This is a genomic window from Micromonospora sp. NPDC023814 (genome assembly GCF_040639595.1).
Taxonomy (GTDB): Bacteria; Actinomycetota; Actinomycetes; order Mycobacteriales; family Micromonosporaceae; genus Micromonospora.
In genome coordinates, this window is sequence record NZ_JBFAAF010000012.1 from 1 (window position 1) to 113,554 (window position 113,554).

Annotated in this window: 108 protein-coding genes, 3 tRNA genes and 3 pseudogenes (1 of these 114 cut by a window edge); 37 read left to right on the plus strand and 77 right to left on the minus strand. The window is 74.5% G+C overall.

Features of this window, described 5'->3' with window-relative positions:
* Positions 1–532: 532 nt before the first annotated feature.
* Together AB0G14_RS08715 and AB0G14_RS08720 are read right to left on the minus strand one after the other, a co-directional pair.
* On the minus strand, positions 533–1,039 hold the full coding sequence (locus AB0G14_RS08715) for a YcxB family protein (protein ID WP_357695400.1): 507 nt from the start codon (positions 1,037–1,039) through the stop codon (positions 533–535).
* Between the two features lie 27 nt (positions 1,040–1,066).
* Positions 1,067–1,615 (minus strand): GNAT family N-acetyltransferase, encoded by a 549-nt coding sequence (locus tag AB0G14_RS08720; RefSeq protein WP_357695196.1) that lies wholly within the window; start codon positions 1,613–1,615, stop codon positions 1,067–1,069.
* Positions 1,616–1,666: 51 nt separating this feature from the next.
* Here AB0G14_RS08720 and AB0G14_RS08725 point away from each other — a divergent pair, with 51 nt between their 5' ends.
* Positions 1,667–2,506, plus strand: coding sequence for a YhjD/YihY/BrkB family envelope integrity protein (locus AB0G14_RS08725; RefSeq protein WP_357695198.1), 840 nt, complete (start codon positions 1,667–1,669; stop codon positions 2,504–2,506).
* 123 nt (positions 2,507–2,629) lie between these two features.
* On the opposite strand, the gene AB0G14_RS08730 is transcribed toward AB0G14_RS08725, so the two are convergent.
* Positions 2,630–4,780, minus strand: coding sequence for an MMPL family transporter (locus AB0G14_RS08730; protein ID WP_357695201.1), 2,151 nt, complete (start codon positions 4,778–4,780; stop codon positions 2,630–2,632).
* Between the two features lie 127 nt (positions 4,781–4,907).
* Between AB0G14_RS08730 and AB0G14_RS08735 the strand changes: the two genes are divergently transcribed.
* Together AB0G14_RS08735 and AB0G14_RS08740 are read left to right on the plus strand one after the other, a co-directional pair.
* The gene (locus AB0G14_RS08735) at positions 4,908–5,621 is read left to right on the plus strand and encodes a TetR/AcrR family transcriptional regulator (protein ID WP_357695203.1); all 714 of its coding nucleotides are present in this window, start codon (positions 4,908–4,910) and stop codon (positions 5,619–5,621) included.
* 61 nt (positions 5,622–5,682) lie between these two features.
* Positions 5,683–7,278: an NAD(P)/FAD-dependent oxidoreductase gene (locus AB0G14_RS08740; RefSeq protein ID WP_357695205.1), complete on the plus strand. Its 1,596-nt coding sequence runs from the start codon at positions 5,683–5,685 to the stop codon at positions 7,276–7,278.
* On the opposite strand, the gene AB0G14_RS08745 is transcribed toward AB0G14_RS08740, so the two are convergent.
* A complete protein-coding gene (locus AB0G14_RS08745) occupies positions 7,259–7,906 on the minus strand; it encodes a TMEM175 family protein (protein ID WP_357695402.1) in 648 nt (215 codons plus the stop codon). The genes AB0G14_RS08740 and AB0G14_RS08745 overlap by 20 nt on opposite strands.
* 112 nt (positions 7,907–8,018) lie before the next feature.
* Positions 8,019–9,608, minus strand: a complete 1,590-nt coding sequence (locus AB0G14_RS08750) for a Rieske 2Fe-2S domain-containing protein (protein ID WP_357695207.1) — start codon at positions 9,606–9,608, stop codon at positions 8,019–8,021.
* A gap of 270 nt (positions 9,609–9,878) precedes the next feature.
* Here AB0G14_RS08750 and AB0G14_RS08755 point away from each other — a divergent pair, with 270 nt between their 5' ends.
* On the plus strand, positions 9,879–10,100 hold the full coding sequence (locus tag AB0G14_RS08755; protein ID WP_357695209.1) for a DUF2631 domain-containing protein: 222 nt from the start codon (positions 9,879–9,881) through the stop codon (positions 10,098–10,100).
* Between the two features lie 100 nt (positions 10,101–10,200).
* Here AB0G14_RS08755 and AB0G14_RS08760 read toward each other — a convergent pair whose 3' ends face one another.
* From AB0G14_RS08760 to AB0G14_RS08800, 9 genes are all read right to left on the minus strand, one after another.
* Positions 10,201–11,523, minus strand: coding sequence for a DivIVA domain-containing protein (locus AB0G14_RS08760; protein WP_357695211.1), 1,323 nt, complete (start codon positions 11,521–11,523; stop codon positions 10,201–10,203).
* A 31-nt stretch (positions 11,524–11,554) separates the two neighbouring features.
* Positions 11,555–12,703: a 23S rRNA (adenine(2503)-C(2))-methyltransferase RlmN gene (gene rlmN, locus AB0G14_RS08765; protein ID WP_357695213.1), complete on the minus strand. Its 1,149-nt coding sequence runs from the start codon at positions 12,701–12,703 to the stop codon at positions 11,555–11,557.
* A 104-nt stretch (positions 12,704–12,807) separates the two neighbouring features.
* On the minus strand, positions 12,808–14,025 hold the full coding sequence (locus AB0G14_RS08770) for a phosphatidate cytidylyltransferase (protein WP_357695404.1): 1,218 nt from the start codon (positions 14,023–14,025) through the stop codon (positions 12,808–12,810).
* A 307-nt stretch (positions 14,026–14,332) separates the two neighbouring features.
* Positions 14,333–14,890 (minus strand): ribosome recycling factor, encoded by a 558-nt coding sequence (gene frr / locus AB0G14_RS08775; protein WP_091096739.1) that lies wholly within the window; start codon positions 14,888–14,890, stop codon positions 14,333–14,335.
* Between the two features lie 77 nt (positions 14,891–14,967).
* The gene (pyrH, locus tag AB0G14_RS08780; RefSeq protein WP_357695215.1) at positions 14,968–15,735 is read right to left on the minus strand and encodes a UMP kinase; all 768 of its coding nucleotides are present in this window, start codon (positions 15,733–15,735) and stop codon (positions 14,968–14,970) included.
* 163 nt (positions 15,736–15,898) lie between these two features.
* Positions 15,899–16,726 (minus strand): translation elongation factor Ts, encoded by an 828-nt coding sequence (gene tsf / locus AB0G14_RS08785; protein WP_357695217.1) that lies wholly within the window; start codon positions 16,724–16,726, stop codon positions 15,899–15,901.
* 135 nt (positions 16,727–16,861) lie between these two features.
* Positions 16,862–17,707 carry a 30S ribosomal protein S2 gene (gene rpsB, locus AB0G14_RS08790; RefSeq protein ID WP_357695219.1) on the minus strand — a complete coding sequence of 282 codons (846 nt, stop codon included), beginning with the start codon at positions 17,705–17,707 and terminating at the stop codon, positions 16,862–16,864.
* 399 nt (positions 17,708–18,106) lie between these two features.
* A complete protein-coding gene (locus AB0G14_RS08795) occupies positions 18,107–19,327 on the minus strand; it encodes a hypothetical protein (RefSeq protein WP_357695221.1) in 1,221 nt (406 codons plus the stop codon).
* 101 nt (positions 19,328–19,428) lie between these two features.
* Positions 19,429–19,911 carry a diadenosine tetraphosphate hydrolase gene (locus AB0G14_RS08800; RefSeq protein ID WP_357695223.1) on the minus strand — a complete coding sequence of 161 codons (483 nt, stop codon included), beginning with the start codon at positions 19,909–19,911 and terminating at the stop codon, positions 19,429–19,431.
* A gap of 256 nt (positions 19,912–20,167) precedes the next feature.
* Here AB0G14_RS08800 and AB0G14_RS08805 point away from each other — a divergent pair, with 256 nt between their 5' ends.
* The 3 genes and pseudogenes from AB0G14_RS08805 to AB0G14_RS08815 all read left to right on the plus strand — a co-directional run bounded on the left by AB0G14_RS08805 (position 20,168) and on the right by AB0G14_RS08815 (position 23,530).
* Positions 20,168–20,527, plus strand: coding sequence for a YraN family protein (locus AB0G14_RS08805; RefSeq protein WP_357695225.1), 360 nt, complete (start codon positions 20,168–20,170; stop codon positions 20,525–20,527).
* A 237-nt stretch (positions 20,528–20,764) separates the two neighbouring features.
* A pseudogene (locus AB0G14_RS08810) lies at positions 20,765–22,276 on the plus strand (YifB family Mg chelatase-like AAA ATPase); the annotation flags it as partial.
* Positions 22,256–23,530 (plus strand): DNA-processing protein DprA, encoded by a 1,275-nt coding sequence (locus AB0G14_RS08815; RefSeq protein WP_357695406.1) that lies wholly within the window; start codon positions 22,256–22,258, stop codon positions 23,528–23,530. The pseudogene AB0G14_RS08810 and the gene AB0G14_RS08815, both read left to right, overlap by 21 nt.
* Before the next feature lie 17 nt (positions 23,531–23,547).
* On the opposite strand, the gene AB0G14_RS08820 is transcribed toward AB0G14_RS08815, so the two are convergent.
* A complete protein-coding gene (locus tag AB0G14_RS08820) occupies positions 23,548–23,883 on the minus strand; it encodes a hypothetical protein (RefSeq protein WP_357695227.1) in 336 nt (111 codons plus the stop codon).
* 572 nt (positions 23,884–24,455) lie between these two features.
* Here AB0G14_RS08820 and AB0G14_RS08825 point away from each other — a divergent pair.
* Entirely contained in the window at positions 24,456–25,556 is a 1,101-nt protein-coding gene (locus tag AB0G14_RS08825; RefSeq protein ID WP_357695408.1) for a tyrosine recombinase XerC, read from the plus strand.
* Positions 25,557–25,671: 115 nt separating this feature from the next.
* On the opposite strand, the gene AB0G14_RS08830 is transcribed toward AB0G14_RS08825, so the two are convergent.
* On the minus strand, positions 25,672–26,262 hold the full coding sequence (locus AB0G14_RS08830) for a GNAT family N-acetyltransferase (RefSeq protein WP_357695229.1): 591 nt from the start codon (positions 26,260–26,262) through the stop codon (positions 25,672–25,674).
* Between the two features lie 92 nt (positions 26,263–26,354).
* Between AB0G14_RS08830 and AB0G14_RS08835 the strand changes: the two genes are divergently transcribed.
* Complete coding sequence (locus AB0G14_RS08835) at positions 26,355–27,536, plus strand: aminotransferase class V-fold PLP-dependent enzyme (RefSeq protein ID WP_357695233.1); 1,182 nt, start codon at positions 26,355–26,357, stop codon at positions 27,534–27,536.
* 78 nt (positions 27,537–27,614) lie between these two features.
* On the opposite strand, the pseudogene AB0G14_RS08840 reads toward AB0G14_RS08835, so the two are convergent.
* A pseudogene (locus AB0G14_RS08840) lies at positions 27,615–28,184 on the minus strand (M23 family metallopeptidase); the annotation flags it as partial.
* Positions 28,185–28,381: 197 nt separating this feature from the next.
* On the opposite strand from AB0G14_RS08840, the gene AB0G14_RS08845 reads away from it, so the two are divergent.
* Complete coding sequence (locus AB0G14_RS08845) at positions 28,382–29,011, plus strand: class I SAM-dependent methyltransferase (protein ID WP_357695235.1); 630 nt, start codon at positions 28,382–28,384, stop codon at positions 29,009–29,011.
* Positions 29,012–29,128: 117 nt separating this feature from the next.
* Here AB0G14_RS08845 and AB0G14_RS08850 read toward each other — a convergent pair whose 3' ends face one another.
* The 12 genes and pseudogenes from AB0G14_RS08850 to proS all read right to left on the minus strand — a co-directional run bounded on the left by AB0G14_RS08850 (position 29,129) and on the right by proS (position 37,448).
* Positions 29,129–29,452: a DUF2469 domain-containing protein gene (locus tag AB0G14_RS08850; protein ID WP_007075222.1), complete on the minus strand. Its 324-nt coding sequence runs from the start codon at positions 29,450–29,452 to the stop codon at positions 29,129–29,131.
* A complete protein-coding gene (locus AB0G14_RS08855) occupies positions 29,449–30,261 on the minus strand; it encodes a ribonuclease HII (RefSeq protein WP_357695237.1) in 813 nt (270 codons plus the stop codon). Before AB0G14_RS08855 ends, AB0G14_RS08850 begins: the two co-directional genes overlap by 4 nt.
* Positions 30,255–30,743, minus strand: a complete 489-nt coding sequence (locus AB0G14_RS08860) for an NUDIX domain-containing protein (protein WP_357695239.1) — start codon at positions 30,741–30,743, stop codon at positions 30,255–30,257. The genes AB0G14_RS08855 and AB0G14_RS08860 overlap by 7 nt, the downstream gene beginning before the upstream one ends.
* A 48-nt stretch (positions 30,744–30,791) precedes the next feature.
* Complete coding sequence (gene lepB / locus AB0G14_RS08865; RefSeq protein WP_357453366.1) at positions 30,792–31,412, minus strand: signal peptidase I; 621 nt, start codon at positions 31,410–31,412, stop codon at positions 30,792–30,794.
* Positions 31,413–31,421: 9 nt separating this feature from the next.
* Positions 31,422–32,296 (minus strand): annotated as a pseudogene (gene lepB, locus AB0G14_RS08870) (signal peptidase I).
* A 185-nt stretch (positions 32,297–32,481) separates the two neighbouring features.
* Positions 32,482–32,838, minus strand: a complete 357-nt coding sequence (gene rplS, locus AB0G14_RS08875) for a 50S ribosomal protein L19 (protein WP_357695241.1) — start codon at positions 32,836–32,838, stop codon at positions 32,482–32,484.
* Positions 32,839–32,979: 141 nt separating this feature from the next.
* Entirely contained in the window at positions 32,980–33,753 is a 774-nt protein-coding gene (trmD, locus tag AB0G14_RS08880) for a tRNA (guanosine(37)-N1)-methyltransferase TrmD (RefSeq protein ID WP_357695243.1), read from the minus strand.
* A gap of 20 nt (positions 33,754–33,773) precedes the next feature.
* Positions 33,774–34,328: a ribosome maturation factor RimM gene (gene rimM, locus AB0G14_RS08885; protein WP_350680457.1), complete on the minus strand. Its 555-nt coding sequence runs from the start codon at positions 34,326–34,328 to the stop codon at positions 33,774–33,776.
* 2 nt (positions 34,329–34,330) lie between these two features.
* Entirely contained in the window at positions 34,331–34,591 is a 261-nt protein-coding gene (locus AB0G14_RS08890; RefSeq protein WP_176737275.1) for an RNA-binding protein, read from the minus strand.
* Positions 34,566–35,033 carry a 30S ribosomal protein S16 gene (gene rpsP / locus AB0G14_RS08895; protein WP_357695246.1) on the minus strand — a complete coding sequence of 156 codons (468 nt, stop codon included), beginning with the start codon at positions 35,031–35,033 and terminating at the stop codon, positions 34,566–34,568. Before rpsP ends, AB0G14_RS08890 begins: the two co-directional genes overlap by 26 nt.
* A gap of 248 nt (positions 35,034–35,281) precedes the next feature.
* On the minus strand, positions 35,282–35,929 hold the full coding sequence (locus tag AB0G14_RS08900; RefSeq protein ID WP_357695248.1) for a DUF402 domain-containing protein: 648 nt from the start codon (positions 35,927–35,929) through the stop codon (positions 35,282–35,284).
* Positions 35,930–36,041: 112 nt separating this feature from the next.
* Complete coding sequence (gene proS, locus AB0G14_RS08905; RefSeq protein WP_357695250.1) at positions 36,042–37,448, minus strand: proline--tRNA ligase; 1,407 nt, start codon at positions 37,446–37,448, stop codon at positions 36,042–36,044.
* A 113-nt stretch (positions 37,449–37,561) separates the two neighbouring features.
* Between proS and AB0G14_RS08910 the strand changes: the two genes are divergently transcribed.
* Complete coding sequence (locus tag AB0G14_RS08910) at positions 37,562–38,158, plus strand: TetR family transcriptional regulator (protein ID WP_357695252.1); 597 nt, start codon at positions 37,562–37,564, stop codon at positions 38,156–38,158.
* Between the two features lie 54 nt (positions 38,159–38,212).
* On the opposite strand, the gene AB0G14_RS08915 is transcribed toward AB0G14_RS08910, so the two are convergent.
* The 8 genes from AB0G14_RS08915 to ftsY all read right to left on the minus strand — a co-directional run bounded on the left by AB0G14_RS08915 (position 38,213) and on the right by ftsY (position 48,427).
* Positions 38,213–39,292, minus strand: a complete 1,080-nt coding sequence (locus tag AB0G14_RS08915) for an amidohydrolase family protein (RefSeq protein ID WP_357695254.1) — start codon at positions 39,290–39,292, stop codon at positions 38,213–38,215.
* Between the two features lie 201 nt (positions 39,293–39,493).
* The gene (locus AB0G14_RS08920; RefSeq protein ID WP_357695256.1) at positions 39,494–40,072 is read right to left on the minus strand and encodes a Uma2 family endonuclease; all 579 of its coding nucleotides are present in this window, start codon (positions 40,070–40,072) and stop codon (positions 39,494–39,496) included.
* Positions 40,073–40,139: 67 nt separating this feature from the next.
* Complete coding sequence (gene ffh, locus AB0G14_RS08925) at positions 40,140–41,699, minus strand: signal recognition particle protein (protein WP_357695258.1); 1,560 nt, start codon at positions 41,697–41,699, stop codon at positions 40,140–40,142.
* Between the two features lie 312 nt (positions 41,700–42,011).
* The gene (locus AB0G14_RS08930) at positions 42,012–44,375 is read right to left on the minus strand and encodes a [protein-PII] uridylyltransferase (protein ID WP_357695260.1); all 2,364 of its coding nucleotides are present in this window, start codon (positions 44,373–44,375) and stop codon (positions 42,012–42,014) included.
* Positions 44,376–44,391: 16 nt separating this feature from the next.
* The gene (locus tag AB0G14_RS08935; protein WP_357695411.1) at positions 44,392–44,730 is read right to left on the minus strand and encodes a P-II family nitrogen regulator; all 339 of its coding nucleotides are present in this window, start codon (positions 44,728–44,730) and stop codon (positions 44,392–44,394) included.
* Positions 44,731–44,755: 25 nt separating this feature from the next.
* Positions 44,756–46,174, minus strand: coding sequence for an ammonium transporter (locus tag AB0G14_RS08940; protein WP_357695262.1), 1,419 nt, complete (start codon positions 46,172–46,174; stop codon positions 44,756–44,758).
* Between the two features lie 194 nt (positions 46,175–46,368).
* A complete protein-coding gene (locus tag AB0G14_RS08945) occupies positions 46,369–47,232 on the minus strand; it encodes an aminoglycoside phosphotransferase family protein (RefSeq protein WP_357453396.1) in 864 nt (287 codons plus the stop codon).
* Positions 47,233–47,239: 7 nt separating this feature from the next.
* A complete protein-coding gene (gene ftsY / locus AB0G14_RS08950; RefSeq protein WP_357695265.1) occupies positions 47,240–48,427 on the minus strand; it encodes a signal recognition particle-docking protein FtsY in 1,188 nt (395 codons plus the stop codon).
* A 152-nt stretch (positions 48,428–48,579) separates the two neighbouring features.
* Here ftsY and AB0G14_RS08955 point away from each other — a divergent pair, with 152 nt between their 5' ends.
* The 4 genes from AB0G14_RS08955 to AB0G14_RS08970 all read left to right on the plus strand — a co-directional run bounded on the left by AB0G14_RS08955 (position 48,580) and on the right by AB0G14_RS08970 (position 51,953).
* Positions 48,580–50,292, plus strand: coding sequence for an alkaline phosphatase D family protein (locus tag AB0G14_RS08955; RefSeq protein WP_357695267.1), 1,713 nt, complete (start codon positions 48,580–48,582; stop codon positions 50,290–50,292).
* 25 nt (positions 50,293–50,317) lie between these two features.
* Positions 50,318–50,758 (plus strand): MarR family transcriptional regulator, encoded by a 441-nt coding sequence (locus AB0G14_RS08960; protein ID WP_357695269.1) that lies wholly within the window; start codon positions 50,318–50,320, stop codon positions 50,756–50,758.
* Positions 50,759–50,824: 66 nt separating this feature from the next.
* Entirely contained in the window at positions 50,825–51,319 is a 495-nt protein-coding gene (locus AB0G14_RS08965; protein WP_350704838.1) for a universal stress protein, read from the plus strand.
* Positions 51,320–51,431: 112 nt separating this feature from the next.
* On the plus strand, positions 51,432–51,953 hold the full coding sequence (locus AB0G14_RS08970) for a DinB family protein (RefSeq protein WP_357695272.1): 522 nt from the start codon (positions 51,432–51,434) through the stop codon (positions 51,951–51,953).
* 117 nt (positions 51,954–52,070) lie between these two features.
* Here AB0G14_RS08970 and AB0G14_RS08975 read toward each other — a convergent pair whose 3' ends face one another.
* From AB0G14_RS08975 to AB0G14_RS08985, 3 genes are all read right to left on the minus strand, one after another.
* Positions 52,071–52,694, minus strand: a complete 624-nt coding sequence (locus tag AB0G14_RS08975) for an HAD-IA family hydrolase (protein WP_357695274.1) — start codon at positions 52,692–52,694, stop codon at positions 52,071–52,073.
* Positions 52,694–56,308 carry a chromosome segregation protein SMC gene (gene smc / locus AB0G14_RS08980; RefSeq protein ID WP_357695276.1) on the minus strand — a complete coding sequence of 1,205 codons (3,615 nt, stop codon included), beginning with the start codon at positions 56,306–56,308 and terminating at the stop codon, positions 52,694–52,696. The genes AB0G14_RS08975 and smc overlap by 1 nt, the downstream gene beginning before the upstream one ends.
* Positions 56,309–56,621: 313 nt before the next feature.
* Entirely contained in the window at positions 56,622–56,816 is a 195-nt protein-coding gene (locus AB0G14_RS08985; RefSeq protein WP_091096806.1) for a hypothetical protein, read from the minus strand.
* Positions 56,817–57,188: 372 nt separating this feature from the next.
* On the opposite strand from AB0G14_RS08985, the gene AB0G14_RS08990 reads away from it, so the two are divergent.
* A complete protein-coding gene (locus AB0G14_RS08990) occupies positions 57,189–58,469 on the plus strand; it encodes a CAP domain-containing protein (protein WP_357695278.1) in 1,281 nt (426 codons plus the stop codon).
* A gap of 108 nt (positions 58,470–58,577) precedes the next feature.
* Positions 58,578–59,420 (plus strand): endo alpha-1,4 polygalactosaminidase, encoded by an 843-nt coding sequence (locus AB0G14_RS08995; protein WP_357695280.1) that lies wholly within the window; start codon positions 58,578–58,580, stop codon positions 59,418–59,420.
* Positions 59,421–59,590: 170 nt separating this feature from the next.
* Here the strand turns inward: AB0G14_RS08995 and AB0G14_RS09000 are convergent, their stop codons facing one another.
* The 11 genes from AB0G14_RS09000 to AB0G14_RS09050 form a co-directional block, all read right to left on the minus strand.
* Positions 59,591–61,807, minus strand: a complete 2,217-nt coding sequence (locus AB0G14_RS09000) for an MMPL family transporter (protein WP_357695282.1) — start codon at positions 61,805–61,807, stop codon at positions 59,591–59,593.
* Between the two features lie 222 nt (positions 61,808–62,029).
* Positions 62,030–62,887, minus strand: coding sequence for a bifunctional DNA-formamidopyrimidine glycosylase/DNA-(apurinic or apyrimidinic site) lyase (mutM, locus tag AB0G14_RS09005; protein ID WP_357695284.1), 858 nt, complete (start codon positions 62,885–62,887; stop codon positions 62,030–62,032).
* A complete protein-coding gene (rnc, locus tag AB0G14_RS09010; RefSeq protein ID WP_357695286.1) occupies positions 62,880–63,713 on the minus strand; it encodes a ribonuclease III in 834 nt (277 codons plus the stop codon). The genes mutM and rnc overlap by 8 nt, the downstream gene beginning before the upstream one ends.
* Positions 63,710–64,684: a phosphate acyltransferase PlsX gene (locus AB0G14_RS09015; RefSeq protein WP_357695413.1), complete on the minus strand. Its 975-nt coding sequence runs from the start codon at positions 64,682–64,684 to the stop codon at positions 63,710–63,712. Before AB0G14_RS09015 ends, rnc begins: the two co-directional genes overlap by 4 nt.
* A 135-nt stretch (positions 64,685–64,819) precedes the next feature.
* Complete coding sequence (gene rpmF / locus AB0G14_RS09020; protein WP_091096818.1) at positions 64,820–64,993, minus strand: 50S ribosomal protein L32; 174 nt, start codon at positions 64,991–64,993, stop codon at positions 64,820–64,822.
* 5 nt (positions 64,994–64,998) lie between these two features.
* Positions 64,999–65,562 (minus strand): YceD family protein, encoded by a 564-nt coding sequence (locus tag AB0G14_RS09025; RefSeq protein ID WP_357695289.1) that lies wholly within the window; start codon positions 65,560–65,562, stop codon positions 64,999–65,001.
* Positions 65,563–65,671: 109 nt separating this feature from the next.
* A complete protein-coding gene (locus AB0G14_RS09030) occupies positions 65,672–66,169 on the minus strand; it encodes a hypothetical protein (protein WP_350680447.1) in 498 nt (165 codons plus the stop codon).
* Between the two features lie 224 nt (positions 66,170–66,393).
* Positions 66,394–66,882, minus strand: coding sequence for a pantetheine-phosphate adenylyltransferase (coaD, locus tag AB0G14_RS09035; protein ID WP_350704816.1), 489 nt, complete (start codon positions 66,880–66,882; stop codon positions 66,394–66,396).
* The gene (gene rsmD / locus AB0G14_RS09040) at positions 66,879–67,442 is read right to left on the minus strand and encodes a 16S rRNA (guanine(966)-N(2))-methyltransferase RsmD (RefSeq protein WP_357695292.1); all 564 of its coding nucleotides are present in this window, start codon (positions 67,440–67,442) and stop codon (positions 66,879–66,881) included. The genes coaD and rsmD overlap by 4 nt, the downstream gene beginning before the upstream one ends.
* Positions 67,443–67,555: 113 nt before the next feature.
* On the minus strand, positions 67,556–69,757 hold the full coding sequence (gene recG, locus AB0G14_RS09045; RefSeq protein WP_357695294.1) for an ATP-dependent DNA helicase RecG: 2,202 nt from the start codon (positions 69,755–69,757) through the stop codon (positions 67,556–67,558).
* Entirely contained in the window at positions 69,754–71,367 is a 1,614-nt protein-coding gene (locus AB0G14_RS09050) for a DAK2 domain-containing protein (RefSeq protein WP_357695296.1), read from the minus strand. The genes recG and AB0G14_RS09050 overlap by 4 nt, the downstream gene beginning before the upstream one ends.
* A gap of 372 nt (positions 71,368–71,739) precedes the next feature.
* On the opposite strand from AB0G14_RS09050, the gene rpmB reads away from it, so the two are divergent.
* The gene (rpmB, locus tag AB0G14_RS09055; protein WP_088963534.1) at positions 71,740–71,931 is read left to right on the plus strand and encodes a 50S ribosomal protein L28; all 192 of its coding nucleotides are present in this window, start codon (positions 71,740–71,742) and stop codon (positions 71,929–71,931) included.
* Positions 71,932–72,232: 301 nt separating this feature from the next.
* Positions 72,233–73,489, plus strand: a complete 1,257-nt coding sequence (locus tag AB0G14_RS09060; protein ID WP_357695298.1) for an ATP-grasp domain-containing protein — start codon at positions 72,233–72,235, stop codon at positions 73,487–73,489.
* A gap of 124 nt (positions 73,490–73,613) precedes the next feature.
* Here the strand turns inward: AB0G14_RS09060 and AB0G14_RS09065 are convergent, their stop codons facing one another.
* Together AB0G14_RS09065 and AB0G14_RS09070 are read right to left on the minus strand one after the other, a co-directional pair.
* Positions 73,614–74,081, minus strand: a complete 468-nt coding sequence (locus AB0G14_RS09065) for a GNAT family N-acetyltransferase (protein ID WP_357695300.1) — start codon at positions 74,079–74,081, stop codon at positions 73,614–73,616.
* A 29-nt stretch (positions 74,082–74,110) separates the two neighbouring features.
* Positions 74,111–75,049: a thiamine-phosphate kinase gene (locus tag AB0G14_RS09070; protein ID WP_357695302.1), complete on the minus strand. Its 939-nt coding sequence runs from the start codon at positions 75,047–75,049 to the stop codon at positions 74,111–74,113.
* Between the two features lie 123 nt (positions 75,050–75,172).
* Between AB0G14_RS09070 and AB0G14_RS09075 the strand changes: the two genes are divergently transcribed.
* Positions 75,173–75,406, plus strand: a complete 234-nt coding sequence (locus AB0G14_RS09075) for an Lrp/AsnC ligand binding domain-containing protein (RefSeq protein ID WP_013284547.1) — start codon at positions 75,173–75,175, stop codon at positions 75,404–75,406.
* Complete coding sequence (locus tag AB0G14_RS09080) at positions 75,407–76,051, plus strand: DUF3515 family protein (protein ID WP_357695304.1); 645 nt, start codon at positions 75,407–75,409, stop codon at positions 76,049–76,051.
* Between the two features lie 97 nt (positions 76,052–76,148).
* On the opposite strand, the gene AB0G14_RS09085 is transcribed toward AB0G14_RS09080, so the two are convergent.
* Complete coding sequence (locus AB0G14_RS09085; RefSeq protein ID WP_357695306.1) at positions 76,149–77,255, minus strand: D-alanine--D-alanine ligase family protein; 1,107 nt, start codon at positions 77,253–77,255, stop codon at positions 76,149–76,151.
* A gap of 208 nt (positions 77,256–77,463) precedes the next feature.
* Here AB0G14_RS09085 and AB0G14_RS09090 point away from each other — a divergent pair, with 208 nt between their 5' ends.
* Positions 77,464–78,747, plus strand: a complete 1,284-nt coding sequence (locus tag AB0G14_RS09090) for an ATP-binding protein (protein ID WP_357695308.1) — start codon at positions 77,464–77,466, stop codon at positions 78,745–78,747.
* A gap of 114 nt (positions 78,748–78,861) precedes the next feature.
* On the opposite strand, the gene AB0G14_RS09095 is transcribed toward AB0G14_RS09090, so the two are convergent.
* Complete coding sequence (locus tag AB0G14_RS09095) at positions 78,862–79,080, minus strand: hypothetical protein (RefSeq protein WP_357695310.1); 219 nt, start codon at positions 79,078–79,080, stop codon at positions 78,862–78,864.
* A gap of 279 nt (positions 79,081–79,359) precedes the next feature.
* On the opposite strand from AB0G14_RS09095, the gene AB0G14_RS09100 reads away from it, so the two are divergent.
* Both AB0G14_RS09100 and AB0G14_RS09105 read left to right on the plus strand, forming a co-directional pair.
* The gene (locus AB0G14_RS09100; RefSeq protein ID WP_357695312.1) at positions 79,360–80,205 is read left to right on the plus strand and encodes a helix-turn-helix transcriptional regulator; all 846 of its coding nucleotides are present in this window, start codon (positions 79,360–79,362) and stop codon (positions 80,203–80,205) included.
* A 4-nt stretch (positions 80,206–80,209) separates the two neighbouring features.
* The gene (locus tag AB0G14_RS09105; RefSeq protein WP_357695314.1) at positions 80,210–80,410 is read left to right on the plus strand and encodes a DUF397 domain-containing protein; all 201 of its coding nucleotides are present in this window, start codon (positions 80,210–80,212) and stop codon (positions 80,408–80,410) included.
* A 186-nt stretch (positions 80,411–80,596) separates the two neighbouring features.
* Here the strand turns inward: AB0G14_RS09105 and AB0G14_RS09110 are convergent, their stop codons facing one another.
* The 4 genes from AB0G14_RS09110 to AB0G14_RS09125 form a co-directional block, all read right to left on the minus strand.
* Entirely contained in the window at positions 80,597–81,385 is a 789-nt protein-coding gene (locus AB0G14_RS09110; protein WP_357695316.1) for a putative protein N(5)-glutamine methyltransferase, read from the minus strand.
* A 233-nt stretch (positions 81,386–81,618) separates the two neighbouring features.
* Positions 81,619–82,731, minus strand: coding sequence for a cystathionine gamma-lyase (locus tag AB0G14_RS09115; protein WP_357695318.1), 1,113 nt, complete (start codon positions 82,729–82,731; stop codon positions 81,619–81,621).
* A gap of 4 nt (positions 82,732–82,735) precedes the next feature.
* Entirely contained in the window at positions 82,736–83,734 is a 999-nt protein-coding gene (locus AB0G14_RS09120; protein ID WP_357695320.1) for an NAD(P)H-dependent glycerol-3-phosphate dehydrogenase, read from the minus strand.
* 76 nt (positions 83,735–83,810) lie between these two features.
* Positions 83,811–84,545, minus strand: a complete 735-nt coding sequence (locus tag AB0G14_RS09125; protein ID WP_357695322.1) for a lysophospholipid acyltransferase family protein — start codon at positions 84,543–84,545, stop codon at positions 83,811–83,813.
* A gap of 126 nt (positions 84,546–84,671) precedes the next feature.
* Between AB0G14_RS09125 and cofC the strand changes: the two genes are divergently transcribed.
* From cofC to AB0G14_RS09145, 4 genes are all read left to right on the plus strand, one after another.
* Positions 84,672–85,307, plus strand: coding sequence for a 2-phospho-L-lactate guanylyltransferase (cofC, locus tag AB0G14_RS09130; RefSeq protein WP_357695324.1), 636 nt, complete (start codon positions 84,672–84,674; stop codon positions 85,305–85,307).
* Positions 85,308–85,381: 74 nt separating this feature from the next.
* The gene (locus AB0G14_RS09135) at positions 85,382–85,579 is read left to right on the plus strand and encodes a cold-shock protein (protein WP_350684722.1); all 198 of its coding nucleotides are present in this window, start codon (positions 85,382–85,384) and stop codon (positions 85,577–85,579) included.
* 53 nt (positions 85,580–85,632) lie between these two features.
* Positions 85,633–87,990, plus strand: a complete 2,358-nt coding sequence (locus AB0G14_RS09140; protein WP_357695327.1) for an RNA degradosome polyphosphate kinase — start codon at positions 85,633–85,635, stop codon at positions 87,988–87,990.
* A gap of 24 nt (positions 87,991–88,014) precedes the next feature.
* The gene (locus AB0G14_RS09145) at positions 88,015–88,983 is read left to right on the plus strand and encodes an NUDIX hydrolase (protein WP_357695328.1); all 969 of its coding nucleotides are present in this window, start codon (positions 88,015–88,017) and stop codon (positions 88,981–88,983) included.
* 105 nt (positions 88,984–89,088) lie between these two features.
* On the opposite strand, the gene AB0G14_RS09150 is transcribed toward AB0G14_RS09145, so the two are convergent.
* The 4 genes from AB0G14_RS09150 to leuC all read right to left on the minus strand — a co-directional run bounded on the left by AB0G14_RS09150 (position 89,089) and on the right by leuC (position 94,083).
* Positions 89,089–91,053, minus strand: coding sequence for an endonuclease/exonuclease/phosphatase family protein (locus AB0G14_RS09150; RefSeq protein ID WP_357695330.1), 1,965 nt, complete (start codon positions 91,051–91,053; stop codon positions 89,089–89,091).
* Between the two features lie 137 nt (positions 91,054–91,190).
* Positions 91,191–91,859, minus strand: a complete 669-nt coding sequence (locus tag AB0G14_RS09155) for an HU family DNA-binding protein (RefSeq protein ID WP_357695332.1) — start codon at positions 91,857–91,859, stop codon at positions 91,191–91,193.
* A 172-nt stretch (positions 91,860–92,031) separates the two neighbouring features.
* Positions 92,032–92,619: a 3-isopropylmalate dehydratase small subunit gene (gene leuD / locus AB0G14_RS09160; protein ID WP_357695334.1), complete on the minus strand. Its 588-nt coding sequence runs from the start codon at positions 92,617–92,619 to the stop codon at positions 92,032–92,034.
* Positions 92,620–92,634: 15 nt separating this feature from the next.
* Positions 92,635–94,083: a 3-isopropylmalate dehydratase large subunit gene (gene leuC / locus AB0G14_RS09165; protein ID WP_357695336.1), complete on the minus strand. Its 1,449-nt coding sequence runs from the start codon at positions 94,081–94,083 to the stop codon at positions 92,635–92,637.
* Positions 94,084–94,132: 49 nt separating this feature from the next.
* Between leuC and AB0G14_RS09170 the strand changes: the two genes are divergently transcribed.
* Complete coding sequence (locus tag AB0G14_RS09170; RefSeq protein WP_350684716.1) at positions 94,133–94,819, plus strand: IclR family transcriptional regulator; 687 nt, start codon at positions 94,133–94,135, stop codon at positions 94,817–94,819.
* 188 nt (positions 94,820–95,007) lie between these two features.
* Here the strand turns inward: AB0G14_RS09170 and AB0G14_RS09175 are convergent.
* From AB0G14_RS09175 to AB0G14_RS09190, 4 genes are all read right to left on the minus strand, one after another.
* Positions 95,008–95,080 (minus strand) — tRNA-Glu (locus AB0G14_RS09175).
* Between the two features lie 345 nt (positions 95,081–95,425).
* Positions 95,426–95,498 (minus strand) — tRNA-Glu (locus AB0G14_RS09180).
* Between the two features lie 137 nt (positions 95,499–95,635).
* Positions 95,636–95,707, minus strand: a tRNA-Gln gene (locus AB0G14_RS09185).
* Between the two features lie 107 nt (positions 95,708–95,814).
* Positions 95,815–96,618, minus strand: coding sequence for a fumarylacetoacetate hydrolase family protein (locus AB0G14_RS09190; protein ID WP_357695339.1), 804 nt, complete (start codon positions 96,616–96,618; stop codon positions 95,815–95,817).
* Between the two features lie 280 nt (positions 96,619–96,898).
* Here AB0G14_RS09190 and AB0G14_RS09195 point away from each other — a divergent pair, with 280 nt between their 5' ends.
* Both AB0G14_RS09195 and AB0G14_RS09200 read left to right on the plus strand, forming a co-directional pair.
* A complete protein-coding gene (locus AB0G14_RS09195; RefSeq protein ID WP_357695341.1) occupies positions 96,899–98,185 on the plus strand; it encodes a hypothetical protein in 1,287 nt (428 codons plus the stop codon).
* Positions 98,186–98,218: 33 nt separating this feature from the next.
* Positions 98,219–99,088: a 3-methyladenine DNA glycosylase gene (locus AB0G14_RS09200; RefSeq protein ID WP_357695343.1), complete on the plus strand. Its 870-nt coding sequence runs from the start codon at positions 98,219–98,221 to the stop codon at positions 99,086–99,088.
* Positions 99,089–99,181: 93 nt separating this feature from the next.
* On the opposite strand, the gene arfB is transcribed toward AB0G14_RS09200, so the two are convergent.
* The 7 genes from arfB to AB0G14_RS09235 all read right to left on the minus strand — a co-directional run bounded on the left by arfB (position 99,182) and on the right by AB0G14_RS09235 (position 104,704).
* Complete coding sequence (gene arfB / locus AB0G14_RS09205; protein ID WP_357695345.1) at positions 99,182–99,607, minus strand: alternative ribosome rescue aminoacyl-tRNA hydrolase ArfB; 426 nt, start codon at positions 99,605–99,607, stop codon at positions 99,182–99,184.
* A gap of 9 nt (positions 99,608–99,616) precedes the next feature.
* Complete coding sequence (locus tag AB0G14_RS09210; protein WP_357695347.1) at positions 99,617–99,901, minus strand: hypothetical protein; 285 nt, start codon at positions 99,899–99,901, stop codon at positions 99,617–99,619.
* 126 nt (positions 99,902–100,027) lie between these two features.
* Entirely contained in the window at positions 100,028–100,891 is an 864-nt protein-coding gene (locus AB0G14_RS09215) for a trypsin-like peptidase domain-containing protein (RefSeq protein WP_357695349.1), read from the minus strand.
* A 43-nt stretch (positions 100,892–100,934) separates the two neighbouring features.
* On the minus strand, positions 100,935–101,894 hold the full coding sequence (locus tag AB0G14_RS09220) for a VWA domain-containing protein (protein ID WP_357453523.1): 960 nt from the start codon (positions 101,892–101,894) through the stop codon (positions 100,935–100,937).
* The gene (locus AB0G14_RS09225) at positions 101,891–102,877 is read right to left on the minus strand and encodes a DUF58 domain-containing protein (protein WP_357695415.1); all 987 of its coding nucleotides are present in this window, start codon (positions 102,875–102,877) and stop codon (positions 101,891–101,893) included. Before AB0G14_RS09225 ends, AB0G14_RS09220 begins: the two co-directional genes overlap by 4 nt.
* A 29-nt stretch (positions 102,878–102,906) precedes the next feature.
* Positions 102,907–103,956 (minus strand): MoxR family ATPase, encoded by a 1,050-nt coding sequence (locus AB0G14_RS09230; RefSeq protein WP_357695351.1) that lies wholly within the window; start codon positions 103,954–103,956, stop codon positions 102,907–102,909.
* 220 nt (positions 103,957–104,176) lie between these two features.
* Positions 104,177–104,704 carry a hypothetical protein gene (locus AB0G14_RS09235; protein ID WP_357695353.1) on the minus strand — a complete coding sequence of 176 codons (528 nt, stop codon included), beginning with the start codon at positions 104,702–104,704 and terminating at the stop codon, positions 104,177–104,179.
* Positions 104,705–105,118: 414 nt separating this feature from the next.
* Here AB0G14_RS09235 and AB0G14_RS09240 point away from each other — a divergent pair, with 414 nt between their 5' ends.
* A complete protein-coding gene (locus tag AB0G14_RS09240) occupies positions 105,119–106,114 on the plus strand; it encodes an endonuclease/exonuclease/phosphatase family protein (RefSeq protein ID WP_357695355.1) in 996 nt (331 codons plus the stop codon).
* A 49-nt stretch (positions 106,115–106,163) separates the two neighbouring features.
* Here AB0G14_RS09240 and cimA read toward each other — a convergent pair whose 3' ends face one another.
* Complete coding sequence (gene cimA, locus AB0G14_RS09245; protein WP_357695357.1) at positions 106,164–107,744, minus strand: citramalate synthase; 1,581 nt, start codon at positions 107,742–107,744, stop codon at positions 106,164–106,166.
* A gap of 341 nt (positions 107,745–108,085) precedes the next feature.
* On the opposite strand from cimA, the gene AB0G14_RS09250 reads away from it, so the two are divergent.
* From AB0G14_RS09250 to AB0G14_RS09265, 4 genes are all read left to right on the plus strand, one after another.
* A complete protein-coding gene (locus tag AB0G14_RS09250; protein ID WP_350704756.1) occupies positions 108,086–108,646 on the plus strand; it encodes a peroxiredoxin in 561 nt (186 codons plus the stop codon).
* 2 nt (positions 108,647–108,648) lie between these two features.
* Entirely contained in the window at positions 108,649–109,179 is a 531-nt protein-coding gene (locus AB0G14_RS09255) for a carboxymuconolactone decarboxylase family protein (protein ID WP_357695359.1), read from the plus strand.
* Positions 109,180–109,366: 187 nt separating this feature from the next.
* A complete protein-coding gene (locus tag AB0G14_RS09260) occupies positions 109,367–109,825 on the plus strand; it encodes a PRC-barrel domain-containing protein (protein ID WP_357695361.1) in 459 nt (152 codons plus the stop codon).
* Between the two features lie 54 nt (positions 109,826–109,879).
* A complete protein-coding gene (locus AB0G14_RS09265; RefSeq protein ID WP_357695363.1) occupies positions 109,880–110,617 on the plus strand; it encodes a tyrosine-protein phosphatase in 738 nt (245 codons plus the stop codon).
* A gap of 74 nt (positions 110,618–110,691) precedes the next feature.
* Here the strand turns inward: AB0G14_RS09265 and AB0G14_RS09270 are convergent, their stop codons facing one another.
* On the minus strand, positions 110,692–111,789 hold the full coding sequence (locus AB0G14_RS09270; protein ID WP_357695417.1) for a branched-chain amino acid aminotransferase: 1,098 nt from the start codon (positions 111,787–111,789) through the stop codon (positions 110,692–110,694).
* 191 nt (positions 111,790–111,980) lie between these two features.
* Positions 111,981–113,012 (minus strand): 3-isopropylmalate dehydrogenase, encoded by a 1,032-nt coding sequence (locus tag AB0G14_RS09275; protein ID WP_357695365.1) that lies wholly within the window; start codon positions 113,010–113,012, stop codon positions 111,981–111,983.
* Positions 113,013–113,233: 221 nt separating this feature from the next.
* Between AB0G14_RS09275 and AB0G14_RS09280 the strand changes: the two genes are divergently transcribed.
* Positions 113,234–113,554 carry the 5' portion of an FAD:protein FMN transferase gene (locus AB0G14_RS09280; protein ID WP_357695367.1) on the plus strand. Its footprint extends 525 nt past the window's final position, so 321 of the gene's 846 nt are visible here — the first part of the coding sequence; the start codon lies at positions 113,234–113,236; the stop codon falls past the right edge of the window.

Here is a 113,554-nt window from a genome sequence, read left to right on the forward strand (position 1 = left end):
CTCTGCCCAACGTCATCCCAGCAAACTAGCAGAAATAGATGCAAAACGATGGCCGCCACGCTGATGGCAGCCATCGTTTAACACCAGTCACCTAGGACGTAGTCAGGCCGAGGCAGGAAACCAAAATCAGCCGGAGGGTCGTACTTTTCGATACCAACAACCCGAACCTCAGTTGGGGGAATCCCAACGAAACACCAACTACCCGTCCCAAGCTCAGACGGATCGGGCTCAAGGCGCCATGGCGTATTGCGCCAGCCGTAGTCATCGTGACCGCGCGGGAAGGCAACAGTTCCATCCCACGAATTGGCGGAGTCAGGATCAACCTCTCGCCACGGCCATTCGATGAGCACGCGCCGAGGGGTGGTCCCCACGACACGCACATCGGACGCTTCCGCCGAGATCATGAGCAGATCGCCGACTGTGAAGCTCAGCGCATCCGTCAGCCTGACGCTCTCCATGGCCTACCAGCCCTCCGGCCAGAAGTACAAGTACGGAGTTCCCCGGCGTCCTGAACGCCGGCCGGGAGCCTCGCTCACCTCTGACCGACAGGCCCGGCCAGCGCTGCCGGGTCGCCGGTGAGCAGCCCTCGCCCGCGCAGGAAGGCGAGCAGCCGCTCCCGGTCCGCCGCGGCCAGCCCGTCGACCGGCACCGGGAACACCTGGCTCCGGCCGATCCAGAACAGCAACTGACCGGGGATGGCCTCGACCCGCTCGATCGCCGCCCAGCTCAGCGTGCCGTCGCTGACGGCGTTGACGCTCCGGGCGCTCTCGTCGGTGAAGGTCCAGGTGATCGGGATGCCGTACATCTTCCAGTTGGCGCGGACCAGGGACCGCAGCGTCAGCGGTCCGGCGAGCGCCAGCACGGCCGCGACCAGCGCCCAGCCACCCGCCATGAGCAGGTCCCCGAAGACCAGCCCCGCCAGCGCCGGCAGCAGGGTCACGAACGGGCAGACCCGGAACAGCAGCAGCGTCCGGCGGTAGGCCCGGCGCAGGCCGGCGGCGAGACGGCGGCGGTCCGGCTGCGTCTCGAAAGTGATCATCACGCCGAGAGAGGATACGGCGGGCCGTCAGGCGTCGTCGGCGCGGCGCACGAAGGTCTCCACCTCCTCGCCGCCGTACCAGTCGGTGCGGCGGCCGACGTGGGTCATGCCGAGCCGGCGGGCCACTGCCATCGACGCCTCGTTGCCGGGCGCCACGACCGCGTAGACCTCCTGGGTGCCGGCGGCGAGTTCCCGCGCCACCACCGCCCGGGCCGCCTCGGTCGCGTAGCCGCGGCCCTGGGAGTCGGGGTGCAGGTGCCAGCCCACCTCGATGTCCTCGGTCGGCACGGTCTCGTCCCGCCCGGGCAGCGGCTTGAGCAGCACGGTGCCGGCCACCACGCCGGTGTCGCGGACTTCGATCGCCCAGGTGCCGTACCGGCCGCCGTGCCCCGCGTGCCGCTTCCGCCACAGCGCGAGCCGGTCGGCGGCCTGCGCCGGGTCGGTCAGCGGCAGGCCGGGGGCGTTCAGCCAGCGGGTCACCTCCGCCCGGGAGTAGAGGTCGAAGATCCGGGCCAGGTCGGCCGGGTCGGCGGTCCACTCCCGCACGACCAGGCGCTCGGTGGTGAGCACGGTCATGGCGGGGGATCCTAATGAGTGACGCGGGGCGCGGCGGGGAATGAGACCGCGATGGGTGGGGGCTGGCAGCGGGCGAGGCGGATCGCCCGTGCCGCGTTCCGCCCGCTGCGCGGCCGGGACCTGTCGCTGCACGTCGCCGCCATCACCTTCTACGGGGCGATCGCCGTGGTGCCGGTGGCGCTGCTGGCGATCTGGCTGACCTCGCTGGTGGCCGGGGCCGACCGGGTCCGCCGGCTCACGTCGCACGCCGTGGCGACGCTGCCGGACGCGATCGGCGCGCCCCACGCGGTGGTCGCGCTGGTCGAGGCCGGAGTGGGGTTGACCACGCTGCCGGCGTTGGGGTCGCTGCTGCCGGCGTCCCTGTACGGCGAGGGGCTGCGCCGGGCCTTCGTCTCCGTGGCCGGCGGGCGCGGCGACGACTCCCTGGTGGGCTGGCGCGGCCGGCTGCTGCTGCTCCCCCTGCTCGCGCCGGCCCCGGCCCTGCTGCTGTCGATCCTGGTCGCGCTGCCGACGACGACCCGGCTGGTCCGTCAGGGCGGGTTGGCCGGCGCGCTGGGTGTGGTGCTGTCGTTCCTGGCGGTCTGGCTGGTGCTCACCCCCGTGCTGCTCTGGGTGTTCCGGGTGGTCGGCCCGGCGTCGCCGGACTGGCTCTCCGCGCTGGGCGTCGGCTCGTTCACCGCGGCGAACCTGTCCGGCTTCCTGCACGGTTTCGTGCTCTTCGCCTCGCTCCCGATCGACCTGGGCATGCCGTTCGGCGGCTTCGACGAGATCGGGGCGAGGGTGGCCGTCCTGCTCTGGCTCTACCTCTTCCACGTGATCGTGCTCGCGGGCTACTCCGCCACGCTCGCCCTCTCCCGCTGGCGGGCGGCCCGCGCCCGACCCGCCGGATGAGCGATCACGAACTGTTAGCCCCGGAAGAGCGATCAGGAGGTGTTCGCCCGACCCCGCCGGAAGAGCGGCCAGGGGGTCAGCGTCGGGACACGGACCCCCTGGTCGATGGCGGCGACGGGCCGGTCAGCGGGTGAGGGCGGACTCCCGGGGCGCCGGCTCCGGGTCTGCCGCCTCGCGGATGCCGTACCGGCGGTAGACCCGGCCGAGCGGGCCGGGGGCCCACCAGTTCCAGCGGCCGAGCAGCCGCATGGTGGCCGGCACCAGCAGGGCCCGGACCAGCGTCGCGTCCACCACGATCGCCACGATCATGCCGATCCCGATGAGCTTGATGTACGCCATCCCGCCGGTCGCGAAGCCGGCCACCACGACGATCAGCAGCAGCGCGGCGGCGGTGATGATCCGGCCGGTGTGCTGGAGCCCGGCGGCCACCGAGGCGGCATTGTCCCCGCTGCGGTCCCACTCCTCGCGCACCCGGGAGAGCAGGAACACCTCGTAGTCGGTTGCCAGCCCGAAGAGCACGGCGAGCATGAGGATCGGGTTGCTGGGCTCGATGAACCCGGTCGGGGTGAAGCCGAGCAGGTCGGCGAGATGCCCGTCCTGGAAGATCCAGACCACCACGCCGAACGAGGCGCCGATCGACACCAGGTTCATCAGCACCGCCTTGACCGGCAGCACCACGGAGCCGAAGGCCAGGAAGAGCAGGACCAGGGTCGCGGCGGCCATCAGCAGGGCCATCCAGGGCAGCCGGTCGCCGAGGCTGTCCAGCAGGTCCCGGTCGGCGCCGGGCCGGCCGCCGACGAGCACCTCCGCGCCGGCCGGGGCGGGCAGGTCGCGCAGGGCCCGGACCACGTCCTGGGCGACGTCGCCGGTCGGTTCGCCGGGGTAGGTCACCGTCAGCAGCGTCGACGTGCCCCGGCTGGCCGCCACCTGCACGCCCGTCACGCCGGGCACGGCGGCCACCCGGGCGGCGAAGGGCTGCGCCTGCGCCGGGGACACCCCGGACACCAGCACGTCGATCGGCGCGACCGTGCCGCCGGGGAACTCCGCGGCGATCCGCTCGGAGACGACCCGGGGCGTGGCGTCCGCCGGCAGCACCCGCTCGTCGAAGCCGCCGAAGGTGATCCGCAGGAACGGCGCGGCGAGCAGCAGGAGCAGCAGGGTCACGCCGACCAGGTAGCGCACCGGGCGGCGCATCACGCTCCGCGCGATCCGGGCCCAGGCGCCGCCCGTCTCCCCCGCCGCCGGCCGCCCGGCCCGCGCCCGGCGTCGCCACGGCAGCGGTACGCGCAGCGCGTCGATCCGGTGGCCGAGCACCGCGAGCAGGGCCGGCAGCACGGTCAGCGCCGCCAGCATGGCGACCAGCACGGCGGCCATCCCGCCGAGCCCCATCGAGCGCAGGAACGCCTGCGGGAAGATCAGCAGGCTGGCCATGGCGAGCGCGACGGTGAGGCCGGAGACCAGCACCGTCCGGCCGGCGGTGGTCATGGTGCGGCGGATCGCGGCGGGCGTGTCGTGGCCGGCGGCCAACTCCTCGCGGAACCGGCTGACCACGAAGAGGGCGTAGTCGACCGCCATGCCCAGGCCGATCAGGGTGATGACGTTGATGGCGAAGATCGACACGTCGGTGACCAGGTTGACCAGCCGCACGGCGACGAACGCGCCGAGGATGGCCAGCCCGCCGATCAGCAGCGGGGTGGACGCGGCCACCAGTCCGCCGAAGATCAGCACGAGCAGCACCAGCAGCACCGGCATGGAGAGGATCTCCGCCCGGGTGATGTCCTCGGTGGTCTGGCGGTTCGCCTCGTGCAGGAACGCCACCGTGCCGCCGACCTCGGTCCGTACGCCGGGCGTCGTCAGGGCCGGCCGCAGGTCCTCGTACGCGGCGGTCTTGCCGTCCTCGTCGGCGGCCCGGAGCTGGACCAGCGCGTAGGTGGCGCGGCGGTCGGTCGACAGCAGCGCGGGCGCCTGGGTGTCGTACCAGGTGGTGACGCTGGTGACCTCGGGGCGAGCGCGCAGCCCGGTGACGGTGGCGGTGACCGGGTCGCGGAAGGCCGGCTGCTCGACGGTGGCCCCGTCGCTGGTCCAGAGCACGACCAGGTCCGCGCCCTGCGGCCCCAGCTCGGCGGTGATCCGCTCGGCGGCGCGGCTGGACTCGCTCGCCGGGTCGTCGTATCCGCCCCCGGTCAACTGCCCGAAGACCCCGGCCCCCCAGGTCGAGCCGAGCACGACCACCACCAGGGCGGCGGCCAACACCGCCCAACGCAGCCGCACCACCGCTCTTCCCCACCAGGCGAACATTCGCCTCCCCCTCCGTCGACGGCTAAGCTGTAACCATCGCTCATTGAAGTGAACGCCGTTAACTATGGCAACGGGGTTTACTTTGGTCAAGGGGGTTAGCCGTATGCCCGCACCGTCCCGACGCGAACGCCTGCGCACCGCGACCGTCGCCGAGATCAAGGACGGGGCACGGCGGCTGTTGGTGACCGGCGGGGTGGAGGCGGTCTCGTTGCGGGCCATCGCCCGGGACATGGGCATGACGGCGCCGGCCATCTACCGCTACTTCCCCAGCCTGGAGGCGCTGGTCGCGGCGCTCGCCGGCGACCTCTACGACGAGCTGCGGCTGCGGCTGGAGGCGGCCCGGGACGACGCCGGGGCCGAGCCGGTCGACCAGTTGCTGGCCATGGGCCGCGCGTTCCGCTCCTGGTCAGTGGCCCACCCCGCCGAGTTCGGGCTGATGTTCGGCGCCCGGGCCCCCGGGCTGGACGCCTTCGTCGACGACTGCGTCGACCCCGACCACCCGGGCGCCCGGTTCGGCGCGGTCTTCGTGCAGCCGATCTTCGACCTCTGGCACCGCGCCCCCTTCCCCACCCCGCCCGCCGAGCTGCTCCAGGAGCGCCTGGGCGGGCGGCTGGAGCCGCTGCGGCTCAGCCACGGCGAGGTGCCGATCGAGGTCGCGTACGCCCTCCTCTCCGGTTGGACCCGGCTCTACGGGCTGGTCGCCATGGAGGTCTTCGGCCAGCTCGCCTGGGCGGTCACCGAGGCCGAGGCGCTGTTCGAGCTGGAGCTGGCCGCGTTCACCGCCCAACTGCGCGCCGATCCGCCGGCGGCGAGCTGACACCGGCGACCGCCGGCGAAGGGCTGACCGGCGGGGCCGGCGGGCGCTAGGCTCCCCCGGCATGAGCGACGAGCTGCCGACCCGGGCCGACGTGGTGATCGTCGGGTCCGGGCACAACGGTCTGGTGTCCGCGATCCTGCTCGCCCGCGCCGGGCTCGACGTGCTGGTGCTGGAGGCCGCCGACGTGATCGGCGGGGCCACCCGGACGGAGAACCCGTTCCCGAAGGTGCCCGGGCTGCGCCACTCCACCGGCTCCTACCTGCTCGGGTTGATGCCGCCGGAGCTGCTCGCCACGCTGGACGTGCGCATCCCGGTGCTGCGCCGCGACCCGCACTACTTCCTGCCCACCCCCGGCCCGAAGGGATCCCCGTACCTGCTGTTCGGCAGCGACACCGCGGCCACCCGGGCGCAGCTCGCGGAGTTCTTCTCCCCCGCCGACATGGCCGCCGACGACGCCCTCCAGGCCGAGCTGGCCGCGCTGCGCGCCGACCTCGCGCCGGTCTGGCTGGCCGACCCGCTGCCGGTCGAGGAGACCGCCGAGCGGTACGTCCGCCCGGCGCTGCGGCAGGTCTTCGTCGACCTGGTCCGCGGCTCGGTCGCCGACCACCTCGCCCGCTTCGACTTCCGCTCCGAGCTGCTGCTCAGCATGTACGCGGTCACCGACGGCCTGTCCGGGCTGAACGCCGGCCCCGACGACCCCGGCACCGGCCACAACTTCCTCGTGCACAACATGTGCCGCCTGCCCGGCTCCGACGGCACCTGGATGATCGCCGAGGGCGGCATGGGCACCGTGTCCCGCACCTTCGCCGACGCCGCCCGGGCCGCCGGCGCGACGATCCTGACCGGCACGCCGGTCAGCGCGATCACCCTGGCCGGCGGCGCGGCCAGCGGCGTGGTCCTGGCCGACGGGCGGGAGGTGGGCGCCCGGGTGGTGCTCGGGGCATGTGACCCGTACCGGCTGATGGACCTGCTGCCCGCCGGCGCGCTCCCGGCGCCGCTGGCCGACCGGATGGCGGCGGTCCGCCGCCCCGGCACCACCCTCAAGCTCAACCTGGCGCTGACCGGCCTGCCCCGCTTCTCCTGCCTGCCGGCGGACGCGCCGAGCCCGTTCGGGTCGACCATCCACCTGCTGCCCGGCTCGACGTCGCTGATCGGCGGGGGCGGCGAGTCGCCGATGGCGGCGCTGCGCGCGATGTGGGCGGACGTCCAGGCGGGCCGGCTGCCCGAGGAGCCGACGATCGAGTGGTACCTGCACACCACCGTCGACCCGTCGCTGTCGGACGGGCGGGGGCACCACTCCTCGGCGCTCTTCGTCCAGTCGGTGCCCTACGAGCTGGCCGGCACGACCTGGGACGAGGCGCTGCCCGGGTACGTGGAGCGGCTGGTCGGGATCTGCGAGCGGTACGCCCCGGGCACGGCCGACCTGATCGCGGACGCGGTGCCGCTGCCCCCGCCCGGCATCGAGGCGCACTTCGGCATCACCGGCGGGCACATCCACCACGTCGACAACACCGTCTCGTTCACCGACCGGATGCCGTACGCCACCGGCGTCGACGGCGTCTACGCCGGCAGCGCGGGCTGCCACCCCGCCGGCAGTGTCATCGGCGCCGCCGGCCACAACGCCGCCCGCCGCATCCTCACCGACCTCGGCCGCTGACCGCGCCGCCGTCCTCGGCGGGGGGCAGGTCGCCGGGGCGGCGGACGAGGGAGAGACCGAGGAGCAGCAGGTAGAGAACGAGGCTGAGGATCGGGTCGACGAAGACGAAGGCGAAGGCGATCAGATAGAGCAGTGGGCGCAGCTGCAGTCGCCGCGCGACCGCCCGGGCCAGCCGGGGATCCAGGTCGGGGTGGAGCAGCCTCCGGCGCCGCGCCCACCACCAGCTCAGGTTGAAGAAGATCGACTCGCCGAGCACGGTGCCGAAGTAGAGGGCGGCGGTCAGCCGCTGCTCGGTCGGACTGCCGCGCAGGTTGTCCGACAGCAGGTCGGCGGTGAACGGGATCGCGGCCACGAAGAGCAGCACGAGCAGGTTGAACACCAACAGCGGCTGGTCGACCCGGACCACGTACCGCCACATGTTGTGGTGGCCGAGCCAGATCTGGCCGGCGATCCCGAAGGTGATCACGTACGCCAGGTAGGACGGCCAGGCGTGGGCGAGGGCGTCGGGAAGTTCCCTCCCGCCGACCCTCGCCGGACCGTTCTGGAGCAGTTCGACGGCCATCACCGTCAGCACGACCGCGAAGACGCCGTCGCTGAACGTCTCCACCCGGGAGGCGTCCCGGGCCATCTCCCGGTCGCGCCGGTACCGGTACCCGCTCTTCCCCGCGCCCTCGGCCACGCCGCCCCCTCTCCGACCTGATGGTCACCCGGCGGGGGCGGCGGGCGCGGAGGAACGGCCGTTAGCTGACCGCCTCGCCCGCCGGAGCGGGGGTCTGCTCGTCGACGCGGTGGGCGCGGATCTTGTGCCCGACGCTGGTCAGGCACCGGCCGCTGGCCAGGTCGAACCGCCAGCCGTGCAGCTGGCAGGTGAGCTGGTCCCCGTCGACGATGCCGAACCGGGTCAGGTCCGCCTTCAGGTGGGGGCAGCGCCGCTGCACCACCCAGTCGCCGAGGGTGATGTCCTCGGCGTCGCTGGTCCGCTCGTGCTCGTCGTACCAGCCCTCGGCGTACTGGAGCCGCTCCTCGGAGAGGCACTTGAAGAACGCGTAGACGAACTCGTTGTACTGGCCGATCCGGGCGGCGGAGAAGCGGCAGGAGAGGAAGAGGGAGTTGACCCAGTCCACCTCGCCGATGTGCAGCAGGTGCTCGACCAGGGCCCGCTCGGTGCGGAACCGGTAACGGACCTTCTCGTCCGCGTACGGCCGGACCTCCTTGCCGGGGAAGTCCACCACGATCGACTCGATCGTCTCCCCGCCTGAGCTGTCGGTGCCGACCAGGTCGAAGCGGACCGGCCCGCCGACCCCCTTGGCCAGGTAGATCGACTCGTCCAGCAGCGGCTCGATCCGGCGCTTCATCTCGCCGAGCACGTCCACCTCGGGGTGCCGCCAGGACGCCTTCTCCGCCTCGATGACCGGCCGCTTGCGCTCCCGCATCTCCTCCAGGTGCGCGACCTTGTTCGCGAAGAACTCCTCCACGGGCACCGGGTGGACAGTCTCGCAGCTCTCGGTGGTGATCTCGGCGACGCTGCCCGGGAGCAGCACGATGCCGTTGGTGCCGCCGACCTTCGCGTACTCGCTGAGAAAGACCGACTGGTCGGGGAAGATGTTGCCCTCGTCGCCGTGGATGTCGTTGAACTGCCACAGCTCGTCGTCGAGGAAGCAGGGCGGGCCGGCGATCGGGAAGACGTGGTCGGCCTTCAGGTCGTCGATGTAGCGCCAGGTGCGGTCGAACTGCCGGTCCCGCTTCTGCTTGCCGAACGCGGTCTTCGCCGCCTGCGGCAGCTCGTAGACCATCGGGTACCAGATCGCGCCGGAGAACTGGAGCATGTGCGCGTGCACGTGGCCCAGCTCGGCGAAGACGCTCAGGTCGGTGGGGCGGGCGTCGTTCTGGTTGAGCAGCCGGACGCCGTCGTACTCCACCCACAGCGACGAGTCGCCGATCGGGCCGTCGGTCGGGCTGGTCAGCGCCTGAATCATGATCCTCAGGCCGCCGTCCAGCTCCACGACCTGCTCGTTCGGCGCCTTCAGGAACTTCGTGAAGCCCAGCTCCCGCAGCTCGTCCTCCATCTCCGAGGTGGGGAACGCGGGCAGCAGCACGGTGGCCGACTTCGACACGAAGTCCCTCAGGTGCGCGGCGTCGAAGTGGTCCCGGTGCAGGTGGGAGACGTAGAGGTAGTCGACGTCACCGAGGGTCTCCCAGTCGAGCAGGGAGTTGTCCGGGAACGGGAACCACGACGCGAAATAGGCCGGGTTGACCCACGGGTCGCACAGGATGCTGCCCGCGGCCGTGTCGATCCGCATGCTGGCGTGTCCCGTACCGGTCACTCGCACCGCAGTTCCCCCTCGAAGACAAACAAAGGTGTACGTCCGAAACGCTACCGGAGGCAGTCTGGCGAGCGACCCGCGACGCCGGTAGTGCCGTTACGCCCGACACCGCCGGGACCTTGGACCCACCCCGGCCGCACGCGAGGGCCGTTCGGGCCGGCGCCCGGCCGTCGGCGCGGATCGTGCGGTCCGCCCCATCCGGCCGGACCCAGCGCCGAGCCTGGCACGGGGCGTGCCAGACTAACCGCAGATCCGATCGCGAGGGAAGGACCGACAGTGGCAGGAAGCGAGCCGGTAACGTCGCCAGACCAGCACAAGCCGGGGCACCGCAAGTCCGGGCGGATCGGCGCGGTGCTCACCGCGCTGGCGCTGCTGGCGATGCTCTGCGGCAACCACGAGGGCAGGGTCGAGGACATCTGGCTGATCGGCCTGGCCGTGCTGCTGCTGGTCATCGTCATCGGCGACACCGTGCTGCGGCGCAACGGTCTGCGGTCCTGACCGCACCCCCGTCAGCCGGCGTCGAGCCGGTTCGCGCGCCGGAGACGACACGCACGAGGGCCCGCCCCCGACCGGGGAGCGGGCCCTCGCCGTACGCGGGTCAGCGACGGAACAGGATGTCCTGCACGTCCTTGAGCGCGGCGTCGACCTCGGCCTCGAAGTAGCCGCCGGGCACCAGCCCGAACCGCAGCGTGTCCAGTTCCTTCGGGTTCACCGGCATCGGGTTGCGCCCCTGCATGCCGCCGAGCAGGGTCTCGAAGAACCGGTCGACCTGGTCCGGGTCGTACCCGCTGCCGAACCGGCGCACCTGGAAGCTGCGGCGGATCTGGTCGACGCGGTAGAGGTCGCTGCCGGGCGGGCCGGCCATCGGCGGGCCGGCCATCGGCGGCGGGCCACCGACTGGCGGGCCACCGACTTGCGGGCCACCGACCGGCGGGCCGGCCACCGGCGGCGGGCCACCGAAGCCCTGCTGCGGGGGCGGCCCGGCCGGGCCCCGGCCCCGCAGGTCGCGCAGCTCCCGCTCGGGCATCCGGATCTCGGCGGTCATGTCGGTGCGCCCGTGCCGGCCGGCCTCGAAGCCGTCGAAGCGCGGCTCGTCGCCGTAACCGCCAGGGCCGTCGCCGTAACCGCCAGGGCCGTCGCCGTAGCCACCGGGGCCGTAGCCACCCGGACCGTCGCCGTAGCCACCCGGACCGTCACCGTAGCCACCCGGACCGTCACCGTAGCCGCCGGGGCCGGCGGGCAGGCCGCGCGGGGGCGGGCCGCCGTGGCCCATTGGCGCGCCCGGACCCATCGGGCCGGGGCCGCCCGGGCCGCGGGGCGGCTCGTAGCCACCCCGGGGGCCGTCGTAGCCCCCGGCGAAGGCGCCGGTCGGCTCGTCGTAGCGGCCGTAGCGGTCGGCGGACGGGCCGGCCTGGGTGGGCATCGGCCGGGGCGGCATCGACTGCGGACCGGGAGGCATGCCGCGATCGTCGCGCATCGGCGGCCCCATCCGGTCCGGCGGGCCCATCTGGTCCGGCGGACCGAGCCGATCCGGGGGACCCATCCGATCCGGCGGACCCATCCGATCCGGGGGACCCATCCGATCCGGCGGACCCATCCGATCCGGGGGGCCCAGCCGATCCGGGGGGCCCAGCCGGTCGGCGGCCCGGGGGTCGCCGCCGCGGCCACCGACGCCGCCGCGCTCCTCCAACTCGGCCAGCTGCCGCTCGACCCGGTCCAGGTGCAGGTCGACCTGCCACTCGTCGTAGCCGTTGAAGCGGACCCGGAAGACGACGTCGTGGACCTCCTGGGAGGCCACGGGGGCGCCGACCGGCTGACCGTCGAGCGTCGCCTCGACCCGGTCCAGGAAGGCGTCGACCTCGTCGACCTTGTATCCCCGGCGGAGCGCCTTACGCCGGAAACGCTGACCCTGACTCGCCACTATGTCTCCTGGTCTCGTTCGCTACGCCCGGTCACGCAGTCTCCCCGGTCCGGTCGGTGTCCCTGTTGTCGACGGCGGCGGCGAGCTGCCCACACGCTCCGTCGATCTCGCGACCCCGGGTGTCCCGCACCGTCGTCGACACCCCGGCCTCACGCAACCGCCGGACGAACTCCCGCTCGACCGGCTTCGGGCTGGCGTCCCACCGGCTGCCCGGAGTCGGATTGAGCGGGATGAGGTTCACGTGGGCCAGCTTCCCGGCCAGCAGCCGCCCGAGCAGATCGGCTCTCCACGGCTGGTCGTTCACGTCCTTGATCATCGCGTACTCGATCGACACGCGACGCCCCGTCGTCGCCGCGTAGTCCCACGCTGCGTCCAGCACCTCGGACACCTTCCAGCGCTGGTTGACCGGCACGAGTTCGTCGCGCAGCTCATCATCGGGGGCGTGTAGCGACAACGCAAGGGTCACCGAGAGGTCTTCGCTGGCCAGTCGGCGGATGGCCGGCACGAGGCCGACCGTGGAGACGGTGATGTGGCGCTGCGACAGCCCCAGCCCCTCCGGCGCCGGGGCGACGAGCCGGCGGATCGCCGCGATCACCCGGGAGTAGTTGGCCAGCGGCTCGCCCATACCCATGAAGACGACGTGCGACAGGCGGGGCGGTGAGCCCGCCATCGCGCCGGAGGCGGCCACGCCGGCCAGGTAGACCGCCTGGTCGACGATCTCTGCGGTGGACAGGTTGCGGGTCAGCCCGGCCTGGCCGGTGGCGCAGAACGGACAGGCCATGCCGCAGCCGGCCTGGCTGGAGATGCAGACGGTGACCCGGTCCGGGTAGCCCATCAGCACGCTCTCCACCAGCGAGCCGTCGTGCAGCCGCCACAGCGCCTTGCGGGTCGCGCCGTCGTCGCAGGCCAGCTCGCGGACCGGGGTGAGCAGGCGCGGCAGGAGCTGGTCGGCGAGCCTGTCCCGGGCGGCGGCCGGAAGGTCGGTCATCTGCGCCGGATCGCGCACCAGGCGACCGAAGTAGTGGGTGGAGACCTGCTTGGCGCGGAACGCCGGCTCCCCCAGCTCGGCGACCAGCGCGCGGCGGCCGGCGAGGTCGAGATCGGCGAGGTGACGGGGAGGCATCGCGGGCCGGCGCCCGGGGGCGTCGGGGTCTGCGGGGATCAGGGGCAGGCTCGTCATGGCGGGTCCAGTCTGTCACGCCGAACGGCCGACGCACCTGTCCGGAGGTGCCGAATCGACCCCCACCGCCCGGCCGGGGCCCGCGACGGCCGGTGATTCACGCCTCACTCCAGCACCGGGACGAAGACCGCCAGCAGCAGGTACGCGGTCGGCAGCGCGAAGAGGATCGAGTCGAGTCGGTCCATCAGGCCGCCGTGCCCGGGGAGCAGGTTGCTCATGTCCTTGACCCCGAGGTCCCGCTTGATCATGGACTCGGCGAGGTCGCCGAGGACGGCCGCACCGGAGACCGCCAGCCCGAAGAGCGCGCCCCACCACGGAGCCACGTCGAGGAGCAGCCAGAGCAGCAGGGCGCTGCCCAGCGCTGCGGCGGTGACCGAGCCGGCGAAGCCCTCCCAGGACTTCTTCGGGCTCACCGAGGGGGCCATCGGATGCTTGCCGAAGCTCACGCCGGCCGCGTACCCGCCGGTGTCGGAGAGCACCACCGCGACCAGCGTCACCAGCACCCGCAGGTGGCCGTCGTCCGGCGCCGCCGCCAGCAGCGCGGCGAACCCGCCGAGGAACGGCACGTACACGGCGATCAGGGTGGCGGCGGTCAGGTCGCGCTGGAAGCCGCGCGGCCCGTCGCCGAGCCGCCAGACCATCGTCCCGAGCACGGTGACCAGCAGGCCGAGGCTGAGCGCGTCGGGACCGGCGAACCAGGCCAGTCCGACGGTGAGCACCCCGCCGGCGATCAGGGGCACCAGCGGCGGGTGGGCACCGCTGCGGCGCACCGCCCGGGCCATCTCCCAGCTGCCGACCGCGACCGCGCCGGCCACCACCAGCACGAAGGCGGGCGTGTAGAAGAACAGCGGAACCACGATCAGGGCGCCGAGGGCCACGCCGACCGCGATGGCGGCCGGCAGGTTGCGCCCGGCCCGACTCGATGCGGGCTGCTGCGTCGGGGGCCGGTCGGCGCTGGCCCGGCGTCGGCCGCGCTGCCGCCGGCCCGGGGCCCGGGCGGGCTCCGGCTCTGGCTCCGGCTCGGCGTCCCGCACCGGTTCCAGTTGGGTCGTCGGGTACTCGGAGTCGTCCGGGTGGTGACCGTTCGTCCCGGCCGGGCGGTCGTACGGGGCACGGTCCGCGCTCTCCGGCTCGGAGTGGGCGTCGACCTGCGGGCGGGGGCGGGTGTGCGGCTCGGCGTACATGTCAGGGGCGACGCCGGGCCGGCGGTGCCACTGGCCGGGCTCCATCTCGGGCTCCGGCCAGGGCAGGGCGGGGGCGGGGTGGTCGGGGCGGTCCCAGCCGCGGGGCTCGGCGCTGCCGTAGGGGTCGAGGTGGGACATCACGCGCCGAACGGGCCCGGCACGAGATCCACCGCATGACGCACAACCACAACCATTCCCCTACCCGCGCGACTGTTCCGTCCGGTTGACCCGCCCGACGGCCGGCCGATCCCCACCATTCACCGCAGGGTGGCCGGGAATCGTGCCGAGCCTACTGCACCCGTCGTGTCCCCACGCCGGACCGTGTCCCGCGCCCGTCCCCGATCGGCGGGCGCAACGACGGTGGCACCGGACCCCGCCACCCGGGTGCGGGCGGCGGCGCCGGTGCCACGGTGTCGTCGTCGCCGGTGGCGACCGGCGTACGGCCTCAGACCTCGAGGAGCTCGTTCTCCTTGTGCTTCACCAGCTCGTCGACGGCGGCGACGTAGCGCTGGGTCAGGTCGTCGAGCTCCTTCTCCGCGCGCCGGCCGTCGTCCTCGCCGACCTCGCCGTCCTTGACGAGCCGGTCGAGCTCCTCCTTGCCCTTGCGGCGGATGTTGCGGATGGCCACCTTGGCCTCCTCGCCCTTGTGCCGGGCGACCTTGATCATGTCGCGGCGGCGCTCCTCGGTCATCTGCGGGAGCAGGATGCGGAGCTGGTTGCCCTCGTTGTTCGGGTTCGCGCCGAGGTCGGAGTCGCGGATCGCCTTCTCCATGGCGTTGATCTGCGAGTTGTCGTACGGCTTGATGATCACCATGCGCGGCTCGGGCACGCCGATGGACGCCATCTGGGGCAGCGGGGTGGGGCTGCCGTAGTAGTCAATGATGATCTTGGAGAACATGGCGGCGTTGGCGCGACCGGTGCGGATCGCGCCGAACTCCTCCTTGGCGTGCTCGATGGCACGCTCCATCTTCTCCTCGGCCTCGAGGAGGGTGTCGTCGATCACCGGTCTCCTCGCCTCCTTCTGTGCTCGTCGTGGCTTGTCGTGTCGGAGGAACCGCTGAGCACGGTCGCGAGACCCGCTCAGGCGGTGATCAGGGTGCCGATCTTTTCGCCACCCACGGCCCGGATGATGGTGTCGTCGCCCTGCGCGCCGAAGACCAGCATCGGCAGGCCGTTCTCCATGCACAGGCTGAACGCGGCGGCGTCCGCGACCCGCAGGTTGCGGCGCAGCACCTCGGAGAAGGTGATCGAGTCGAACTTACTGGCGGTCGGGTCGACCCGCGGGTCGGCGGTGTAGACGCCGTCCACGCCGTTCTTGCTCATCAGCACCACGTCGGCGCGGATCTCCAGGGCGCGCTGGGCGGCCACCGTGTCGGTGGAGAAGTACGGCATGCCGGCCCCCGCGCCGAAGATCACCACGCGCCCCTTCTCCAGGTGCCGGATGGCGCGCAGCGGGATGTAGGGCTCGGCGACCTGGGCCATCGTGATCGCACTCTGCACGCGCGTCTCGACGCCCTCCTTCTCCAGGAAGTCCTGCAGCGCGAGGCAGTTCATCACGGTGCCGAGCATGCCCATGTAGTCGGCCCGGGCCCGGTCCATGCCGCGCTTCTGCAGCTCGGCGCCCCGGAAGAAGTTGCCGCCGCCGACCACCACCGAGACCTGCACACCGCGGTGCACCACAGTGGCGATCTGCCGGGCGACGGCCTGCACCACGTCCGGGTCCACGCCGACCGCGCCCCCGCCGAACACCTCGCCGGAGAGCTTCAGCACCACCCGTCGGGCCCGGCCGGGGGGCGGCGCCGTCGGATCGTCCGCCGCCAGACTCCGGTTACTCACAACCTGCGTCATCCGCCCCGCCCTTCCCCATGCGCACGTCCCGTACGCCGCGTACCGCGAAACTGCCGTAGCCGACCCTATGTGACGAGGAGGCCGCGGTGCCTCTCACGTACACCGGCGGCCTCCTCGTCGACGTTTACCCTTCCCGCGGGCGCGCGACGCGCCCCGGGGCGGCTCAGGCCTGGCCGACCTCGAACCGCACGAAACGGGTGACCTCGATGCCGGCCTCGGCCAGCATCTGCTTCACCGTCTTCTTGTTGTCGGCGACCGACGCCTGCTCGACCAGGACGTAGTCCTTGAAGAAGGCGTTCACCCGACCCTCGACGATCTTCGGCAGGGCCGCCTCGGGCTTGTTCTCCTCGCGGGCGGTCTGCTCGGCGATGCGCCGCTCGGACTCGACGACGTCGGCCGGCACCTCGTCACGGGTGAGGTACTTCGGCCGCATCGCGGCGATCTGCATGGCGACGGCACGCGCGTCGGCGTCGCCGGCCTCGTCGGTCTTGCCCGCGTACTGCACGAGCACGCCGACCGCCGGGGGCAGGTCCTGGCTCTTGCGGTGCAGGTAGACGGCGGTGGTGCCGTCGAGCTTGGCGAACCGGTTGAGGACCAGCTTCTCGCCGATCTTGGCGGACTGCTCCTGGACCAGGTCGGCGACGGTCTTGCCGTCCAGCTCGGTGGCGAGCAGCTCCTCGGCGGTGCCGACGCCGCTGCGCTCGCCGTGCTCGACCAGCCGCTGGGCCAGCTCGATGAAGGCGTCGGTCTTGGCGACGAAGTCCGTCTCGCAGTTGAGCTCGAGCAGCGCCTGGCCGGAGTGGGCGATCAGACCGTTGGCGGCCGTACGGCCGGCCCGCTTGCCGACGTCCTTGGCGCCCTTGACGCGCAGGATCTCGACGGCCTTGTCGAAGTCGCCCTCGGCCTCGGTCAGCGCCTTCTTGCAGTCCATCATGCCGGCGCCGGTGAGGTCGCGGAGCTTCTTGACGTCCGCGGCGGTGAAGTTGGACATGGCTCTCTCTTCGGTGTTGAGACTGCGGGTGGGTTGGTCCTGGTGCCGGTTACCCGGATCCGGGCGCGACGTGCCCGGCGTACCGGCCGCTTCCCCGCCGTACGAAAGAACGGACGGCGGGGAAGCGGCGCGCGGTCACTCCGCGGCGGCGGCCGCCGGCTGCTCGGCCGGCTGCCCCTGCTGCTCGTCGGCCTTCTTCGGCTCCTCGAGCAGCTCGCGCTCCCACTCGGCCAGCGGCTCGTCGGAGGCCACACCCGGCTCCGGCTTCTCGTCGGTGCCCCGACGACGGCCGGAGCGGGCGATCAGGCCGTCGGCGACGGCGGCGGCCACGACCTTGGTCAGCAGCTCCGCCGAGCGGATGGCGTCGTCGTTGCCCGGGATCGGGAAGTCGACCTCGTCCGGGTCGCAGTTGGTGTCGAGCACCGCGATCACCGGGATGCCCAGCTTGCGGGCCTCGTCGACGGCGATGTGCTCCTTCTTGGTGTCGACCACCCAGATCGCGGCCGGGAGCTTCTGCATGTCCCGCAGACCGCCGAGGGTGCGGGTCAGCTTGTCCTTCTCGCGGGAGAGCTGCAGGGTCTCCTTCTTGGTGTACCCGGCGGCCGTGCCGCTCAGGTCACCCAGGGCCTCCAGCTCCTTCATCCGCTGCAGCCGCTTGTACACCGTCTGGAAGTTGGTCAGCATGCCGCCGAGCCAGCGGTGGTTGACGTACGGCTGGCCGACCCGGGTCGCCTGCTCGGCGATGGCCTCCTGGGCCTGCTTCTTGGTGCCGACGAAGAGGATGCTGCCACCCTCGGCGACGGTCCCGCGCACGAACTCGTACGCCTTCTCGATGTAGTCGAGGGTCTGGCGCAGGTCGATGATGTAGATACCGTTGCGCTCGGTGAAGATGAAGCGCTTCATCTTCGGGTTCCAGCGCCGGGTCTGGTGCCCGAAGTGGACACCGCTCTCCAGCAGCTGGCGCATGGTCACGACGGCCATGGTGGGGTACTCCTTGCGTCCCTGGTTGTCCCGCCCGGCCGGCGGCCGGGCGTCCTGGCGCCCGGTCGCCGGCCATGACGGGCCCGACCAAGATCGGGACCAGGGAGGCCGTCGCCCCACGACGACTCGTGGAGAGGGCGCGCGAGGTCGACCGCACGAGGCGGTCGCCAGTCGACCAGTGTACGCCCCTTCCCCGCCGCCGCCCCCACGGGTAGCGGGAAGGGGTCAGAACGCCCATTTCCGGCACCGCCGCATCCTCGTCGCCGGCGCTCGCCGGGCGACCGCGGCTCGGGCCGCCGTCAGGCCGTGGGGGCGGTGGCCCGCCGGACGGTCCGCGGCCGGGACGGCGTCAGCTCGGGGGGTGGCGGCCCGCCGGGCGATCGCCGACTCGGGCCGGCGTCAGCCGACCGCGAGGGCGGCGGCGACGAACAGCACCAGACCCACGGTCAGGTAGGCCGTCGGCGGGCGCAGCCAGCCCCGGCTCCCCTCCGCAAGCGACAACCCGCCGGTACGCAGCCCGTACAGGCCGATCGCGAAGATCGGCAGGCCGCAGACCAGGAAGGTGCCCGCCACGACGTCGGCGGCCGAGACCGGGTCGTCGGTCACGCCGCTGAGCAGCACCCGCATCGCGGGGACCTCGAACACCGCGACCAGCAGGGTGAAGAGCGCGGCCAGCGCGGGCCGGCGGGTCCGGTAGACCCCGTCGCCCGCCGGCGGGGCCGGGTGCGGGCCGACCACCGGCGGATAGACCGGCACCTCCCCGGGCGGCATGTCGCCACGGGGGCCGATCGGCGGCATCGGTCCGGTCGGCATCTCCAGCGGGTTCGGCGTCCCGACCGCCGGCTGGGGCGCGACGGTCGGCGACTCCGGCGGGTTCACGGACTCGGCTCCCCGATGGGGCTCGACGATCGGATAGCCGCCCAGCGGGGCCGGACGGGTCGGCTCGTCGGCCCGCTCGACCGGGCCAACACCGGCCAGCGCGTCGACGCCCGACGTCGAGACCGCGTCCCGCGACTCCCTCGCCTCCCGCGCCGCGCGCCGACCCGGCCGGTCGGCCGGCAGCTCACCGGAGACCTCCGGGTCCGGCTCGGCGCGCCGGGCGCGGCTCGCCCGGTATCCCTCGGTCTCCGCCCGGTCGTCCCCGAGCGGCGGCACCGCGACGAGCCGTCCCAAGTCGCTCTCGGCGCCGCCGAACCGCCCGGACGCCGGCTCCGTCACCGCGAACCGACCAGAGTCCGGCTCGACCGCCGCGAACCGACCAGAGCCTGGCTCGACCGCCGCGAACCGGCTGGAATCCGGGTCGGCCACTGCAAAGCGGCCCGAGTCCTCCGGGTCGCCGAAGCGGGACCGGTCGGCGTCGACGGCGCCGAAGCGTCCCGAGGTGGGCTCGTTCGTCGCACCGAAGCGGCCCGGCTCACCGCGCCGGCCGGTCGCGGCCTCGCCGTGGCGGCCGTCCTCCGCGGCGCGGCGCTGCTCGGGAGAGTTCAGGTCGTCGTCCCGGTGCCGGGTCTCGGCCGGTCCGCGCCAGTCCGGCTCCCCGTAGCCACGGTCGTGGTCCGCCGGATACCAGCGCGACTCCTGATCTTCGGCAAAGCTCCGTCGTCCGTCCACGTCCGGCACCGTATGCGACGGGCTCCACGGGCGCCATTCGCCCCTCGGGCACCCGCCGCGACCGAACAGCGGGCTTGGCAGGACGACTGTCAGGGGCAGGGCGACGGCGGTCAGGGGCGGGGATCCGCGAGCCGGTCCAGCTCTGCGGCGAGCTGCGCGCGCAGCTCCCCGTGCGAGGGCCCGAGGGCGTACGCCGGATCGCACCACACCTGGGTCGGATAGCGGTATACCGGCCCCCGCCGCAGCTCGGCCGGCTCCCAGTCGTACCGGGGGCGCACGTGTGCGTGCAGGAAGGCGTCGAGGTTACCGAGGATCTCGTAGTTGATCCGCCGGAAGCCCGGGTCCCGCCGGGCGCAGACCCGGGCCACCGCCTCGCCGAGCAGATCCATGTCCGCCAGGAACGCCAGTCGCCGGTCCCGGGGCAGGTCGGTCAGCCGGTCGGCCGACGGGTCGTCCGTGATCAGCACGCAGTATCCCGGGAGGTGCTGGCTGTCGCCGATCACGGCGAACCCGGCGGAGAGCCGGCGCAGCACAGTGGGATTCTCGCCACGCAGGGCCGCGCGGACCCGGTCGCTCCGCCAGTCGACGCTCATCCGTCGCAAACTAATGGACGGCCGGCCGGTCCGAGGGTCCCCGACCGTCCGCCTCGATACCGCCGCGCCGCTGGGGCGACGGGTCGGCTCCGTCGGGTCCGGCGGCAGCACGAGCCTCTCGGAGCGACCGACGCCTACGACGTCCACATAGCACAGCGCAGGCATGATCGTCCGCTCGTCCACAACCCGTCCGTCTGTCCACAGGTCGGCGACGTGGGGCGGCGGAACCCCACCCCGGCCGGGCACGGTGCCGGGCATGACGAAGCGGAACCAGGCGGTCGGCGCGTACGGCGAGCGGTGCGCCGTCCGGCACCTGATCGGGGCGGGGCTGCGCCCCGTCGCCCGGAACTGGCGCTGCCAGGCCGGGGAGATCGACATCATCGCCTGGGACGGGCCGGTGCTCGCCTTCTGCGAGGTGAAGACCCGCGGCTCGGACGAGTTCGGTCCGCCGGCCGAGGCCGTCGTACCGGCCAAGGCCCGCCGGCTGCGCGGGCTCGCCGCCCGGTGGCTGGCCGACACCGGCACCACCGCCGACGAGGTGCGCTTCGACGTGATCTCGGTACGCCTCACCGGCGCCGGCGCCGCCCGGGTCGAACACCTCAAGGGCGCGTTCTGAGATGGCCGGGCGCAGCGGACGGATCATCGGGCCCGGCGTGCGGCGGCCAGGATCCGGCGACGCCTGGAAGCGGACGGCCGGCGGGGGCGGTCGCTGCGGGCGGGTCGACCCGGGCGGGTCGACCGTGCCGTCCTCCGCCGGCCGGGGCCGGGCGGTCGGCACGGGTCGTCGCGGCGGGCGCGCCGTCGACACCGGCGCGACCAGGCCTCTCACCGGTGACCCCCGGCGGGTGACGGCGTGAGCTACGCGAAGGTGCTCTGCGTGGGCCTGGTCGGCGTCACCGGGCACCTGGTGGAGGTCGAGGCCGACCTGGCGGCCGGTCTGCCGGCCGTCGTCATCTCGGGGCTGCCGGACACCGCCCTGCACGAGGCCCGGGACCGGGTCCGCGCGGCGGTGGTCAACTCCGGGCAGCGGTGGCCCAACCGTCGGATCACGCTCAACCTGCTGCCCGCCGACCTGCCCAAGTTCGGCTCGGCCTTCGACCTGGCGATCGCGGTGGCCCTGCTGGGCGGCTCGGGCGAGCTGCCGCTGCTGCCGCTGGAGCGCGTCGCGGTCCTCGGCGAGTTGGGCCTCGACGGCACCGTCCGACCGGTCCGCGGCGTACTGCCGATGGTCGCCGCGGCCGCCCGGGCCGGCGTCGAGCGGGTGATCGTCCCGGCCGGCAACGCTGCCGAGGCGGCGGTCGTCCCCGGGGTCCGGGTCCGGGCGGTCGACACGCTGCACCGGCTGGTCAGCTTCGTCCGTGACGGCACGCCCCTTATCGAGCCGGAGGCGGGCGGCCCGGCACCGGCCGGCGACGGGCCCGACCTGGCCGAGGTCGCCGGGCAGGGGTTGGGCCGGCGGGCGCTGGAGGTGGCCGCGGCGGGCGGGCACCACCTGGCGCTGCTCGGGCCACCGGGCGCCGGCAAGACCATGCTCGCCGAACGCCTCCCGTCGATCCTGCCCGAACTGGACGACGAGGCCGCGCTGGAGGTCACCGCCCTGCACTCGATCGCCGGGCTGCTCCCGCCGGGCGGCCGGTTGCTGCGCCGCCCGCCGTTCCAGGCGCCGCACCACACGGCGACGGTGCCGTCCCTGGTCGGCGGCGGTTCGGGGCTGGCGCGTCCCGGCGCGATCTCGCTCGCCCACCGTGGGGTGCTCTTCCTCGACGAGGCGCCCGAGTTCAGCCGGGGCGCGCTGGAGGCGCTGCGCCAGCCGCTGGAGAACGGCCGGGTCCGGCTGGCCCGCAGCCGCGGCGGCGCCGAATACCCGGCCCGTACGCAACTCGTGCTGGCGGCCAACCCGTGCCCGTGCGCCAAGCCGGCCGGGGACGCGTACTGCGAGTGCCCGCCGCAGGCCCGCCGGCGCTATCTCAGCCGGCTGTCCGGTCCCCTGCTGGACCGGATCGACGTGCAGGTGACGCTGCCACCCGTCCGGGCGGCGGAGCTGATGGAGGCCACCGTGGACAGCGAGTCGTCGGCCACCGTCGCCCGGCGGGTGGCAGCCGCCCGGGAGGCCGCGGCCGCGCGTTGGGTGGTCCTCGGCCGCCGGCTCAACGCGGAGATACCCGGGCCGTACCTGCGTCGACCGCCCTGGCGACTGCCCGGGCCCGACACCGCCGAGCTGCGGGCGCGACTGGACTCTGGGTTGCTCTCCGCCCGGGGCTTCGACCGGATCGTCCGCCTGGCCTGGACGATCGCGGACCTCGACGGCCGGGACCGGCCCGACCGGGAGGACGTCCGGGAGGCCATTCAACTGCGAACGGGGGACGGCACCGTGAGCACCGACGAGGAGACGCTGGCCCGGGTGGCGCTGACCTGGCTCGCCGAGCCGGGCACCCGGTCGGTGCACCGACTGGTCGACCGGCTCGGCCCGGCGGCCACACTCGACCTGCTGCTCGACGGGGGCGCGCCGGACGAGACGTTGCGGGCGACGGTGGCGGCGCGCACCGCCGCCGGGGACGCCCGGGCCGTCGCGGCCGAGGCGCTGGCCCGCGGGGACCGGCTCGGGGCCCGGATCGTGGTCCCCGGCGACGACGAGTGGCCCGACCGGATCGACCAGTTGCGCGGGCTGCGGCTGCCCGGCGCGTACCGCCGGGTGGACACCGAGACCGCGCCGCCGCTCTGCTTCTGGGTACGCGGCTCGTGGCCGCTCGCGGAGGCGCTCGACCGCTCCGTCGCGGTCGTCGGCGCCCGGGCCGCCACCAGGTACGGCACGCACGTCGCCACCGAACTCGGCTACGGGCTCGCCGACCGGGACTGGACCGTCGTCTCCGGTGGCGCCTTCGGCATCGACGCGGCGGCCCACCGGGGCGCGCTCAACGCCGGGGGCCTCACGGTGGCGGTGCTCGCCTGCGGCGTGGACCGTCCCTACCCGATGGGCAACGCGGCGCTGTTCGACCGGATCGCCGACACCGGGCTGCTGGTCAGCGAGTGGATCCCGGGAGCCGACCCGCTGCGTCCCCGGTTCCTCATCCGCAACCGGGTGATCGCGGCGGGGACCCTCGGTACCGTGCTGGTGGAGGCGGCGGCGCGCAGCGGCGCCACCCAGACCACGCACCGGGCACTCGCCCTGACGAAACCGGGGATGGTGGTGCCGGGCCCGGTCACGTCGGCGATGTCGGTGGGCACGCACGAGCTGCTGCGCGAGTACCCGAAGGCCCGGCTGGTCACCGGGGTCGCCCAGGTGCTGGAGGAGGTCGGGCGGATCGGCGAGCTGGCGCCGGTGCCGCGCGGCCCGCAGCGGCCGGTCGACCAGCTCGACGACGACGCCCGGTCGATCGTCGAGGCGCTGCCCCGCCGGGGCGCCCTGGGGGTGGACGTCCTCGCCGCCCGGGCCGGTGTCGCCGTCCGCACCGCCCTGCGGAAACTGTCGATGCTGGAGGAGCTGGCCCTGGTGGTCCACCGCTCGGACGGATACGCCCTCGCGCCGCCGGCCGGCGCGGGTCGGGCCGGCCAGGGGCGGCGCGATCACGACCAGCCGCCGCACGCGGGCGGGTGGACGGGCGAGGAGGTCCGACGCTGAGCGGGCCGCCAGCCCGGTCAGTCCCCCTCGAAGCGGATCTCCATGTCGCGGTCCGGCCGGCAGTGCCGCGCCAACAGATCCAGGCGGCGCACGTGCGTCACCTCGGGCGTCGTCCGGGCCACCTCGGCGAGGCGACCCAGCTCGGCGAGGAGCTGCGGGGCCTGGTCGGCGGGGACCACCAGCTGGCCGACGGGGTCGACCCGGTCCAGCATCGGGGTACGCCCGGTGCCGCGGATCCGCTCGACGAGATCCAGCAGCACGTCGTCGGGATCGGGCAGCACCTCGGCCGGCACTAGGCGACGCCGGCCCGAGCCCGCCCCGACCACCCGGTAGAGGACGACATCGACCCCCATACCCGGTCCCCCTTCGTCGAGCACCGTCCGCCGCGTGGCGTGGCGACCTGGCTGACCCGTTGGTACGACAAGTCTGCGCGCACCGGCCCCGGTAATCCATCACCCCGCCCGCACAGGTGGGAGAGCTTCTGCCCGCGTGGGGCCGCGCCGGCACCCGCCCCGGCTGCGGAGCCGTCCCGCCCCCGTCACCCCGGCCTCGGAGCTGTCCCGCCCGGCCGCCCCGCCTCGGAGCGGTCCCGCCCCGGTCCATCCGCCCCGGAGCCGTCCCGCCCCGGTCGATCCGGACGGTCGCACACCCCGCCCCGCAGCCCGGTGCCCGGCCGGGGCGGATGATCCGGGCGCGTGGTCGTCGGGTCCCGTCGACCGTAGGCTGGCGCTGTGCCAGAGGATCCGCCACCGCCGGCCTGCACAAGGGTCGCGCCCTGCCGACCGCGCCGCCCACGATGCCGGCGGTCGGCCACGGGGGGCGGAACTGTTGGCCGGGGGTGCCGACGACGGCGGCGAAGCGGGGCCTCGCGGTGAGCCGGGAGCCGGCCGGCACCCGGGCGACCCACGAGGCGCTCCCGTCGGCGATGCGCGAGGCGGTGGACGAATTCGCCGGGCACCTGGCCGGGGTGCGCAACCGGTCCGCGCACACGGTCCGGGCGTACGTCGGCGACGTGGTGTCGCTGCTGGACCACGCGCGCCGGATGGGCTGCGCCGAACTGGCGGAACTGGACCTGACGGTGCTGCGCAGTTGGCTGGCGAAGCAGCGGACGATGGGCGCCGCGCGGACGTCGCTCGCCCGCCGGTCGGCTTCGGCGCGAACGTTCAGCGCCTGGGCGCACCGGTCCGGGCTGCTCCCCACCGACGTGGCGGGCGCGCTGGCCAGCCCCCGCGCCCACCGGGACCTGCCGTCCGTTCTCCGTGCCGACCAGGCCGCCGCGCTGGTCGAGGCGCCCGGCCGGTCCGCCCCGGGCGCGCCGGCGACGCCGGACACCGTCGCCGGCTCACGGCCCCGAGCCCTGGCGCCGGGCGGACGCCTGACCGCTCCGGGCAGTGCTTCCGGGTCGGCGGAGACGGACGCGGCGGACGGAGAAGCGGCGGCGCACGCGGCGGACGGCACCGCCAAGGCCGGCACCGCGAGCGGGGCCACGGCGGACGCGGCCACGGCGGACGGTACCGCCGAGGCCGTGGTGCTGCGGGACAGAGCGCTGCTGGAGCTGCTCTACGGCACGGGCGTACGGATCAGCGAGGCGTGCGGCCTCGACATCGCCGACGTCGACCACGCGCGGCGGGTCGTGCGGGTGTTCGGCAAGGGCGGCCGGGAGCGCGCGGTCCCGTACGGGGTGCCGGCGCAGCGGGCGCTCGACGAGTGGCTGCGGCACGGCCGCCCCGCACTGGCCGGGCCGCACTCCCGGGAGGCACTGCTGCTCGGCGCCCGCGGCGGGCGGCTCAACCCGACGATGGCCCGACGGATCGTCAGCGGGTACGCCGAGGCCACCGGGCTGCCTCCGGTCAGCCCGCACGGGCTGCGGCACTCGGCGGCGACCCACCTGCTGGAGGGCGGTGCCGACCTGCGGGCGGTGCAGGAGCTGCTGGGGCACTCGTCCCTCGCGAGCACGCAGATCTACACCCACGTGTCGGTGGAGCGGCTCCGCGCGGCCTACCGCCAGGCCCACCCCCGCGCCTGACCGGCGGGAGGGAGCCGGACGGCCATGCCCGACCGTCGCGGCGATGGCCCGACCGCTGGGGCCGCGATGCTGTCCGGTGTGGTCGGCTGGCAGGTGCGGTCGCCGGCGTCGGCTCTCAGGACCGGCGCGGTGACGAGCCCGGGCCGTCCGGGGCAGAGCCGCGGAGCAGCACGTGCGGCGGCCGGCCCAGGTCCAGACACATCCGCACGTCGTCGTAGCGCTCGTCGCCCACCTCGATGACGTTCGGCAGCCGGCCCCATTCGCGGAAGCCGAGCCGCTCGTAGAGCTCGATGGCACCGTGGTTGTTGCCGCGTACGCCCAGCGCGAGGGTCTCGATGCCGGCCTTGCGGGCGTCGTCGACGAGCGCCCCGGTGACCAGCCGGCCGATGCCTCGGCCGCGGGCGGCCGGGTGCGCGGTGATCTTCTCCAGGTCGGCGTAGTGGGCGAAGATCGGCTTCGGGCCGCGCCGCCACAGCCCGGTGCCCACGACCCGGGAGTCGAGCACGGCGAGGACCAGCGCGGCGTCGCCGGCCCCGACCAGGCTCAGCACCGCGTCCAGCCAGGCGTCGGTCTCGGCGCGGCCGGGCGGGACCGTGTACCCGATCGCGCCACCGTGCTCGGCCACCGCGTGCAGCACCCGGTGCACGTCGGCGCGGAGTTGTCGGTCGGCGGCGGTCGGCCAGCGCAGTTCCACCTGGGTGTCCACGATCCGCAATTCTGCGGGATCGAGCGGGGTCGACCGGCACGGGCATCCGGCGGAACGCCGGCCGGAGATCCACCGGCCGCTACGATCACCGGGTGAGCGTCCCGCAGCCGCCAGAGCCGATCGCGGCAGCCCGCCTGCTCTTCTCGCTGGACCCGGCGGTCAGCCACCTCAACCACGGGTCGTTCGGCGCGGTCCCGGTCCCGGTGCAGCGGGCCCAACAGCGGCTGCGCGACGAGATGGAGGCCAACCCGCTGCGCTTCTTCACCCAGGGGCTGGTCGACCGGATCACGCACACCCGCCGTCACCTGGCCGGCTTCCTGGGCGCCGACCCGGACGGCGCCGCCCTGGTGCCGAATGCCACCACCGGCGTGGCGGTGGTGCTCCAGTCGCTCGGCCTGCGCCCCGGCGACGAGGTGGTCACGACCGACCACGGCTACGGCGCGGTCGGCCTCTCCATCGCCCGCGAGTGCCGCCGTACGGGGGCGGTCACCCGGGCGCTGCGGGTGCCGCTGGCCGCCACCGACGAGGAGGTCGTCGAGATCGTCCGCGCGGGGCTGCGCCCCGGCCGGACCCGGCTGCTCGTGGTGGACCAGCTCACCTCGGCCACCGCCCGGCTCTTCCCGGTCGCCGCTGTCGTCGGGGTGGCCCGGGAGCACGGGATACCGGTCCTGGTCGACGCCGCGCACGCCCCGGGCATGCTGCCGACCCCGGTCGGTGGCATCGGCGCCGACTTCTGGGTGGGCAACCTGCACAAGTGGGCGTACGCGCCGCGCGGCAGCGCCGTGCTGGTGGTCGCGCCGCCGTGGCGGGAGCGCATCGAGCCGCTGGTCGTCTCGTGGGAGCAGGAGTCGGGGTTCCCCCGCCGGGTCGAGTGGGCGGCGACGCAGGACTACACCGGCTGGCTGGCCGCGCCGGTGGGCCTGTTCACGCTGCGCAGCCTCGGCGTCGACCGGGTACGGGCGCACAACGCCGCGCTGGTGGCGTACGGCCAGCGGGTGGTCGGGGACGCGCTGGGGGTGGCCCCCGCCGACCTGCCGGGCCCCGGCGGGCCCGGGGTCGCCATGCGGATCATCCCGCTGCCGGCGGGCCTGGGGACCACGTTCGACGCGGCGCGGGCGCTGCGGGAACGCATCGCCGAGCGGCTCGCCACGGAGGTGGCGGTCATGGCCTGGAACGGGCGGGGCTGGCTGCGGCTGTGCGCGCAGGTCTACAACACCGCCGACGAGTACGAGCGCCTCGCGGTGCGGCTTCCCCCGCTGCTCGCCCAGCGCTGAGCCACCGCCGCCCCACCGCCGCCCGCCCGACACCGGCTGTCCCGGTCCGCCGGTTGTCGGCGGCGGGTCGGTGCCGGCGCCGTCGAGCGGCAGCAGCCGCACCGGGCCGAGGCCGAGCAGCGCCAGCGGGTCGAGGTAGTCCGTGCCGCGCCGCAGTCCCCAGTGCAGGCAGGCCGGGGTGGGGCAGCCGGGATGGCCGGCGAGCAGCGCGCCCAGCGGCGCCCCGGCGGCGAGCCGGGCGCCGGGGCGGACCGCCGGTGACACCGGCTCGTAGGTGGTCCGTAGTCCGTCGGCGTGCCCGACACTGACGACCGGGCGGCCGGCGACCATGCCGGCGAAGAGGACCGTGCCGGCACCGGCGGACCGCACGGTGGCGCCCGGCGCGGCGGCCAGGTCGACGCCCCGGTGACCTGGCAGCCACGGCTGCGGCGGCGGGGCGAACCGGCGGACCGGGCGGGGTACGCCGTCGAGCGGCCACCGGAACCGCGCGGCCCCGGGTGTCGGGGACTCGGGCGACGGCGGAAGGTCGGGTGCCACGGCCGCCGCCGCCCCGACCGGCGCCGGACCCGTGGCGGGCACGGCGGCCGGTCCGAGGGACAGCAGGGCGGCGCAGAGCGCGGCGACGCCGGTACGGGTTGCTGGTCGCATGGGGCGCAGCCTGCTCGGCGCGCGTCCCGCCCCGCCACCCCGGGTGCCCGCCCCTGTGGACAACGGGTCTCCTGTGGACGGCCGCCGGAACCCCGACGTGATCTGCTATGTGCCGGCTCGACCGACGCGCTCCTCCCCCGTCACCACCGCCACGAGGGCGTCCTCCGGCCGGCGGAGCCGACGCCTAGGCTGGGCCGGTGACGCGGGACTGGTACGCCTGGCACGACGACTACGAGGAGCCTGGGTCGGCGCTGTCCCGCCGGCTCGCCGAGGTGCGGCTGCGGGTCGGGCAGGCGCTCGACGCGGCCCCGCCCGGCCCGCTGCGGGCGGTCAGCCTCTGCGCCGGGCAGGGAGGCGACCTGATCCCCGTGCTGGCGGCCCACCCCCGCCGGGACGACGTGACGGCCCGGTTGGTGGAGATGGATCCCCGCAACGCGGAGGTGGCCCGGTCGGCCGCCCGCGCGGCGGGCCTGTCGGCGGTGGAGGTGGTGGTGGGCGACGCGGCGCGCACCGACGCGTACACGGATCTCGCCCCGGCCGACCTGGTGCTGGTCTGCGGGGTGTTCGGCAACGTCAGCGAGGCGGACATCCGCGCCACGGTGCGGCACTGCGCGGCGCTCTGCGCGGCCGGCGGCACGGTGTTCTGGACCCGGCACCGGCGCAGCCCCGACCTCGTGCCGACCATCTGTGGGTGGTTCGCGGCGGAGGGCTTCGCGCCGGTGGCGGTGAGCAGCCCGGCGGACGGTGTGGGCGTGGGCGTGCACCGGTTCCTGGGCGAGCCCCGCCCCCTCCCGGCCGGTGTGACCATGTTCGGGTTCGTCGACTGAGACCGGACACGCTGGACGATCAGGTCGGGGGCGAGTTCGAGGGCCGCGTGGCGGGTGGGGGCGCCGACGCGGCCGGGCGCCCGGTGGTCGGGCCGCCGGACGCCACGTGGGCGGTGGTCAGCCGCCGAAGCCGGAGTCGGCGGGGAGGGAGATGTCGGGCTTCTCCAGCTCCTCGACGTTGACGTCCTTGAAGGTCATCACCCGGACGTTCTTCACGAACCGGGCGGGGCGGTACATGTCCCACACCCAGGCGTCGTGCATCTCGACCTCGAAGTAGACCTCGCCGTCGGAGTTGCGCACGTGCAAGTCCACCTGGTTGGCCAGGTAGAACCGGCGCTCGGTCTCCACCACGTAGGAGAACTGGCGGACAATGTCGCGGTACTCCCGGTAGAGCTGCAGCTCCATCTCGGTCTCGTACTTCTCGAGATCTTCCGCGCTCATCGCACTCCGCCTTCCATGACCACATCTTCCCCCACCGACGCCGGAGGCCGAGGCTGCTCGCCCAACGCCACGCCGACGGTACCCCCTGCCGGCCCGGAGCGCTCCATCGGCTCGTCCGGCCTTGCGCCCACCGGGCGACGTGCCCTGGGTGGGGCGCCGTCCCGACCGGACACCACCGCCACGTTCACGTACGAGAACCGGTGCTCCCGGCACGGCCCCCGCTCCCGCAGCGCCGCGCTGTGCTCCGGCGTGATGTAACCCTTGTGCTCGGCGAACCCGTAGCCGGGGAACGTCCCGTCCATCTCGACCATGATCCGGTCCCGGGTCACCTTGGCGAGCACGCTGGCCGCCGCCACGCAGGCGGCCACCCGGTCGCCCTTCCACACCGCCAGCCCCGGCACGTCGAGGCCGTCCACCCCGAAGCCGTCGGTCAGCACGTACTCCGGGCGGGTGGCGAGCGAGGCGAGGGCGCGGCGCATCGCGGCCAGGTTGCACACGTGCAGGCCCCGCTCGTCGACCTCCTCGGCCGGGATGACCACCACGGAGTACGCCAGGGCGCGGGCGACGACCTCGTCGTAGACCCGCTCCCGGCTGGCCGGGGTGAGCAGCTTCGAGTCGGCCAGCCCGTCGATCTCGCCCCGGCGCCCCTCGGGCAGGATCGCGGCGGCGGCGACCAGCGGGCCGGCGCAGGCGCCGCGGCCCGCCTCGTCGGCCCCGGCGACGTGCCGGAAGCCGCGCCGCTGCAAGGCCCGCTCCAGCGCGTAGAGCCCGCCCTCGCGGCGTACCACCGTGCGCGGCGGCGTCAGCACGGCACACCTCCGTCGGCTGTCGGCGCCTCGGCCAGCGCCCGGGTCAGCACCGCCGGCAGGTCCGGCGGGTAGTAGCGCTCGTCGGTGGCGGCCAGCTCGGCCAGCGGCCACCACCGGTGGGCGGCGACGCTGGCCCGCTCGATCTCGCTGAAGCCGGCGGTGTCGACCTCGTGATCCGCCACCCGCACCAGGAAGAACTCCTGCTCCTGCCGATACCACACGCCGTCGAACGGGAACTCCGTGACGTCGCGGTGCACCGGCGCGCCGAACGCCGGGGCCGGCAGCCGCAGCCCGGTCTCCTCGGCCAACTCCCGCGCGGCGCCCTCGGCGTACGTCTCGCCGGGGTCCAGGCCGCCACCGGGGGTGAACCACCAGCGGCCGTGCTCGGGACGGGCCGGGTCGGAGCCGCTGAAGAGCAGCACCCGACCCGCCGCGTCGACGAGCAGGACGCGGGCCGCGCGCCGCGGGGTGTAGTCGGTCACCGCACCAGCCTGCCAGACGCCGCCGACAACGCCCACGCCCGGCGGCCCCTACGGCTCGGGGATGCCCTCGAACCCCTTCGGCACGCTCAGCCAGGTGGCCCGGTTGACCGGCCAGAAGACGGTGAACGCCCGCCCGACGACCTCGTCCTCGGGGATGGTGGCCGTCGTGATGTCCTGCCCGGACTGCTGCCAGTGCTCCAGCGAGTCGCCCGACGCCTCGCGGTGGTCGCCCATCACCCAGAGCCGTCCCTCCGGGACGGTGATGTCGAACTCCTCGGCGGTCTTGTCCCCCGGGTAGATGTACGGCTCGTCCAGCGGCTTGCCGTTGATCACCAGCCGCTCCTGCGGGTCGCAGCAGACCACGTGGTCGCCGCCGACGCCGATGACCCGCTTGATGAAGTCCTCGCCGTCGGGGTTGCTGCTCCACTCCAGGGGAGCCTTGAAGACGATCACCTCGCCCCGGCGCGGCGACCGGAAGTCGTAGACCAGCTTGTTGACCAGCACCCGATCGTCGATCTGGAGCGTGTTCTCCATGGACGGGGAGGGAATGAAGAAGGTCTGCAGCACGAAGGCTCGCACCAGCACCGCGACCAGGATCGCCACGCCCAGGAGGATGGGCAGCTCCTTCCAGAAGGAACTGCGGGGCTTGTCGGTCTGCTCGTCAATCACGGATGGAGCCTACGTTGCCCGGCTGGGCGCCACCGTCCGGAACGCCCGAGAACGGCCAGCGCGGCCACGAACGGGACGAGGAGCACCACTCCGCCGCCCGGGGTGGGACGCACCGGGGGCGGGGCCCCGGTGGAGGCGGCGGGCGGATCGGCGACGTCGTCGAAGGTGGCCGGCACCGACAGCGTGCTCCACCGTGACGACGGCCAGACCACCGTGAAGGCGCGGCCCACCACGTTGTCGATCGGCACCGGCCCCTGGCAGCGGGCGTCCTGCGAGACCAGCCGGTGGTCACCCATCACGAAGATCTGCCCGGGCGGGACCACGACCTCCTCGAAGCGCCGGGACCGGCACTCGCGGGGGTTCGGCGGGATGTCGAGCGGCGAGTCCCGGATGACGTACGACGACTCGTCGAGCGGCGTGCCGTTGACCAGCACCCGGCCCTGGGCGTCGCAGCACTTGACGCGGTCACCGGGCAGCGCGATGACCCGCTTGATGAAGTCCTTCTCGCCGGGGCGGCTGACGCCGATCAGGTCGCCGACCGTCCGGCCGAGCTTGCCCACGAACCCGGGCTCCGGCTGCTCGTCGACCTGCGGGGCCCACCGGTCGGTGCCCCGGAAGACGACCACCTCGCCCCGCACCGGGTCGCGTACGTCGTAGACGACCTTGTTGACCAGGACCCGGTCGCCGACGAGGAGCGTGTCCTCCATCGAGCCGGAGGGGATGAAGAACGCCTGGAGCAGGAAGGTGCGGATCAGCACCGCGAGGCAGAACGCGACGACCAGCAGCAGCGGCAGCTCCTGCCAGAGCGGCATCTGGCGGCGGGGGCGTCGCGCCCGGCGGCGCCACGGGTCGACGGCGCCGTCCTCGTCCAGCGTCTGCACCACGCCACTCCCCGGTCAGCAGATATGACAACTACCGCCCGGGAGCCTCGTCGAGGCCCCCCAGGCGGTAGTGGACGTCTCCCCCGCCCTCGGGGCGGGACGTCGCCCGGCTGCGCCCGTACGACCAGGGTAGTGCGGTCCGGTCGGTACGACACACGCGCAGCTCGGGCGGCGTGGCGAGCTTGAGGTCAACTCGGCTGCTTCTCGCGCTTCTCCTTGATCTTGGCCTTCTTGCCCCGCAGCTCGCGCAGGTAGTAGAGCTTGGCGCGACGCACGTCACCGCGGGTCACGATCTCGATCCGGTCGATGGCCGGGCTGTTGATCGGGTAGGTGCGCTCGACACCGACACCGAAGCTGATCTTGCGGACCGAGAAGGTCTCGCGCAGACCGTCACCCTGGCGGCAGATGACGACGCCCTGGAAGATCTGGACACGGGACCGGTTGCCCTCGACGACCCGGGCGTGCACCTTGACGGTGTCACCGGCACGGAAGTCGGGGAGGTCGGTCCGCTTCGACTGGGCGTCAAGGGCGTCCAGGATGTTCATCGCTGCGTCCTCGTGAGGCTCACGGCGCACCGTCAATCGGTGCGCGGGTGGGTGATTCTGATCCCCGGGTGTGGTCGGCGGCCCGACCTCGGTCGAGGATCCTCGCAGCCGTCCGCGGCGCGGCCGGTTGCGGCAACCCCCCTACTTTGCCACATCCCCCGGACACACCTGAAATCCGGCCCCGTCCAGCGCGGCGAGGTCCCGTTTGTCCAGGCGCTCCGGGTCGAGCGCGGCGAGCATGTCCGGGCGGCGCCGGGCGGTACGGGTCAGCGCCTGGTCCCGCCGCCAGCGGGCGATCCGCCCGTGGTCGCCGGAGCGGAGCACCTCCGGCACCTCCAGCCCGCGCCAGGTCGCCGGCTTGGTGTACATGGGGGCCTCCAGCAGCCCGTGGGCGTGCGACTCCTCGTCCAGCGAGCCCGCGTTGCCGAGCACCCCGGGCAGCAGCCGGGTGACCGCCTCCAGGATCACCAGGACGGCCACCTCCCCGCCAAAGAGGACGTAGTCACCGAGGGAGACCTCGGTGACCGGCATCCGGGTGGCGGCGTGGTCGAGCACCCGCTGGTCGATGCCCTCGTACCGGCCGCAGGCGAAGAGCAGGTGCGGCTCGGCCGCCAGCTCGTGCGCCATCGCCTGGGTGAAGGGGGCGCCCGTCGGCGCGGGCACCACCAGCCGGGGCGGGGCCACCTCCGCCGGGGCGAGGGCGTCGAGCGCCTCGCCCCACGGCTCCGGCCGCATCACCATGCCGGGCCCGCCGCCGTACGGCGTGTCGTCGACCGTGCGGTGCACGTCGTGGGTCCAGCTCCGCAGGTCGTGTACGGCCAGCCGCAGCGTGCCGTTCGCCCGCGCCCTGCCGATCAGCGACAGGTCCAGCGGGGCGAAGTACTCCGGGAAGATCGACACGATGTCGACGCGCATGCGGGGGTGCTCCAGCGGCTCTACAGGTCGAGCAGACCGGCCGGCGGGTCGACGACGACGCGACCGCCGGCGAGGTCAACCTCGGGAACGATCGCCTTGACGAACGGGATGAGCGCGGTGCGGCCCTCGGGGCGGCGCAGCACCAGCAGGTCGGAGGCGGGGGCGTGGTCGATCCGGGCCACCTCGCCCAGCCGCTCGCCGCCCGGGGTGACCACGGCCAGCCCGACGAGCTGGTGGTCGTGGAACTCCTCCGGATCCTCCGGCGGGGCGACGTCGGCGCTGTCGACCGCGACGAGGGTGCCGCGCAGCGCCTCGGCGACGTCCCGGTCCAGCACGCCCTCGAACGCCACCAGCAGCCGTCCCTGGTGCCAACGGGCGGATTCCACGGTCAGCTCGGCGGGGACCCGGAACGGCTCCCCGTGCTCGGGCGCGGCCTGCTGCGGCGGCGCCGCTCCCGGTTCGGTACGCAAAACCGAACCGGGAGCGAAGCGCGCTTCGGGCTCGTCGGTCCGCACTTCCACGGTGACCTCACCGCGGATGCCGTGCGGCTTGCCGATCCTGCCGACGATGAGCAGCATCAGTACGAGTCGACGATGTCGACGCGTACGCCGCGCCCGCCGATGGAGCCGATCACCTGGCGCAGCGCCTTGGCGGTCCGGCCGGACCGCCCGATCACCGTGCCGAGGTCCTCCGGGTGCACGCGGACTTCGAGCCGCTTGCCCCGACGGTTGTCGACCAGCCGGACGCGCACGTCATCGGGGTGGTCGACGATGCCCTTGACCAGGTGCTCCAGCGCCGGACGCAGTGCCATGTCAGGCCTGCTCGCCGGAGTCCGCACCGGCAGCCGGGGCCTCGGCCGGAGCCTCGGTCTTCGGCGCCTCGGCCGGGGCCTCGACCTTGGCGGCCTTCTTGGCCGGCTTGGCCGGGGTCTCCGCCAGCCCGGCGGCGGCCTTCGCCTCGGCCTCGTACGCGGCGGTGCGGTCGACCCGCTCCGCGGCGACCTTCAGCGGCGGCGGGGCCGGCAGGCCCTTGAACTTCTGCCAGTCACCGGTCAGCTCCAGCAGCCGCTGCACCGCCTCGCTCGGCTGGGCGCCGACGGACAGCCAGTACTGGACCCGCTCCGACTTGACCTCGATCACCGAAGGGTCTTCCTTCGGCTGGTAGACCCCGACGAACTCGATCGCCCGGCCGTCGCGCTTGGTGCGCGAGTCGGCGACGACGATGCGGTACTGCGGGTTGCGGATCTTGCCCATCCGCAGGAGCCGGATCTTTACGGCCACAGTTGTTTCGCTCCTGTTGCGATCTCACCAGCCCTGACGAGGGCGGTGCACGGGTGAGCGCCGACCGGCACAGTGGGGTTTGGGCCGGAGACTGCTCGGTGGACTGGCGCGGTGCCCGGGTTAGAGGGCGCCGGACACACGCCGGATACCAGCCAGCCATTCTGCCAGATCGGGCCGGGATCCCTCACACCGGACCGCCCGGGGTCACCCGCGCACCGACGGAAGTGACCGAAAACACACCTGCCGGGTCAGCGCACCGGGGGGCGGTCCCAGCCGGGCGGCAGCTCGTCGGGGGTGGTCCACTCCGCCGGCGGGGCGAAGTCGCACCAGGTGCCGTCGAACGGGAACTCCCCCGCCTCGGCCAGCGCGATCACCCGCTTGCCCTCGGCCCGGACGGCGTCGGGGTCGGCGACCCAGTAGTGCGCGGGGAAGGCGAGCCGCTCGACGAACTCGTCCTCGTCCTTCCACTCCCAGCCCAGGTCCGGCCGGACGACCACGTCGAGGTCCTGGTCCACCATGTCGACCCCGGCGAGCGCGCCGTCGTCCCAGCGCACCCCGGGCTCCTCCAGGTTGACGTACCAGGCGGCGAAGCGGTCGTGCGCGTCGCGGAACCACCACACCGAGTGGCTTGCCCCGGCGGGCAGGAACTTCAGCACGGGCGGGCCGTTCCACCGGCCGGCGGCCAGGCGGTAGGACGAGGAGACCCACTCGGCGAACGGCACCGCCCGCATGCCCAGCCCGGCCTCGGTGACCTCGCTCGCCACGGGCGAGTTCCGGGCCACCCAGAGCACCAGGCCCCGGTCGTCGTCGCTGACCACCCGGGCGGCGCGCACCCAGCCGATCCGGCCCCGGCGCACGTTGCGGTGCACGATCAGCCGCCCCGGTTCGAATCTCACGCCCCGACCCTACCGCTGCCCGCCTCGCGAGCCCGCCCACCCGCTCCGGGTGTAAGGAAGGGCCCCTTCCTCTACCTCAGGCGTTAGGAAGGGCCCCTTCCTTACACCGCGCTCAGTAGGCGCGGGCCAGGATGGCGACGAGGTCCGGCTCGTCCTCGGAGTCGGGCACGGAGCCGTCGGCGCGGAGCAGGCAGCGCACGGTGACGCCCTGCCCGTTGGCCTCCGCCTCGCCCTGGACGCCGACCGCCGACCACGGCACCCGGGCCCAGCCGGTGGCGGCCGCCTCGATCGCCTCGGCCAGGGTCGACACCTCGACGGTGCGGGACTGGCGGTGCGCCAGGGCCTGGTCGTGCAGCGCCTGCTGGTCGGCGTCGAGGGCGGCCAGCACGGTGGTGACCACGTCGGCCACGGCCGTCGGGGACTTCGAGCCGTCGGTGCGCCGGACCACGACGGCGTTGCCGGCGGCCAGGTCGCGGGGGCCGACCTCGACGCGTACCGGATAGCCGCGCAGCTCGGCGTCGACGGCCCGGCGGCCGAACGGGGTGTCGGTGCGGTCGTCGAGCGCGACCCGGACACCGGCGTCGCGCAGCGCGTCGCGCAACTTGGTCGCCGCCTCTCCGACGCCCTCGCCGTCCTTGACCACCATGACGTACGCCTGCACCGGCGCCAGCTTCGGCGGCACCCGCAGGCCGTTGTCGTCGCCGTGGCACATGATCAGGCCGCCGAGCATCCGGGTCGAGGTGCCCCAGGAGGTCGTCCAGGCGTGCTCCCGGCCGCCCTCGGCCGACGAGTAGCTGATGTCGAACGCCTTGGCGAAGTTCTGCCCCAGCTCGTGGCTGGTGCCGAGCTGGAGGGCCTTGCCGTCACCCATCATGCCTTCGCAGGTGTAGGTGGCGGTCGCGCCGGCGAAGCGCTCGCGGGCCGTCTTCAGGCCGACGACCACCGGGATGGCGAGCACGTTGACCATCAGGTCCTCGTACGCCTCGTGCAGGATCCTGCGGGCGTAGGCCCGCGCGTCGGAGCGGGTGGCGTGGGCCGTGTGCCCCTCCTGCCACAGGAACTCGCTGGTGCGCAGGAAGACCCGGGGGCGCAGCTCCCAGCGGACCACGTTGGCCCACTGGTTGAGCAGCAGCGGCAGGTCCCGGTAGGAGTCGATCCACTTGGCCATGAACTCGCCGATGACGGTCTCGCTGGTGGGGCGCACCACGACCGGCTCGGCGAGCTGCTTGCCGCCGCCGTGGGTGACCACCGCGAGCTCCGGCGAGAAGCCCTCGACGTGCTCGGCCTCCCGCTTGAGGTAGCTCTCGGGGATGAAGAGCGGGAAGTACGCGTTCTCCGCGCCCGCCGCCTTGATCCGGGCGTCCATCTCGGCCTGCATCCGCTCCCAGATGGCGTAGCCGGCCGGCCGGATGACCATGGTCCCCCGGACCGGGCCGTTGTCGGCCAGCTTCGCCTTGGCGATCAGGTCCTGGTACCAGCGGGGAAAGTCCTCCGCACGGGGAGTGAGCACGCGTGCCATGACCGCACATCCTATGCGTCGGCCGTCCGGACGGCGCGATCGGGCGCGGTGTCGTCGTCAGCTACCGGGACGGCCGGGTGCGGCGGGCCGGGGGCGTACGCCACCATGGCAGCGTGAACAACGGCAGCCGGTCCAGGGACGCGATCGTCGACGCCGCCCGGGCGCTGACGGTCGCGAGCGGTTGGGACGCCGTCCGGATGGGTGCCGTCGCACGGGCGGCCGGGGTCAGCCGGCAGACGGTCTACAACGAGTTCGGCAGCAAGGCGGGGCTGGCCGAGGCGCTCGCCCGGCGGGAGGTCGACCGGTTCGTCGGCGACGTGCGCGCCCTCCTGCGCGCACACGGCGACGACGTCCGGGCGGCCGCGCACGCCACCATCTCGCACACCCTCACGCAGGCGGCCGGCGACCCGTTGATCAAGGCCGTCCTGACCAGCACCGGGGGCGGCTCCGACGAGCTGCTGCCCTACCTGACCACCCGGTCGGACCTGGTCCTGACCGAGGCCACCGAGGCGCTCCTGGAGTGGGCCGACGGCGTGCTGCCGGGCGCCGACCGGGCCGCGGTCGCCTTCGCCACGGACTCGGTCGTCCGGTTGGTGATCAGCCACATCGTCCTGCCCGGCGCCCCGGTCGCACAGACCGCCGCCGACCTCGCCGACCTGGCGGTGTACCTGCTCCTGCACGCGGTCACCCGGGGCGCCCACACCGGCTGACCGGCACGGCACCGGAGCGGGAGCGCCCACCCGCCGGCGGGTGGGCACGGCAGGTCAGCGGACGACGCGACCGCGCAGCACGATGCGGGCGGGGCTGCGCACGGCGCGCAGGTCGGCGCGCGGGTCCTCGGGATAGACGACGAGGTCCGCCAGGCCGCCCTCGACCAGGCCGGGGAAGCCCAGCCACTCGCGGCCCCGCCAGGACGCGGCGGCGAGGACGTCCACCGCCGACATGCCGGCCTGCTCGTGCAGCAGCAGCATCTCCTCGGCAGCCAGGCCGTGGTCGATGCCGCCGCCCGCGTCCGTGCCCACGTAGATCGGCACCCCCGCCTCGTACGCGGCCCGGACCACCTCGGGGAAGCGGTCGCGCAGGGCGAGCATGTGGTCGGCGTACCCGGGGAACTTGGGCCGGGCCTGCTCGGCGATCCCGCCGAAGGTGCGGATGTTGATCATCGTGGGGACCAGGGCGGTGCCCTGCCGGGCCATCAGGTCGATCAGGTCGAGGCTCAGGCCCGTGCCGTGCTCGACCGAGTCCACCCCGGCCCGCACCATGATCTCCACGGCCGACTCGCTGAAGGTGTGCACCGCGGCGCGTACCCCGGCGGCGTGCGCGGCCGCGACGGCCGCGGTCATCGTGTCGGCGTCCCAGGACGGCGCCAGGTCCCCCACGCCCCGGTCGATCCAGTCGCCGACCAGCTTGACCCAGCCGTTGCCGGCGGCCGCCTGCGCGGCGACCGTGTCGGCGACCTCCGCCGCGCCGACCTCCACGCCGATGTCGCGCAGGTAGCGCTTCGGCGGCGCGACGTGCCGGCCGGCGCGGGCCAGGCGCGGCAGCTCCGGCTCGTCGTCGAGTTCCGGATACGGGTACGGCGAGCCGGCGTCGCGGATGGCGAGCACCCCGGCGTCGACGTCGGTGCGGGCCAGCGCACGGGCCTGGTCGAGGGAGGTGATCGGCGCCCCGCCCCGGGCGATGCCGATGTGGCAGTGCGCGTCGATCAGGCCGGGCAGCACGAAGCCGCCGTCGACGAGCGTCTCCGCGCCGGGCACCGGTTCGAAGGTGACCCGGTCGCCGACCAGCCAGAGGTCCCGGACCTCGTCGTCGGGCAGCAGCACGCCGCGTACGTGCCAGGCCATGCGTCCTCCGGTCGGTGGGCGAAAGAGCGGTCTGCGGCCATTCTTCCCGGTCGGCGTGGCCCGGTCCCGGCCGGGCCGTCCCCGGCGGGCGGCAGGCCGCCGGGGCGACCCGGACATCGGCCGGGCCTGGTGTCCTGACCGGTCGCACGGAAACGGGGCCCGGCCGGTCACGGCCGGGCCCCGCCCGTGTGGATGGCGCGGTCAGTCGCCGTCGCGCGCGAGCAGCCCGGCCCGCCGAGTCGTCAGCGCGGGCAGGTCGACGGAGACCTTCCAGGGCCGCTCGGTGACGAAGAGGTCCTCGGTGTGGGTCACCACCTCGTACTCGCCGGTGGGGCCGAGCGTGTATTCCGTCAGGGTCATCCGCTCGTGCAGCGGGTCGACCACCCAGTACGTCCGCACCCCGGCGTGCGCGTAGACCTTCGCCTTGTCGTAGAGGTCGCGGAACGTGGAGGTCGGCGAGAGGACCTCGACGGCCAGCAGGGCGTCCTCGACGGGGACGGGCGACCGGTCGGCGTGTTCGCGGCGGATCGCGACCACGTCGGGGCGCGGCTCGTTGCGGCGGTCGATCCGCATCGACAGGTCGATGCTGACCAGGTAGTCGGCGGGGCAGTTGACCCGGAGTGCGAGCAGCAGCTCGACGCACAGGTCCTGGTGCACGGCGGTGGGGGACGGCACGATCAACCTTCCGTTGACCAACTCGTACGGAAGGTCCTTCGGCAGGTCACCGAGGTCGTCAACCGTCCACTCCGACCGCTCGGGCAGGATGGGTGCCACGGTCATGACTCCTCCTTCCAGGGGCGACATCACCCTAAGCAAGGATGACGTCACCCGCCGCCAACGACACGCCTCAGCGGGGCCGGCCGTCGCCGCCCTTGCCGAGCTTGTTGAAGTCGATCTTCGGAAGCTTGAAGCCCGGGGGCAGGCCCTGGCCGGCGGCCAGGTCGTTCGGGTCCATCCCCGGCGGGAGCTGCGGCATGCCGCCCGGGAAGCCGCCCGGCAGGCCGGCGCCCGCCCCGGCGCGCGGCCGACCGCCGCCCTTGGTGCCCTTGCGCTTGTTCTTCGGCGACTTGGTCGCCTTGCGCCGGCCGCCGCCGGGCAGGCCCATCATGCCGCCCATCTGCTTCATCATCTTCTGCGCGTCGGCGAAGCGGTTGAGCAGCTGGTTGACGTCCATCACGGTGACGCCGGAGCCGTTGGCGATGCGGGCCCGGCGGGAGCCGTTGATGATCTTCGGGTTGGTGCGCTCGCCCGGCGTCATCGACCGGATGATCGCGGTGACCCGGTCGAAGTGCTTGTCGTCCAGCTCCGCGAGCTGGTCCTTCATCTGCCCCATGCCCGGCATCATGGCCAGCACGTTGGCGATCGGGCCCATCCGGCGGACCGCGATGAGCTGGTCGAGGAAGTCCTCCAGGGTGAACTGCTCGCCGCCCATCAGCTTGGCGGTCATCTTCTCCTTCTGATCGGCGTCGAAGGCCTGCTCGGCCTGCTCGATCAGAGTGAGGACGTCGCCCATGCCCAGGATCCGGCTGGCCATCCGGTCGGGGTGGAAGACGTCGAAGTCCTCCAGCTTCTCGCCGGTGGAGGCGAACAGGATGGGCTGCCCGGTGACCTCCCGGACCGACAGCGCGGCGCCGCCGCGGGCGTCGCCGTCGAGCTTGGAGAGGACCACGCCGGTGATGCCGACCCCGTCGCGGAACGCCTCGGCGGTGCGCACAGCGTCCTGACCGACCATGGCGTCGATGACGAAGATGACCTCTTCGGGGTCGACCGCGTCGCGGATGTCGGCGGCCTGCTGCATCATCTCGGCGTCGATGCCCAGCCGGCCGGCGGTGTCGACGATGACGATGTCCCGGGCCGCCCGCTTCGCGTGCTCGATCGAGGCGCGGGCAACCTGCACCGGGTCGCCGACGCCGTTGCCGGGCTCGGGGGCGTACACCTCGACGCCGGCGCGGCCACCGAGCACCTGGAGCTGGCCGACGGCGTTGGGGCGCTGGAGGTCGGCGGCGACCAGCAGCGGCTGGTGCCCCTGGGCCTTCAGCCAGCGGGCCAGCTTGCCGGCGAGGGTGGTCTTGCCGGAACCCTGGAGACCGGCCAGCATGATCACGGTCGGCGGCTGCTTGGCGAACTGGAGCCGCCGACCCTCGCCACCGAGCACGTTGACCAGCTCGTCGTTGACGATCTTGATGATCTGCTGGGCGGGGTTGAGCGCCTGGGAGACCTCGGCGCCGCGCGCCCGCTCCTTGACGTTCGCGATGAAGCCCTTGACCACCGGCAGCGCGACGTCCGCCTCCAGCAGCGCGAGGCGGATCTCGCGCGCGGTGGCGTCGATGTCGGCGTCGGTGAGCCGGCCCTTGCCGCGGAGCTTGGTGAAGATCCCGGACAGGCGGTCACTCAAGGTGTCAAACACGCGAACATCCCGTTTGTCAGTGTTTCGGCGGGCACAGGTCGGCCGGCACGCACAAGGCCGGCCACCCGCAAGGGTAACCGTCCCACCTCGCCATTGCTTCCGGGCGGCCCGACCACCCCGGCCCGCCCGGCGCCCGGCGACCCGGGCCGCTGGCGCCGCCACCCCGCGACCAGCCCCGACCGGTACGCGAACACAACCAGCTCGCCCGGCTTCACCGTCGCCCGACTGACGTGGGTACGCGCGGTCGGCGGCCTCGGCGGGCGGCCGGCTCCGCGTAGCGCAGCTCGACGTGGTGCGCCCGGACGTCCGCGCTCAGACGGCGGCGAGGACGACAGCCTCCAGCCGCGCCCGGGCGGCGTCGTCCGGCCAGCCGCCGACCAGGTAGAACGCGTCCACCACGTCCCCGCCGAGGGTGGAGATGCGGGCCGCGCGGACCTGGGCGCCGGCCTCGTCGAGGGCGCAGGTCACCCGGTAGAGCAGGCCGGCCGCGTCGGCGGCACGCAGCTCCAGCAGCACCGCGTCGGTGGCCGCCTCCCGGTGCCAGACCACCCGGGGCGCGGCCCCCTCGGCCCGCGCCGCCAGGGCCCGGCCGCGCAGCCGCTGGGTGACCGAGACGTCGCCGTTCACCGCGCGGCGCAGGTCGGCGCCGAGGGCGATCGGGTCGGGGGCCAGGCCGTGGCGGGGCTGCACCCGACACTCGACCAGGGCCCGGCCGTCGACCGTGGAGGCGTCGGCGGAGATCACCTCCAGCCGGTGCAGGGCCAGGCACCCGGCCACCGTCGCGAGCAGGCCGCGCCGGTCCGCCGCGGCCACCGCCACCCGGTCCCCGGTCAGGTGTACGACCGGCAGGGGGCCCGCCAGCAGCGCCGGGTCCGGGGCGGGCGGGGCGGGCAGCGCGCCGGTGTCCAGGGCGGTGCGTACCCGGGCGACCAGCTCGGCGACCAGCCGGCCCTTCCAGTCCGACCAGGCGGCCGGACCGGTGGCGGCGGCGTCGGCGCGGACCAGGGCGTGCAGCAGGTCCAGGGTGGTGGTGTCGCCGACCCGCTCGGCCACCCCGGCGATGGTGACCGGCTCGGCGAGGTCCCGCCGGGTGGCCACGTCGGGCAGGAGCAGGTGCAGCCGGACCAGCGTGCCGATCAGCGCCGCCTCCGGACCGGGCAGGCCGATCCGGGCGGCCACCGCCTCGGCCAGCGGAGCCCCGGCCGTGCTGTGGTCCCCCGGCAGCCCCTTGCCGACGTCGTGCAGCAGGGCGCCGAGCAGCAGCAGGTCGGGGCGGTCGACCTCGCGGGTGTGGCGGCTGGCCTCGTACGCGGTCTGCACGAGATGCCGGTCGAGGGTGAACCGGTGCACCGGGTTGTGCTGCGGGAGGCTGCGCAGCCGGGTCCACTCGGGCAGCCAGCGCTCGATCAGCCCGTACCGGTCGCAGGTCTCCCAGGCCGGCACCAGGCCGGGACCGGCGCCGAGCAGGGTGACGAGCGCGGCCCGGGCCTCGGCCGGCCACGGCGCCGGCAGCGGCGGACAGTACACGGCCAGCCACTCGCAGGTGGCCCGGGCGATCGGCAGCCGGGTGGTGGCCGCGGCGGCGGCGACCCGCAGCGACAGGCTCGGGTCGGGTCGCGCGCCGATCGCGGTGCGGGCCAGCACCAGCTCGCCGTCGTGCTCCACGACGTCCCGGGCCACCGGCCGGCGCACCGGGCGCCCGTCGGTCCCCCGGCGGCGGCCCGAGCGGAGCCGGTCGGCGGCGCGGAAGGCGTCGTCGAGGGCGTGGCTGACGGTCCGGGCGTCCCCGGCCACCCGGCGCAGCAGCGCGTCGCCGTCCACGCCGTCGACGGCTCCCGCCCGCTGCGCGGCGTCGGGCGGGAGGGGTCGGAGCTGCGGGGCGTCGGGCCCGGCGGGCGGGGGTTGGCGCAGCCCGAGTAGCGCGGCGACGCCGTCGCGTTCCTGGGCGACCAGCCGGTCGACCCGGCGGCCGACCTGCACATGCAGCGCGTCCCGGGTGTCCAGCAGCCGCCGGTGCGCGGCGCGGACGGCGGGGCGCAACGCGTCGGTGATCCCGGCGGTGGCGATCGCCCGCAGGATGCCCACGTCGCGCAGCCCGCCGGCGGCCTCCTTCAGGTCGCCCTCGAGCAGGAAGGCCAGTTCGCCGTGGGCCTCCCAGCGGGCGGCGGTGACCTCCCGCAACCCGGGGAGCTGCCGTACGGCGGTGCGCCGCCAGTGGTCGACGGCGGACCGGACGAGCGTGTCGGCGAGGGCGGCGTCCCCGGCGACCAGCCGCGCGTCGAGCAGCCCGAGGGCGACCTTCACGTCGTCCTGGGCGACCGACAGCGCCTCGGCGACGGTGCGGACGGAGTGGTCGAGCCGCAGCCCGGCGTCCCAGACGGGATACCAGACCGCCGCGGCGAGCTCGTCCACGCCGGGCACCCCGGCGTGCAGCAGCACGAGGTCGAGGTCGCCGTGCGGGGCGCACTGCCGCCGTCCCAGCCCGCCGACGGCGACGAGCGCCACACCGGGCCGGTCCGGCAGCAGCGCGCGTAGCCACCGGTCGTGGGCGTCGGCGCGCGCGGCCCGGGCCGCCTCCCCCACGCCCGCGTCCGCGCCGACGAACCCGTCGACCGGGCGGTCCGGGCCGCCGCTGCCGGCGTGGCCCGACGCGTTCCTCCCGGTCGACGAGGTCATGTCGGTCGTGGCCCGGTCAGAGCGCGTCGAGGCCGCGCTCGCCGGTGCGGACCCGGACGACCTCGTCGACGGAGGTCACCCAGACCTTCCCGTCGCCGATCTTGCCGGTCCGGGCGGCGGCGACGACGGCGTCGACGATCTTCTCCACGTCGATCTCGTCGGTGAGCACCTCCACCCGGATCTTGGGCAGGAACTCGACGGTGTACTCGGCACCCCGGTAGACCTCGGTGTGCCCCTTCTGCCGGCCGTAGCCCTGGACCTCGCTGACGGTCAGGCCGGCCACGCCGAGGGCGTGCAGGGCCTCCTTCACCGCGTCCAGTTGGTACGGCTTGATGACCGCGGTCACCAGCTTCATGTCCAACCCCTCCATCACAGGAACGTTAACCGGCGATCTTCTCGTCGACCGGCTCGGCGGCCGGCTCGGCGGGGGACGCGGCGGGCGCGGCCGGTGCCGCCGTCTGCTTGGCGCCGGTCAGCCCGGCCATGGCAAAGGCGCTGCCGCCGCCCGCGGCCGGCGACAGGTCGTAGCCGCTCTCGGCGTGCTCGGCGATGTCGATGCCGCCGACCTCGTCCTCGGCGCGGAGCCGGAAGCCGATGGTCTTCTCGATCGCGACGGCGAGCACCCAGGCCACCGCGAAGGACCAGACGGTGACGATCAGGCCGGCCAGGGCCTGCCGGCCGAGCTGGGTCACCCCACCACCGTAGAACAGGCCGTCCGAGGCGCCGACCACGTCGGTGATCGCGCCGTTGACCGAGTTGGTGGCGAACAGGCCGAGCCAGAGCGACCCGATCCAGCCGCCGACGAAGTGCACGCCGACCACGTCGAGCGAGTCGTCGTAGCCGAGCTTGTACTTGAGGCTGATCGCCAGCGCGCAGACCGCCCCGGCGACGACGCCGAGCAGCACCGCCGCCCAGGGCGCGATGAAGCCGCAGGCCGGGGTGATGGCGACCAGGCCGGCGACGGCGCCGGAGGAGGCACCGACCAGGGTCGGCTTCCTGTCCTTGATCCACTCGACGGCGATCCAGCCGAGCACCGCGGCGGCGGTGGCGAGCTGGGTGTTGATGAAGGCCAGGCCGGCGACCGAGTCGACGGTGAGCTCGGAACCGGCGTTGAAGCCGAACCAGCCGAACCAGAGCAGCCCGGCGCCGAGCGCGACGAGCGGGATGTTGTGCGGCTTCATGCCCTCCCGGGGCCAGCCGAGCCGCCTGCCGAGCACCAGGGCCAGGGCCAGGGCCGCCGCGCCGGCGTTGATGTGCACGGCGGTGCCGCCGGCGAAGTCGAGCGCGTGGATGTCGCCGCCGATGACGCCGCCGCCCCACACCCAGTGCGCGACCGGGAAGTAGACCAGCGTCGCCCAGCCGAACGCGAACAGCAGCCAGCCGGCGAACCTCGCCCGGTCGGAGATCGCGCCGCTGATCAGCGCGACGGTGATCACGGCGAAGACCATCTGGAAGGCCATGAACACGTAGAGCGGGACGCCGATGCCGCTCGGGTTCTCCGCCGTCGCGCCCCAGAGGTCGGTCTCGGCGAGGAAGGTCTTGGTGCCGAGGTAGGCGCCCGGGTCGCCCCAGAAGCCGTTGACATCGCTGCCGAACGCGATGCTGAAACCGTAGAACCACCACAAAACGGAGATGAGCCCGATCGCGGAGAAGCTCATCATCATCATGTTCAGTACACCCTTGGCCCGGTTCAGGCCGCCGTAGAACAGCGCCAGTCCGGGCGTCATGAGCAGCACGAGCGCCGTCGACACCAGCAACCAGACGGTGTTGCCGGAATCGATCGTGGGTGCGTCAGGCACGCCGGCCTCCTAAAGGTGAAGTCCCTCCTTCCCGGCTTCCGGGGCAGCGTCGCCCGTACGCCGGATGCGCGGAAGCCTGCTCGCTCCCTGTTTCCCCCAGCGTCACCCGTCGATTTCCGGACGGTGACGCCTTGTTTCGGACGTGTGAAGACAACCTCACCGCCGGCAGGAACGTCCCCGGCGGCACGGACCGGTCAGCGCAGCGCGTACTCGAGGGCGTTGCGCTCGTAGTCGAGCAGCCGCAGGTCCCGCATCGGCCGGCGCAGGTGCCCCTTGTGCACGATCCGGACGAAGGCCGGCTCACCGGCGGCGGCCATCCGGCGGATGCCCTCGACGTGGTCCACGATCCGCTTGCGGATGGTCCGGATCAGCCGGTGCCGGTCCCGCGGGATCAGCCCGTACGCGTCCGCGAAGAGGCGCAGCCGGCGCGGCCGGTCGGGGTGCTTCCAGCCGAGCGTGATCGAGTCGCGGTCGGAGAAGATCGGCACCCACGTCCAGGCCGCGTACGCCACGTCGTAGATCCGGGCGCCGGGCGAGGCGAGGTCGAAGTCGATCAGCCCGAGGGTGCCGTCGGGCCGCCAGATGACGTTGTGCGGGGCGGCGTCGTGGTGGCAGATCACCTCGGTGTCCGGCGGCGGCGGGCCGAACGAACGCCACACCGCCCCCGGCGGCGGCACGAAGCCGTACTGGGCGTCGTGGAACATCCGCAGCATGGTGGCCACGGTCACCAGGGCCTCGTCGGTGACCCAGTGCGGGGCCAGCGGGTATTCCCCGCACTCCCCCTCCAGGTACGACAGGACCTCCCGGTTGCGCTCGTCCATGCCGAGCGCGCGGGGGGCGCCGGTGAACCCGACGTACTCCAGGTGGCGCAGCAGGGCGTGCACCGAGGGCGTCCACGGCCCGGCGTTGCGCCGGACCGTGTCGCCGACCCGCACCACGGTGCTGACGTTCCCGCCGTGCAGCGGGATCTCCTGCGAAGTCACGTACGGTCTCCCGAGGCGCTGCGACGGGTGGCTGGGGTCGCGCCATCCGGCGTAGGCGCGATCGTTGCTCGTCACTGCGAGGTTACGCGTCCCGGGCGAGCGGCTCGGTACCGAGCAGCGCGTCGACGAACTGCGCGGGGTCGAACGGGGCGAGGTCGTCCTTGCCCTCGCCGAGCCCGACCAGCTTCACCGGGATGCCCAGCTTGCGCTGCACGGCGATCACGATGCCGCCCTTGGCGGTGCCGTCGAGCTTGGTGAGCACCACGCCGGTCACGTTGACCACCTCGGTGAAGACGCGGGCCTGCTCCAGCCCGTTCTGCCCGGTGGTGGCGTCCAGGATCAGGATCGTCTCGTCGATCGGGCCGTGCTTCTCCACCACCCGCTTGACCTTGCCCAGCTCGTCCATCAGGCCGACCTTGTTCTGCAACCGGCCGGCCGTGTCGATCAGCACCGTGTCCACGCCGGTGTCGATGCCGCGCTTGACCGCGTCGAAGGCGACGCTGGCCGGGTCGGCCCCCTCCGGACCACGCACGGTCTCGGCCCCGACGCGACCGGCCCAGGTCTCCAGCTGGTCGGCGGCGGCGGCGCGGAAGGTGTCGGCCGCGCCGAGGATCACGCTCCGGCCGTCGGCCACCAGCACCCGGGCGACCTTGCCACAGGTGGTGGTCTTGCCGGCGCCGTTGACGCCGACCACCAGCAGCACGGCCGGCACGCCGTCCTTGGGCGCGGTGTGCAGCGAGCGGTCCAGCGTCGGGTCGAGGGCGTTGACCAGCTCGGCGGCGAGCAGGGCGCGCAGCTCGGTGCCGGACCGGGTGCCGAGCACCCGGGTGCGCTCGCGCAGCCGGTCGACGATCTCCCGGGTGGCGTCGATGCCGACGTCGGCGGTGATCAGGCTGTCCTCGATCTCCTCCCAGGTGTCCTCGTCCAGGTGGTCGCGGCTGAGCAGGCCGAGCAGGCTCTTGCCGAAGACGTTCTGCGAGCGGGACAGCCGGGACCGCAGCCGGACCAGCCGCCCGGCGGTCGGCTCGGGCACCTCCAGCACCGGGGCCGGGGCCTCCACGACCGGCGGTTCCACCAGGATCCCGGTGGTCAGTTCGGCCTCCGGCGCCGCCACCGGCGGGCCGGCGAGACCCTCCTCGGCCCGGGTCTCGACCTCCGTCTCGGGCAGCGGCGGCTCCGGGCGCCGGCGCAGCCGCGGCACGACCAGCCCGATGCCGCCAAGGATCAGCACGCCGAGCAGGGCGAGTGCGATGAGGAGGTATTCGGTCATGCCGGAATCCTTCCAGATGCCGGCGAAGCTGTCCCAGCCACCGCTCCCGGCGGGCCCGTCCGGAAGCCGGCGGTAGGCTCGGTCACAGCCAGCAGTGGTGCGACCGCCGGCCGGGTAGTAAAAGTGAAGTCCGCTTACCTGGAGGTCGACCCATGCCCGCGGCACACCTGCTCATCGGCCCGTTGCTGCGGCGGGTGGTCGACACGCGGGCCACCGTCTGGGTCGAGACCAGCGCGCCCGCCGTGGTCACCGTCCGCACGGCCGACGGCGCCCGCGGCACCGCGCCCACCTTCTCCGCGTACGACCACCACTACGCGCTCGTCGTGGTGGAGGGGCTCACGCCCGACAGCGCCACCGGCTACGAGGTGCTGATCGACGACGAGGTCGCCTGGCCGGTGCCGAGGAGCGGGTTCCCGCCCAGCGTCATCCGCACCCGGGCGGCCGCCGACCTCGACCAGCCGGTCCGGTTGGTCTTCGGATCGTGCCGGGAGACCACCCAGCACGCCACCACCCGCCGGCTGCCCCCGGACGCGCTCGACGCGTACGCCCGGCGGCTGATGGCCGACCCCGACCCGGCCGGCCTGCCCGACCTGCTGGTGCTCCTCGGTGACCAGGTCTACGCGGACGTGACCTCCCCCACGGTGCGGCGGCTGCTGAAGCGGCGCCGCCGGCGACCCAGGGGCGCGCCCAGCGACCAGGTGGTCAGCTTCGACGAGTACACCAAGCTCTACCTGGAGTCCTGGCGCGACCCGGAGATCCGCTGGCTGCTCTCCACCGTGCCGAGTGTGATGATCTTCGACGACCACGAGATCATCGACGACTGGAACACCTCGTCCGCCTGGCGGGCGGACATGCGCGACCAGCCCTGGTGGGCGGAGCGGATCACCAGCGGTCTCGCCTCCTACTGGGTCTACCAGCACCTGGGCAACCTCTCCCCCGACGAGATCGCCGCCGACCCGGTCTTCGCGAAGGTCAGCGCGGCGGAGGACGCCACCGGCGTGCTGCGCGAGTTCGGCCAGCGGGTCGACACCGAGGCCGACCTCGCCCACGACACCGAGCGGTGGCGGGCCGTGCAGTACCAGTGGAGCTACGCGCTGGACCTGGGCCGGACCCGGCTGGTGATGCTGGACAACCGGTGCAGCCGGGTGCTGGAGCCCGGCCGGCGGGCGATGCTGCCCCCGGGCGAGTGGTCGTGGTTCCTCGACCGGGCCCACGGCGTCTACGACCACCTCGTGGTGGGCGCCTCGCTGCCCTGGCTGCTGCCGCCGGGCATCCACCACGTGGAGGCGTGGAACGAGAAGCTCGCCGACTCGCGGCGGCGCTGGGTCGGGCGCCTGTCGGAGAAGCTGCGCCGGGGGCTGGACCTGGAGCACTGGGCCGCGTTCCGCCGCTCGTTCGACGCGCTCGGCGCGCTGTTCGCCTGGATCGGCAGCGGCACCCCCGGCGAGCCCGGGGACCGGGTCGGGGCCGGGCCGGCGTACGCGCCGCCGGCGTCGATCAGCGTGCTCTCCGGTGACGTGCACCACTCGTACGTGGCGCGGGCCCGGTTCGACGACCGGAGCGTGGTCACCCCGGTGCACCAGCTCACCTGCTCGCCCATCCACAACCAGGTGCCCGCCGGGATGCGCCCGCTGATGCGGCTGGGCTGGTCGTCCGGGCCGGCCGGAGCCGCCCGGGCGCTCGCCCGCTCGGCCGGGGTACGCCGCCCGCCGTTCCGCTGGAAGCGGCTGGCCGGCCCCTACTTCGGCAACGCGGTCGCCACGCTGGTGCACACCGGGCGGGCGGCCGAGGTGACCATCGAGGGCACCACCAGCGACGGCCACCTGCGCGAGGTGATGCGGCAGCGGCTGGCTCCGGGCGCCTGAGACCGCCCGCCGTACCCTGACCACCGTGGACGAGCACCTGCCGGAGGCGATGCGGGCGGTGGAGCACGAGCTGACCGCCCTGCTGCGCCGGGGGCGGGCCGTCTCCTCGGAACTCGCCCGGGAGGTGCACCCCGGCCTGGAGCCCGACGCGTACGGGCTGCTGCTGTGGCTGCGCCGGTGCGGCTCGGTCCGGCTCACCGACCTGGCCGCCCGGCTCGGCGTCGGCAAGGGGACGCTGAGCCGCCAGATCCACGGACTGGAGGGCCTGGGCCTGGTCCGGCGCGACCCGGACCCGACCGACCGGCGTGCCGCGCGGCTCAGCCTGACCGAGGAGGGGCAGCGCCGGTTCGACGCCGCGCAGGGCGGCCGGCTCGAACGCTTCCGGCAGACCCTGGACGCCTGGTCGGCGGCGGACGTCGGGGACTTCGCCCGGCTGCTGCGCCGCTTCAACGAGGAGTACTTCTAGGCCGCCGGAATAGGGCTGCGCCCGACCCGGTTGTTGCCTAGGGCAACCGGAGAGGACGGAGCTGGCATGAGCACGGACGCGCCGGAACGGGAGGAGTACGGCCCGCGCACCCGGCCCGGGCCCTACGAGCGCGGCACGGACGGGCCGAGGGTCGTGCTGGTCGGCGTGGACGGCACCCGCACCTCGGAGCGCGCCGGCTGGTACGCGGCCGGGCTGGCCCGCCGGCAGGGCTCCGCCCTGGTGGTGGTCCACGTCAGCCCCGCACCCGGGCTGACCACGCTCGTGCCGGGCCTGGACGCCGGGGAGGTGCAGCGCTGCCACGACGAGCTGACCGCGGAGCTGCGCCGGGAGTGCCGGCGCGGCGCCGAGGAACTCGGCCTGCCGGTCACCTTCCTGCGCCGGCGCGGGGACGCGTACGCCGAACTGCGTGCGGCGGCCGACGAGTTCCGGGCCGACCTGGTGGTCGTCGGCTCCTCCGAGCAGGCCGGGCACCGGCTGGTCGGCTCGGTCGCCACCCGCCTCGTCCGGGCCGGCCGCTGGCCGGTCGTCGTGGTGCCCTGACACGTCGCGGCGCGGCGGCGGGCCGCGGTGCCCGGACACGTCCTGACGCAGGACGGGGTCGCGGCGGATATGCGGTCGCGGGTTGTCGGCCGGGCCGGCGAGGATGGCCGGCATGACCTGGAGAGCACCGGAGATCACCCGGACCCCCGAGCCGTACGTCGGCGACGAACGCACCATCCTGGAAGGCTGGCTGGACTACCACCGGCAGACGCTGCTGCTCAAGTGCGCCGGGCTGACCGCCGAGCAGTTGCGGACGCCGAGCGTCGAGCCCTCCGGGCTGACCCTGCTCGGGCTGGTCCGGCACCTGGCCGAGGTGGAGGCCTGGTGGTTCCGGGAGAACTTCGCCGGCGAGCGCGTCGACTACCCCTACTTCACCCCCGACAACCCGGACGCCGACCACGACGTCAGCACCGCCGACGCGGAGGCCGACCTCGCCACGTTCCACCGGGAGGTGGAGCTGGCCCGGGCCGCCGCGGCGGGCCGCTCGCTCGACGACACCTTCACCGAGGTCGGCCCGAAGCGCCGGACGTTCAACCTGCGCTGGGTCTACGTGCACATGATCGAGGAGTACGCCCGGCACAACGGCCACGCCGACCTGATCCGCGAACGCATCGACGGCGTCACCGGCGAGTGACCGTCCGGGGCGGCGCCGCGCCGAGCGCCCCGGCGCCGCCCACCGGCACCGGGGAGCCCCCGCGCCGCCGGCCCGGCAGCCCCGCACCACGGCCGAGCGGACCAGCCAGGGCAGGCCTCAGTACGCCAGCGCCGCCCGCAGGTAGCGCAGGTCCTCGGGGCGGCCGGTCCAGCGGAGCGCCGACAGCCCGGCGACCCGGGCGCCGCGCACCGACCAGTCCTCGTCGTCGACGAAGAGCACCCGGTCCGGCGGGGTGGCCACCGCCCGGCAGGCGGCCTGGAAGTACTCCTTGGCCGGCTTGTTCACCCCGAGCCGGTACGAGTTGACCACCGCGTCGAACTCGCCGACCAGGCCGAGCGCGGCCAGGTCGTCGTCGAGCAGGTCGGTGGCGTTGGTGGCGAGGCCGACCGGGAGGCCGCCGGCGCGTACCCCGCGGACGAAGTCGAGCACCTCGGTGTCCACCTCGCCCCGGTAGCGCTGCCACTGCTCGACCGCGGCCCGGGCGCGCTCCGGCCCGCCGGCCGGCCCGGTCAGCGCGTCGGCGACGCTGGTCATCCAGTCGGCGTGGCTGACCTGGCCGGTGAGCACCGGCTGGAGCCGCCCCCACTGCATGGCGATCTCGGTGAGTACGCCCTCGGACAGGCCGTACTCCCGCTCCACGCCGGCGGCCACCGCCGGGTCCCAGCGTCGCAGGACGCCGTCGAAGTCCACCAGGAGCGCCGTGGCGCGTTCCCGACCCACTACTCGTTCTCCTCGCCGCGGCCGCGCCGCTCGTCGTCCCCGTCGGCCCGGTTGAGCCGTTGGCTGATCACCTGGGTCACCCCGTTGCGCATGGTCACGCCGTACAGGGCGTCGGCGACCTCCATCGTCCGCTTCTGGTGCGTGATGACGATGAGCTGGCTCTTCTCCCGCAACTGGGCCAGCAGCGTGATCAGCCGGCCCAGGTTGACGTCGTCGAGCGCCGCCTCCACCTCGTCCATGATGTAGAACGGGCTGGGCCGGGCGCGGAAGATCGCCACCAGCATCGCCACCGCGGTCAGCGACCGCTCGCCGCCGGAGAGCAGCGACAGCCGCTTGATCTTCTTACCCGGCGGGCGGGCCTCCACCTCGACGCCGGTGGTGAGCAGATCCTCCGGGTCGGTGAGCACGAGCCGGCCCTCGCCGCCCGGGAAGAGCACGGTGAAGACCTGCTGGAACTCCCGGGCCGTGTCCTCGAACGCGCTGGCGAAGACCTCCAGGATCCGTTCGTCGACGTCCTTGACCACGGTGAGCAGGTCGCGGCGGGTGGCCTTGAGGTCCTCCAGTTGCTCCGAGAGGAACTTGTAGCGCTCCTCCAGCGCGGCGAACTCCTCCAGCGCGAGCGGGTTGACCTTGCCGAGCAGGGTCAGTTCCCGTTCCGCCTTGGCGGCCCGCTTCTCCTGCACCGGGCGCTCGTAGCGCACCGGCTCGGGCACCGGCAGGCCGTCCCGCTCGGCCGCCGCCACGTCGGCCTGGGTGAGCGGGACGGGCTGGTGCGGGCCGTACTCGGCGACCAGGGTCTCCACGTCCAGCCCGAAGTCCTCCGCGGCCTTCGCCTCCAGCTGCTCGATGCGCAGCCGCTGCTCGGCGCGGGCCACCTCGTCCCGGTGCACCTGGCTGGTCAGCCGCTCCAGCTCCGCGCCGAGCCGCTTGGCCGCGCCGCGTACCTCCTGCAGCTCGGCCTCGCGGGAGGCGCGCTCGCGCGCCACGGCGTCGCGGTGCTCCTCCGCCGCGGCGATGGAGGTGGTCAGCCGGGTGAGGGCCTCGCGGGCGCCGCCCGCCACGGCCCGGGCGATCCCCGCGCCGCGGGTCCGCGCCGCCCGCCGCGCCGCCGCGCGTTCCCGCGCGGCCCGCTCGGCGGTGGCCTGCCGGTGCAGCGAGTCGGCGCGGCCGGCGATCGAGGAGACCCGCTCCTCGGCCGTACGCACCGCCAGCCGGACCTCCATCTCGTTCTGTCGCGCCTGCGGCACCGTCGCGGCGAGCTGGTCGCGTTCCTCGGTGGAGGGTTCCGCGTCGACCGGGGTCTCCTCGGCCAGCCGCAGCCGTTCCTCCAGCTCGGCCAGGGTGAGCAGGTCCCGTTCCCGGGCCGCCTCGGCGCGGGCCCGGGACTCGCCGAGCCGGTCGGTCTCGGCCTTCGCGGAGCGGGCGGCCGCGCCCAGCTCGGCCAGCCGCCGGGCGGCGGCGTTGCGGTGGCTCTCCGCCTCCCGCTTGGCGGCGGCGGCGTGCTGCACGGTCTCCTTCGCGGCGGCCACCTCGGCGCGGGCGTCGACGAGCTGTTCGCGCAGCTCCGCGCCGGTCCGCTCGGCCGCGAGCCGGTTCGACCGGGCCTCCTCGACCGCCGCCTGCACCTCGATGAAGCTGGGCGCCTTGGCCGACCCGCCGGCCGCCGCGTACGCGCCCACCACGTCGCCGTCCGGGGTGACCGCGCGCAACTCGGGATTGCCGGCGACCACCTCGGCCGCGGCGGCGAGGTCGTCGACCAGCACCACGTCGCGCAGCGCTCGGTGCACCGCCGGCCGGAGCTGCGGGGAGCACTCCACCAGGTCGGGCGCCCAGCGGGCGCCGTCGGGCAGCTTCGGCCGCAGCGCGTCGGGGTGGGCGTCCATGCCCGGGCCGGCGGGGCTGCCGACCAGCAGGCCGGCCCGGCCGGCGTCGGAGATCTTCAGCAGCCGCATCGCCTCGACGGCCTCGTCGACGCCGCTGACCGCGACCGCGTCGGCGAGCCCGCCGAGCGCGGCGGCGAGCGCGGCCTCCTGCCCGGGGGCGACGGTGAGCAGCCCGGCCAGGCTGCCCAGCAGGCCCGGGACCTCGTCGGCGCGGGCCAGCAGGGCCCCCGCCCCGTCCTTGCGGCGCAGGCCCAGGGCGAGCGCCTCCTCCCGGGCCTTCCAGGTGGCGGCGTCCTTCTCCGCCGACCGCTCGGCGTCGGTCAGCGACCGCACGGTGGCCTGCGCCCGCTCCAGGGCGGCGGTCGCCTCGGCGTGCCGGGCGTCGAGGTCGGCGTTGTCCCGGTCCGCCTCGGTGGACTGCTCCGCCACCGCGTCGAGCTCGGCCTGCGCCTGCTCTGCGCGGGCGAGCGCGTCGGCGTGCGCGGCGGCGAGCCGTTCGATCTCCTCGCCCGCGCTGGTGGTCCGGGCCCGGGCGGAGTTGACCTGACCGGTCAGCCGGGCCAGGCCCTCCCGCCGGTCGGCGATCGCCTTCGCGGCGGCGACCAGCTCGCGCTCGGCCGCGGCGAGCTGCCGTTCCAGCTCCTGGCGGTGCTCCACCGCCTCGGCGAGCCGGATCTGGTCGTCGGTGAGCGCGGCGCGCAGCTCCTCCTCCTGCTCGCGGACCCGCTCGGCCTCGGCCTCCAACTGGTCCGGGTCGCGGCCGGGGCGCTCGTCGTCCGGCGTGGCGCTGAGGTGCCGCAGCCGCTCCCGGGCGAGCTGCTCGATCGAGCGGAACCGCTCGGAGAGGGCGGAGAGCTTGTACCAGGTGTCCTGCGCGGCGGCCAGCAGCGGCGCGTCCTCGGCGAGGGCCGCCTCCAGCTCGGCGAGGCGGGACTGCACCTCGGTGTGCTCGGCCTCGGCCTGCTCCCGCCGCTCGCGCACCGCGGTCTCGTCGGCGATCTCCCGGTCGAGGGTGGCGCGGAGGGTGGCCAGGTCGTCGGCGAGCAGCCGCAGCCGGGCGTCGCGCAGGTTCGCCTGGATCGCGGCGGCGCGCCGGGCCACCTCGGCCTGCCGGCCCAGCGGCTTGAGCTGGCGGCGCAGCTCGGCGGTGAGGTCGGTGAGCCGGTTGAGGTTGGTCTGCATGGCGTCGAGCTTCCGCAGCGCCTTCTCCTTGCGCTTGCGGTGCTTGAGGACGCCGGCCGCCTCCTCGATGAACGCCCGCCGGTCCTCCGGCTTGGCGTGCAGCATGCCGTCGAGCCGGCCCTGCCCGACGATGATGTGCATCTCCCGGCCGATGCCGGAATCCGACAGCAGCTCCTGGATGTCGAGCAGCCGGCAGGAGTCGCCGTTGATCTCGTACTCGCTCTCGCCGGAGCGGAACATCCGGCGGGTGATCGACACCTCGGTGTACTCGATCGGCAGCGCGCCGTCGGTGTTGTCTATGGTCAGGGTCACCTCGGCCCGGCCCAGCGGGGCCCGGCCGGCGGTGCCGGCGAAGATGACGTCCTCCATCTTGCCGCCGCGCAGCGCCTTGGCGCCCTGCTCGCCGAGCACCCAGGCGATGGCGTCGACGACGTTGGACTTGCCGGAGCCGTTCGGGCCGACCACGCAGGTGATCCCGGGCTCCAGCTTCAGCGTCGTCGCGGAGGCGAAGGACTTGAAGCCCTTCACCGTCAGGCTCTTGAGATACACCTTCTCGATCCTCGTCCGGTGGCCGCCGTACCGTCGCCGGCTGCGCGGACCTGGGTGAACCCGCAGACTAACCCGGGACCGACGGCCGCCCGCCACGCGACCCGCCTGCCGGGCGCCCGGCCGCGCCGTGCGGCGGGGCCGACCGGGGTACGCCGGGCGACGTCGAAAGGACCATTTTCGCCGGTCCCCGACAGATCCGCACAAGATCGCGAATTGGTGCCGGCGAAAAGGGGTGCGGACAGAGCTGCGCGCCGGCACAGAAGTGTCGGCGCGCATTTTTGCGTGGTGCGATTCAGTTTTTCGATACCGGAGCTCAGGTCAGCGCGGGCTCGGCCAGACGGAGCAGATCGTCCGCCTCCGCCGCAGCCGCCGCGAGCCGATCGTTCTCGGCACGCAACCGCGTGATCTCGAACTCCAGTGCCCGAACCGTGGCACGCAGTCGGGTGACCTCGTCGAGCAGACGCCGATCGGGCGCCGCACCTACGTGGCCGTACAGGGCCTTCGCCATGATGACTCCTTGATATGCGCTGCCGGAAAGGCCGGCCAACGCGCGCCCAATGTGCACGCGGCTGTCATTCCAGGCGATTCTGGGCATGACCGGGCGCGACTGGCGACACCTACATATTGAGCCGATACCCCCTCCTTCGTCAAGTTCCCGCAGGCCGTAGATCATTTCCACGTCGACCTGTCCACTTGTCGGGGGGCTGCCACAAGGCGCGGACACTCTCTGTCCGGACACCTTGACTCTACGCCCCGGATCCCGGGAAGTCCCTACCCGGCCGTCCGACTTCCCCTTAACTCTTCCTTAGCCACGTTGCCGCTGCTCAGGCCCCCCACGTAGCGTCACTCCGCCCGCACCCGACCCCTTGGAGGCAGAGGCGTGTACCGCTGGACCGACCCGAACGACCCGGACGGCGCCGCCCGGCACCCCGCGCAGCCGCGCAGTGAGGAGCCGGCCTGGCTGACCGACCGTCCGGAGCCGAGGTCGGCCTACCTGTTCGGGGACGACCCGGACCGACCCGCCGACGAGTGGCACCGCGACCAGCCGACCGCCCGCTGGCAGGCCGAGCCCGCCGAGCCGGCCGCACACCGGCAGCCCGAGCCCGCCGAGTCGGCCGCACACCAGCAGGCCGAGCCCGCCGACGCCGCCGAGCCCACCGAGCGCTGGCGGGACGAGCCCACCGAGCGCTGGCAGGACGAGCCCACCGGGACCTGGCCGGCCGGGCCTGCCGCGCCGGCCGCCACCTGGCTGGCCGAGCCGGGCGTCCGCTGGCACGCCGACGCCGACCTGCGGGACGGCGGGCCGTACGGGACCGACGCGCCCCCGGCCGGCGGCTGGCCCGTCGACGCCCCGACCGCCCCGATCGACCTCGGGACGCACCGGGGCACCGACGCCGGGACGACACCCGCCGAGGGCCGGCACCGCCGCCAGCGCCGCTTCCCCCGCCCCGTGCTGATCGGTGGCGCCGCCGCAGCTGCCACGCTGGTGGTGAGCCTCGGCGTCGGCGCGGTCGCGCTGGGCGGCGACGGCCCGGAGACCGACCCGACCGCCGTCGACGACACGATCGCCGCCGCCCCGGCGTTGCCGGGGACGCCCGGCGACGCGCTGACCGCCTCCACCCCGAGCACCGCGCCGACCACCGCCAAGCCCGCCCCGTCGCCCACGAAGGCCACCAGGCCCACGCCGGTGCCCTCGCGCTCCACCGCGCCCTCGCGGCGCACCGAGCGGAGCAGCGCGCCGTCCGGCGGCGGCACGAAGGCCCCCGTGAGCAGCGGGGTCAGCGCCCAGGCCCGCGAGGTGGTGAACCTGGTCAACGCCGAGCGCGCCAAGGCCGGCTGCGGGGCGCTGAGCATCGACGACAAGCTGATGACCGCCGCCCAGCGGCACAGCCAGGACCAGGCGGACCACCGGGACATGTCGCACACCGGCAGCGACGGCAGCGACGCCGGAGACCGGCTGGACCGGGTCGGCTACGCCTGGCGCACGTACGGCGAGAACGTCGCCTGGAACCAGAAGACGCCGGCCGCGGTGATGGACGCCTGGATGAACAGCTCCGGTCACCGGGCCAACATCCTGAACTGCGCCTTCACCGAGATCGGCGTCGGCGTGGCGAGCAGCAACGGGCCGTACTGGACGCAGGTCTTCGCCGCGCCGCGCTGAACGCGAGTCGTGGCCGGGTCCGCGCTCGTTTGACCGGGTGAGGTACGCCGGACCGGCGTACCCGCTCCGGGCGGCACTCCCGCCGCCCCGGTACCCGGGAGCTTGCCGATGCGGATCCGGCCGCGTACGCGCGCCGTGGGGCGGGGCCCGCGCCGCGTCCTGTCCGCCTGCGTCGTCCTCGCGCTGCTGGCCACGGTCGGCGGTTGCCGGGTCGCGCTCCCCCCGCCCGGCGCCCCGACCACCTGGCCGGCGGAGTCGGCCGGCCGGTGGCGGTGGCAGTGGCAGCTCAGCGGCGTGCTCGACCCGACCGTCGACGCCGACGTCTTCCTGCTCGACCCGGTCGCCACCACCGCCGCGCAGACCGCCGAGCTGCGGTCCCGCGACCGCCGGCTGGTCTGCCAGGTGCACGTCGGCTCGGTCCTGCCCACGGATCCGGACGCGAGCCGCTTCCCGGCCGCCGTGTGGGGTGCCGCGGCCCGTCGCCCGCAGAGCCGCTGGCTCGACGTACGGCAGTGGGACGCGCTGCGGCCGGTGCTGGCGGATCGGCTCCGGCTCTGCCGGGGCAAGGGCTTCGGCGCGGTCGCGCTCGCCGACGCCGACGGGTACGCCCACCGCGCCGGCTTCCCGCTCGGCTTCGACGACCAGTTGCTGTTCAACCGCCGGCTGGCCGAGCTGGCCCGGTCCCTGGACCTCTCCCCCGGCCTGGTCAACGACGTGCCCCAGGTGGCCGCCCTGGCGCCGGACTTCGACTTCGCCGTCAACGAGGAATGCGTGCGGCTGGGCCTGTGCGCCAAGCTGTTGCCGTTCGTCGAGGCGGGCAAGCCGGTGTTCCACGCCGAGTACACCGGCTCGACCACGGACTTCTGCGTCACCACGGTGGGCTACGGCTTCTCCTCGATCCGCAAGGACCGGGAGTTGGGGGCCTGGCGGGCCTCCTGCCCGGTGTTCTGACGCCGACGGTCACGCACCCGGGCCGTGCCGGCCGCCCCGCACACACCACGTGCCGGGCAGGCCGGCCCGCACGGCAGCCGGCCCGACGGCAGAAAGCCCACCGTGCGTACCGACGGACGGACGGCAGGGGCCGGACCGCGGGTGCGGTCCGGCCCCTGCCGTGGCGTGGGTCAGCGGGCGCCGACCAGCTCCGGGGTCGGGGCCGGCGGGTCCGTGGGGGCCTTCGCGGGGCGCCCCCGCAGGAACTTCGGGGCCCACCAGTTCGCGTCGCCCAGCATGGTCATCAGCGCCGGCAGCACCACCGCGCGGATGATCGTGGCGTCCAGCAGGATCGCCGCCGCCAGGCCGATGCCGAGCTGCTTCATGTCGATCGTGCTCAGCGTGGCGAAGATCGAGAAGACCCCGACCATCACGATCGCCGCGCTGGTCACCACGCCGGCCGACGAGGTGATGCCGTAAGCCACCGCGTCCCGGTTCGACATGCCGGCCCGGACGCCCTCGCGGATCCGGCTGACCACGAAGACGTGGTAGTCCATCGAGAGCCCGAACAGCACCACGAAGAGGAACAGCGGCAGCCAGGTGACGATCGCGCCCATCGAGGTGAAGCCGAGCAGGCCCTCGGCCCAGTCGCCCTGGAAGACCAGCACCAGCAGCCCGTACGCGGCGCCGGCGGAGAGCAGGTTGAGCAGGATCGAGCTGAGCGCGATCACCACCGAGCGGAACGTCAGCACCATCACCACGAAGGTCAGCACCAGCACGAAGCCGATGACGACCGGCAGCTTGTCGCGGATGTGCTGCGAGTAGTCCTCGCTGTCGGCGATGTCCCCGCCGACCGCGTACTCCACGCCGGGCACCGCGCCGAGCGCGGCCGGGACGAGGTCGTCGCGCAGCCGATCCAGGGAGCGGGCCGCCTCGTCGGTGCGGCTGGCGTGCGGAGTGGCCACCTCCAGCACCGACACCCGCCGGTCCGCCGACACCTCGATCTTCGGGCCGTCCGCCTCGGTCGGCGCGAAGAGCGGGTCGGCCGACGCCGCGCCGGCCAGCGCGGTCAGCGCCGCCGCGACCCGGTCCGCCTCGGCCGCCGGCGCCCGCACCGCGACCGTGTGGCTGGTGCCGTTGCTCGGGAACGCCGCGGTGAGCCGGTCGTACGCCTGCATGGCCGGCGTGCTGCGCGGCAGGTCCTCCATGCCGGGGAACTTCATCTTCATGCCCAGCGCGGGCGTGGCCAGGGCGAGCAGCAGCCCGACCGAGATCACCAGGGTGGCCACCGGCGCCCGCAGCGCGGGCTTCAGCACGGCCGGCCAGAACCTCGGCCTCGCCTCGCCGTGCCGCCCGGTACGCGGGGTGGTGAGCCGCCACAGCAGCGGCACCCGGGGCCGGTCGACCCAGCGGCCGAGCTTGGCCAGCAGGGCCGGCAGCACGGTCAGCGAGCCGATCACCGCGACCGCGACCACCAGCATCGAGCCCACCGCGAGGGAGGAGAAGATGGCGTCGTTGGCGAGCAGCAGCCCGCCCATCGAGATCATCACGGCGAAGCCGGAGACCACGACGGCGTGACCGGAGGTCTCCGCGGCGATCTCCACCGCGTCGAGGCCGGAGCGCCCCTTGGCCCGCTCCTCCCGCTCGCGCCGCACGTAGAACAGCGAGTAGTCGACCCCGACCGCCATGCCGATCAGCAGGATGACGCTGGCCGTCGTGTCGGTCGCCGGCACCAGGTGCGAGGCGAGGGTGGAGAGCCCCATCGCCGCGGCGACCGAGGAGAGCGCCAGCAGCACCGGCACGCCGGCAGCGATCAGTGCCCCGAACGCGATGATCAGGATGGCCAGGGTCACCGGCAGGCTCAGCAGTTCGGCCCGCTTGAAGTCCTCGCCGAGCGTGTCGTTCAGCGCCTTGCTGATCGACGGGCCGCCGACCTGCTCGACGCGCAGCTGCGGGTGCCCCTCCTGCACCCGGGCGGTGGCGTCCCGCAGCGGCTGCACCCGGTCGGACGCGGTCTCCGCGTCACCCGACATCGTGATCGGCACCAGCAGCGCGGAGCCGTCCCGCGCCGTCACCGGCTCCCCCACCGAGGCGACTCCGGTCACCGAGCGCAGTTCGGTCGCCGCGTCGGCGGCGGCGGCCTTCGCGGCGACGGGGTCCAGGGTGCCGCCGCGCGCCGTGATCAGGACGTTCTCCACCGCCGGGTCGGCGAAGTCGCCGGCGTCCACGATCAGCCCCGCCCGGCCCGACTCACCGACGGCCTGGTCGGCGCCGGTCGCCTCCTTGAGTCCCGCGGCGTTCCCGCCGACGAAGCACACCGCCACGAACACGACCCACAGCGCGATGGCCCGCCACGGATGCTCCGCGCTCCACCGCGCCAGCCGCACCGTCACCGGTCTTGCCCCCATTCCGGGTCCCCCTGTCACGTCAACCCCCTGTCAACGGGGTCGACGCTATGGACGGAACGGGCCCGGGACATCAGGGAACGGCCCCGGCCCTTCCCCGGAACCCGTACGCGGCCTGAACGGCGGTCCGGCCGGGCGAGCCCGGCCGAAACCGGCGCGTCGGGAGGGCGATCCCCGACCGGCCGGGGCCGACGCGCCGACGGCGACCCGGAAAACGCCTCGGGGTCATCCCCGAAGGGCCCCCCGGGGGCGGGGCTGACAGCGCGGGCAACTGTACGACGAACGGTTCATGAACGCCTCCCGACGCACGGGCGCGCCGCAGCGGTGGCACGGCAGGCCCTCCCGGCCGTAGACGTTCAGCGACCGGTCGAAGTAGCCGCTCTCCCCGTTGACGTTGACGTAGAGGGCGTCGAAGCTGGTGCCGCCGGACTTGATCGCCTCGGCCAGGACGTCCCGGACGTGGCCCAGCAGCCGCAGCGCGGCCGGGCCGGTCAGCGCGTCGGTGGGGCGGGCACCGTGCAGCCTCGCCCGCCACAGCGCCTCGTCGGCGTAGATGTTGCCCACCCCGGAGATCAGCGTCTGGTCCAGCAGGGCGCGCTTGACCTCCGTACGCCGCCGGCGCAGCGCGGCGGCGAACCCCGCGTCGGAGAACTCCGGGTCCATCGGGTCGCGGGCGATGTGCGCGATCTCCGCCGGCAGCTCCGCGCCGCCCGCGGAGACCGACAGCCCGCCGAACGTGCGCTGGTCGACGAAGCGCAGCTCCGGCCCGTCGTCGGCGAAGCGGAACCGGACGCGCAGGTGCGTCTCGTCGGGCGCGTCGGCCGGCTGCACCAGCAGCTGGCCCGACATGCCCAGGTGCCCGACGACGGCGTCCCCGCTGTCCAGCGGCAGCCACAGGTACTTGCCCCGCCGGCGCACGTCGCGCACCGTCCGGCCGGCCAGCACGTCGGCGAAGTGCCCGCCGCCGGGGGCGTGCCGGCGCACCGCGCGGGGGTGGTGCACCTCGACGGTGGCGATCCGCCGGTCGGTGACCCACCGGGCCAGCCCCTGCCGGACCGTCTCGACCTCCGGCAGCTCAGGCACGGCCCAGGCCCGCCTCGACCTCGGCGCCCGCCGCCCCGGCGGCCGCCTCGGCCCGCTCCTGCTCGGCCCGCTCGGCCTGCTCGGCCCGCTCCTGCTCGGCCTGCTCGGCCTGCTCGGCCTGCTCGGTGAGCGTGCGCCAGGCCGCCTCGGCGGCCCGCTGCTCGGCCTCCTTCTTGCTCCGCCCGTCGGCCCCGCCGTAGCGGTTGCCGGCGACCACCACCCAGGCGGTGAAGGTCTTGAGGTGGTCCGGCCCGGTGCCCTCGATGCGGTACTCGGGCACACCGAGCCCCAGCGCCGCGGTCAGCTCCTGGAGGCTGGTCTTCCAGTCCAGGGCGGCGCCCCGCCCGGCCGACTCGGCCATCAGCGGGTCGAACAGCCGGTGGATGACGATCGCCGCGGTGTCCAGACCGTACTGGAGGTAGATCGCGCCGAGCAGCGCCTCCAGGGTGTCGGCGAGGATGCTCGCCTTGTCCCGGCCGCCGGTGGTCTCCTCCCCCTTGCCGAGCAGCAAATAGGCGCCGAGCCCGTCCGGGCCCAGGCCGCGCGCCACGTCGGCGAGGGCGCGCATGTTGACCACGCTGGCCCGCAGTTTGGCCAGCTGCCCCTCGGGCAGGTCGGGGTGGTTGTGGAACAACGCGGTGGTGATCACCACGCCGAGCACCGAGTCGCCGAGGAACTCCAGCCGCTCGTTGGTGGGCAGGCCGCCGTTCTCGTACGCGTACGAGCGGTGGGTCAGCGCGCGCTCCAGCAGCTCCGGATCCAGGCTGACGCCGAACGCGGCTTCCAGGTGACCGACGGACGCCCGCCGCCGCTTGTCGTTGCTCATGATGTGGGTACCTCGGTGTCGGTGGTGCGGTCGGTGCATTCCTCGCGGTCGCCCGCCTCGGCGCCGTCGAGCAGCGCGCGGACCTGGTCGGCGGCGCGCCGCCGCCAGAGATGGGCGGCCAGGGCGATGCCGGCGGCGACGTCCTCGGGACGGGCCGCGCCGTGGCAGACGACCACCGTGCCGGCCACCCCGAGCAAGGCGGCCGCCCGGGGGGCGCCACCGCCGGGCGGGGGCCCGCCGGCCATCGCGTACGCGCCCTCGATCGCCTTGAGCAGCACGTTACCGGTGAAGCCGTCGGTCACCACCACATCCGCGCGCGCGCCGAGGGAGACGTCGTACCCCTCGACGAGGCCGACGTAGCGACCACCGCAGGGCAGCGACGCGGCGGCGAGGACGGGATCGGCGAGCCTGCGGGCACGGTCACCCTTGCCGGCCTCCGTGCCGACCGAGAGCAGCCCGACGCGCGGGGTCCCGACGGCGTGCGCCACCGCGGCGTAGGCCGCGCCGAGGACGGCGTGCCGGGCGAGGGTGGCCGGGCGCGGCTCGAGCGAGCCGCCGACGTCGAGCAGGACCACCGGGCCCGCGACGGCCGGCAGGGTGGCGACCAGCGCGGGACGGCGTACGTCCGGCCAGCGGCCGAGGCCGAGGGCGACGGCGGTGACGGTGGCGCCGGTCGAGCCGGCGGAGACGAGGGCGTCCGCGGCGCCGTCGCGAACGGCGTGCACAGCGGCGCGGACGGTGCTGTCGGAGCGGGCGGCCACGGGGTGGTCGGCCATGCTCACGGCGGTGCGGACCGGCCGGACGGCGACCCGCGCGCGCTGCGCCGGGTCGAGGGCGTGGACCACCTCGCCGGCGGCCTCGACCGGGCCGACGAGCAGCAGGTGCAGGTCGGGATCGGCGCGCACGGCCCGCAGAGCGCCGTCAACCACGACGTCGGGAGCGTCATCCCCGCCGAGGAGGTCAACGGCGATCCGCGCGGTGCCCGGCTCCGCCGCGACGCCGGCCGGACCAGGCCGGCCGGCGTCGGTGGGAGCCGGGGCACCGGGCGTTCGCCAGGGTGCGCGCGCCGCCCGACCTGCGGTCGGGGGCGTCACTCGGCGTCCAGGTCAGACCTCGAGGACCTGGCGGCCGTTGTAGGTGCCGCAGACGGAGCAGGCGGCGTGCGGCAGCTTGGCGGACTTGCACTGCGGGCAGGCCACGGTCGCGACCACGGCAGCCTTCCAGTTCGCCCGGCGGGCGCGGGTGTTGCTGCGCGACATCTTGCGCTTGGGGACGGCCACGGTTCCTACTCCTCTTTACGGGTCAGTTGCGACAGGCCCGCCCATCGCGGGTCGATCTGCTGGTGACTGTGGTCGGCCGGCAGATCGTCCCAGTGCACCCCGCAGTCGGGGCACAAGCCTGGGCAGTCCTCCCGGCAGAGCGGGTTGGTCGGCAGCGCGAGCACCACCGCATCCCGCAGCGCCGGCTCCAGGTCGATCAGGTCTCCCTGCATCCGGCCCACCTCGTCCTCGTCGGTCGTGGAGTCCGTGGTGCTGTTCTCGTACGCGTACAGCTCCTGGATCCGCACGGCCACCGAGTCGTTGATCTCGCGCAGGCAGCGGCCGCACTCGCCCCGCACGGGACCGGTGACGGTCCCCGAGACGAGCACGCCCTCGGACACCGACTCCAACCTCAGGTCGAGGTCGAGGTCCGCACCCTCCGGCACGCCGATCAACTCCACGCCGAGGTCCGCCGGTGCCGGTGCCACCCGCTTGACCGTACGCAACGCACCAGGCCGGCGCGGCAGCTCCCTCGCGTCGAGGACCAGCGGCGACCTGGGGTTGAGTGTGGAAGGCGTGTGCTTGGGCATAGTCAGACTCCGGCCGGTGAGAGGCCGACAAAAAAGGTTACCTGGGCGACCGCCGGACCGTCGAACCGGGGGCGACGCCCGCCCCGTCCGTCGGCTGGTGAGGTGCCGTTCAGAAGGGTAGCGGGCGTTCCGCCTCGTCCCCAGCGAAGGTGCCGATCTCCCGCAGCGCGTGCATCTTGTCCCGGCCGCGCTCTATCGAGGCCAACGCCCGGGTAAGGAACTGCTCGAAGTTGGCCAGCGCGGTGTCGACGTAGTCGTCGACCTCCTCGCGGAGGCGCTGCGCCTCGGCCCGGGCCTCGGCGATGATCCGGGCGCCCTCGTGCTCGGCGGAGACGGTGATCTCGTTCACCGAGACCAGGCGGGCGTGTTCCGCCTCACCCTCGCTGATGATCCGGTCGGCCTCCCGCTTGCCGGCCTCCATGATCTTGTCCCGCTCCTCCAGCAGCGCGACGGCCTTGCGCACCTCCACCGGGAGTTCGGCGCGCAGCTCGTCGAGGGCCGCGATGAACTCGCCCCGGTCGACCATGCAGTTGTTGCGGGACATCGGGACGGAGCGCGCCTGCTCCACCATGGCGATCAGTTCGTCGATGCGATCGAGCGAGTCCACCGGTAGCTCACTCCTGTCGTTCGTCGGGCCGACCTACATGATGCGGGCTACGGCCGGGTTCCCGCTCCACACATCATGTCGCGCCACGGCCACACCGCGCCTCTCACCCCGCCCCGGCGCGTCGTGCCGCCCGTCCCGCCGACCCCGACGGGGCGGGCGGCGGGCAGGAGCCGGCGGACGGTCGGGGCCGGCGCGCGCCCGACCGCCCGGTGGCGCGGCGGAGGTCAGTCGCGGGCCGGCGGCGCGAGGCGGGCCCGCAACTCCTCCCGGACCCGGTCGGGCACGTGGGCGGAGATGTCGCCGCCCCACTTCGCCACGTCCTTGACCAGGCTGGAGGAGAGGAACGAGTAGAGCGGGTTGGTCGGCATGAACAACGTCTCGACGCCGGCCAGGCCGATGTTCATCTGCGCCATCTGCAGCTCGTAGTCGAAGTCGCTGACCGCCCGCAGGCCCTTGATCAGCACGCTCGCCTGCTGCGCCCGGCAGAAGTCGACCAGCAGGCCACGGAACGACTCGACCCGGACGTTGTCGTAGGAGGCGGTCACCTCGCGGAGCATGTCGATGCGCTCCTCGACGGTGAACAGGCCGCTCTTCGACTGGTTCACCAGCACGCCCACGATCACCTCGTCGAACAGGCGACTCGCCCGGCCGATGATGTCGAGGTGTCCGTTGGTGACCGGATCGAACGAGCCGGGACACACCGCACGTCTCATGATCGGCGACCGTACCAAAGGGTGGTCTCGCCGTACCGGCGGCTGCGCTCGCCGGTGACACCGTCCACCCACCCGACCGGCCCGGTGCGGCTGGACCGCTCCACCACGACCAGGGCGTCGGGGGCCAGCCAGCCGCCGTCGACCAGCGCGGCGAGCATCGCGGTGACCTCCGCGTCCGACACCGCGTAGGGCGGGTCGGCGAAGACCACGTCGTACGGGTCGCCGTCCGGGCCGGCCGCCAGCACCGTGGCCACCTTGCCGGCGACCAGGCGGGCGGCCGGGGCGGCGCGCAACGCCGCGACGTTCTCCCGGATCACCCGGGCCGCGCGCGGGTCGGACTCCACCAGCAGCACGTGCGCGGCGCCCCGGGAGAGCGCCTCCAGGCCGACCGCGCCGGACCCCGCGTAGAGGTCGGCGAAGCGGGCGCCCGCCAGGTCCACCTCGGCCTGCACCGCGCTGAACAGCGCCTCGCGGACCCGATCCGAGGTGGGCCGGGTGCCCGCCCCGGGCGGGGCGGCGATCCGGCGCCCGCCGAGCGTCCCGGCCACGATCCGGGTCACCGTCTCCTCCTCCTGCTCATGCGCACGACGCTACGCGACGCGCCGGCGGCCGACGCCCGCCCGGTGCACGCCACGGCCGCGACCTGCGCCCGCCGGCGCCGACACGGCAGGGGTCAGCCCTTCTCCAGGTATTCCGCGCGTTCCTCGTCGACCAGCGCCGCCACCGAGGCCGCCAGCGCCGGGTGCCGCGCCAGCTCCGGATCGTCCTCGACCAGGGCGATCGCCTCGGCCCGAGCGTCCCGGATCAGGTCGGCGTCGCGCAGCAGCGACAGCAGCCGCAGGTGCGACCGCCGCCCCGACTGGGTGGCGCCCAGCACGTCGCCCTCGCGCCGCTGCTCCAGATCCAGCTCGGCGAGCTTGAACCCGTCCGTCGTGGAGGCGACCGCGTCGAGCCGCTCCCGCGCGGACGCGCCCTCCAGCGCCTCGGTGACCAGCAGGCAGAGCCCGGGCGCCGAGCCCCGGCCGACCCGGCCGCGAAGCTGGTGCAGCTGGGACACGCCGAACCGGTCGGCGTCGAGCACGATCATCACGGTGGCGTTCGGCACGTTGACGCCCACCTCGACCACGGTGGTGGCGACCAGCACGTCGACGTCGCCGGCGGCGAAGGAACGCATCACCGCGTCCTTCTCGTCGGCCGGCAGCCGGCCGTGCAGCACGCCGATCCGCAGGCCGTGCAGCGGCCCCTCGGCGAGCAGCGGCGCCACCTCGGTGACCGCCATCGGCGGCCGCCGCCCGTTGTCGTCGACCGGCGGCGGCTCCTCCTCACTGGCCGGGCCCTCCCCGATGCGCGGGCAGACCACGTACGCCTGGTGGCCGGCGGCCACCTCCTCGCGCAGCCGCCGCCAGGCCCGGTCCAGGAAGGCCGGCTTCTCGGCGGCCGGAACCACGTGCGAGGCGATCGGCGAGCGGCCCTGCGGCAACTGGGACAGGGTCGAGGTCTCCAGGTCGCCGTAGACCGTCATCGCCACCGTGCGCGGGATCGGGGTGGCCGTCATCACCAGCACGTGCGGCGGCTGGTCGGCCTTGGCGCGCAGCGCGTCGCGCTGCTCGACGCCGAACCGGTGCTGCTCGTCCACCACCACCAGGCCCAGGTCGGCGAAGTCGACGCCCTCGTAGAGCAGGGCGTGGGTGCCGAGCACGATGCCGGCCGCCCCGCTGGCCACCTCGGCCAGGGCGCGCCGGCGGGCCGCCGCGCCCAGCGAGCCGGTGACCAGCTCGACCCGGGTGGCGTCGTCGGCCGCGCCCAGCTCGCCGGCCCGGCCGAGCGGCCCGAGCAGGTCGAGGATGCCCCGGTGGTGCTGCGCGGCGAGCACCTCGGTCGGGGCCAGCAGCGCGGCCTGCCCGCCGGCGTCGACCACCTGGAGCATCGCGCGCAGCGCGACCACCGTCTTGCCGGAGCCGACCTCGCCCTGGAGCAGCCGGTGCATCGGGTGGGCGGTGGCCAGGTCCGCCGCGATCTCCACCCCCACGTCCCGCTGGCCGGGGGTCAGCTCGTACGGCAGCCGGGCGTCGAACGCGTCGAGCAGGCCGCCGGGCTTCGCCGGACGGGGCCGGGCCGGCCACGCGGCGGCCCGGTGCTTGCGCTGCACCAGGGTGAGCTGCACGGCGAACGCCTCGTCCCACTTGAGCCGCCGGCGGGCCCGGTAGAGCGCCTCCTTGCTGGACGGCCGGTGGATCTCGCGCAGCGCGACGTCGATGCCGGCCAGCTTGCGGCTCGCCCGCAGGGTGGCGGGCAGCGGGTCCTCCGGCGGGGTGAAGGTGTCCAGCACCACCCGGACGCAGCGCGCGATCACCCAGGTGGGCACCGCCGCGGCGGCCGGGTAGACCGGGATCAGCGCGCCGGCGAACTCCTCGATCTCCTCGCTGGCCGCCACCTCGCCGTCGCCGCCCTCGCCGAGCAGGACGTACTCCGGGCCGTTGAGCTGCCGCTTGCCCCGGAACTCGGTGACCTTGCCGGCGAACAGCCCCCACCGGCCGGGGCGCAGCTCCCGCTCCCGCCACGCCTGGTTGCCGAAGAAGGTGAGGGTCAGGGTGCCGCCCGAGCCGTCGCCGACCGTCACCTCCAGCAGGTTGCCCCGGCGCTGGCGCATCGGGCGTACGGCGGTGCGCTGCACCTGGGCCAGCACGGTGACCTGCTCGCCGACGTCGAGCGAGCGGATGTCGGTGTGCTCGCCGCGCTCGTCGTAGCGGCGCGGGAAGTGGTAGACCAGGTCACCCGCGGTGTGCAGGTCGAGGTGGCTCGCGAGGGCCTTCGCGGTCTTCTCCCCGACCAGCTTCTTCAGCGGCGTGTCCACCGTGCACGGCTCGGACGTCATTCGACCCCCACCAGGAGCGGATAGTACGGCTGCCCGCCCGGGTACGCCTGCACCTCGACGAACGGCCAGCGCCGGGCGACGTGCTCGCGGACCGCCTCGGCCAGCCCGGCCGGGGCGTCCGCCCCGGAGAGCAGGGTGACCAGCTCGCCGCCGCCGCCGAGCATCCGGTCGACCACGGCGGCGCAGGTGTCGGCCAGGTCCGACCCGATCAGGTGCACCTCGCCCTCGACCAGCGCCAGCACGTCACCGGGGCGGCAGGGGCCGGCGACGGTCAGCGCCTCGCGGCTGGCGTGGCAGACCTCGGCGTAGCGGCAGGCGCCGGCCGCCTCCGCCATCGCGATCACGTCGTCCTCGAAGCGGCGGGCCGGGTCGCGCACCGCGAGGGCGGCCAGCGCCTGCACCGGGGACCGGGTGGGCACGACGCTGACCTTGACGCCCAGCCGGTGCGCCTCCTTGGCGGCGGCGCTCGCCACCGCCTGCGTGTTGGGGTCGTTGGGCAGCACCACCACCCGGGCGGCGCCGGTCGCGCGGATCGCGTCCAGCAGCTCGCCCGTGGACGGGTTGCCGGGCACCACCGTGGCGCCCTCACCGGCGACGAGCTCGGCGATGCCCGCGCCGGCGGCCACCACCACCGCCGCGCGGCCGTCGCGCGCCATCGGCGGGGCGAGGGCCGCCTGGTCGGCGAAGCGGGTCACCGAGATGCGGTGCGGCCGGCCGGCGACCACGCCCGCCTCGATCGCCGCGCCCACGTCGTTGACGTGCACGTGCACGTTCCAGGTGCCCGCACCGACGCTCCCGTCGCCGACGACCACGAGCGAGTCGCCCAGGGCGGCCAGCTCGGCCCGCAACCGGCCCACCGCCTCGGGCGCGGCGTCGAGCAGGAACTGCACCTCGTAGGCGTACTCCTCGGAACCGGTCTCGCGGACGGCGGTGGCCGGCGGGCGGGCCGCACGCGGCGCGGGCGCGGGACGCTCCGGGCTCTCCCCCGTGACGACCTCGACCAGGGCGTCGAGCAGCAGGCAGAGGCCCCGGCCGCCGGCGTCGACCACGCCGGCCCGGGCCAGCGCGGGGAGCTGCTCCGGGGTGCGCGCCAGCGCCCGCGCCGCCTCGCCCGCCGCCGCCCGGGCGACCGCCCGAAGGTCGTCGCTGTCCGCCCGCTCGGCGGCGCGGGCCGCGGCGGCGACGACGGTGAGCAGCGTGCCCTCGACGGGGCGGGCGACCGCGGCGTAGGCAGCCGTGGTCGCGTCGCGCAGCGCGGCGGCCAGCTCCCGCCCGCGCACCGCGGGCACGGCGGCGACCGCGTCGGCGAAACCGCGCAGGATCTGCGACAGGATCACCCCGGAGTTGCCTCGGGCGCCGAGCAGCGCGCCCCGGGCCATCAGCCGCAGCGCGTGCCCGTGCGGGGTGGGCCCGTCCTCCGGGAGGGTGCCGAGGTCCATCGCCAGCGCCTGCTGCGCGGAGGTGAGGGTGAGCACCAGGTTGGTGCCGGTGTCGCCGTCGGGCACCGGGTAGACGTTCAGGTCGTCGATCTCGCCCTGGTGCCGCCTGAGCGCGGCCAGCCCGCCCGCGCACCAGCGGCGGACCGCGGCGGCGTCGAGGGTGTCCAGCACGGCGAGAAGCCTACTGGCGGGCACCGACGCGCGCCGGGGTCGCCGGCCGTCCGGCGGCGTGTCCGGCCCGGCGCTCCCCGGCCGCCCGTCACGTCGGCACCCCGACGAGCCGGCGCGGCCCCGGCCCGCTGGTCGGGGGTCGCCGGCTCCGGTGGCCCCGGCCGGCACTACCCTCGTGGTCGCGTCCCGTCGTACGGTGCTGCCGGAAGGGACGGCGCCGACCGGGCGCCCGCGCCGCGCCGTGCCGGCCCCGCCCCGGGGCACCGCCCGGGGCCGGTTGGTCGGGTACGCGGGTCATCGGGTAACCTGGCCAGGTTGCCCGGGCAGCGCCTGGCGGCGACCTCATGAACGTTTCAAACCCAGGAGTATCCCGTGGCTAGCGTGTGCGACGTCTGTGGCAAGGGACCGGGCTTCGGCCACAACGTGTCCCACTCGCACCGGCGGACCAACCGCCGCTGGAACCCGAACATCCAGTCGGTGCGTACCCCGGCCGGTGGCGGGAACACCAAGAAGATGCAGGTCTGCACCTCGTGCATCAAGGCTGGCAAGGTCACCCGCGCCTGACGCGGTAGGCCCCAGCTTCACACTCGTCATTGCCGGCGGGCCCTCGTGGGCCCGCCGGCTCTGTCGTGTCCGGGGTTGCCGGCCTCGTGCCGGGTCCCGGCGACCCCGCGTCGTGCCGGGTCCGGCGGCCCCGCCTCGTGTCGTCCCGGCGGGTCCGGGCCGGTTCGTGTCGGTTCCGGCGGGTCGGCTGACGGGTACGCGACCGCCCTTCGACGCGCGGCGCGGGCCCGGTTAGGGTCTGCGTGCGCCGCGAGTCCGGGTCGGGCCGGCGCGGGGAGCAACCGAGCGCGGAGGACGACTCGTGCAGCTTGATCTAGGCCAGGACGAGATGGTCATCGTCGGTGCCTCCCTCGGGATGCTGCGCTGGTTCAGCGAGGAACTGCCCGCGGACAGCGTCGTCCTCGTCGAGGAACCCGACGTCATCGAGCGCCGAGGGCTGGAACGGTTCGCCCGCGAGATGCCCTTCATCTCCCGCGTGGTGCCCGCCGAGTACCAGATCGGCTTCGACGCCGCCGCGCTGGTCGCCCGGGAACCCGGGCTGGCCGCCGCCCGGCTGGTCATGCCCGGCCTCGAGTACGCCGTCGGGGCCACCGCCCGGCTCGCCGAGGCGCTCGGCCTGCCCGGTGCCGGTCCGGCGGCGGCCGACGTCTTCTCCGACAAGCACCGGATGCGGCTGCTCGCCGCCGAGGCCGGCCTGGCCAACCCGGCCTTCGCGCTGGTCGACTCCGCCGCCGGCGCGGCCGAGTTCGCCCGGCGGCACGGCGGCCGGTGCGTGCTGAAGCCCACCCGCCGCTCGGGCAGCCTGGGTGTGCAGATCATCGCCGACCCGGCGGAGGTCGCCGGGGCGTGGGCGGGCACCGCCTCGCCCGAGGACCCGCCGGAGGCGACCGGCCGGGGGCTGCCCACGGGCGTGCTCGTCGAGCAGGTCGTCGACGGGCGCGAGCACAGCGTCGAGCTGCTCGTCGCCGACGGCGAGGTGATCTTCGCCAACGTCACGGACAAGCGGGTGCTCCCGGGGCGCTCCCCGGTGGAGACCGGCCACACGGTGCCGACCGCACTGCCCGACCCCACCCGCCGGGAGCTGGTCGAGGTGGCGACCCGGCTGGCCGCCGCCGCCGGCTTCCGCACCGGCACCCTGCACAGCGAGTGGATCGTCGCCGACGGGGTGCCGACGCTGGTCGAGTGCGCCGCCCGGCTGCCCGGCGACATGATCACCGCGCTGCTGTCGATCGCGTACGAGTGCGGGTTCGTCGAGGCGTACCTGCGGACGCTGCGCGGGGAGCGGCCGGCCCTGCCGGCGCGGCCGACCGGCGCGGCGGCGGTCGAGTTCCTGCTGGCCGCGCCCGGTACCGTCACCGCCGTCGACGGGCTGCGCGCGGCCCGCCGGGTGCCCGGCGTGCTGGAGGTGCAGCTCGACGTGGCGGTCGGCGACACCGTGACGGAGGTGACGTCCTCGCTGCGGCGCAGCGGTCACCTGCTGGCCTGGGGCGCCGACCCGGCCGAGGCGACCGGCGCGGCCGGCAAGGCCGCCGAGCAGATCCGGTTCACCACCGCCTGATCGTGCCGCGCCGGCCCGGCGGGTTTCCCGGCCGGGCCGGGAGCCGCCGCCGGGTGCGACGGCTCAGCGGGTGCGACGGCTCAGCGGGTGCGACGGCTCAGCGGGTGCGACCGCAGGAGAGGGCTCAGAGGGTGCGGCCGAACGAGAGGCAGCCCGGGGCGTCCTGGTAGAAGCCGAAGTTCGGGATCCGCTCGTAGCCGGCCGCGGTGTACATGGCGATGGCCTCGGGCTGCTTGTCGCCGCACTCCAGGACGATCCGCTTGCGCCCGTGCTCGCGGGCCGAGCGCTCCACGGCGGCCAGGACCGCCCGGGCCACGCCCCGGCCCCGGGCCGCCGGGGCGGTGTACATCCGCTTCAGCTCGGCCGTGTCGCCGTCGTCGCCGTGGCTGCGCCAGCCGCCGCAGCCGACCGGTTCGCCGCCGAGGTGGGCGACGAGGAAGGCGCCGGCCGGCGGCACGAACTCGCCCGGGTCCACCGGGGTGTCGTCGCCGCTGCCGCCGTACCGGGCGCCGAGGTCGGCCAGCGCGGCGCGGATCAGCCGCTGCGCGACCGGCGAGTCGAAGCGCGCGGCGCGGATCTCGATCTCACTCACGGCGTAAAGGGTACGACCAGCGCCGGCCCTTACCGGAAGTGGTCCCAGCCGGCGGGCCCGTCGTACGGGGCGCCGTCGACCGTGACACCGGAGCCCGCCGTCACCCGCCCGATCGGGCGCCAGTCGGGCGGCAGCGCCACCGCCGGCGGGAAGGTCGCGGCCAGCGCGTGGTCCTCTCCCCCGGCGAGGAGCCAGGAGTACGGGTCGACCCCGAGGGCCTGGGCCGCGTCGCGCATCTGCCGGGGCACCTCGAACGCGTCCCGGCGCACGTCCACGGCGACCCCGCTGGCCTTCGCCACGTGCCCGACGTCGGCGAGCAACCCGTCCGACACGTCGATCATCGAGGTGGCGCCGAGCCGGGCCGCGTGCGGCCCGGCTCGGTAGGGCACCTCCGGCCGCCGGTACGCCTCCACCAGCAGCCGCGGGGTGCGGAAGCCCCGGGAGAGCACCGTCAGCCCGGCCGCCGCGTACCCGGTCCGGCCGGCCAGGGCCAGCACGTCCCCGGGTCGCGCACCGGAGCGCGTCACCGGCGGCCGGCCACCGAGGTCGCCGAGGGCGGTGACCGCGATCGTCAACGTCGGGCTGGCCGACATGTCCCCGCCCACCACGCTCGCGCCGACCTTCGCCGCCTCGGCGCCGAGCCCGTCGGCGAGTTCCTCGGCCCACCCGATCTCCAACTCGGGCGGCATGCAGAGCGCGACCAGCAGCGCGGTCGGCTCCGCCCCCATCGCGACGATGTCGGCCAGGTTCGCCGCCGCCGCCCGGTGGCCGACGTCACGCGCGGCGGACCAGTCCCGCCGGAAGTGCCGCCCCTCCACCAGCACGTCCGTCGAGGCCGCGACCCGGGCGTCCGGGGCGGCCACCACCGCCGCGTCGTCCCCGGGACCGAGCAGAACGTTCGATCCGTACGACAACCGGGCGGTCACCCGGTCGATCAGGCCGAACTCGCCGACCCCCGCGACACTCATGCCGCCCCTCCGCCGCGCTCGCTCACCGCTTCTCCTTGACCACCGATAGGGATCAGACCTGGTCCGTAAGGTACTTTCTCCCTTCGGGCCGCCCCGCAGGCGGCGACGGACGGAGGTCGAGTCGTGGTACAGGCGTACATCCTCATCCAGACCGAGGTCGGTCGCGCGCGCGACGTGGCCGGTCTCATCGCGGACCTTGCCGGCGTGGTGCGGGTCGACGCCGTCACCGGGCCGTACGACGTGGTCGTGCTCACCGAGGCGAACACCGTCGACGAGCTCGGCAAACTCATCGTCAGCAAGGTGCAGATGGTGCCCGGCATCACCCGCACCCTCACGTGTTCGGTGGTGCGCCTGTAAGTGGACAAGATTACTGACTCTCCCGTGACCGATTCCGCCCAGGCGGACGAGGCCGCCCCCGACCGCCCGGCCCAGGACCGGACGACCCGGAGCGCCGCGCTGATCGCCACGCTGGTCGCGCTGCCGATCACCGCGCTGGTGGGCGTGCTCGCCTTCGTCCAGCTTTCCCCGGACGAGCCGGCCGAGCCGGCCGCCGCGCCGAGCCCGACGGCAAGTGCTCCCCGCGCCCAGTCCACCGCTCCGGTCGAGATGGCCGCCCCGGCGCTGGTCGAACGGCCCGCCACGGTCTGCCGGGCGCTGCTCTCCCAGTTGCCGCCGACGGTCAACGACCTCGCCCAGCGCCCGGTCACCGCCGGCCCCGAGCAGAACGCCGCGTACGGCGACCCGGCGCTCACGCTGGCCTGCGGCGGCGCCGAGCCGACCGTCGGCGAGACGGACGACGTGTGGACGGTCAACAAGGTCTGCTGGTACGCCCAGGAGGAGACGGACGCCACCGTGCTCACCACGCTGGACCGGGAGACCGCCGTGACGGTCCGCGTGCCGCGGTCGTACGGGCAGGCGTTGCAGTGGGTCTCCCCCATCTCGGAGACGATCGTGGCCTCCGTGCCCTCCGGCGGCGACACCCCCCGGGGCTGCCAGGGCTGACGGCCCCACCACCCGGAAGGGTCCCTCCCCGACGCCAGTCGTTAGGAAGGGACCCTTCCTATGCATCAGGCGTTAGGAAGGTGCCCTTCCTTACAGGTCAGTGCAGGCCGACGCCGCGGTGCAGGGCGGTGCGGATGAGGCGGTTGACCAGCTTCGGGTACTCCAGCCCGGACGCCGCCCACATCCGGGGGAACATCGACGTCGAGGTGAACCCCGGCATCGTGTTGATCTCGTTGAGGTAGACGTCCAGCTCCGGGGTGACGAAGAAGTCGACCCGGGCCAGGCCGGCGCAGTCCAGCGCGGTGAAGGCGCGGACGGCGTACTCCTGGACCTGCCGGGTCACCCGCTCGGGCAGGCCGGCGGGGATGTCGTACTCGCAGGCCTCCTCGGAGTCGATGTACTTCGCCTCGAAGTCGTAGAAGTCGTACTCGCCGACCACCCGCACCTCGGCGAGCACCGACGCCTCCGGCGCGCCGCCAGCCTCGCCCTCCAGCACGCCGCACTCGATCTCGCGGCCGACGACCGCCCCCTCGACCAGCACCTTCGGATCGATCTGACGGGCGGTGGCGACGGCGGCGTCCAGGTCCGCCCAGTCGGTGACCTTGGTGATGCCGAACGACGAACCGGCCCGGGAGGGCTTGACGAACACGGGCAGGCCGAGCCGCTCCTTGTCCGCCTCGCTCAGCGTCATCCCGTTGCGCAGCACCGCGTACGGGCCCACCGGGATGCCCTCGGCGGCGCAGAGCTTCTTGGTGAACTCCTTGTCCATGGCGGCGGCGGAGGCGAACACGTTCGCCCCGACGTACGGGATGCCGGCCATCTCCAGCATGCCCTGGATGGTGCCGTCCTCCCCGTACGCGCCGTGCAGCACCGGGAAGACCACGTCGACGTCGGCGAGCGCCCGGGGACCCTCGGCCGGGTCGAGCACCATCAGCCCGTTGCCGGTCGGGTCGGCGCGCAGCACGATGTCGGCGCCGGACTCGGCGGTGATCTCCGGCAGCCGGCGCGCGTTGATCGCCAACTGGGCCGGGTCGCCGCTGGTCAGCACCCACTGCCCGGCCCGGGTGATGCCCACCGGCACCACCTCGAACTCGTCCGGGTCGAGGGCGCCGAGCACGCTGCCGGCGCTGACGCAGGAGATGCCGTGCTCCGGGCTGCGGCCGCCGAAGACGATCGCCACGCGGGTCCTGCCTGGGGTGGTCACTCCGGTCACCTCTTCGTACGCGACTGCTGCGCCGGTGGTGGCGCTGACCCGGTTGACCTTACTGTGCGTGGCGGGCCTCGGCTGCCGATACCCGGGGGACAGGCGACAGGACGCGGCAATCGGTCAACAAAGGATATACGTTGCGTAATCGCCCGCGCGGAGATCCGGGGCGGTGACGGCACCGGACGCCCACTACGCTGCTCGTCCTATGAGCGCTGATCCCCTCATCGAGTCCCTGACGGCGGCCCTGGACGCCCGCCCCGACGACCTGCCGCTGCGACTCCACCTCGCCTCGCTGCTGCTGGACGCCGGCCGGGCCGGGGAGGCGATCGCGCAGGTCGGTCAGGCGCTCGCCCGGGATCCGGGCAACGACCAGGCACAGGCCCTGATGCAGCGGGCGCTGGGCGGTTCCGTACCCCCGCCGCCGGCGCCGGCCCCGGCGGGCCCGCAGCCGCCGGCGCAGCGCCCGGCGCCGGCCGGGCCCGGCGGCCCCGCCGCGACCGCCGGTCACGACCCGCTGGCGGCCTACGAGCAGGAGCTGGCCGACCTCGTGCCGCCGCGCTTCGCCCGCGCCGGCGACGAGCCGGAGCCGGTGACCGGCGACTCCGACCGGGTGTACGACGTGGAGACCTCCGGCATCCGGCTGGCCGACGTGGGCGGCATGGCGGCGGTCAAGGAGCGGCTGGAGCTGGCCTTCCTCGGCCCGCTGCGCAACCCGCAACTGCGCAAGATGTACGGCAAGAGCCTGCGCGGCGGCCTGATGCTCTACGGCCCACCCGGCTGCGGCAAGACCTTCCTGGCCCGCGCGGTCGCCGGTGAGATGGGCGCCAAGTTCATCTCGCTGTCGATCGTGGACGTGCTGGACATGTGGATGGGCAACTCGGAGCGCAACCTGCACGAGCTGTTCCAGGCGGCCCGCCGCAACGCCCCCTGTGTGCTCTTCCTCGACGAGGTCGACGCCCTCGGGCACAAGCGCTCGCAGGTCGGCTCCAGCTCGATGCGGACGCTGGGCAACCAGCTGCTGGCCGAGCTGGACGGGATGGAGGGCAGCAACGAGGGCGTCTTCGTGCTGGCCGCCACCAACACCCCGTGGGACGTCGACCCGGCGCTGCGCCGCCCGGGCCGGCTCGACCGGGTGGTGCTGGTGCTGCCGCCGGACGCGGAGGCGCGGGCGTCCATCCTGGAGTACCACCTGCGGGAGCGGCCGATCGCCGGGATCGACCTGCGGAAGATCGTGGCGGCCACCGAGGACTACTCCGGCGCCGACCTGGCCCACCTCTGCGAGACCGCCGCCGAGTACGCGATGGCCGACTCCGTACGCACCGGCGAGGTACGGATGATCGAGCAGCGGGACCTGGAGCGGGCGGTGAAGGAGGTCCGGCCCTCGACGAAGCCGTGGATGGCCACCGCCCGCAACGTGGCGATGTTCGCCAACGAGGGGGGCGTCTACGACGACCTGGTGGCCTACCTGAAGCGGCGCCGGATGCTGTGACGCCGGACGGCCCGACGGGGCGCCGGGCCGCGCCTCTCCGCCGGGCCGGGCCTCCGGCCGGGCGGGCCGTCCGCCCGGCGGGGCCGTCTCCCGGCCGCGCCGCCCGTGGCGGCGTCAGCCGCGCGCGTGCCGCCGGCCGATGGCGATCACCTTGACCCGCTGCCGGCCGGCCCGCACCATGCCCAGCGCCATGAACGCGCCGGCGATCCGGTCGGCCGCCTCGCGGCTGATCGCGCCCACCACCTGGCGGCGCCGCTCGGGGCAGGTCCGCTCGTCGCGGCCGGCGCCGTCGACGGGGCGGACGTCGGTGAGCACCACGAGGAACCGTGTCATCGGAGGCCGCCGGCGCGGTCGGCGCGGGCCTGCTGACCAGTACGCACGTCGAATCCCTTCCGGCTGGCGGGCCACGGGGCGTGGCACGCGGCGATCGAGCTCGGGGGAGAAACCCGATCGCCGCGCGCCCCATCCCCTCCGGTCACTCACCACCACCGTCGCCACGACAACCGGCGGTGAGGACGCGATGACAGATTGACATCTCTACAGCCGTGAATGCAACTCTCATCGACGTTCTCTCATCTACACCTTCCCGACAAGATGTGCGACGATCGATGCATGGCTCCCAAGACCGCCCGCGCCCGACGCCTGGGCATCGCGCTGCGCACCCACCGGGAAGCCGCCGGCCTCACGCTGGAGGCGGCGGCGGACGAGATCAGCAGCACCCGCAGCACCCTGTCCCGCTACGAGAACGCGCAGACGCTGGTCAGCCCGGCCACCGTGCGCGCCCTGCTCACCCTCTACGGGGTCGGCGCGGACGAGGTGGCGGCGGCCGTCCAGCTGGCCAAGGACGCGCGCAAGCCCGGCTGGTGGGTGTCGTACTCGTACCTGCTGGACCGGCGCACCATCGACTTCATCGCGCTGGAGGCCGAGGCGACCGGGATCGCCAACTTCGAGCCGTCCGTGGTGCCGGGGCTGTTGCAGACCGCCGACTACATCCGGGGCGTCATGCGGGGCGGCCCGCACACCCTCGGCGACGACGAGGTCGAGCAGCGGGTCCAGGTCCGGCTCGACCGGCAGCAGCGGCTCACCGGCGACAAGCCGCCGATCCTGGACGCCATCATCGACGAGGGCGCGCTGCTGCGGCCGGTCGGCGACCGGTCGGTGATGGAGAGCCAGCTGCACCACCTGCTGAAGATGGGCGAACTGCCCAACATCACGGTGCAGGTGATCCCCCTCGCCGCCGGCTACCACCGGGGCACCCGGGGCTCGCTGCACATCCTGGAGTTCGCCGACCCGGAGGACCCGATCATCGCCTCGGTGGAGACCGTGGCCGGGCAGATGGTCCTGGACCGGCCGGGCGACCTGCGTACCTGCACCAAGATCATGGAGCACCTGCGGACCGTCGCGCTCAGCCCGTCGGCCAGCCGAGACCAGCTTCTCCAACTCCTGAAGGGACGGTAGGACCATGACACCGACGACCAGCGCGACGCTCGCCGCGGCCCGGTGGCGCAAGAGCAGCCACAGCGGCGACGAGGGGGCGTGCGTGGAGATGGCGGTGCTCCCGGAAACCGTCGCCGTCCGCGACTCCAAGGACCCGTCCGGCCCGGCGCTGCTCTTCCCGCCCGCCGCCTGGGCCGTCTTCGCCGAAGCGCCGCCCCGCCGCTGACCCCACCCTCGGCGCCGGCGCGCCGCTTACCCGCACGCGACGCCGGCGCCCCCGCGCCGTCGACGGTCCCGCCGTTGGGAGCCGGTGGGGCCGTCGACGGGCGGGTCACGGCGGGGGCTGCCGCGCGGCGCCGGCACCTGTCGCATGTCGCGAGCGGACGGCCCGCGCCGAGACGCGCAGCCCCGGTCAGGCGGGGCGGCGGGCGGTGACGGCGGTGGCGTCCCGGTCGTCGTCGCGGGTCACCGTGGGGTGCAGGCCGGCGGCGGTCAGCGCCGCGCAGAGCGCGTCCGCCTGCGCCTCGCTCGTCTCCACCACCAGGTGCCCGCCCGGGGCCAGCCAGCGCGCCGCGCCCGCGGCGACCCGGCGCAGCACCGCCAGCCCGTCCGACCCGCCGTCCAGGGCCACCTGCGCCTCGTGCAGCCGGGCCTCCGGCGGCATCAGCGCCACCGCCGCCGTCGGCACGTACGGGGCGTTGGCCACCACCAGGTCCAGGCTCCCCCGCCAGCGCACCGGCAGCGGCTCGTACAGGTCGCCGTGGAAGACCGGGACGCCGAGCGGCGCCAGGTTGCGCCGGGCGCAGGCCACGGCGGCGGGGTCGACGTCGGCGGCGGCCAGCCAGCGCGGCGCGAGCCGGCGGGCCAGCGCGACGGTGGTGGCGCCGGAGCCGCAGCACAGGTCCACCACGGCCGCCGCCGGGCCGGTCACCGCGACGGCGGCGTCGACCAGCAGGGCGGTACGCGCGCGCGGCACGAACACGCCGGGGTCGACGGCGATCCGCTCGCCGCAGAACTCGGCCCAGCCGAGCAGATGCTCCAACGGGAGCCCGGCGACCCGGCGGTCGGCCAGGTCGGAAAGCACCTGCGGCGAGTCGGCGGCGGCGATCAGCAGGTCCGCCTCGTCCTCGGCGTAGACGCAACCGGCGGCGCGCAGCCGGTGCACGAGGGCGGGTCGGTCGGGGCGGAAGGAAACGGTCATGGTGGACCTCCGGGAGCGCTCGTCGACGCTCCCGGCCGCCGGGTCAGCCGGCGTGGCGTCGGAGGGGAGCGTCGGTCCTGCCTGTCGGGTGGATCGGACTCACCTCCTCCGCTCGGGCCCGGCGCGGGCCACGGACGGCCCCGCTCGGGGCCACGGTCACGATAGCCCAACGGCCGGTGCCGGGTGCTCAACGGCCCGCGCCCCGAGCGCTCAACGGCCGGCGCCCCGAGCGCTCAACGGCTGGCGTCGAGCGCGGCGGCCACGTCGGCGACCAGGTCGACGGCGTCCTCCACGCCACAGGAGAGCCGGACGAAGCCGGGCGGGGTGTCGTCGCCCCACTGGGCCCGCCGGTCGGCGGTGGTGTGCAGGCCGCCGAAGGAGGTGGCCGCGGCAACCAGCCGGGCCGCGGCGAGGAACCGCGCCACCCGCGCGGCGTCGCCGAGGTCGAAGGAGAGCACGCCGGGGATCCGTCGCATCTGGACCGACGCCACCGGGTGGGCCGGGTCGCCGGGCAGCCCGGGCCAGCGCAGCCCGGTCACGTCGGACCGTCCCGCGAGCAGCCCGACGAGCGCCTCGGCGTTCGCCGTCTGCCGGGCCAGCCGCAGGTCGAGGGTGGCCAGCGACCGGTGCGCGAGCCAGGCGTCGAACGCGCCGGGCACCGCACCGGTGACGTTCCGCCAGGCGGTCACCGCGTCCACCAGTTCGGTCGAGCGGGTGGCGACGTAGCCGAGCAGCAGGTCCGAGTGCCCGGTGAGCGCCTTGGTGCCGGAGGCCACCACGACGTCGGCGCCGAGGTCGAGCGGGCGCTGCCCGAGCGGCGTGGCGGTGGTGTTGTCGACCGCGACCAGGGCGCCGGCCGCGTGCGCGCGGGCGGCCAGCGCCGGCACGTCGGCGACGTCCAGGCCGGGGTTGGCCGGCGTCTCCAGCAGCACCAGGCGTACGCCGTCGAAGTCCGGGTGGGGGCCGGCGGTCGGGGCGAGGAGCACCCGCACCCCGATCCCTGCCAGCGTGTCCCGGGCGAAGGCCCGGACGGCGAAGTAGCCGTCCGACGGGAGCACCACGGTGTCCCCCGATTTCAGCACCGTCAGCAGCAGCCCGGTGATCGCGGCCTGCCCGCTGGCGAAGACCCGGCAGTCGCCCCGCTCCAACTCCCCGATGGCCGCCTCCAGCAGCCGGCGGGTGGGGTTGTCCGGCCGGCCGTAGCCGTTCGGCGCCGCCGCCGGCCCCGCCCACGGGTCCAGGTGGTACGGCGCGGCGAAGACCGGCCCCGGCAGGAACGGCTGGCCGGGGGCCGGCTCGGGCAGGCCGGCGCGGACGCATCGGGTGCCGTCGTGCGGTTCGGTCAATCGCTCACTCCGGTTTCGTCGTCCGGCTCATCAGGGCGTCGACGGCGAGGCGCGGGTCGACGCCCTCGTGGCAGACCAGCTCCACCTGCTCGGTGATCGGCATCTCCACCCCGTGCGCCCGGGCCAGGTCGCGGATGGCGAGGGCGCTCTTGACCCCCTCGGCGGTCTGCCGGGTGGCGACGCGGGCCTCCTCCAGGGTCGCGCCCCGGCCCAGGTGCTCGCCGAACGTGCGGTTGCGGGCCATCGGCGAGGAGCAGGAGGCGACCAGGTCACCCATCCCGGCCAGGCCGGCGAAGGTGAGCGGGTCGGCGCCCAGGGCCACCCCGAGCCGGGCGGTCTCGGCCAGCCCCCGGGTGACCAGCATGGCCCGGGTGTTGTCGCCGAAGCCCATCGCGACGGCGATGCCGTACGCCAGCGCGATCACGTTCTTCACCGCGCCGCCCAGCTCGCAGCCGATCACGTCGTCGTTGGTGTAGGGGCGGAAGTAGGAGGTGGTGATCGACCGCTGCACCAGCGTGGCCCGGTCCGGGTCGGTGCAGGCGACCACGGTGGCGGCCGGCTGCTCGGCGGCGATCTCGGGGGCCAGGTTGGGCCCGGAGACCACCACCACCCGGTCCGCCGCCACCCCGGCGGTCTCCACGATCACCTCGCTCATCCGCCTGGTGGTGCCGAGCTCGATGCCCTTCATCAGCGAGACCAGGGTGGCGTCCGGGTGCAGGTGCCCGGTCCACTCGGCGAGGTTGCCGCGCAGCGTCTGCGACGGCACGGCCAGCACCACCAGTTCGGCCCCGGTGATCGCCTCGGCGGCGTCCCCGGTCGCCGTGACCCGGGACGGCAGGAGCACGTCCGGCAGGTACTCCGGGTTGCGCCGCTCGGCGCGGATCGTGTCGGCGACCGGCCGGCGGCGCGCCCAGATGGTGACGTCCCGGCCGGCGTCGGCGAGGATCTTGGCGAAGGCCGTCCCCCACGAGCCGGCCCCCAGCACCGCGACGTGCCCGCTCACGCCACCACCTCGCTCCGCTCGGCGGCGGCGCGAGGCGCCACGCTGCTGTGCCTGATGGTTCGCTCGCTCCGCTCGCTCACGCCGCCGCTCCCGGCCGGCGCTCGCCACCGGGGCGGCCCGGTCGTTCCCACAGGGGCGGCGGCGTGCCGCCCCTGACCTCCGCGAGCATGTCACGCAGCCGCAGCATGATGGTGTCGGTCATCTCCTCGAGGACGGCCTTCGTCGGGGTGGCTCCGGTCCAGCGGCTCAGGTCGACCGGCGGGCCGGCGACCACGGTCACCGGGATCCGGGGCCGCGGGTTGAGCCGGGCCCTGCGCGGGTCGAAGATCCGCTCCGGGCCCCACATGGCGATCGGGATCACCGGCGCGCCGGTGGCGAGCGCGAGCCGGGCCGCGCCGGTCTTGCCCTTCATCGGCCACAGGTCCGGTTCGCGGGTGGTGGTGCCCTCCGGGTAGATCACCACGGCGCCGCCCTCGTCGAGCGCGGCGACCAGGGCGTCCAGCGACTTCACCGCGTCCACGGTGCCCCGCTCGACCGGGATCTGCCGGCACCGGTGCAGGATCCAGCCGACCACCGGGACCCGGAACACGCTGGCCTTGCCGAGGAAGCGCGGCCAGCGGCCGGAGTCGTAGACGAAGTGCGCCGCGACCAGGGGGTCGGCGTGCGAGATGTGGTTCGGCACGATGATCACGCCACCGTCGCGGCGGAGGTGCTCCATGCCGCGCCAGGTGCGCCGGGTCCAGACCGTCATGACCGGCTTGACCAGCACCACGGCGAACCATTGCCAGAACCCCAGCCTCCGCCGTGTCACTGCGCCTCCTCGTCCGCCCCGACCCGCACCGGTCCGCACCCGGTGACGCCCGCAGCGGAAATCATGCCTGCTCGCCCCGGGTCCGGCCAGAGAGGGTACCGCCGTCCGGCTGGCAGGATGGCGGGTGTGAGTCAGCCGAGGTGGACTGTCGTGGTGCCGGTGAAGCGCCTCGCCGCCGCGAAGAGCCGGCTGCGGGGGGCGCTGCCGGCCGTACCGCACGAGGCGCTGGCGCTGGCCCTGGCGGCCGACACGGTCGCCGCGGTGCGGGCCTGCCCCGCGGTGGCCGGGGTGCTGGTGGTCACCGACGACGCCCGGGTGGCCGCGGCGGCGCGCCGGGCGGGCGCCCGCGCGCTGCCGGACGCCCCGGACGCCGGCCTGAACGCCGCCTTCCGGCACGGCGCGTCGGCCGCCGGCGGCGGCTGGGTGGCCGGGCTCACCGCCGACCTGCCCGCGCTGCGCCCGGCCGAGCTGGCGGCGGCGCTGCACGCGGCACAGGCCGGCCCGGCGGGCGTACGCCGGTACGTGCCCGACGCCCCCGGCGACGGCACCGTGCTGCTGGCCGCGCCGCCGGGCGTGCCCCTGGATCCCCGGTTCGGGGTCGGCTCGGCCGCCGCGCACGCGGCGAGCGGGGCACTGGCCCTGACCGGGGACTGGCCGAGCCTGCGCCGCGACGTGGACACCGCCGACGACCTGGCCGCGGCGGCCCGGCTCGGGCTGGGGCCGGAGACCGCCGCGCTCGCCGCCGCCGGCTGCCCCGCCTGACCCGCGCCGGCCGGCGTGGGTACGGCGGTGTGCGGGCGGGGGGTGCGGGGTGCGGGCGGTGTAGCGTGCGGGGCATGCAGGGCACGGTGGCCACCTACGACGCGGCGACCCGCAGCGGGATGCTGCTCCTCGACGACGGCACCGAGCTGGCCTTCCCGGCCCGGGCGTTCGACGCCTCCGGCCTGCGGCTGCTCCGCCTCGGCCAGCGGCTGCGCGTCGAGACCGACGCCGCCGGCGAGGTCGTCCGGGTGACGTTGCCGACGATGGCCTGAGCGACTGGTCGAAGTTCATTTTGCGTTAACCCGGGTCGGGTGATTATGGGCGGGTGAGCACCCCTCGCGAGCCCGCCAACCGACCGCCACGCGCCGCCGAGCCGGCGGCAGCCCGCAACGGCACCCGCTCCCGGGGCGCCGACGGCCGCTTCCGCCCGAGCGAGCCGGCCGGGGCCGCCCGGACCGACGACGACGGCCCCGACGCGGCGACCGCCTCCGCCGGCCTGGAGGAGGTGCTGGACCCGGTCACCGGGCCGTCCCCCGCCGCCCCGGCGGCCCCGGCCCCGGCCCCGGCGGCCCCGGCCGCGGCGGCGCCCGGCGCCGACGACGAGCCGCCCGCCGTGGCCCCGCTGCCCGAGGACCGCTTCCTCAACCGGGAGCTCTCCTGGCTCGACTTCAACGCCCGGGTGCTGGCGCTCGCCGAGGACCCGCGCACGCCGCTGCTGGAGCGGGCCAAGTTCCTGGCCATCTTCGCCAGCAACCTGGACGAGTTCTACATGGTGCGGGTGGCCGGGCTGAAGCGGCGGCTCCAGGCCGGCCTGCCGGTGCGTGGCGGCGACCGGATGCCGCTGCGCACCCAGCTGGAGCTGGTCGCCGAGAAGGCCGCCACGCTGGTCACCCGGCACTCGGCCTGCTTCAGCGACGACGTCCTGCCGAAGCTGGCCGCCGAGGACATCCGCATCCTGCGCTGGGCGGACCTGGACGACCCCGAACGGGAGCGGCTGCGCGCGTACTTCCGGGAGCAGATCTTCCCGGTGCTGACCCCGCTGGCGGTCGACCCGGCGCACCCGTTCCCGTACATCTCGGGGCGGTCGCTCAACCTGGCCGTGGCGGTCCGCGACCCGGACGGCGGCTCCGAGCTGTTCGCCCGGGTGAAGGTGCCGAACAACGTGCCCCGGTTCGTCCGGGTGCACCGGAACCTGCCGGGCGTGCGGATGCTGCCGGTGGAGGACCTGATCTCGGTGCACCTGGGGCAGCTCTTCTCCGGCATGCAGGTGGTCGAGTGCCACCTGTTCCGGGTCACCCGCAACGCCGAGGTGGAGGTCGACGAGGACCGCGACGAGGACCTGCTCCAGGCCCTGGAACGGGAGCTGGCCCGGCGCCGGTTCGGCCCGCCCGTCCGGCTGGAGGTGGACGCCTCGATCTCCGACCACATGCTGGAGCTGCTCGTCCGCGAACTGGACATGCACGACCAGGAGGTGCTGCGGGTGCCCGGCCTGCTGGACCTCTCCGCGCTGTGGCAGCTCTACAACGAGGCCGACCGGCCGGACCTGAAGGACCCCCCGTTCGTGCCGGCCACCCATCCCCGGCTCACCGAGGGCGAGGTGCCGCGCAGCGTCTTCGCCACCCTGCGCGACGGCGACATCCTGGTGCACCACCCGTACCACTCGTTCGCCACCAGCGTGCAGCGCTTCATCGAGCAGGCCGCCGCCGACCCCGACGTGCTGGCCATCAAGCAGACCCTCTACCGCACCAGCGGCGACTCGCCGATCGTCGACGCGCTGGTCGACGCGGCGGCCGCCGGCAAGCAGGTGGTGGTGCTGGTCGAGCTGAAGGCGCGCTTCGACGAGGTGGCCAACATCGGCTGGGCGCGCACCCTGGAGCGCGCCGGCTGCCACGTCGTCTACGGCCTGGTGGGCCTGAAGACGCACTGCAAGACCGCCCTGGTGGTACGCCAGGAGGGCAACCAGATCCGCCGCTACTGCCACATCGGCACCGGCAACTACCACCCGAAGACCGCCCGGCTCTACGAGGACTTCGGCATGCTCACCGCCGACCCGGAGATCGGCGCCGACCTGACCGACCTGTTCAACGTCCTCACCGGCTACAGCCGGCAGACCGCGTACCGGCGGCTGCTGGTCGCCCCGCAGGGCATCCGCAGCGGGCTGATCGAGCGCATCGAGCGGGAGATCTCGCACGTGCGGCTCGGCATGCCCGGGCTCGTGCAGATCAAGGTGAACTCGCTGGTCGACGAGGAGATCACCGACGCCCTCTACCGGGCCTCCCGGGCCGGCGTGCACGTCGACCTGGTCATCCGTGGCATGTGCACGCTGCGGCCGGGGGTGCCGGGCCTGTCGGAGAACATCCGGGTCCGCTCCATCCTGGGCCGGTTCCTGGAGCACTCCCGGATCTTCCGGTTCGGCAACAACGGCGACGCCGAGTTCTGGATGGGCTCGGCCGACCTGATGCACCGCAACCTGGACCGCCGCGTCGAGGCGCTGGTGCAGGTCAGCGACCCGGTCGCCCGGGCCGAGCTGGACCACGTCATGGCCGCCGCGATGAGCCCGGACGTGGAGGCGTTCGAGCTGGCGGCGGACGGCACCTGGAGCCGGCGTACCGGCACGGCCGAGGAGCCGCTGGTGCACCTGCAGGAACTGCTGCTGCGTCGCGTCGGTGGCACGGCGGGCTGACCGGCGCGCGCATAGGCTGACCGGATGTTGGATGAGCGGGACGCAGCCGGCCCGGGTCGGAGCTGGGCGGCCGACGTCCCCGACGGGACGACGCCGATCCGGGCAGCCGGCGGCGTCGTGTGGCGCCCCGCCGACGACCCCGGCCCCACCGCCGTGGGCCCGGGCGGGCGGCACGCCGGGGTGCTGGTGTGCCTGGTGCACCGGCCCCGCTACGGCGACTGGTCGCTGCCGAAGGGCAAGCTGGAGCCGGACGAGCACCCCCTGCTCGCCGCCGTACGCGAGGTGGCCGAGGAGACCGACGTCCGGGCGGTGCCGCAGATGCGGCTGCCCAGCGTGCGCTACCGCAGCGAGGGCCAGCCGAAGGTGGTCGACTACTGGTCGATGCGGGCGGTGGCCGACGGCGGCTTCCAGCCGGGCACGGAGGTCGACGAGGTGCGCTGGCTCGGCGTCGACGAGGCCGTACGGCTGGTCAGCTACCCGCACGACGCGGAGGTGCTGGCCGCGTTCGCGGCCCTGCCGGCGGTGACCGGGACGATCGCGCTCGTGCGGCACGGGCACGCCGGCAAGCGGGCCACCTGGTCCGGCCCGGACACCGGCCGGCCGCTCGACGCCCGGGGCTGGGCGCAGGCACAGGTGCTGGCCCCGCTGGTGGCGCTGGTCCGCCCGGCGCGGCTGCTGTCGGCCTCGGCCCGCCGGTGCGTGCAGACCCTCGACCCGGCGGCGGCGCTGCTCGACCTGCCGATCGAGGTGAGCGGCGACCTGGACGAGCCGCGGCCGGGCCAGCAGCCCGACGAGTGCGTGCTGGCCGTCGCCGCCCGCCTGGCCGAGCTGGCGGCCTCCGGCGAGCGGGCGGGGGTGTGCAGCCAGGGCAAGGTGATCCCGGCCGCCCTGGAGCGGCTCAGCGGGCGGGCGGGCGACTTCACCACCCCGAAGGGCGGCGGCTGGCTGCTCGCCTTCGCTCGGGACCGCCTGCTCGCCACCGACCGCCTCTGACCGGCCGCCCCCGCCGATCCGCCGACCGCCTCTGACCGGCCGCCCCCGCCGCCCCGGTGCGGCGCGGCCGGCCGCGCGCCCCGGCCGCCGCGCCCCGGCGGCGGGTCAGGCCGGTGGCAGGGTCAGGGTCACGGCGACCGGCAGGTGGTCGCTGGCCGTGCCGCGCGGGGCCACCGGATCGCCGGCGCCCAGGTCGGGCGTGACGAACACGTGGTCTATCTGCTGGCGCGGGTCGTCCGCCGGGCTGGTCGGCAGCGGGCGGGCCGCGGCCAGCGCGTCGACCAGTCCGGCCCGGGTGAACTCGGCGAACGCCGGATCGCCCGGCTCGGTGTTCAGGTCGCCGGCGACCACCAGCGGGCGGCCGGCCGCGTACCGGAGGGCGAAGTCGGCGACCGCGCGGGCCTGGACCACCGGGCCCTGGCCGGGCGGCGGTTGCAGGTGGGTGGCGACCACCGCGAGGCGGACGCCGTCGCCGAGGTCGACCGTGACCCCGAGGGCCTGCGCGCCGGTGGGCGCGCCGACCGCCGGCAGCGGCCGGGTCCGGGCCCCGTCCAGGGGCCAGCGGCTCAGCACGGCGTCACCCCAGAGCGGGTCGGCGGCCGGCGCGAAGACGTACGGCATGTTCAGCCGCTCCGCCAGCAGGTCGAGCGTGTCGTGGCCGCCGTTGAGCAGCCAGCCCCGGTCCACCTCGCTGAGCGCCACGACGTCGGCCCCGGCGACGGCCCGCGCCAGCGCGTCCGGGTCGAAGCGGCCGTCCGTCCCGAACCCCATCCGGACGTTGTACGCCGCCACCCGCACCGTGTCGGGCGGCCCGTCCCGGTTGCTCGCGGACAGCAGCTCGTCGCTGGCGATCGCGGCGACCAGCGCCAGCGCGGTGGCCGCGGCGGCGGTCCGCACCGGCGGCAGCGGCGACGGCACCGGCCCCACCGCGGGCCGGGCGGCCAGGGCTACCGCGGCGACCAGCACCGCCACGGCCACGGGCATCCCGGCGTTGGGGTGGCCCAGGTCGTACGCCGCGTAGTAGAGAACCGCCGCGACGGCGAAGAGCAGCATCCCGGCGACCGCCGCGTACGCGCGCCGGCCCGCCGCCCGGCCCGGATCGGCGGTGCCGCCGTCGACCACGGCGAACCCGGCGGCGTCGGTCCCCTCGGTGGAGCCGGCGGCGGGCGTGTCCCGTTCGTCGGCCGCGCCGGCGGACGCCAGGCAGCCGCCGAGCCCCGCCGCGGCGAGCAGGACGGCCGGCAGCAGCAGCTCCCCGCGTTCGAGGGCGAAGAGGACGGCCCCGGCCACCAGGGCCGCCGGGGCGAGCCACCGCCACGCCCCCCGGCGCGGTGACGCCAGCGCGGCGAGCAGGAATCCGCCGACCGCCACGGCGACCGGGGCGGGGCCGAGGAGCGGCACGGTGGCGACCCCCACCTCGTCGCCGGGATGCGACCGCAGCAGACCGAACTGGTACGTCGTCGCCGTCCGGGCGACCGCCGGGGAGAGTGCCACCATGCCGGCGAGCAGCAGCGCCGGGCCGGCCAGCAGCCAGCTCCGTACGCCGCCCGGGCCGGCCGGCGGCGCGGGCCGCGTCTGCCCCGCCAGGAAGAGTCCGCCGACCAGGCCGGCGGCGAGCCACGACTGCCAGCTCCCGAGGAAGCCCAGGCGGTACGTGTCCAGCGCGGTGTGCAGGATCGCCCCGAGGGCCAGCCCGAGCGCCAGCCCGGGCGCCGGCCGGTGGGTGGCGGCGGCGACACCGGCGAGCCAGACCAGCCCGGCGAGCAGCCCGGCCGTGGCGAGCCAGAGCTGGAGCCGCCCGCCCGGTTGGCCGGTGACGGCGAGCCGGGCGGCGACCAGCAGGACGGCGGCGACGAGCGCGACCGGGCGGGCGCCGACCCGGCGGATCAGCGCGGGCGCGGCCAGGGCGAGCACGAACCAGCCGAGCGCGAACGCCCCCAGCAGCTCGGCCGGGGTCGAGGCGGCCTGCCCGAAGATGGTGATGACCGCCGGCAGGAAGACACGCAGCACGTCGACCAGCAGCACGACGCCCAGGGCGAGGGTGAGGGTGGTGCGGTGGCGGTAGCGCACGGGCTGCCTTTCGCCGACCGGAAGGGGTGCGGCGATTCTGCGTGCGGCGCACCGCCCCGGTCAACGCCCCGACGACGGGCGCGTGGACGCGGCGAGGGCGCCCACCGTGCCGGTGGACGCCCTCGTACCGCTCGACATCAGCGCTTGGCCGCGGCCTTCTTCGCCGGGGCCTTCTTCGCCGGGGCCTTCTTGGCCGCGGTCGTCTTCTTGGCTGCGGTCGTCTTCTTGGCCGCGGTGGCCTTCGCCGCGGTGGTCTTCTTCGCCGGGGCGGCCTTGGCGGTCGTGGTCTTCTTCGCGGCGGTCGTCTTGGCCGCCTTCGCCGCCGTGGTCTTCTTGGCCGCGGTCGTCTTCTTCGCCGCGGCGGCCTTCGCCGCGGTGGTCTTCTTCGCCGCCGCCGTGGTGGCCTTGGCGCCGGTCGCCTTGGCACCCGCCGCCTTGGCACCCGCCGCCTTGGCACCCGTGGCCTTGGCGCCAGTGGTCTTGGCGGCGGCCGTGGCGGTCTTCTTCGCCGCCGCCGTGGCCTTCGGCACCTTGCCGCTGGCCACCATCTCCTTGAACCCGGCGCCCGGGCGGAAGGTCGGGACGGATGTCTTCTTGACCTTCACCGCCTCGCCGGTCCGCGGGTTGCGCGCTGTTCGGGCGCCCCGGACGCGCTTTTCGAACGCTCCAAATCCGGTGATCGCCACCTTCTCGCCCTTGGTGACCGCCGCCTGGACCTCAGCGAGGACCGCGTCGAGCGCGGCCGTCGCCGTCTTCCGGTCCCCCAGGCGAACGGCGAGCGCCTCGATGAGCTCGGCCTTGTTCACGACTTCCTCCCGATTGTGCAACTGACTCGACGCGAGCCATTCTGCGCGCACGGTATGCCCTGTGCTGCCGGGACACAAACATTCGGTGGAAAAAAGCCCTTGTGTCGTAACGGATTCGCCCCCACCGGTCAGACCGGCGGGGGCGGAAACCGCTGCGGGATCGGGCGTACGGCTATGCGACCGAGGGCAGGAACGGCGGCCGGGTGGCCTCGAAGGCACTGATCTCGGCCTCGTGCCGGAGGGTGAGTCCAATGTCGTCCAAGCCCTCCAGCAGCCGCCAGCGGCTGAAGTCGTCGAGCGGGAACGACCAGGTGGCCCCACCGACCCGGACCTGCCGGGCGGTCAGGTCGACGGTGACCGGGGTGGTCGGGTCGGCCTCGACGAGATCCCAGATCTCCTCGACCGCTTTCAATTCCAACTCGACCGGGAGCAACCCCTCCTTGAGCGCGTTGCCCCGGAAGATGTCGCCGAAGCGGGGGGAGATCACGGCACGGAAGCCCCAGTCGCGCAGCGCCCAGACGGCGTGCTCCCGGGAGGAGCCGGTGCCGAACTCCGGACCGGTCACGAGAATCGACGAGCCGGAATACGCCGCATCGTTGAGCACGAATTCGGGGTCCTCGCGCCAGGCGCTGAACAAGCCGTCCGCGAAACCGGTCCGGGTCACCCGCTTGAGGTACACGGCGGGGATGATCTGGTCGGTGTCCACGTTGGAACGGCGCAGCGGCACGGCGGTGCCAGTGTGGGTGGTGAACCTCTCCATCTGCGGTGTGCCCTTCTACAGGTCGGCGGGAGCGGCCAGCCGGCCCGCCACGGCGGTGGCGGCGGCGACCGGCGGGGAGACCAGGTGGGTGCGTCCGCCCCGGCCCTGGCGGCCCTCGAAGTTGCGGTTGGAGGTGGACGCGGAGCGCTGGCCCGGGGAGAGCGTGTCCGGGTTCATGCCCAGGCACATCGAGCAGCCGGCGAAGCGCCACTCGGCCCCGGCGTCGGTGAAGACCTTGTCCAGCCCCTCCGCCTCGGCCGCCTCGCGGACGGCGGCGGAGCCGGGCACGACGAGCATCCGCACCCCGTCGGCGACCCGGTGCCCGCGCAGCACGTCGGCGGCGGCCCGGAGGTCCTCCAGCCGGCCGTTGGTGCAGGAGCCGACGAAGACCACGTCGACCGCGAGGTCGCGCAGCGGGGTGCCGGGGCGCAGGTCCATGTACTCCAGCGCGCGGCGCGCGGCGGTCCGCTCGGCGTCGGTGACGAACTCCTCCGGGTCCGGCACCGCGGCGCCCAGCGGCGCGCCCTGACCCGGGTTGGTGCCCCAGGTGACGAACGGGGTGACCGCGCCGGCGTCGAGGGTCACCTCGGCGTCGAAGGTCGCGCCCTCGTCGGTGGGCAGGCTCCGCCAGTAGGCGACCGCCGCGTCCCAGTCGGCGCCCTGCGGGGCGTTCGGCCGCCCCTTCAGGTACGCGAACGTGGTCTCGTCGGGCGCGATCATGCCGGCCTTGGCGCCCCACTCGATCGACATGTTGGCGATGGTCATCCGCCCCTCCATGGACAGCGACCGGATCGCCTCGCCGCGGTACTCGACGATGTGGCCGCGACCGCCGCCGGTGCCGACCTGGGCGATCAGCGCGAGCACCAGGTCCTTGGCGGTGACCCCGGGGGCGAGCTGCCCCGTCACGTTCACCGCCATCGTCTTCGGCCGGCTCTGCGGCAGCGTCTGGGTGGCCAGCACGTGCTCGACCTCGCTCGTGCCGATGCCGAACGCGAGCGCCCCGAACGCGCCGTGGGTGGCGGTGTGCGAATCGCCACACACGATGGTCATGCCGGGCTGGGTGACGCCGAGCTGCGGGCCGATGACGTGCACGATGCCCTGGTTGGCGTCGCCCAGCGGGTGCAGCCGCACGCCGAACTCGGCGCAGTTGCGGCGCAGCGTCTCGATCTGCGTGCGCGAGGTGGGGTCGGCGATGGTGAGCAGGTCGCCACGCCGTTCCCGGAACGACGGGTCGGCGTACCCGGTCGGGGTGTTGTGGTCCTCTGTCGCGAGCGTGAGGTCGGTGCGGCGCACCCGGCGGCCGGCGAGGCGCAGCCCGTCGAAGGCCTGCGGGCTGGTCACCTCGTGCAGCAGGTGCAGGTCGATGAAGAGCAGATCGGGCTCGCCCTCGGCGGACCGTACGACGTGCGCGTCCCAGACCTTCTCGGCCAGGGTCCTCGGCTCGGCAGTAGTGACTCCCACCATCTGGACATCCTAAATTCTGGGAGGTAAATTTCGGCTTGTGGGACACAGTATGAGCGGTGTCGGCGTTCTCGACAAGGCGGTGGTCATTCTGGCCGCCTGCGTCGACGGCGCCAGCCTGGCCGAACTCGTTGAACGCACCAAGCTGCCCCGGGCGACCGCGCACCGGCTGGCGCAGGCGCTGGAGATCCACCGGATGCTCGTCCGGGACACCCAGGGCCGCTGGCGCCCCGGCCCGCGCCTGGGTGAGCTCGCCAACGCCGCGCCGGACGTGCTCCTGACGGCGGCGGAGCCGCTGCTGGCCGCCCTGCGCGACGCCACCGGTGAGAGCGCGCAGCTCTACCTGCGCCGCGCCGACGAGCGGATCTGCGTGGCCGCCGCCGAGCGGGCCAGCGGCCTGCGGGACACCGTGCCGGTCGGCTCGGTGCTGCCGATGACGGCCGGCTCGGCGGCCCAGATCCTGCTCGCGTGGGAGCCGCCGGAGGCGGTGATGCCGCTGCTGCCCCGGTCGAAGTTCACCGGCCGCACCCTCGCCGAGGTACGCCGCCGTGGCTGGGCGCAGAGCGTCGCCGAGCGGGAGGCCGGTGTGGCGAGCATCTCAGCGCCGATCCGCGACCGCACCGGCCGGGTCATCGCCGCGATCAGCGTCTCCGGCCCGATCGAGCGCCTCGGCCGCCGCCCCGGCGAACGCCACGCCATGGCCGTCGTCCGGGCCGGCCAACGCCTCTCCGGCCTTTGACCCACCCCCGCCACCGGCCTTTCCGGGCCGGGTCCGGAAGGCGGACGGGCCGCCGGGATCCGGGCGGGGGCCGGGATCCCGGCCAGGACCAGGATCCGGAAGTCGGGAGCCGGGCCGGCTGGGGAGCGGGTGGGGGCTGGAATAGCGAAACGGTCCGCCTCGCCGGAGCGAGCGGACCGTTCGTGTTGTAGCCCCGACCGGATTCGAACCGGCGCTACCGCCTTGAGAGGGCGGCGTCCTGGGCCGCTAGACGACGGGGCCAAGACTTTCCCTGCTTCCACCGCCCTTGCGAGCGGTGCCGCTGTAGTCTAGCGGCGTCCCCTGAGGGGGGCCGGCACGGAGTCGGGCGGGCGCGCGGGCCTCCGTGACCGCCAGGTGCCGGGCGGCCGAAGGGCGGCACCTGGCGATCGCCGCGGGAAACCGGCACCCGCGACCGCCGCAAGGGGCCGGCACCGCAGGAAGCCGCCACCGCGGCAACCGCCGGGGAACCGGCAGAGACGGCCGGACGGGCAGGATCCGGCGCAGACCGGGCGGGGGTGGCACGACACCGGGTCGGGAAAGCGAAACGGCCCGCCTCACCATGGGTGAGACGGGCCGATCATGCTGTAGCCCCGACCGGATTCGAACCGGCGCTACCGCCTTGAGAGGGCGGCGTCCTGGGCCGCTAGACGACGGGGCCAGAACCTTCCTTGCCACACCGCTCTCCCGAGCGGCGCTGCTGGACTCTATCAGAGAGAACCTCCGACTCCCTGACGGGAACCGGAGCTTCTCTCCACCGAGATCCAGCGCCCGAGGCTCTCTCGAACCTCGGCTGCGCTGGGGTACCAGGACTCGAACCTAGACTAACTGAACCAGAATCAGTCGGGCTGCCAATTACCCCATACCCCATTGGCCCCTTGCGGCGCCGGGAACAAACTTTACCCTCCCGGTGCCGACAGGCCAAATCGAGCCCCCGGAACCGCCTCTGAGCTGCGAAAACCGGGCCTCGACCCGGATCAGGCGACGGGCACCACCGGATTGGTCAGCTCCCCGATCCCCTCGATCCGCACGGTGACCGTATCCCCGTCCGTGAGCGGGCTAACCCCCGCCGGCGTGCCCGTGAGCACCACGTCGCCGGGGAGCAGCGTCATCACGTGCGAGACGTACGACACCAGGGCCGGCACGTCGAAGACCATGTCCCGCGTACGGCCGAGCTGGCGGACCTCCATCTCTTCGGGATTGCGACCCACCTCACACCGGACCTCCAGGTCCCGCACGTCGAGACCGGTCGTGATCCACGGCCCGATCGGGCAGAACGAGTCGAAGCCCTTGGCGCGGGTCCACTGGCCGTCGGAGCGCTGGAGATCCCGGGCCGTGACGTCGTTGGCGCAGGTGTAGCCGAAGATGGCCCGCTCCGCGGCGGCCCGGTCGGCGCGCCGGGCGCCCGGCGCGCCGATCACCACCGCCAGCTCCGCCTCGTGCTCGACCTGCTTGGAGAAGATCGGCAGCCGGATCGCGTCGCGGGGCCCGATCACCGACGTGGACGGCTTGAGGAACAGCAGCGGCTCCTTCGGCACCTCGCTGCCGTGTTCGGCGGCGTGCTCGGCGTAGTTGCGCCCGACGCAGACGACCTTGCTGGGCAGGATCGGCGAGAGCAGCCGGACGTCGGAGAGCGCCCAGCGGGCACCGGAGAACTGGATCTGGCCGAACGGGTGGCCCTCGATCTCGGCGACGGTCAGGCCCTGCGGGCCCGCCTCCGGCTCGCCCTCGACGACCCCGAACGACATTCCCTTGGCATGAGCAAAACGAGCGATACGCACCAGGCCAATCTAGTCCCGGACGACCCGCACCCCGGCCCAGGCCACGACCCGCCCAGGCGGATCCCGGCCGGCGGGCAGCAGCGCGGCGGCGTGCCGCCCGGCCCGAGACACCGTAGGCGCGCCGTCCGGCCCGCACACCCTGGCAACCGGCTCGCACAACCCCGGGCGCGCCGCCGGCCGCGCACCCTACGCCACGTCCCATGTCCCGGGGCGGACTTCGCGACTTCGTACCCGCCCGGCGTCGCCCCGCCCCTAGCGTCGGCTCCGGAGGTTCGTTCGTATGCCTGCATCGACACGACACCACAGGGCCCTCGCAGTGTTCGTCCACTGCCTCGGCATCCTCGCCGCCGTGCCGGCACTGCCCACGGCGGCACCACCCGCGGCGGCCGCGCAGCCGCCACCGGCGGCGGCCGCGCCGACCCCGGCGCCGGCGATGCCGTCGGTGCCGCCCGCGGTGCCCACCCCGACCCGGGCCGCCCCGCCGATGGCGAAGCCGCCGGTCACGGTGGCGGTGGCGCCGGAGAGCACGCCGGCGCCGCGCTACCGGATCCAGGTCCGCAACGCCGGCAACACGCCGGTGGACACCACCGTGCGGCAGGAGCTGCCGCCCGGCGCCTCGGCGACCGCCATCACCACCGGCGGCCGGGCCACCCGCGACGGCGGCCAGTCGGCCGCCGCGGTGACCTGGCAGCTCAAGCTGCCCGCCCGCAGCACCACCACCCTGGGCACGACGCTGACCACCGCCGCCCCGGACCGGCCGCTGACCGCGCCGGCCTGCGCCTTCGCCCGCGACGGCAGCCGGCCGTACGACTGCGCGACGGCGACCTGGAACGCGGCCGCGCCGGCGGCGGCGAAGGAGACCCCGGAGACACCGGCGTGGCGTCGGACGCCCGTGCTGCTGGCCGGGCTGGCCACGGTGGCGGTGCTCGCGCTCGTCGGGGTCTGGACGTGGCGGCGGCGCCGCCGGCCCGGCGCCGCGGCCCTCTCGCCCGGCGGGCGGGGGACCGTCTACCCGCGGCCCGCCACGCCCCGGCCGGCGCAGACCCGCCGCACGCCGTCCGTCTGGCTGATCGTGCCGGTGGCCGCCGCGGTGCTGGCCGGCACGGTGGGCACCGCCGCCTGGACGGCCACCCGGGAGGTCGCGGCCATCGACACCGACAGCCAGCCGACCAGTGGCGCGTGGATCGGCCGGGGCACCAACGGCGCGATCGGCGAGCCGCTGCGCGAGTCGGCGTTCGAGTTCACCGTCTTCCGGGTCGCGTGCGAGCCGGGCCGCGGCGCGCGGCAGTGCCAGGCCACGGTCGGGGTGCGCAACCTCACCCCGGAGAAGCAGAGCTGGCACGGCCGCCTGCAACGGGCGTACCTGCCGGACGGCAACTTCGTCAGCACCGACGAGCAGGCCACCCGGGCCGCCAACCAGGGCCGCGACGTCTTCGCCCAGCCGATGGCGGGCGGCAGCCGGATGGTGCTGCCGCTGGTCTTCACGGTCGACGGGCAGGCGCCGCCGGAGCAGTTGGAGCTGCGCAGCGGGGTGTTCTCCGCCGGGGTCCGGGTGGACGTGCCCTGACCGGCGGCGGGGCGGCGGTCGTACCCTGGGTCCGTGACCGCCGCCCTCGCCCCGACCGCCGTGCTCGACGCGGCGCGCTGGCGGGCCCGGCGCCGGGCGCACGAGGAGCGGGTCGACGCCTGGCTCACCCCGCACCTGGCGCGCCGCCGCCGGGGCGGGAAGCACCCGGTGGAGGACTTCCTCTTCACCTACTACTCGCACCGCCCGGCCCAGCTGCGCCGGTGGCACCCGGGGGCCGGGGTGGCGCTGCGCGACGCGGACCCGGCCGAGTTCGGCCGGGACTACCGCGCCACCGCCGCCGGGGTCACCCTCGACACCGAGGGGGTACGCGCGCGGCGCGCCGAGTCGGTCGAGTGGATCCCGGCGCTGCTGGTGGCGACCGCCGGCCGGCCGGCGCACCTCGGCTGTTTCGGGATGCACGAGTGGGCCATGGTCTACCGGCAGACCCAGGCGGAGGTACGCCACAACGCCTGGCCGCTGCGGCTGAGCCCGGAGCGGACCGCGGCCGTGGTGGAGGAGCGCGGGGTGCGGTGCAGCCACTTCGACGCGTACCGGTTCTTCACCGCGCCGGCCCGGCCGTTGAACCTGCTCACCCCGACGCGGGAGACGCAGCACGCCCACGAGCAGCCGGGCTGCCTGCACGCCAACATGGACCTCTACAAGTGGGCGTACAAGCTGTCGCCGCTCGTGCCCGCCGAACTCGTCGCGGACTGCTTCGAGCTGGCCAGGGAGATCCGCACCCTGGACATGCGCGCTTCCCCGTACGACCTGTCCGACCTGGGCTACCCGCCGGTACGGGTGGAGACCCCGGAGGGGCGGGCCGAGTACGCCGCCGCGCAGCGGGGGTTCGCCGACCGGGCCGCCGTGCTGCGAGCCCGACTGCTCGACGCCCTGCCGGCGTAGATCCGCCGGTCGACGCCCTGCCGGCGTAGATCCTCCGGTAGCGGCCCTCCGGCCCGTCGGCCGCCCCTGCCCGTCGGTCGCCGCGGTCGTCCGTCAGTCGCCGTCGACGCGGCGGTCGCGCTTGCGCTGCGACTGGCGCTTCTTCTCGGCCAGCCGGCGCTCCTTGGCGCCGCGCGAGGGCCGGGTCGGCCGGCGGGGCGGGGGCGGCGGGGCCGCCGCCTCGCGCAGCAGCGCGGCCAGCCGTTCCCGGGCCGCCTCCCGGTTGGCCAACTGCGCCCGGTGCTCACTCGCGGTGACGGTCAGCACGCCGTCGACGAGCCGCCCGGCGAGCCGGTCCAGCGCCCGCGCCCGCAGCGGTTCGGGCACCCCGGGCGAGGCGCCCAGGTCGTAGCTCAGCTCGACCCGGGAGTCGGTGGTGTTGACGCCCTGGCCGCCGGGGCCGGACGAGCGGGAAAAGCGTTCCCGCAGCTCAGCGGCGGGGACGACCCACCGGTCGGTCACCCGCAGTCCGTCGTCCACACCCCGAGGCTAACGCCCCGGCCAGGTGCTCGGGGTGGCGGACGGGCTCGGGGTCGGGCCGGGTGACGCGGGCTCGGCGTCGGAGTCGACGGCGGCGTACGCGACCGCCCCGACGAGCAGCAGGGCGATCACCCCGATCTTCGTGGTGGCCACCTTGATCAGCAGCCACGCGGTGCGCCGGGCACCGGGCACGGTCTTCTTGACGGTCTGGTAGTCGGCCCACCCGCGTCGCGCCCGGGCGTACGCCGACCCGACACCGGTTCCGATGATCAGGCCCACCAGCAGGAGGGCCACGGACAGGACGCTCCACCCACGCCAGTATCCACACTCAGCGTAATATTTCCATTGTCCGATCATTCCGCGCCGGGTATCCGACAGTTCTCACGTTCCCACGCGGTCTCGGGCGGGCATGAGGGCAGCTCAGCCGCCCTTTCCGATGATCGTGTCGGCGGTCTTCTGCACCTGTTCGATGGGGATGGCGAAGCCGATCCCGATGGAGCCGTTGCCGTCGATGGTGGCGATCGCGGTGTTCACCCCCACCACCTCGCCGCGCGCGTTGACCAGCGGGCCGCCCGAGTTGCCCGGGTTGATGGAGGCGTCGGTCTGCACCGCGGTGTGCCGGTTGTCGCCGAGGCGCACCTCCCGGTCCAGGGCGCTCACGATGCCGGCGGTGACGGTGCCGGCGAGGCCCAGCGGCGAGCCGACCGCCAGCACCGGCTCGCCGACCCGGGTCGACCCCGGCTTCGCCAGCGGCAGCGCCGCCAGGCCGGCCGACGGGGGCACCCGGAGCACCGCGAGGTCGCTACGCGACTCCCGGCCGACCACCTCGGCGGCGAACCGCCGCCCGTCCGGCAGCTCCACCGTCACCGAGCCGCCACCCCCCTTCGCCAGGATGTGGTCGTTGGTGATGATGTGCTGCTGGTCGTCGACGGCGAAGCCGGAGCCGGTCGCCGAGGCCCCGGCGCCGCCCCCCACGAGCACCGAGACGACCCCCGGCACGGTCTTCTCGGCCGCGGTCACCAGCTCCGCCGGGACCGGGGCCGCCGAGGCCGCCGCCGGGCCGGGCGCGCCGTCCCGGCTGGCCACCACGCCGCCGGCCACCGCACCGGAGGCCGTGGACAGGGCCACCACCGACAGCGCGGCCAGCAGCCGCCCGTGCCGACGCCACCCGGCCGGGCGACGGTCCGACCCGGGCCCGTCCCACCGGGACCGCCCGTCCGGGTCCAGCTCCGGCGAGATGAACCAGGGGCCGCGCGGCTCGCCCAACCCGGTCTGCACTGCCATGCGTACGCTCCTCACGTGTTCTCTTCGGCGGTGGCCGTACGGGTCAGGGCAGCCGGGAGAACCAGCGCATCGAGCCGGCCGCGGCGCCCATCGCGAACACCAGTCCCAGGCCGATGAAGCGGGCCGAGACGTCCTGCCGTTCGGTGCGGTAGCCCACCGAGGTGCCGATGTCGTCGTAGACGGCGCGCAGTTCGTCGCTGGTGTGGGCCTCGTGGAACCCGCCCCCGGTCTCCTCGGCGACTGCGCGCAGGGTCTGCCCGTCCACCGGCACCTGGATCGGTCGGCCGCCCCGGTCCACGGTGCCGCCGGGGGTGCCGAACGAGATGGTGTGCACCGGCACCTTCATGGTCACCGCGTCGGCCGCCGCCTCCATCGGGTCCATGCCGGAGGTGTTCGCGCCGTCGGAGAGCAGGATGATCCGGGCCGGCGGCGGGTCCTTGGCCGCCTGGCTGTCGAAGCCCTTCACCGCGCCGAGCGAGGTGCTGATGGCCTCGCCGATGGCCGTGCCCTGCACCCCGGTGGCCCCCTCGACCAGCCGCTCGACCCCCTCGTGCAGCGCCTCCCGGTCGGTGCTCGGCGGCACCAGCACCGCCGCGCTGCCCGCGAAGGCGACCAACCCGACGTTGAACTCGTCGGGCAGGCTGTCGACGAAGCGCCGGGCGGACTCCTTGGCGGCGCTGAGCCGGTCGGGTTCCACGTCGCCGGCGAGCATCGAGGTCGAGACGTCCACGGCCACCATCACCGTGGCCCGCTCGCGGGGGACCCGCACCTCCGCCGTCGGCCGGGCGAAGCCGACCACCAGCAGCGCCAGCATGGCGAGGAAGAGCCCGGCCGGCAGGTGCCGCCGCCAGGTCGGCCGCTGCGGCGCGACCCGGTCGAGCAGCCGCAGGTTGGTGAAGCGGACGGCGTACCGGCTGCGCCGGCGCTGCGCCAACAGGTAGCCGACGGCCAGGGCGAGCACCCCGAGCAGCAGCCAGAGCCGGACGGGTGACTGCCAGATCACGCCGCACCTCCCCGGGCCGCGGCGACGGGGGCCGCCGCGAGCCGCCGCTGGGCGTGCACGTGGCGCACGATGTCCGCGCTCCAGTCGCGGTCGGTGCGCAGCGGCAGGTGGGTCGCCCCGCTGCGGCGCAGCGCCTGGCCCACCTGGTCGCGCTGGGCGGCGGCGGCGACCGCGTACCGCTCGCGCAGGCGGGGGTCGCCGCTCCACACCTCCCGCGTCCGGCCGGTCTCCGGGTCGACCAGGGTGATCAGGCCGACGTCCGGCAGTTCCAGTTCGCGCGGGTCGGTGACCTGCACGGCGAGCACCTGGTGCCGCACGGCGAGCCGGCGCAGGGGCGCCTCCCAGGCCGGCGCGTGCCGGGGGTCGTCGGGCAGGCCGTCGAGGAAGTCCGAGACCACCACCACGAGGCCGCGCCGCAGCGCCACCCGGTGCACGGCGGCCAGCCCGTCGGCCAGGTCGGGGCCGCCGGGCGGCGGGCGGCGCTCGTCGTACGCGCTGGTGCGCGGCGCGGTCAGCAGGGCCCGCAGCAGCCCGAGCAGGTGGGTACGCCCGCTGCGGGGCGGGAAGCGACGCAGTCCGGCCGGGCCGAGCACCTGCGCGCCGAGCCGGTTGCCGACCCCGGCGGTGAGGAAGCCGACCGCCGCCACGGCCGCCACGGCCAGTTCGCGTTTGTCCAGCTCGGCGGTGCCGTACTCCATGCTGGGGCTCGCGTCCACCAGCAGCCAGGTGGTCAGCTCCCGGTCGGCGTCGACCTCGCGGACGTGCGGGACCGTGGTCCGGGCGGTCACCGCCCAGTCCATCCGGCGCACCTCGTCCTCACCGGGGCGGTACTCCCGGCTGCCGGCCGGCTCGCTGCCCGGCCCGGGGAGCAGGCCGCGGTACCGGCCGTGCAGCAGGCCGTCGAGCCGCCGGGTGACGGTCAGTTCCAGCCGGCGCAGCCGCCGGTCCGGGGCGAGGTCGGCCAGCCCCGGGTCGGCCGGCACGGGCGCCGGCGAGGTGGCCCCGCGCCACCTCATGCCGCCGCCAGGTCGGTCGCGAACTCGGGGTGGCCGGTGGCGACGCGGGGCGGCGGCACCGCCTCGACCAGCCGACGCACCAGCGACTCGGCGGACACCCCGTCGGCGACCGCGTCGAAGGAGAGCACCAGCCGGTGGGCCAGCACGTCGACGGCCAGCTCGCGGATGTCCTCGGGCAGCACGTACTCCCGGCCGCGCAGCAGCGCCTGGGCCCGGGCGGCGGCGACCAGCCCGAGCGTGGCCCGGGGGCTCGCCCCGTACGCGAGCAGCGGGGCGATCTCCGGCAGGCCGAACCGGCCGGGGTCGCGGGTGGCGAGGATGAGCCGGACGACGTACTCGGCGAGGGCGTGGTGCACGAAGACGTGGGTGGCGCGGGCCTGGAGGTCGCGCAGCCGCTGCGGGTCGAGCACCCGCCGGGCGGTGGGCCGGTCGGCGCTCATCCGGTAGAGGATGGCCAGCTCGTCGGCGTCGCTCGGGTAGTCGACCACGATCTTCATCAGGAACCGGTCGCGCTGCGCCTCCGGCAGTTGGTAGACCCCCTCGGACTCGATCGGGTTCTGGGTGGCCAGCACCAGGAACGGGTCGGGCACGGGGTAGCTGCGCCCGCCGATGGAGACCTGGCGCTCCGCCATCGCCTCCAGCAACGCGGACTGCACCTTGGCGGGGGCACGGTTGATCTCGTCGGCGAGCACCAGGTTGGCCATGACGGGGCCCAGCTCGATGTCGAAGGTCTCCTTCGACGCCCGGTAGATCCGGGTGCCGACGATGTCCGACGGGACGAGGTCGGGGGTGAACTGGATCCGGGAGAAGGTGCCGCCGACCACGGTGGCGAGGGTCTGCGCGGCGAGGGTCTTGGCCACCCCGGGCACGCCCTCCAGGAGGCAGTGCCCGTCGGCGACGAGGGCGGTGAGCAGGCGCTCGACGAGCCGATCCTGCCCGACGATCACGCGTTTGACCTCGAAGAGGGTCTGTTCCAGCTCGGCCGAACTCGCGTCGGGATCGGCCGGGCTGGGCACGCTGGCCAGGGTGTCCGAGATGTCCGTCACGGTGCTTGCTTCCCGTGGCGGCCCTCGGACAAACGTCGGATTATCAGCGCCGGGGCGGTCCTTACCGGCCCGAACCGGGACGAGCCTCCCGGGCCGGCAGCGACGACGCGGCCGGCCACACACCGGCGGGGGGTGCCCGCGTGCCCGACTCGCCCGCCGGTGGCCCACCGCGTGGCGCCGGCCCCCACGGGCGGTGGGGGCCGGCGCGTCAGCGGGTGCGTCAGTTGGTGATGGTCAGGTGGAAGGGCCGGTCGGACGGGCTGCCGGACGAGTTGCGGGTCTGGACGAAGACCGCGTTCGGCGTCTGGAGCCGCGGCGCCACCGAGATCTCCCCACCCGGCGGCACGTTGTACGGGTCGGTGGTGCCGATGGTGGCCTTGAAGCCCTTCAGCGAGACGTTGTAGGCGAACAGGACCTGGTACTGCCCGGGGCCGTACCTGGTGGCGGAGACCGCCTCGGGCGAGCCGCGGAGCAGCGTGCCACCGCTGCTGACGACGGCGAAGGAGATGGTGCCCGGCGCGGTCGCCTGCGTGGACGGTCCCTGCGCCAGCGCGGCCCTGGCCTTGCGGGCCTCGGCGGGGGTCACCGCCGGCTGGCTGCCGTCGCCCGGCTGACGGAGGGACGGCTGGGCGACCTCGGCGGGCGCCTTCGCCGCCGGCCCGGCGACGGCGATGCCGCCCCCGGCCAGGGTGAGCGCCAGGGCGGCGAAGGCCACCGCCACCGCCTTGCGTCGGAAGAGTGTGGTCATGACAGGGTCTCCCTTTTGTTGACCGTGCGAATTCGACCGTTCCCGCGCTGCCACGGGACGGCAGATTTCCATTCTTGGGCCGGGAAAATGAGCGACAACCGCCGGAAGCCCGCACTTCAGGCCGCACCCTAGATGTTGTCGCCTCGACGAATTCCACCGGCCTTGACCAGGCATTACTACTCAGAGTTTCGACGTCTCAACCCACTGGAACGTAGCACCGCAAAAAGCCGGACGTCAATAGTTGATCACGCTTCATCAAAACAGCTGACGGTCGCCGACAATTTATGAAAAGCGAATGCCACGGCATTCACGAATGCGCGCGGTGGAGGCGACGGGGGGCGCGGCGCGCGGGGGGCCGGGCTACTCTCCAGCCATGATCACGCCAGGCACGTCCATGATCACCGAGGCGCGGCCATGACCACCGGGGCGGCGGAACGGGTGACGGGCAGCCGGGCGGGACGATCGGGCACCGCGCTCTGCTGGGCGGCCGTCGCGCCCGGGGTCGCCTGGACAGCCCTGCGGCTGGCCGGCCTCGACCATGGGCCGCTGGTCCAGCTGCTGGCCTTCACCCCGTACGTGGCCGCCGGGAGCCTGTTGCCGCTGGTGCTCGCGCTCGCCCTGCGGCGCCGGTGGCCCGCGGTGGTCGCGGCGGTGGTCACGACGGCGCTGGTGGCCGTGGTCGCGCCCCGGGCCCTGCCCGCCGGGCAGCCCTCGGCCGCGGGGCCGACGGTGCGGGTGCTGACCGCCAACCTGCTCGCCGGGGCCGCCGACGCGCGGACGCTGGTCGACCTGGTCGAGCGGCACCGGGTCGACGTGCTCACCGTGCAGGAGTTCACCCCCGGGGCCGAAGCGGAGCTGGACCGGCTCGGACTGGACCGGCTGCTCCCCCACCGGCACCTCGACCCGCAGCCGGGCACGGTCGGCTCCGGGCTCTACGCCCGGTTCCCGGTCGACGAGGGCGGCGTCCGACGCAATCGCGGCGGTTGGGGCTTCGACCAGGCGTACGGCACGGTGACGGTGCCCGGGGCGCCGCCGGTGCGGGTCGAGTCGGCGCACCCGGCGGCGCCGTACGCGGTGGACCAGGTCGGCCACTGGCGCACCGACCTGGCCGCGCAGCCGCCCGCGACGCCGGACGGGCCGCTGCGGATCCTGGCCGGCGACTTCAACGCCACCCTCGACCACGCCCCGCTGCGCGCCCTGCTGGCCACCGGCTACGTCGACGCTGCCGACGAGGTCGGTGCCGGCCTCACCGGCACCTGGGGCCCCTACGACGGCGACCCGATCCCACCGGTGACCATCGACCACGTGCTGGTCGACCGCCGGATCGCCGTGCGGGCGGTGGCCGTGCACCGGGTGCCGGGCAGCGACCACCGCGCCGTCCTGGCCGAGCTGCGCCTGCCGGCCGGCTGACCCGCCGCGCCGGAAAGCGGCCGGTGCCCGCCGCGGTGGCCGGGCCGCCTCAGACCCGGGCGCGGTCGAGGCCGTAGGTGAGGGCGTCGACGAGGGCGTGCCAGCTCGCCTCGACGACGTTGGGGTGCACGCCGACCGTGGTCCAGTCACGACCGTTGCGGTCGGCGGTCTCCAGCAGCACCCGCGTCACCGCACCGGTGCCGCTGCTGCCCTCCAGGATCCGCACCTTGAAGTCGGCCAGCTCGAAGTCGCGCAGCTGCGGGTAGTGCCGGGCCAGCCCGGCCCGCAGCGCCTCGTCCAGGGCGTTGACCGGGCCGTTCCCCTCCGCGGTGGCGATCACCCGCTCCCCGCGTACGCGGATCTTGACGGTCGCCTCGGAGACCACCGCGCCGTCCTCCCGGTGCTCGACCAGCACCCGGTACGACTCCAGGGTGAACGGCCTCGGCGGCGCGGTGTCCAGCTCGGCCCGGACCAGCAGCTCGAACGAGGCGTCGGCGGCCTCGAACGACCAGCCGTCGGCCTCCAGCTCCTTGACCCGCCCGGTCACCCGGGACAGCGCCTCCGGATGGCCGGCCAGGTCCAGGCCCAGCTCGCGGCTCTTGAGCTCGACGCTGGCCCGGCCGGCCATCTCGGTGACGAGGATCCGCATGTCGTTGCCCACCACCTGTGGGTCCACGTGGTTGTAGAGCAGCGGATCCACCTTGATCGCGCTCGCGTGCAGCCCCGCCTTGTGGGCGAAGGCCGCGGCCCCGGCGTACGCCTGGTGGGTGTCGGGGGCGATGTTGGCGATCTCGGCGATGGCGTGGGAGACCCGCACCATCTGCCCCAGGCAGCCGTCCGGTAGGACGGGCAGCCCGAGCTTGAGCTGGAGGTTGGCGACCACGGCGAAGATGTCGGCGTTGCCGGGGCGTTCGCCGTAGCCGTTCGCGGTGCCCTGGAAGTGCCGCACCCCCGCCTCGACGGCGGCGATCGTGTTCGCCACGGCGCAGGCCGTGTCGTTCTGGCAGTGGATGCCGAGCAGCTCCGGGCTCACGCCCAGCCGGGCGGTCAGGTCGGCGATGGCGGCGCTCACCTGGGAGGGCAGCATGCCGCCGTTGGTGTCGCAGAGCACGAACCGCTCGGCGCCGGCGGCGAGTGCGGTCTCCACCACGGAGGCCGTGTACGCCGGGTCGGACCGGTAGCCGTCGAAGAAGTGCTCGCCGTCGACGAAGACCCGGCGACCCTCCGCCACCAGGTGCGCCACGGTGTCGTGGACCATGGCCAGGTTCTCCCCGGCGGTGGTGCGCAGCGCCCGCTCGACGTGCCGCAGGTCGGCCTTGGCGACCAGGGCGACCGCCGGGGTCTGCGCGTCGAGCAGACCGCGCACCTGCGGGTCGTCGGCGACCTGCACCCCGGCCCGGCGGGTGGCCCCGAACGCCACCAGCAGCGCGTGTCTCAGGTCCAGCTCGCTGCGCGCCCGGCGGAAGAACTCCGTGTCCTTCGGCACCGCGCCCGGCCAGCCGCCCTCGATGAAGCCGACCCCGAACTCGTCGAGCAGCCGGGCCACCGCGAGCTTGTCGACCACCGAATAGCTGAGCCCCTCGCGCTGGGCACCGTCGCGCAGCGTCGTGTCGTACACCTGGAAGGTCATCAGGGATCCTTTCGAGAGCAACAAAAAGACCCCCCGCGGATGCGGGAGGTCTGCGCGCTCGGCGGAGGGGAGGCCGGCGCGCTAGGTGCGAATAATCAGGTAGGTGCTGGTCACGATCAGCCACTCTGCCACCCGAGCACTGGTTTTGGGAGGCACAGTCCACATGGCGGGACGGTGACGGAGGGTCGCGATACCGCAGCCGGCGTCCGCACGCGGGCGGAACCGGAAGCTGGTGATCCACTTCACAAGTAACCCGGCCGCCGCCAGGCGGAAACAGCGCTGAGGAAGTATCTGGAACCGATCCAGTTTTACCGGCCTCGTGCCACTGTCAAGGAGGACCTGTGCTCACTGTCGGTGACCGCTTCCCCGAGTACGAACTCACCGCCTGCGTGTCGCTGGACGCCGAGAAGGCGTTCGAGACGATCAACCACAAGTCCCACGAGGGCAAGTGGCGCGTCGTCTTCTTCTGGCCGAAGGACTTCACCTTCGTCTGCCCGACGGAGATCGCCGAGTTCGGGCGGCTGAACGACGAATTCGCCGACCGGGACGCCCAGGTCCTCGGCGTGTCGGTGGACAACGAGTTCGTCCACTACGCGTGGCGCAAGGACCACCCGGACCTGCGCGAGCTGCCCTTCCCGATGCTCAGCGACATCAAGCGCGAGCTGACCGCCGCCTGCGGTGTGCTCGGCGAGGACGGCGTGGCCCAGCGGGCGACCTTCATCGTCGACCCGAACAACGAGATCCAGTTCGTCATGGTGACCGCCGGTTCGGTCGGCCGGAACGTCTCCGAGGTGCTGCGGGTGCTCGACGCCCTGCAGACCGACGAGCTCTGCCCGTGCAACTGGAACAAGGGCGGCGAGACCCTGGACGCCACCAAGCTGCTCGCCGGCGCCGGGGCCTGACCGTGGGTCTGGACGCGGTCAAGGCGGCTCTGCCGGAGTACGCCAAGGACATCAAGCTCAACCTCGGCTCCACCATCGGCACCAGCACGCTGAAGCCGGAGCAGGCGTGGGGCACCGCCCTGGCCTGCGCCGTCGCCGCGCGCAACCCGGTGGTGCTGCGGGAGATCGCCGACGAGGCGACCACCCACCTCGGGCCGGAAGCGATCGAGGCGGCCAAGGGCGCCGCCGCGATCATGGCGATGAACAACGTCTACTACCGGGCCAAGCACCTGATCGGCGACGAGCAGTACCAGTCGATCCCGGCGCGGCTGCGGATGCAGATCATCGCCAAGCCGGGCGTGGAGAAGGCCGACTTCGAGCTCTGGTGCCTGGCCGTCTCGGCCATCACCGGCTGCGGTGTGTGCCTGGAGTCGCACGAGAAGACCCTGCGCGGCGCGGGCTTCAGCCGCGAGCAGGTGCACGAGGGGCTGCGCATCGCCGCCGTCGTGCACGCCGCCGCGGTCACCCTGGACGCCCAGGCCGCGCTCGCCTGACCCGTACGCCCCGGTGGGCCGGCGCCGCACGACGGCACCGGCCCACCGCCGTCTCCAGCGCCGGCCCACCGCCGTCCTCGGCGCCGGCCCACCGCCGTTTCCGGCGGCGACCGCCCGGGTAGCTCCTTCCAGGACGAGGACTCGATCCGGCGAGACGACTGGCGACAGTCGGGGCAGGAGTTGTCACATGGACAGGCTCGACCCGCACAGCACGCACGGCAGCCCGGACCCGGTGCGCCACGGCGGCCAGGGCGAGTTCGCCGGCGGCGCGCCCGCCGGCACGTTCGACCCGTGGCGCTACCGGGACACTGCGCGGGTGGCCGACGCCGACCTGGTCGGCTACAAGGTCGAGGCCACCGACGGCGGCATCGGCAAGATCGACAATGCCAGCCACGAGGTCAACGACAGCTACCTGGTGGTGGACACCGGTCCGTGGATCTTCGGCCGGAAGGTCATGATCCCGGCCGGCACGGTGAACCACGTCGACCACGACGAGCGCAAGGTCCACGTCGACCGGAGCAAGGACCAGATCAAGGCCGCCCCGGAGTACGACGAGACCGCCGACACCGACCCCACCTACCGGGACCGACTCGGCGGCTACTACGGCGAGACGTACTCGGCGATCCCGCCCGGCACCGCCCGCTAGTCACCGGCGCGCGACGGTCTCCCGCCACCCGCGGGAGACCGTTACCGTGTCAACGTGGACGCCACCGAGGTCAACCGCAGGATCCCGTTCGCCACGATGTTCAACTTCCGCGACGTCGGCGGCCACTCCGGCCACGACGGGCGCACCGTCCGCCGGGGCCGGCTCTACCGCTCCGACTCGCCGCACCGCATCGACGACGCCGACCGGGAGGCGTTCGCCGCCCTCGGCGTGCGCACGGTCATCGACCTGCGCCGCCCCTACGAGGTGGAACGCGACGGCCGGATCCCCCACTTCGACGGCCTGACCTGGCGCAACATCCACCCCGAGCACGCCGAGTGGGGCGAGCGGCCCTACCAGCCGGGCACCGACCTGGCCCGCTACCTGGCCGACCGGTACGCCGACCTCGCGGAGACCGGCACGGCCGGGCTCGCCGAGGCCGTCGGGCTGATCGCCGACAGCGCCAACGCCCCCGTGGTGGTGCACTGCGTCGCCGGCAAGGACCGCACCGGCATCGTCTGCGGGCTCACCCTCGCGGTGCTCGGCGTCGACGACGACGAGATCGCCGCCGACTACGCGCTGAGCACCGAGGCCGGCGAGCGGTACCGCGCCTGGTTCGAGGCCACCGGGCAGCAGGCGGGGCACACGCTGCCGGTGCTGACCTGTCCCGCCGAGGCCATGACGCTCTTCCTCGCCGAGCTGCGGGCGGCCCACGGCTCGGTCGAGGGCTACCTGCGCCACGCCGGCGTCACCGACGCCCAGCTCGCCGCCCTCCGCGACCACCTGCTCGACTGACCCGGGCGCGGCCGACAGCGACGCCGCCCCCCGCGCCGGGACGGCGCGGGGGGCGGCACGGTCGCGCGTACGGGTCAGAGGATGCGCCGGACCCAGCCGTGCGGGTCGTCGGCCATGCCCCGCTGGAGGTCGACGAGCTGCTGGCGCAGGGCCATCGTGACCCGGCCGGACCCGCCGTCGCCGACCAGGAACTCGCCGTCGGGGAAACGCACCTGCCCGATCGGGGTGATCACGGCCGCGGTGCCGCAGGCGAACACCTCGCGGAGCCGGCCGCTGGCCGCGTCGGCCTGCCAGTCGGCGAAGCTCACCGGCCGCTCCTCGATCCGGTGCCCCGCGCCGGCGGCCAGCTCGAGCACCGACTCCCGGGTGATGCCGGGCAGGATCGTGCCGGTCAGCGGCGGGGTGACCACGGTGCCGTCGTCGTAGACGAAGAACACGTTCATGCCGCCCAGCTCGTCGACGTAGCGGCGCTCCACCGCGTCGAGGAAGACCACCTGGTCGCAGCCGTGCTCGATCGCCTCGGCCTGGGCCACCAGCGAGGCGGCGTAGTTGCCGCCGCACTTCGCCGCGCCGGTGCCCCCGGGGGCGGCCCGGGTGTAGTCCGGAGAGACCCAGACTGTCACCGGCTTGACCCCACCGGAGAAGTACGCGCCGACCGGCGAGGCGATCACCACGTAGAGGTATTCGTTGGCCGGGCGGACGCCGAGGAACACCTCGCTGGCGAACATGAACGGACGCAGGTAGAGGCTGCCGTCCTCGCCCTCGGGAATCCAGTCCCGGTCGATCTCGACGAGCCGGCGCAGCGAGTCGACGAACGCCTCCTCGGGCAGCGGCGGCATCGCCATCCGCCGGGCGGAGGCGGCGAACCGGGCGGCGTTGGCCTCCGGCCGGAACATGGTGATCCCGCCGTCGGGCGTCCGGTACGCCTTCAGGCCCTCGAAGATCTCCTGCGCGTAGTGCAGGACCGCGGCGGCCGGGTCCATCGGGATCGGCGCGCGCGCCTCGACCCGGGCGTCGTACCAACCCTTGCCGTCGGCGTAACGGATGGTGACCATGTGGTCGGTGAAGACCCGGCCGAACCCGGGGTTGGCCAGCAGGGCGGCCCGGTCGGCGACGGATACCGGCGCGGGATTCGGACGGATCTCGAAGTCGAGCTTGTCACCACCGCTCATCGCGCTGACCTCCCTGGGGACGGACGGCACACGGGTCCGCATGCCGAGAAGATGGTGCGAGAAACTTACCCCGAACGGTCGTTCAGGGGGTAGCTACGCCCGGCGCATCGACGGCGCCGGACGGGTGACCCGCCGCGGCGCCCGTGGCGTCGGACGAGGAGGGGCGCCCCGGTGGGGCGGGCCCGCCGGCTTCAGGAGGCGGCGTACCCGGCCAGCCGGTCGCCGACCTCCTCGGTGCGCAGCGGTACGCCCGGCGCCCGGCCGGCCAGCTCCGTGCCGACCGCGGCGGTGACGCGGGCCGCGGCGTCGGCGTGCCCGAGCTGGTCGAGCAGCAACGCGGCCGAGAGCACGGCCGCGACCGGGTCGGCCACGCCGCGCCCGGCGATGTCCGGCGCGGAGCCGTGTACCGGCTCGAACATCGAGGGGTAGGCCCCCTCGGGGTTGATGCTGCCGCTGGCCGCCAGCCCGATCCCGCCGGTGACCGCCGCGGCGATGTCGGTGAGGATGTCGCCGAACAGGTTGTCGGTGACCACCACGTCGTAGCGCTGGGGCTGGGTGACCAGGAACATCGCGGCGGCGTCGACGTGCTGGTATTCCGTGGTCACGTCGGGGTGCTCGGCGGCGACGGCCTCGAACGCGCGCGCCCACAGCGAGCCGGCGTGGGTGAGCACGTTGGTCTTGTGCACCAGGGTGACCTTGCGCCGCTCGCGGCGCGTGGCGCGGGCGAAGGCGTCGCGGATCACCCGCTCCACCCCGTGCCGCGTGTTCAGGCTCTCCTCGGTGGCGACCTCGGCGGGGGTGCCGCGGTGCAGCGCGCCACCGGCGCCGGCGTACAGGCCCTCGGTGCCCTCGCGCACCACCACCAGGTCGACCTCGCCGGGCTTGACGCTGGCCAGCGGCCCGGCCACGCCGGGCCAGAGCCGCGCCGGACGCAGGTTGACGTACTGGTCGAAGGCGAACCGCAGCTTGAGCAGCAGGCCCCGCTCCAGCACGCCCGGCGGCACGGTGGGGTCGCCGACCGCACCGAGCAGGATGGCGTCGTGCCCGGCCAGCTCGGCCAGCACCGAGTCGGGCAGCACCTCGCCGGTGCGGTGCCAGCGGGCGGCGCCGAGGTCGTATTCGGTAGCCTCCACCCCCGGGAGCACGGCGTCGATGACCTTGCGGGCCTGCGCGACCACCTCGGGTCCGATCCCGTCCCCGGCCACCACCGCGATCCGTGCCACGTCCTGCGCTCCTTCGCCTCGCCGTTACGTCCGACCGTACGCCGCTGTCCCGCCTCCCGGTACGAAGGTTCCACCATTCGGGAAACCGAGATGCACAGGATGCTCTCAGGTGACATTCATGGTGGGGTCATCTCCGCTGCCTAGCGTGGTGACGAGCGGGTCACGGGGGCCCGCGACGGCACCGCGACGACGCGGCCCGCCGGCAGCGAGGGAGCACTGTCATGCGGATCGACCAGCAGCCACGGACCCGCTGGGTGGACCAGCCGGCCTTCCAGCCCCGCCGGCCGGACCTGCGCCTCGGCGCCCGCAGCCACCGCGTCGACCGCCCCGGCGCGGCCACCGGCGACCGGATCGCCGTCCAGCACACCGTGCGGACCTCGACGGCGGAATACTCGCTGCTGCTCAACGCGCCCGAGTGGCTGGGCCGCCGCGGCGTCGGGGACGCGCTGCGCGACGCGGTGGCGGAACTGCGGGCCATCGACCTCACCTACGGCCCGAGCCGGCCCGAGAGCCTGGTCTCCCGGCTGCGCCGCGGCGAGATC

What these genes read in the sequence shown, in the direction of transcription:
- AB0G14_RS08715 (WP_357695400.1), bottom strand. Translation starts at nt 1,039, where the DNA reads ATGATCACTTTCGAGACGCAGCCGGACCGCCGCCGTCTCGCCGCCGGC.
- AB0G14_RS08720 (WP_357695196.1), bottom strand. Translation starts at nt 1,615, where the DNA reads ATGACCGTGCTCACCACCGAGCGCCTGGTCGTGCGGGAGTGGACCGCC.
- AB0G14_RS08725 (WP_357695198.1), top strand. Translation starts at nt 1,667, where the DNA reads ATGGGTGGGGGCTGGCAGCGGGCGAGGCGGATCGCCCGTGCCGCGTTC.
- AB0G14_RS08735 (WP_357695203.1), top strand. Translation starts at nt 4,908, where the DNA reads ATGCCCGCACCGTCCCGACGCGAACGCCTGCGCACCGCGACCGTCGCC.
- AB0G14_RS08740 (WP_357695205.1), top strand. Translation starts at nt 5,683, where the DNA reads ATGAGCGACGAGCTGCCGACCCGGGCCGACGTGGTGATCGTCGGGTCC.
- AB0G14_RS08745 (WP_357695402.1), bottom strand. Translation starts at nt 7,906, where the DNA reads ATGGCCCGGGACGCCTCCCGGGTGGAGACGTTCAGCGACGGCGTCTTC.
- rlmN (WP_357695213.1), bottom strand. Translation starts at nt 12,703, where the DNA reads ATGACGAGCCTGCCCCTGATCCCCGCAGACCCCGACGCCCCCGGGCGC.
- AB0G14_RS08770 (WP_357695404.1), bottom strand. Translation starts at nt 14,025, where the DNA reads ATGTCCCACCTCGACCCCTACGGCAGCGCCGAGCCCCGCGGCTGGGAC.
- pyrH (WP_357695215.1), bottom strand. Translation starts at nt 15,735, where the DNA reads ATGACGCAGGTTGTGAGTAACCGGAGTCTGGCGGCGGACGATCCGACG.
- tsf (WP_357695217.1), bottom strand. Translation starts at nt 16,726, where the DNA reads ATGTCCAACTTCACCGCCGCGGACGTCAAGAAGCTCCGCGACCTCACC.
- rpsB (WP_357695219.1), bottom strand. Translation starts at nt 17,707, where the DNA reads ATGGCCGTCGTGACCATGCGCCAGCTGCTGGAGAGCGGTGTCCACTTC.
- AB0G14_RS08800 (WP_357695223.1), bottom strand. Translation starts at nt 19,911, where the DNA reads ATGAGCGTCGACTGGCGGAGCGACCGGGTCCGCGCGGCCCTGCGTGGC.
- AB0G14_RS08805 (WP_357695225.1), top strand. Translation starts at nt 20,168, where the DNA reads ATGACGAAGCGGAACCAGGCGGTCGGCGCGTACGGCGAGCGGTGCGCC.
- AB0G14_RS08820 (WP_357695227.1), bottom strand. Translation starts at nt 23,883, where the DNA reads ATGGGGGTCGATGTCGTCCTCTACCGGGTGGTCGGGGCGGGCTCGGGC.
- AB0G14_RS08825 (WP_357695408.1), top strand. Translation starts at nt 24,456, where the DNA reads ATGCGCGAGGCGGTGGACGAATTCGCCGGGCACCTGGCCGGGGTGCGC.
- AB0G14_RS08850 (WP_007075222.1), bottom strand. Translation starts at nt 29,452, where the DNA reads ATGAGCGCGGAAGATCTCGAGAAGTACGAGACCGAGATGGAGCTGCAG.
- rplS (WP_357695241.1), bottom strand. Translation starts at nt 32,838, where the DNA reads ATGAACATCCTGGACGCCCTTGACGCCCAGTCGAAGCGGACCGACCTC.
- trmD (WP_357695243.1), bottom strand. Translation starts at nt 33,753, where the DNA reads ATGCGCGTCGACATCGTGTCGATCTTCCCGGAGTACTTCGCCCCGCTG.
- proS (WP_357695250.1), bottom strand. Translation starts at nt 37,448, where the DNA reads ATGGCACGCGTGCTCACTCCCCGTGCGGAGGACTTTCCCCGCTGGTAC.
- AB0G14_RS08915 (WP_357695254.1), bottom strand. Translation starts at nt 39,292, where the DNA reads ATGGCCTGGCACGTACGCGGCGTGCTGCTGCCCGACGACGAGGTCCGG.
- AB0G14_RS08920 (WP_357695256.1), bottom strand. Translation starts at nt 40,072, where the DNA reads ATGACCGTGGCACCCATCCTGCCCGAGCGGTCGGAGTGGACGGTTGAC.
- AB0G14_RS08930 (WP_357695260.1), bottom strand. Translation starts at nt 44,375, where the DNA reads ATGACCTCGTCGACCGGGAGGAACGCGTCGGGCCACGCCGGCAGCGGC.
- AB0G14_RS08935 (WP_357695411.1), bottom strand. Translation starts at nt 44,730, where the DNA reads ATGAAGCTGGTGACCGCGGTCATCAAGCCGTACCAACTGGACGCGGTG.
- ftsY (WP_357695265.1), bottom strand. Translation starts at nt 48,427, where the DNA reads ATGACCGAATACCTCCTCATCGCACTCGCCCTGCTCGGCGTGCTGATC.
- AB0G14_RS08955 (WP_357695267.1), top strand. Translation starts at nt 48,580, where the DNA reads ATGCCCGCGGCACACCTGCTCATCGGCCCGTTGCTGCGGCGGGTGGTC.
- AB0G14_RS08965 (WP_350704838.1), top strand. Translation starts at nt 50,825, where the DNA reads ATGAGCACGGACGCGCCGGAACGGGAGGAGTACGGCCCGCGCACCCGG.
- AB0G14_RS08970 (WP_357695272.1), top strand. Translation starts at nt 51,432, where the DNA reads ATGACCTGGAGAGCACCGGAGATCACCCGGACCCCCGAGCCGTACGTC.
- AB0G14_RS08985 (WP_091096806.1), bottom strand. Translation starts at nt 56,816, where the DNA reads ATGGCGAAGGCCCTGTACGGCCACGTAGGTGCGGCGCCCGATCGGCGT.
- AB0G14_RS08995 (WP_357695280.1), top strand. Translation starts at nt 58,578, where the DNA reads ATGCGGATCCGGCCGCGTACGCGCGCCGTGGGGCGGGGCCCGCGCCGC.
- AB0G14_RS09000 (WP_357695282.1), bottom strand. Translation starts at nt 61,807, where the DNA reads ATGGGGGCAAGACCGGTGACGGTGCGGCTGGCGCGGTGGAGCGCGGAG.
- rnc (WP_357695286.1), bottom strand. Translation starts at nt 63,713, where the DNA reads ATGAGCAACGACAAGCGGCGGCGGGCGTCCGTCGGTCACCTGGAAGCC.
- AB0G14_RS09025 (WP_357695289.1), bottom strand. Translation starts at nt 65,562, where the DNA reads ATGCCCAAGCACACGCCTTCCACACTCAACCCCAGGTCGCCGCTGGTC.
- coaD (WP_350704816.1), bottom strand. Translation starts at nt 66,882, where the DNA reads ATGAGACGTGCGGTGTGTCCCGGCTCGTTCGATCCGGTCACCAACGGA.
- recG (WP_357695294.1), bottom strand. Translation starts at nt 69,757, where the DNA reads ATGACGTCCGAGCCGTGCACGGTGGACACGCCGCTGAAGAAGCTGGTC.
- AB0G14_RS09070 (WP_357695302.1), bottom strand. Translation starts at nt 75,049, where the DNA reads ATGAGTGTCGCGGGGGTCGGCGAGTTCGGCCTGATCGACCGGGTGACC.
- AB0G14_RS09090 (WP_357695308.1), top strand. Translation starts at nt 77,464, where the DNA reads ATGAGCGCTGATCCCCTCATCGAGTCCCTGACGGCGGCCCTGGACGCC.
- AB0G14_RS09095 (WP_357695310.1), bottom strand. Translation starts at nt 79,080, where the DNA reads ATGACACGGTTCCTCGTGGTGCTCACCGACGTCCGCCCCGTCGACGGC.
- AB0G14_RS09100 (WP_357695312.1), top strand. Translation starts at nt 79,360, where the DNA reads ATGGCTCCCAAGACCGCCCGCGCCCGACGCCTGGGCATCGCGCTGCGC.
- AB0G14_RS09105 (WP_357695314.1), top strand. Translation starts at nt 80,210, where the DNA reads ATGACACCGACGACCAGCGCGACGCTCGCCGCGGCCCGGTGGCGCAAG.
- AB0G14_RS09110 (WP_357695316.1), bottom strand. Translation starts at nt 81,385, where the DNA reads ATGACCGTTTCCTTCCGCCCCGACCGACCCGCCCTCGTGCACCGGCTG.
- AB0G14_RS09135 (WP_350684722.1), top strand. Translation starts at nt 85,382, where the DNA reads ATGCAGGGCACGGTGGCCACCTACGACGCGGCGACCCGCAGCGGGATG.
- AB0G14_RS09145 (WP_357695328.1), top strand. Translation starts at nt 88,015, where the DNA reads ATGTTGGATGAGCGGGACGCAGCCGGCCCGGGTCGGAGCTGGGCGGCC.
- leuD (WP_357695334.1), bottom strand. Translation starts at nt 92,619, where the DNA reads ATGGAGAGGTTCACCACCCACACTGGCACCGCCGTGCCGCTGCGCCGT.
- leuC (WP_357695336.1), bottom strand. Translation starts at nt 94,083, where the DNA reads ATGGTGGGAGTCACTACTGCCGAGCCGAGGACCCTGGCCGAGAAGGTC.
- AB0G14_RS09170 (WP_350684716.1), top strand. Translation starts at nt 94,133, where the DNA reads ATGAGCGGTGTCGGCGTTCTCGACAAGGCGGTGGTCATTCTGGCCGCC.
- AB0G14_RS09195 (WP_357695341.1), top strand. Translation starts at nt 96,899, where the DNA reads ATGCCTGCATCGACACGACACCACAGGGCCCTCGCAGTGTTCGTCCAC.
- AB0G14_RS09215 (WP_357695349.1), bottom strand. Translation starts at nt 100,891, where the DNA reads ATGGCAGTGCAGACCGGGTTGGGCGAGCCGCGCGGCCCCTGGTTCATC.
- AB0G14_RS09235 (WP_357695353.1), bottom strand. Translation starts at nt 104,704, where the DNA reads ATGACCACACTCTTCCGACGCAAGGCGGTGGCGGTGGCCTTCGCCGCC.
- AB0G14_RS09240 (WP_357695355.1), top strand. Translation starts at nt 105,119, where the DNA reads ATGACCACCGGGGCGGCGGAACGGGTGACGGGCAGCCGGGCGGGACGA.
- cimA (WP_357695357.1), bottom strand. Translation starts at nt 107,744, where the DNA reads ATGACCTTCCAGGTGTACGACACGACGCTGCGCGACGGTGCCCAGCGC.
- AB0G14_RS09260 (WP_357695361.1), top strand. Translation starts at nt 109,367, where the DNA reads ATGGACAGGCTCGACCCGCACAGCACGCACGGCAGCCCGGACCCGGTG.
- AB0G14_RS09270 (WP_357695417.1), bottom strand. Translation starts at nt 111,789, where the DNA reads ATGAGCGGTGGTGACAAGCTCGACTTCGAGATCCGTCCGAATCCCGCG.